Here is a 115343-nt window from a genome sequence, read left to right as displayed (position 1 = left end):
TGTTAACCAACGCATCGCCGTATCTCCCGTTAATAAGGTAATTCAGTTCCATCCCAGTGTAGCAGCTTGCCGCTATGCTCCGTAGTCAAATTTTCAATCACTTGCGCAATGCGGGCAGCCGACTGTTCCGGCGTGTACAGCTTGTCGGCTGGCAGGCGTTCTTGAAAGGGCGCAGAGAGCTCAGTATCCGTTGTTCCCGGGTGTACGGCGGCAATGATCAGCTGTTTATGGCTGCGCCTAAGCTCAATCGATGCGGTCTTCAACAGCATATTCAACGCCGCTTTACTAGCGCGATAGCTGTACCAACCACCTAAGTAGTTGTCAGTAATGCTCCCCACTTTGGCGCTTAATTGCACCCAAAAAGCTGGTTGCTTGCGTGGCAGCTTCGGCAGCAATTGCTCAAGTAGCAGGATTGGCAAAATCGCGTTGATCTCAAACGAGTGCCGCAGCTGTGCCGCACTCACCGCCCCCAAATGTTTCTCGGGCATAAAGTCGTTGTTGTGCAACATACCTAAAGTGCTGATCACACCATCTAGCGCCTGTAGCTGCTCAATCTCGGCGTGCAGTTGCTCAGGGCTGTAGTCACTAAGGGTCCGCCACTGCAGGTTTTCATGCATAAAGGGCTGTTCACGCCGACTCCAAGCCGTTACTAACGCCCCTTCATTCAGGTAATGCGCAACCAAGGCTTTTCCTAGTCCGCCACCAGCTCCAATCACCAAAACATGCCTCATATGCTTTTCTACCCTCCCAGGCCATCGAATAGCAAACAGCGAACAGCAAATAACGCTTTTCGTCTTAAACTTTACGCAAGCGCAGCGGTTTGGGATTATAGTGACCCTATAGAATCCTCAAGAAGGAAGATTATGAGCAACGACACCAGCTCTTCAACGTCACCTTGGCGCGCTAAATTCAGTTGTGCGCTGAGCTTTCTAAAGTATTTCGGGCGACGTTGTATGGATGACAAGATCACCATCATTGCTGGGCATTTGACGTTTGTCAGCATGCTCGCACTGGTGCCGTTGCTGGTGGTTATTTTCTCGATTTTCTCTGCCTTCCCGATGTTCGAAGCCCTACGCGCTGAAATCGAAGCATTCTTGTTTGCGAACCTGTTGCCGACATCAGGTGAAGAAATCTCGCGGTATTTAAATGAGTTTGTCGGTAATGTTTCGCAAATGACCGCCATCGGTGTGGTGTTTGTCATTGTTGTGGCAGTGAACCTGATCTCAACTATCGATGCGACCATGAATCGCATCTGGCGCAACACCAAGCGCCGTCGTTTGGCAGTGGCCTTAGCGGTCTACTGGATGATTCTGACCCTCGGCCCACTACTCATGGGGTCCGGGATGGCGGTGAGTTCTTATCTGATTTCGCTAGCGACCTTTGCTGAAGATTATGTATCAGGTATTCGCACAACCTTACTCGGCGTCGTGCCGATCGTGACGTCGGTCATTGCTTTCTTGCTGATGTATGTGATGCTACCCAACCGCGTGGTGAAAATCCGTCACGCCTTCTGGGGCGCGCTGCTTGCCGCTATTTTGTTTGAAATCAGTAAGAGCGCATTTGCCTCGTATGTCACCGCATTTCCTTCTTATCAAGCTATCTATGGTGCTTTGGCTGCAATTCCAATTCTGTTACTGTGGATCTTCTTGTCTTGGACCATTGTTTTGATCGGTGCTGAACTAACCGCCAGCATCGAAGAATTTTTTGAGGAAAGCGATGAAAGCACTACTGCAGAGAGTCACGCAGGCGAAAGTTGAGGTTGCCGGACAAACTGTGGGCGCTATCGACAGTGGCTTACTGATCTTTTTAGGTATTACCCCAAGTGATAACGAAACCATCGCGCGCAAGCTCGCGCAGCGTGTCGCTGGTTACCGACTGTTTAGTGATGCGCAAGATAAAATGAATCTTAGCCTGAGCGACATCGAAGGTGGCGCTTTAGTGGTTTCGCAATTTACCCTCGCCGCCGATACCAACAGCGGGCGCCGCCCGAGTTTTTCGAGCGCAGCACCACCAGTGCAAGCCGAACCGCTTTATGAGGCCTTTGTCGCGGAGCTGCGCCGCCTTACAATTAACGTTGCTACCGGCGAGTTTGGTGCCGATATGCAAGTTGCACTGACCAATGACGGACCAGTGACCTTTTTGCTCGACACGGAGAAAACTTAAAACATGTACCAAGTGATCAGTCCCAATGACGAGCAACAATGGCAAACCTATTACGATTTGCGTTACCGCGTCCTGCGCGAGCCATTTCAACGGCCACGCGGTTCCGAAAAGGACGAATATGATCAGGTTGGCCTGCATCGCATGGTCGTCAATGATGCTGGGGAGGCGGTCGCGGTGGGTCGATTGCACTTCAACAGCCCGGAAGAAGGTCAAATCCGTTTTATGGCTTCAGCACCTGAACATCGCGGCGAAGGACATGGCGTTGCCATTGTTTATGCACTTGAACAACTCGCTCGTCACGAAGGGGCCAAACACATTGTCATCAATTCACGCGATAACACGCTCGGCTTTTATCAAAAGTGTGGTTACGACTTGGTCGAAGAAGCCGATACCGTCAGTCATCCAAGCGCTGAGCACCAACTCCGAAAAACACTGACAGAATACAACCGCATCATCTATCGTCCTGACTGGTGCCAAGAGTTGCAATCTACATGGCACGAGGATATTCCGATTTCCGAAACAATGGGCATTCGTATTAGTCAGTACACCGGACGCGAGTTCGAAACCAATGCCCAATTGTCACGTAACATTAATGTGCATGGCACCATGTTTGCTGGCAGTATTTATTCGCTGGCAACCTTGACGTGTTGGGGGCTACTGCATTTACAATTGCGCGAGCGACAACTGCAAGGTGCTGTGGTGCTGGCTGATGGCAATATTCACTACCACAAGCCGATTACGCATGAACCAAGAGCGGTGGCGCGACTGGTCGACATGAATGGCGATCTATCCAGCTTGAAAAGTGGACAAAATGCGCGAGTGAATCTTAAATCACAAGTGTTCGATGGCGATAAACCGGTCGCTGAATTTACCGGGCAGTTTGTTGTGCTAGCCAAAAAATAATTTCAAAAAGGACGTAAGCATGAGTGAATCTTTATCCGCCCAGCAGTTGTTACGCATCCGCAGCAAGTTAGAAACCGTGGTTGCTGAGCAACCGGACAGCCGCGCAGCAGAATCAGCGAGTGCTGCACTGCAACGCATGCGCAGCGGCGAATACGGTTATTGTATTGAGTGTGGCGACGAAATTTCTGCGGCACGTTTAGCCGCTAAGCCAGATGTTGCGCTCTGCGTTGACTGCCAAGCACTTAAAGATGAAGAAGAGGACGCCTAAGCGTCCTCCTATAGAACGAACAGCCTTAGAAAGTCGCCCCTTCCGTTATCAAAGCTCCTAACTTACCGCTGTATATTAACGTTGCTGCTGCCTCAATATCGGGCGCAAAGTAACGATCTTGATCGTAATACGCCACTTTTTCACGCACCAAGCCATGCGCCTGTTCAATCGCTACCGATGCCTTCAAGGGGCGACGGAAATCAATCCCTTGGGCGGCTTCAAGCAACTCAATGGCAACGATATCACGAATATTTTGAGCAATATCCGTTAAACGACGTGCCGCAAAGGTTGCCATCGAAACGTGATCTTCTTGATTCGCCGAGGTTGGCAAGCTATCCACAGAAGCTGGATGCGCGAGAGTTTTATTCTCCGAAGCAAGCGCTGCAGCGGTCACTTGCGCCAGCATAAAGCCAGAGTTTACACCGCCGTCGTTTACCAAAAACGGCGGCAGGTTACTCAAGTGATGGTCAATCAATAACGCACTGCGTCGTTCTGACAGGGCGCCAATCTCGCTTGCCGCAATCGCCAACATATCGGCCGCCAGTGCTACTGGTTCAGCGTGGAAGTTACCGCCCGAAATAATATCGCCATTGTCGTGGAACACCAGCGGATTATCCGTCACGCCATTCGCTTCGCGAGTCAAAATTGTGCTGGCATGTTGCAACTGATCATAAACGGCACCCATAACTTGTGGTTGGCACCGCAATGAATAAGGGTCTTGTACCTTTTCACAGTTTTCATGGTCGGCGGCAATTTCCGAGCTATCGGTCAACAACTGACGGAAGCTCGTCGCCACCGCAATTTGTCCCAACTGGCCACGTACTTCGTGGATCCGCGGGTCAAATGGCGCACGTGAGCCCATCGCAGCTTCGACCGACATCGCGCCAGCAACCACAGCGCTGTGGAACACCCGCTCAATTTGGAACAGTCCGTGCAGCGCTAAAGCTGTCGACGCTTGGGTACCGTTCAACAACGCCAAGCCTTCTTTCGGGGCTAAGGTTAACGGCTGCATCCCAATTTTGGCGAGGCCTTCCTGAGCCGTATAGATCTGCCCTTGGTAACGCACTCGACCTTCGCCAATGAGCGGTAAAACTAAATGCGCCAGCGGCGCTAAGTCACCAGATGCACCAACTGAGCCCTTGCTCGGTACACATGGATACATTTGCTCATTTAACAAGGTGATAAGACCGTCGATGACTTGCTGACGAATACCTGAAAAACCGCGGCTGAGAGAATTAACTTTGAGTAACAGCATCAGCCGGACGACGGTATCGTCCATTAAGTCACCCGTGCCCGCCGCGTGGGACAACACAATGCGACGCTGCAGGTCTTCCAATTTTTCTGGCGGAATACGGGTGTTCGCGAGTAAGCCAAAACCGGTGTTAATCCCATACACGACTTTACCCGCTGCGAGCACTTCGGTAATGGTCGCTGACGAGCGTTCAATAGCAGCGGCAGCATCGGCATGCAGGGCGACCTGCTGCGGAGCCTGCCACCATTGACGCAGATGATCTAGGCTAAGCTTGCCGGGTTCAAGAGTGAATACTGCCATTACTTGTCCTCCACCATTGGTAAATCAAGACCTTGTTCTTTCGCGCAGTCAATCGCGATGTCATAGCCTGCGTCCGCATGGCGCATGACGCCTGTACCTGGGTCGTTCCATAATACCCGACTGATTCGCGCCTCCGCGGCGTCAGTTCCGTCGGCCACAATCACGACTCCGGCATGTTGTGAATAACCCATGCCGACGCCACCACCGTGGTGCAAGCTTACCCATGTGGCACCACCGGCGGTGTTCAAAAGGGCGTTCAACAACGGCCAATCCGACACCGCGTCAGAGCCATCGAGCATACTTTCGGTTTCCCGGTTAGGACTTGCCACCGAGCCCGAATCTAAGTGGTCACGGCCAATAACAATCGGTGCTTTAAGTTCACCGTTTTTCACCATCTCGTTGAACGCTTTGGCGATACGCGCACGGTCCTTCAAGCCAATCCAACAAATTCGAGCTGGCAAGCCTTGGAAACTAATGCGTTCACGTGCCATATCAAGCCAATTGTGCAAATGCGGGTCATCAGGGATCAGCTCTTTCACCTTGGCATCGGTTTTGTAGATGTCTTCTGGGTCGCCCGACAGCGCTACCCAACGAAACGGTCCAATACCTTGGCAAAACAACGGACGAATATAAGCAGGCACAAAGCCAGGGAAGTCAAAAGCGTGCTCAACACCAACGTCTTTCGCCATTTGACGAATGTTATTACCGTAATCAAGCGTCGCCGCACCACGTTGCTGCAAGGTCAACATCGCCTGTACTTGTACAGCCATCGATTGTTTCGCTGCTTGCACGGTCGCTTCAGGTGCGCTTTCTTGTTTTGCTTTGTAGTCTTCGAGTGTCCAGCCCTGCGGCAAATAACCGTGTAATGGGTCGTGCGCGGACGTTTGGTCGGTCACGACATCGGGGGTGACGTTGCGCTGAACCAGTTCGTCATAAACATCAGCAGCGTTCCCTAACAGACCTACTGAAATCGCTCGACCTTCCGCTTTAGCTACATTGATAAGTTCCAAAGCTTCATCGAGCGAAGTGGCTTTGTGGTCTAAGTAGCGAGTGCGCAAACGAAAGTCGATACGTGACTCGTCGACTTCAACCGCGAGCATGCAATATCCAGCCATGGTTGCCGCGAGTGGCTGCGCACCACCCATACCCCCAAGGCCGCCAGTAAGCACCCAGCGCCCCTTAGTTTCACCGTTGAAATGCTGTTTGGCGACGGCGACAAAGGTTTCGTAGGTACCTTGTACGATGCCTTGCGAACCAATATAGATCCACGAGCCAGCGGTCATTTGCCCGTACATCATTAGGCCTTTTTTATCGAGCTCGTTGAAGTGTTCCCAAGTGGCCCATTCTGGCACTAAGTTTGAGTTAGCGATGAGCACGCGCGGTGCATCTTCATGTGTTGGGAACACACCAACTGGCTTACCTGATTGAATTAGTAAGGTTTCAGTTGGCTTTAAACGTTCAAGTACTTCAACAATCTTGTCGAAGCTTTCCCAGCTCCGGGCTGCGCGGCCAATGCCGCCGTACACCACCAATGCATGGGGGTGCTCTGCAACTTCGGCATCAAGATTGTTCATTAACATACGCTTGGCTGCCTCCACTTGCCAGTTGCAAGTGGTGAGTTCACTGCCACGCGGGGCACGAATCGTACGGCTGGTATCGAGTCGAGTAAAGCTCATTATCGTTTGTCCTTTATTAAAATTGCAGATGTCCGCCAAGACTAAAGCGTGAGCCGGGGTGCGTAAGCACCGCATAGGTCACCACGCCTTCGGCACTCCACGTGCGGCGGTTAATGCGTAAGCAGGGCTCTGGTTTGGTGAGCAACAACCATTGGCAGAGCTGATTCGAAGGTGTTACCGCTTCGATCTCGTGGCTTGCCTCAGTCAATGGCTGGGCTTGGCACAAGTATTCGTGCGGCGTGATTTCATTGTAATTTTGCTTTAAGTAGTCGGCAGCGAGAGCTGGATTCACATAACGCTCTTCGACTTGCACTGGCAGGTCATTTTCATAGTGACTAATGACCGAGTGAAAGACAGTATCACCGGGTTGCAAGTTGAGCATTTCGGCAATTAAATCGGAGGCATGTTCACGGCGCAACACCTGAACTTGCGCATGGTAACGATGCTGACGCGCACGAATTTCATCGGCGATATTACGAATCGCCATGAACGATGTTTGCGATTTAATCGGTGCTACGAACGTACCCGAGCCTTTGGTGCGAATCACAATGCCTTCATTGGCCAGCTCTTGCAGTGCACGACGTGCGGTCATACGACTGACTTTAAACTGCAACGCCAAGGCATTTTCTGAGCTCACCGGATGGTTTTCCGGCCACTCGCCCGAAGCAATTTTGTTGTAGACATGCTGTTTAATTGCGGAAAATTTAGCCATGTGCCAGCTTACCCATAGGTGTCCGTGATTCAGATGTGCTAAAGTGTAGGCAACTCGAATTGTATATACAAGTGTTCAAAGGGAGAAAGTTGTATGACTCAGCGACAACAGCGTATTGAAAATGTGACGGTTGCAACCGTGGATCATGCGAACTACGGCGACGGCTATGGACTTCTCAAAAATGCGGTTGTGTGTATCGAAGCTGGTACGATCAGTTACGTGGGACCTGCTGCCGAGGCTCCTGCGACAGCTGCTGACGCTGAAGTCATCGATGCTGGTGGAAAGTTACTCACGCCCGGACTGATTGACTGTCATACCCACTTGGTATGGGCTGGATCGCGTGCTGACGAATTTGCGCAGCGCTTGCACGGTGTAAGCTATAGTGAAATTGCCTCGCAAGGCGGTGGTATTGCCGCTACCGTGCGGGCAACCCGGGCCGCGTCTCAAGATGAATTGGTGAACGTGAGCAGCCCACGCCTCGCCGCACTCATGCGCGAAGGTGTCACCACGGTTGAAATTAAATCAGGTTACGGTTTATCCCTCGAACATGAACGTAAACAATTACTTGCCGCCAAACAATTAGCTGCGGCAAACCCGGTCAGCGTGCAAACCACATTACTTGCAGCGCACGCTTTGCCGCCGGAGTTCAAAGATAATGCGGACGCCTACATTGATGCCATTGTTGAGCAAATTTTGCCAACTTTGGCCGACGAAGGCTTAGTCGATGCGGTGGATGCTTTTTGTGAAAATGTCGGCTTTTCGCCAGCACAAACCGAACGTGTCTTTCAAGCAGCGCAGCAGCGCGGTTTGCCGGTGAAACTGCACGCCGAACAACTCAGCAACCAACATGGCAGCGCCCTCGCGGCACGTTACCAAGCGCTTTCTTGCGATCATTTGGAATACCTTGATGAGGACGGTGTAAAAGCTATGGCTGCTAGTGGTACAGTCGCCGTGCTGCTGCCCGGCGCTTTCTATTTCTTACGCGAAACCAAGTTACCGCCGCTGGATTTGCTGCGCCAACACGGCGTTCCTATAGCTCTTGCCACGGATGCTAACCCAGGCACATCACCTATTCTGAGTTTGCAACTGATGCTGCAAATGGGGGCCACGCTATTTCGCATGACGCCAGAGGAATGTTTACAAGGGGTGACCTCACACGCCGCGCAAGCCTTGGGGCTCAACGACCGTGGGCGCATTAAGGCGGGGTTACGTGCTGATCTGTGTTTGTGGGATTGTGACGACGCAGCTGAACTCACTTATCAGTTTGGCACTGATCGCTTACTCAACTGCTGGCATCAGGGCGTCCTACGCTGAAGGCCATGCAAGTAAGCAAGCACTAACTCACTAAGCACCTGGGCACAAGCCATATCGCCGGCTTCACGGCCGGCTGGGTGCAAGCTCGGCGCAGCTTCAGCCAAGTGCAAATAACGCGTTTGTGGTAGTGCTGCGAGCTCAGCAATCAAGGTATAGCCGTGTTGTATACCTAAGCCATTAAAGTTAATGGCACTGGCTGGCACCCCTTGCAACGCATCCACATCGATTTCGATACCTAACGGCCGTTGCCATGCCTGTGCTTGAGCACGCAAGGCCGCCAGCTGTTCGGTCCAATTCGCCTGATACAGCTCATGCACGCTGGTATAGGTAAATCCTGCCTCGCTTAACTGACGTAAGCTTTCGGCATTATTTTTCCCTTCGTGCAGACCCACAACATGGTAGTTGGTAAGAAATCCATCGGTATGTGCATAGCTAAAACCGTTACCACTGTGGCGACCTTCACGAGCGCGAAAATCAGCATGGGGGTCCAAGTTCATCGCCGCAACTTGCTGCTCCGTCGCTTCACTCAAACTGCGCAGCAGTGGATAAGCATTGTTGTGCCCGCCACCGATCAAAATGACCTCAAAGCCTTCGCTAAACAATGGCAACAAGGTTTGCATCACGCGTTGATCCAGGTGTTGGCAAAGATCACGCAAGCCCTGCACATCAGCGGCATTGGTGGTGCGCAGAGCCGCTGCCTGTTCCTGTAAGTCCGCACAATCAACATGGCCAACCAAAAGTAGCTCATGGCTTGCGATAAAGGGCGTCGCTTGCAGGTTACACAGTCCCTGTAACGCAGCAGGCCAAGCTGTTTCAGCGCCACCACGGCCTAGGTTGCCACGCGGGCCGATACTCTCTGGAACGCCCACTAACGCCACTCTAGCACCCTGCTCGCGGGCTTTGTGTAACGCAGCACGATAGGTTTCTGGAGTGTCGCATGAGGGGAGTGCGTGTAAGGTTTGTCCGATACGGACTTCCCCTTGGCGTGGTTTACACCACGCCTCAGGGTCACAAGGGATCAAGTACATAGATTATTCGATATCAAGCGGCTCGGGCGAGAGAATGACGCCAGTCGTATCGGCATACAAATGATCTTCAGGTAAGAAGGTGACGCCACCAAAATTCACGGCAACATCGACTTCACCAGTACCTTCAGCAGGCGCACCTACCGGAATTGACGCCAATGCCAAAATACCGATATCGAGCTCATCAAGTGCGTCAACGTCGCGCACAGCGCCAAAGCAGACAATACCTTCCCAGTCATTATCCAGCGCCAATTCCGCCACCGCAATGTCGATAAGGGCACGGCGATTGGAACCGCCACCGTCGATCAGCAGCACTTTGCCGGTGCCCGGCTGCTGCACGACCTCTTCGATGACACCTTTGTCTTCGAAGCACTTCACAGTGACCAACTGGCCACCGAACGATACGCGCCCACCGTAGTGAACAAACATGGGTTCGACCACGTCGACCATGTCAGGGTAGAGATCGCAAAGCTCCGAAGTATTGTATTCCATTGCCGTTCCCCTGCCTGTTACATCATTGATAGAAGGATAGTTTCAGGCACAGTATAGCTGATAACGTTACAAAATGAAGCGACTCAAGTCTTCATCTTGCGCTAACTTGCCTAAGTGCTCGTCAACGTACGCGCCATCAATACTGATTTGCTGACCTTGCAAGTCACTTGCGCGGAATGAAATATCTTCCATCAAGCGCTCTAAAACCGTGTGCAAACGCCGCGCACCAATATTCTCAGTTGTCTCGTTCACTTGGAACGCCGTTTCTGCAATCCGCTGAATTCCGTCTTCAGTAAACGCGACTTCAACTCCCTCAGTAGCCATCAAGGCTATGTACTGGGTCGTCAGTGACGCATTCGGCTCGGTTAAAATGCGCACGAAGTCATTACTGGTCAACGCATCAAGCTCAACACGAATTGGTAAACGACCTTGCAGCTCAGGAATCAAATCCGACGGCTTCGACATCTGGAACGCACCCGAGGCAATAAACAGAATGTGATCGGTTTTCACCATACCGTGCTTGGTAGACACTGTGGTTCCTTCCACTAACGGCAGCAAGTCACGTTGTACGCCTTCCCGCGAAACGTCGGGACCGCTGGTGTCGCCACGCTTACAAATTTTGTCGACCTCGTCGAGAAACACGATGCCGTTTTGTTCTACTGAATTCAGGGCTTGCTCCTTCACCTCTTCGGGATTGAGCATTTTCGCCGCTTCTTCTTCCACTAACTGCTTGAAGGCATCTTTGATTTTCAGCTTACGCGGCTTGCTTTTGTCCTGCCCAAGATTCTGGAACATATTCTGCAACTGCGAGCTCATTTCTTCCATGCCAGGCGGTGCCATGATTTCCACACCCATTTGCGGCATCGCGATATCGATCTCGATTTCTTTATCGTCGAGCTGCCCTTCACGGAGTTTTTTACGGAATACCTGCCGCGTATTACTCTGTTCGCGTTCCGTTTTGTCCTCGTCAGCCCAGCCTTTTGCTGGCGGCAGTAAAGCGTCGAGAATACGTTCTTCCGCTGCTTCTTCAGCACGGAAACGCACTTTTTTCATCATTTGTTCGCGCGTTTGCTTCACCGCAGTATCGGTAAGATCGCGAACAATCGATTCAATTTCCTTACCGACATAACCAACTTCGGTAAACTTCGTCGCTTCAACCTTAATGAAAGGTGCATTCGCCAGCTTCGCCAAACGTCGCGCAATTTCGGTTTTACCGACACCCGTTGGACCAATCATCAAAATGTTCTTTGGGGTGACTTCTTGACGTAGCTCGTCTTGCAATTGCATACGACGCCAGCGGTTACGCAAAGCTACCGCAACGGCTTTTTTTGCATTGTCTTGGCCAATAATATGACGGTTCAGCTCATCGACAATCTCACGTGGGGTCATATCAGACATCGGCCACAGACTCCTGTTCTTCGATGGTTTGGTTGGTATTCGTGTAAATGCAGATCTCACCAGCAATCGTGAGTGCTTTTTCGACGATACCGCGAGCACCAAGTTCAGTATTTTCCAACAGCGCGCGGGCTGCAGCTTGGGCATACGGTCCACCAGAACCAATGGCAATTAGATCATTTTCGGGCTGGATCACGTCGCCGTTGCCAGAAATAATCAGTGAGGTATGTTTGTCAGCGACCGCCAATAGAGCTTCAAGACGACGTAGCGCCCGATCGGTCCGCCAATCTTTGGCAAGCTCAACCGCCGCCTTGGCTAGATTACCTTGATGCTGTTCCAGCTTGGCTTCAAACCGCTCAAATAGGGTAAAGGCGTCCGCGGTACCACCGGCAAATCCGGCGATGACTTGGTTGTTGTATAGGCGGCGCACTTTGCGCACGTTGCCTTTCATGACTGTGTTGCCAAGTGTGGCTTGGCCATCACCGCCGATGACGACTTTGTCACCGCGGCGGACAGAAACTATCGTTGTCACAATTGCGTCCTCTTAAGTTGCTATGCCAACTTTAATGAGGGCGCAATTGCGAAATTCAATGCTTTTACCGAAATCTAATACTTACAGATTCCAGTTCCAGATTTGACAGCCATGAATACTGGCCCGTTGTAGGGTATGGCGATCAGCCTCGGCCGCGCGCTTGGTTTCATAAGGCCCGAGCACCACGCGGTACCACGTACCACCATTTGATGGGTAAATCTCCGACTCTAAACCTTGCATCGCAATCGCCGCCTTAAGGCGTTCAGCGTCAGCACGCTGGCGGAATGACCCGCACTGCATCAGCTTAGGCGGCCCGAGTTCACGCTCAGGAACATCAACTTCAACTTCAAGATTTTCCAGCTCCTCGATATATTGCCAGCGCTCTTCCGGCTTTTCTGGCATCGGCTCTGCTTGCATCTCTGGCGTGCTTGCTGGGACGTCTTGAGTGGATTGCAACGGCGCTTCAGGATTGCCACCCGCAATAAACCGTAAACCAGCAATCAATGCGATCACTAAAATGATCGCCAGCACCACAATGCCCCAAGGCACTTGGCGTTGCGGAGCTTGCTTCTTACCCTTATTCGCCGAGCGTGGCTTGCGTTGAGGCGGGCGTTTGCGATTTGCGTAATCCATGCTTACATCTTGTCCAATGTTTCAATGCCAAGAAGGTCGAGACCTTGGCGCAGTGTCTTCGCTGTTAAAGCAGCAAGTTTCAAACGACTTTGCTGCAGCGCTTCATCATCAGCTTGCAAAATTGGGCAAGCTTCATAAAAGCTTGAGAAGGCGCCAGCAAGGTCAAATAAGTAGCCGCACAAGAAATGCGGCATCGCTTTCTTGGCCACAGTATGCACGACTTCGTTGAAACGTACCAACAGGTTGGCAAGCGCTAATTCACGCTCATCTTGCAACACAAAGCCGCCGCTTAAAGCGTCGGGCTTAACGCCAGCTTTGTTAAACACGCTCATCACACGGGTGTATGCATAGAGCAAATAAGGCGCCGTATTACCCTCAAAGCTAAGCATGGTGTCCCAGTCAAAAATGTAGTCACTGGTACGATTCTTCGACAAGTCAGCATATTTAACTGAACTAATACCCACTACTTTCGCGACCTGCGCCTGCTCTTTCGCAGACAAGTCGGTGTTTTTTTCTTGCACTAACGCCAGCGCACGCGCTTCCGCTTGGTCCAACAAGTCCGCCAGCTTCGTCACACCGCCGTCGCGGCTCTTATACGGTCGGCCATCTTTACCCATGACCGTACCAAAGCCGTAATGATCCATTTGCAGGTCGTCACGCGCGAAACCAGCTTTCTTCGCTAAGGTAAAAATCTGCTGAAAATGCAGGCCTTGGCGCTGGTCCACAAAGTACATCAAATGCTCGCCTTTGAGGACGTTCTGGCGATAACGTACGGCCGCTAAGTCGGTCGTCGCATACAAATAGCCACCACCAGATTTCTGCACGATAACCGGTAAAGCTTCGCCTTCTTTATTCTTAAACTCTTCAAGGAATACACACTGCGCACCTTGATCTTCTACCAGCAAACCTTGCTCACGTAGGTCTTCGACAACTTGTGGTAAGTCAGCGTTATAAGCACTTTCTGCCATCACGTCGTCACGCGTAAGCTTCACGCCCAAACGGTCGTAAACTTCTTGGCAATGACTCAGCGATACGTCAATAAACTGCTGCCACAGGTCGAGGCATTTTTTGTCACCCGACTGCAACGCGACCACCAGTTCACGGGCACGATTGGCAAACTCAGGGCTTTCATCGAAGCGCTTCTTCGCAGCTTTGTAAAAGGTCTCTAAGTTGCTCAGTTCCATGGCGAGCTCATTGCCTTCAAGCTCTTCCATGTGTGCCAACAACATCCCAAACTGGGTACCCCAGTCACCCACGTGATTCTGCCGAATCACGGTATGCCCTAAAAACTCACAGACGCGTGCGACCGCATCACCAATAATGGCCGAACGCAAATGACCGACGTGCATTTCTTTGGCAAGGTTTGGCGAAGAATAGTCAATCACCACACGCTGACTCTGCTCGGCACTGGCCACTCCGACATGCGCATCTTGGTAGGCGGCTTCGAGCTGCTGTAACAGTTGGTCTTGGCTAATGACAAAATTAATAAAACCAGGGCCAGCAATGTTTGCTTCAGCGACGAGGGTATTTTCTGGTAGCGCTGCAATGAGGGCTTCTGCCAAGGCACGTGGGTTCGTTCCAGCAGGCTTTGCCAACATTAACGCGAGGTTGGTCGCAAAATCACCATGGCTTTTATCGCGTGGACGGTCCAGTTGGATACGCGGGCTTAATTCCGCAGGTAAAGTGCCTTGCGCTTGTAAGGTGGCCACTGCGGCCGCTAATAACTGCTCCAACTGCTCTTTCATTTACATCCAACCTTTTTCATTTACGATGCGCATTTACGCTTGTTCGCGTTCAATTCAGGGAAACCGCGACATTTTACTAGCTAAAGTCTTGTGGGTCTACGTCCAACGACCAGCGCACGCGGCGTAATTCCGGCAAATTCTCGAGTTTCGCCAAGGTGTGCTGCAAGAGCTGTTGCCGCAATCCACGCTGCTGGCACTGTACCAATAGCTGATAACGATAGCGACCGGCGCGACGTTCCATCACTGCCGGCATCGGGCCAAGCACAAAAACTTCAGGATGCTCAGGGAGCTGCGCAGCAATAATTTCAAGCGCAGATTGGGCCTGCCCGGCTTCATGCGCTTCAGCCCGAAACAATGCCAACTGCGCAAACGGCGGTAATTGGGTTAACTGCCGCTCGCGCAGTAGCGAACGCGCAAACGCAGCGTAGCCGTTGTGAATAAGGTCCTGCAATAAATCGTGTTCTGGATGATGGGTCTGCAGCACCACGGTACCCGGCGCACTAGCACGGCCAGCTCGCCCGGCAACTTGGGTGATCAATTGTCCCAGCCGCTCGGCCGCACGAAAATCAGAGCTATACAGTGCGCCATCGACGTCAAGCAAAGCTACCAGTGTCACGTGCGGAAAATGATGACCCTTCGCGATCATTTGTGTGCCCACTAAAATGGGGTATTTGTTCTCGGTCGCAGCGGTCAAGTGCTTCGCTAAACTCCCTTTGCGCCGCGTGCTGTCACGGTCGATACGCAGCACTGGAAACTCAGGGAAAATATCAGCCAGCGTTTGCTCAAGTTGCTCAGTCCCAGTTCCGCGCCCCACTAACTGCGTCGAGCCACAGTCGAAACATTGTTTAGGCAAGCGTTGTTGGTCACCACAATGGTGACACTGCAACATTTGTTGTCGTTGATGCACAGTGTAGTAGGCGTCGCAGCGGCGACATTGCGCGAGCCAGCCACATTCGTGGCATAACAACGCCGGTGCATAGCCGCGACGATTCAAGAACACCAGCACCTGCTGACCACGTTCCAGCTCTTTACGCATTTGCTCGATAAGTGGCACCGACAACCCACCTTTTAGCGGCAATTGCTTAATATCAAGCACCGTTTGCCGCGCCAACTTGGCGCCACCAGCGCGCTGCGTCAGTTGTAAATGTGCATAGCGCTGTTGGGCGACGTTATTAATGCTCTCGAGCGAAGGCGTGGCGGAACCTAAAATCACCGGTACCTGTTCTTTCTGACCACGCACCACCGCTAAATCGCGCGCGTGGTAACGGAAGCCTTCTTGCTGCTTCAAAGAGTTGTCATGTTCTTCATCAACAATAATCATGCCTAAGCGCTTAAATGGCGTGAAAATCGCCGAACGTGTACCGATAACGATCGCAGCTCCGCCGTTTTTGGCATCGAGCCAAGCATCTAACCGCTCACGGTCGGTCAGCGCTGAATGCAGCATCACAATTGGCACTGCGAAGCGCTTCTGAAAACGTCGTAAGGTTTGCGGCGTCAGACCGATTTCAGGCACCAACACTAACACTTGTTTACCCTTGCGCAGCACCTCTGCCATCGCTTGCAAGTACACTTCCGTTTTACCACTACCGGTAACGCCTTCAAGCAAATAGGTTTGCGGCTTGCTGGCAGCACCAATGGCGGCAACAGCTAAAGCCTGCTCGGGATTCAGCTGTAAAGGCTCACTACCGATCGCAAACGACCAATCCGCATTGGTCTGCGGAACATGCTGAAAGCTTTCGATGCATTCTTTCTCTTGCAGCGCTTTCAGGGCAGCGCTCGAAAACTCTTGCGCAGTAATATCACGCCGCAACATGGGGCCGTTACGCAAAGCTGCCAATAAACGTTGTTGCTGTGGCGCTCGACGTAACTCGTTCAGCTCAATGGCAAGACCCGCTTCGGTCACGCGAAACCCTTCGGTGGTTTTGTAGCTTGCCGCTTCGCCTTGGCGGAGTAAAACCGGTAAACCATGATTGAGCACTTCACCCAACGGGTGCTGGTAATACTCGGCAGCCCACTGCAAAAGACCCCAGACTGCCGGCGGCAACAAGGGTTCATCGTCCAACACTGCGTGGATTGGCTTGAGCTCAAATTCAGTGTTGACTGCGGTCGCTACACCTAAACTAAAACCCACTAACGAGCGGTTACCAAACGGCACCTTCAGTCGCGTCCCACAGGGAGGGGCCGTTGCGCAGCGGTAATGAAAATGGCGGGCAAGGGGCACTGGCACCGCCACGTTGACGACGGTGCTATCATTTGCAAAGAGTTCGGCTGGGGTGGACTTGGTCATAGCCGCTATTGTGCGACCATGCGCGGCGAGGCGCAAGCGCGATCCTGTGCTTGATCATTGGCCTGTGTTCGGGTAGAATCTGCGCCCTAATTATTCCATTATTAACCACGCGTGGTGTGCGGAGAGAGTCCGTATAGCGATGCGGCCCAATTGAGGTAACCCTTATGAAAGCAGGTATTCATCCGAAGTACGAAGACATGAACGTGACTTGTTCATGTGGCAACACCTTCACCACCCGTTCAACCAAAGGTGGCGAATTGCACCTTGACGTTTGTTCAGAGTGCCACCCGTTCTACACTGGTAAACAGCGTATTATGGACACCGGTGGTCGTATCGACAAATTCAACAAGCGTTTCAGCGTGTTGGGTGGTAAGAAATCATCGTAAAAACGATGGTTTAGCACCAGATTCAGAAAAAGGCGCCAAAAGGCGCCTTTTTTTATGCCCTGCGAGGGCTTAGCCCCCATTCGAGCTGGATCGAGCAGCGGTTTGTTTTTATACAACTCTGCAGTTTCGGCGGTTTTTAGAAGGCCGGTCGAGCTCCTCGACCATCAGGTAAGATTTGTTATTCGCAGTTAACCCTCTACAATGGCGATTATTCACTAAATGAATGTTGGCTATAACGGCCGCCGCAATGAAAGAGGGTACCTAGGTCCATGTCTGATTTTCGCAAGCAAGCGCTCGATTACCATGCTTATCCAACACCGGGAAAGATCAGTATTGAACTGACCAAGTCGGCCGAGACCAGCAAAGATTTGGCCTTAGCCTATAGCCCTGGTGTTGCCGAACCGGTTCGGGCAATTGCCGAAAATCCTGAAGATGTGTACCGTTACACCGCTAAAGGCAACATGGTTGCGGTCATCTCCAATGGCACCGCCATTCTTGGTTTGGGTAATCTAGGCCCGATGGCATCAAAGCCCGTGATGGAAGGTAAGGCTTTGCTGTTCAAGCGCTTCGCCGGCCTTGATGCGATTGATATCGAAGTAACGCACCGCACTACCCAAGATTTTATTAATACCGTTGCCAACATTGCCGACAGCTTTGGCGGTGTTAACCTGGAAGATATTAAAGCACCCGAATGTTTTGAGATCGAAGAAGCCTTGGTAGAGCGTTGTGACGTGCCGATCTTTCATGACGATCAGCATGGCACCGCCATTGTTACGGCCGCAGGTCTGCTGAATGCGCTGGAGATTCAAGGTAAAGAACTGCGCAAGGCCCAAATCGTCTGTCTCGGGGCTGGGGCCGCGGCGATTGCCTGCATGGAGCTATTGATTAAGTGCGGCGCGCAGCGCGAACACATCTATATGCTCGACTCGAAAGGCGTGATTCATACCCGTCGCGAAGATCTGAACCCATACAAATCGTTGTTTGCCAATAATACCGACAAACGCACCCTCGAGGATGTCATTACCGAAGCTGACGTATTTGTTGGGGTTTCCGGGCCGAACTTGTTGTCGCCAGAGGCATTGAAACTGATGGCTGACAAGCCGATTATCTTTGCCTGCTCGAATCCTGATCCGGAAATCAAACCGGAACTTGCGCACAAGGTTCGTGACGATTTGATTATGGCAACCGGTCGTTCTGATTATCCGAACCAGGTGAACAACGTACTGTGCTTCCCATTCATTTTCCGCGGCGCACTCGACGTTCGCGCACGCGCTATTAACGACGAAATGAAGATTGCCGCCGTTGAAGCGATTCGTCAGCTCGCCAAAGAACCCGTTCCTGAAGCAGTTCTCAAAGCGTCTGGCGTCGACAAACTTGAGTTCGGTGTCGATTACATTATTCCGAAACCATTGGACCCACGCTTGAAAACCCGCGTTGCCAAAGCGGTCGCCGAAGCTGCTGTCGCCTCAGGCGCATCACGCATCGACCTACCGAAGAATTACATGGCGGAGTAATCACTCCGCCGCCCCCTCCGCCGTACGACCTAACTTTTGTCTAGACCTAACTATTCCTAGTTATTCGCTAATATTCATGTTTTTATGCCTGCAGGAATAGCTAAGAATCAGCGTTGATTTCAATCGACAAGGACTAGAACAATGACGTTAGGTGATTACTTAAAACAACAACGAACTGAGCAAGATCTGAGCCAAGCGGAGCTGGCCGAAAAGATGGGCGTGGAGCAATCCTATCTATCGAAACTTGAGGGTGAGCGCTCGCTACCGTCGGCCGAAATTCTTGCCGCTTGGCTGAGTGCTTTATCGCTTGAGCTGGAAGATGTCCTGGCTCAGCTCGATCGCGCCTATTTACATGCCAAATTGAGCCGCATTCCAAGTGTTGATGCATGGCTGCGCCAGCAAAAAGTGCAAAGTCTGGTGCGCGAGCGCATGCGCATGTACGCCGCCGTGCTCTGTATTGCCCTAGCCGTGCCTATGTTTTATCTCGGCTACACGCAATTACTCTTTTCTGAGACTATCTACGAGTATGAGTCGCCAGGTGTCGTCTTACCAGGTGAACCGCAAGACATCTATCATTTAGCCCCGCAAATGCAAAGTGGCGGCCTAGCAGAGCGCCAGGAGCAACACCTCGATATGCTACATCGTCGAAAACCTAAGATTCTGTTGCTTAGCGACTATCGTGGTGAACAGTTTAATCGCCCGATTCCGGAGGCCGTAAATGATTCCTTTACGCGCACTTACTACCTTGAAGCAACACACCAGCAACCGCGCTGGCAGAACACCCTGCTGCAGGCGCTGGGACTGTTTTTAGGTACCTTCGGACTGGTACTTCTCATTATTTTACTGAGATCGCAAAAAAGATAATACTTATTCTTGTTTTGTGCATTTCTATTCAATATACTTAGACCATCTTTTGGTCATAAGTTTACTGTGAATGTCAAAGCAAGAAACCATACAATGCGCTGTGTTTGGAGCAAGCGGCTATAGCGGCGTTGAACTCCTGTGGTTGTTGCATAACCATCCAGTTTTCGACGTGACCCATGCATTTTCTTCAAGCGCACGTGAGAAAGCAGAGCCCATCTCCGCGTTGTATCCGCAGTTAGCGGGGCGGTGCGAGCAAATTCTGCAACCTTGGCACTCGGATCTGCTGCCGCAACTAGCGCAGCAGGTTCGAGTGGTTTTTTTAGCGCTCCCCCATGAAGCCAGTGCTGAATTGGCACCAAAATTGATCGCTGCTGGGTTGGTGGTGTTTGATCTTTCCGGTGCCTTTCGGCTTGGCGACCCCTTACAACATCAAGCTGCCTATGGTTTTGCTCAACCGAAGCTGAGTAACGACGTCCCTTATGGCTTGGCGGAATTCACTCAGCTCAAAGGTGACGAGCCCTTAGTGGCTGTGCCCGGTTGCTACCCAACAGCCGCAGGGTTAGCACTGCGCCCTGTGTTAGCGCTTTTGGCGGCCCATACAACACCAATCGTGAATGCGGTCAGTGGTGTCTCTGGCGCAGGTCGCAAAGCGGCACTGCACACTAGTTTTTGCGAAGTAAGTTTGCAGGCCTATGGCGTGGCTGAACATCGCCATCAACCCGAAATGGCGCAGACCATTGGTCGTGATGTTATTTTCGTTCCGCACCTAGGTAACTTTAAGCGGGGCATTTTAGCGACGATTTATGCACAGCTTGCCGAACAGGTAAGCAGCGACATGGTCGCCGAAGCTTTTGCTGCTTGCTACGCTGAGCAGCCGTTCGTTCGGTTGGTCGCGAACCCACCAAAACTTCAACAAGTGGTTGGCACGCCATGCTGTGACATCTATTTTAAAGTGCATGGCAACCAGCTCATTCTATCGGTAGCGATTGATAATTTACTCAAAGGCGCCGCCGCGCAAGCACTCCAACTTGCGAATCAGTATGTCGGTCTACCGCCAACGACAGGCCTTACCCCAAGCCCGGGAGCCGTCGTATGAGCACGCCACTCATCATTAAGCTCGGTGGGCGAGTACTCACCGACGTTGACGCACTGCAACAACTGTTCACCACAGTGAAGCGGCTGGCCGCGTTGCGACCGCTTGTGCTAGTGCACGGTGGCGGCGACCAAGTACAAGCGTTACTTCAGCAACTCGGTCACGAGAGCGTAAAAATTGACGGCCAGCGGGTCACCCCAGCGGCACATATTCCAGTTGTTGCAGGCGTTCTCGCCGGTGACGTTAACAGCCAGCTCTGCGCCTTAGCACAACAACATGGCCTGCAGCCAGTAGGTCTAACCTTACAGGCAGGTAATACAGTGCGCTGCGAAATCGACAGCAGTCGCGGCGCCGTCGGTATTCCACAGGCAGGTTCAGGCAAGTTGTTACAGTTGCTGATCGAGCACGACTACTTACCTATTCTCAGTTCGCTCGGGGTTAGCGACCAAGGCGAGCGCTTAAACGTCAATGCCGACTTGGCTGCGGCAACCGTCGCGCAAGTACTACATGGCGATCTTATATTACTTACCGATGTGGTCGGCATACTTGACCACGACGGCCAACTCATCGAAACCATCACCGCCGCCCAGGCGCCTGAACTCATTGCCAACGGCACCATCCGTGACGGCATGATCGTCAAGCTCAATGCCGCACTGCAGGCAGCGCAGGTGGTCCTCAATAAGGCTTCGCGACGAACCATCGCGGTGGCCGGCTGGCACGATGCCAATGCGCTAACCAGATTAGCGCGCGGCGAGCCAGCTGGAACCCGCGTTCAGCTTTAACGCAGTTTCGTCGTCGATTACGCAATTTTAGTTAGGAATTCACATGCAAGATTTATTAGCAATGCGCGATTTAAGCAGCGCACAATTGAGCCATATTTTGGATTTGGCGCAGACCATTAAGCAACGCCCAAGCGCGTGGCAAAACCACCTTCAGGGTAAGAGCATCGCTTTGGTTTTTGAAAAGCCATCGTTGCGCACTCGCGCAAGTTTTGCTGCTGGCATCAATCGCTTAGGTGGCCACAGCATTTACCTTGATGCCGAGAACCTCATGGGTAGTCGTGAACCAGCGAGCGATGTCGGTGCTAACTTGGCCCTGTGGCACGATGCCATAGTGGCGCGCGTCTATTCGCAAGCGACCCTTGATGAACTCGCGAAGGCTTCAGACAAACCCGTGATCAACGCACTCAGTGACGAGTGTCATCCCTGTCAGGCATTGGCCGACTTGTTAACGCTGACCGAGCAATTAGGCGACCTGTCCAAAGTGACCCTGACCTATGTGGGCGACGGCTGCAATGTCTGCCATGCCCTTATGGCTGGCGCTGCTTTGGCGGGCATGAATCTGCAAATCGTAACGCCGGTTGGTTATGAGCCTAATGCAGAACGCTTAGCCGATGCGCAGAAAGTTGGCGAAACGACTGGTGCCAAAATCACTTTGCATCACGATTTCAATAATCTGCAACAAACTGATGCTATCTATACCGATACTTGGTTTTCAATGGGACAAGAGCGCGATAGCAATCAGGTCATGCACGACTTTGCACCTTATCAAGTGAACCAAGATCTGATGAAGCAACTCGGTGCTAAGTATTTTATGCACTGTTTGCCAGCGTACCGTGGTCGCGAAGTCACTGCCGAAGTGATTGATGGACCACAGTCCCTCATTTTGCACCAAGCCGAAAACCGGCTACACGCCCAGAATGCTGTTTTAGTTGAATTATTTGCAGGAGCCCAAGCATGAGCACGTCCGTAAACAAAGTTGTTTTAGCCTATTCAGGTGGTCTTGATACTTCGGCTATCGTGCCATGGTTAAAAGAAAACTATGACTGTGAAGTGGTCGCCTTCGTTGCTGACGTGGGTCAGGGCGAAGAAGAGCTTGCAGGTGTAGAAGAAAAAGCCATCGCTTCGGGTGCAAGTAGCTGTTATGTGGTCGATTTGAAAGATAAGTTCGTTAATGAGGTCATCTTTCCGACGCTGAAAACTGGTGCCATTTATGAAGGCCAGTACTTGCTTGGTACGGCCCTCGCACGACCAATTATTGCCCAAGCGCAAGTTGAAGTGGCGCGTAAAGTGGGCGCTGATGCCCTAGCGCATGGGTGTACTGGTAAGGGTAACGACCAAGTACGGTTCGAGTCATGCTTTGCGGCGTTAGCACCGGATTTGCAAGTCATCGCGCCTTGGCGTGAGTGGACCATGCGCAGCCGCCCGGATTTGCTCGCTTATTTGGCTGAGCGCAATATTCCTTGTGCCGCATCGGCGACCAAGATCTACAGCCGTGACGCCAACTTGTGGCACATCTCGACTGAAGGCGGTGAGCTTGAAGAGCCCTGGAATGCACCATCTGAACAGGTGTGGACCTGGACTGCTGAACCTGAGCAAGCACCCGAGCAACCGGAATACCTAACTTTGTCGTTCGCCAACGGTGAATGGCAAGCGCTGAATGGCGAGTCAATTGAGCCAGTAGCTGCTATTGAAGCCCTGAACAAGCTGGCGGGTAAACATGGTGTTGGCCGTTTGGATATGGTCGAGAACCGTTTAGTCGGCATGAAATCGCGGGGTTGCTATGAAACGCCAGCTGGTGCCGTGCTCTACGCTGCCTTGCAAGGCCTCGAAAGTCTTGTGCTCGACCGCACCACGCAAGATTATCGCATTCGTTTGGGTAACGAATTCGCCCAACTGTTGTATGACGGACGCTGGTTCACGCCGCTGCGTGAAGTCATGCTGACTGCCGCAACCAAGTTGGCCGAGCCATTGACCGGGGACATCGTGGTGAAGCTCTACAAAGGCCAAGTAACCGTGACGCAAAAACGCTCGCCGAATAGCCTCTATTCCAACGCTTTCGCAACTTTTGATGAAGACGAAGTCTATAATCAAAAACATGCGGAAGGCTTTATCCGTTTGTATAGCTTAGCTAGCCGGATCCGTGCCTTACATGAACACGACGGAGGCTCATCATGAGTTTATGGGGTGGACGGTTCAATGAGCCTAGCGCCGCTGAATTCAAACAGTTCAATGACTCGCTTCGCTTCGACTATCGGCTCGCGCCTTACGACTTACAAGCTTCGCAAGCTTGGGCGCAAGCGCTGCAGCAAGCTGAGCTGTTGACCGCCGACGAGCATCAACAATTACAACAAGCACTGCAAGAGCTGCAAGTCGCCGTGGAGCAGGACCCACAACTGCCGTTGCAAACCGACGCAGAAGACATTCACAGTTGGGTTGAAGCGCAACTGATTGAAAAAATCGGTGCGACGGCGAAAAAGCTTCACACCGGTCGCAGCCGCAATGACTTGGTGGCGACCGATCTACGGTTGTTTTGCAAAGCGGTCGGCGCGGAGTTAGTCAGTGCCAATCTCGCAGCGATTCAGGCCCTATTGGTTTTTGCCGAACGCTATCAAGCGGCGCCATTACCTGGTTATACGCACTTACAGCGCGCGCAACCGATCATGGCCGGGCATTGGGCGTTGGCCTACGTGCAAATGCTACAACGCGACGTTAGCCGTCTGAAAGAAACGATGAAGCGCATCGACGTGTGCCCGTTGGGGAGTGGTGCATTAGCAGGCACCACAGCGAATATTGATCGTGAGGCACTTGCCCACTCCCTGGGTTTTCGTTACGCCAGCGAGAATAGCCTCGACGGCGTCTCGGATCGAGACTTCGCGCTGGACTTATTGCATAGCGCCAGCACTGGCATGGTGCATTTATCGCGGATTGCTGAAGACGTCATTTTTTATTGTTCTGGTGAATCCGGGTGTTTCGCCATGAGCGATCGCATCAGCAGTGGTTCGTCCTTGATGCCGCAGAAGAAGAACCCCGATTTATTTGAGTTACTGCGCGGTAAAACCGGGCGCGTGTTTGGTCACCAGCACGCACTGCAAACGACCTTGAAAGGTCTGCCATTGGCTTACAACAAAGACATGCAAGAAGACAAAGAAGGCTTATTCGACGCTTTGCATACCTACTTACAATGTCTACACATGCTGACCTTTGCGGTGCCCGAGTTAAGCGTTAACGAAGCACATGCAAAACAGCAAGCGGCCATGGGCTACAGCAACGCCACTGAATTGGCGGATTACCTTGTGAGTAAAGGCATTCCGTTTCGCGATGCGCACCACATTACCGGCGCAGCAGTGCTTTACGCACAGCAGCAGAGTAAGCCGTTAGAAGCGCTCAGTTTAGCTGAATTTGCTGAATTTTCGCCGGAAATAGGCGATGATGTCTACCCAGTTCTTGAGTTGGACTACGGAGTCAATCAGCGCAATGCACTTGGTGGCACCGCACCCGCTGCGGTACGTACAGCGATTAAACACGCCAACGACTGGTTACATGCTGCCGAGGCTGCCAGCAAGCACGTGCGTCAGGCACGTCTGAGTGACGCCGATAAAATCTGTGAGCTGATTGCCTATTGGGCTGAGCAGGGTGAAAACCTGCCGCGTGACAAAGCCGATATCTTGCAAGCCATCCAGAGCTTTGCCGTGGCAGAAATTGACGACGAAGTGGTGGGCTGCGCCGCGCTTTATGTTTACAGCACCGGCTTAGCGGAGATTCGTAGTTTAGGGTTGTTTCCGCAAGCACAAGGCAAAGGCCTTGGTGCTGAATTAGTGGCCTTTCTGCTTTGGCGGGCGCGAGAGCTCGGGATTAGTCGCACCATTGTGCTGACCCGTGTACCTGAATTTTTTGGTCGCCTAAACTTTCGCCTCACGGTAAAAGACAAGCTTCCAGAGAAGGTAATGAAAGATTGCGAGCTGTGCCCACGCAAAGACAACTGCGATGAAACGGCGCTCGAGTACCTATTGTAGGCGTTATGCGGTAAACGTTAAGACCTCGACTTAGTCGAGGTCTTCTTCGGCTGGAATCGGTAGGCCACGACGCGTTAGCTCATCGCGCACTGATGCTGGGATCTTGTGCGGATTATCTTTGCGCAGATCGTCATCTTCCGGCAACGGCTGCCCAGTAAAAGCATGTAAAAAGGCCTCGCACAGTAACTCGCTATTAGTGGCATGACGCAAGTTTTTCACTTGCCGACGAGTGCGCTCGTCAGTGAGGACTTTCAACACACGAGTCGGAATTGAGACCGTAATCTTCTTCACCTTCTCGCTTTTTTGTCCATGTTCGACATACGGGTAAATGTACTCGCCATCCCACTCCATACTGCACCTTCTTGTTGAAAACCCCACATAATGTGATGAATTGTACTAGTGTCTGCGGTACAGTCAACTTTATACGCTTAGCTGTCTATACGGCTGTGATCTGCTACCCTTGCGTAAAAGTACCATTAAGAGCTCTTTAACGTAGGCAAGTGCGGTCGTATAATCGCCACTTTTCACTCTTTTATTGGAGAACGCAGACGCATCATGCAATTAGAGGTTTCTGACGCGCAAGTTCAAGCGGTTGCTGAACAAGTTCAAGTACATAAATTTGGTGGCAGCAGCCTTGCTGATGCCTACTGCTATCGCCGCGTCGCGCGTATCGTTACCGAATATGCGGGCGCCAGTGACCTCGTCGTGGTTTCGGCGGCAGGTGATACCACCAATCGCATTCTGGCAATCATTGATGCCAAACAAAGTGCTGCCGACGCCGACGATCTGGGTATGCCCGAAGTTTTACTAAAACAGCTCGAAAAATATCAGCAGGGCCTGATCACTGAGTTGTTGAGCGGTGCCCAGCAGGAGCGCATGCTTGAAGCATCACGCCAGGACTTTAGCCGCTGGTGGAATTGGCTTGCGGGTAACGAAGTTATCAACAATCGCCCAGAACTTTTATCCTATGGCGAACTATGGTCTGCGCGCCTACTTGCTGCGCTGCTGCAGCAGCAAGGTACACAAGCTGATGCTATCGATGCGCGCAGCTTCTTGGTCGCTGATGACGCCCCGGAACCCCTGATTCGCACCGAAGTTTCGCGCAACGGGCTGCTTAACCGCATTGCCCCGCATGCCGGCACGCGCTTTATTGTAACGGGCTTTATTTGCGCCGATCCTAATGGCCGTTCGCTCATTCTAGGACGCAACGGCAGTGATTATTCGGCCACCCTTGTCGGTAGCCTTATCGATGCCAAGCAAGTCACCATTTGGAAGGACGTCGCCGGCGTTTATTCTGCCGACCCACGCAAAGTGGAACGGGTCGTAAGTCTACCGATTTTAGACTGGCGCGAAGCGGAAGAACTGGCACGCTTGGGCAGCCCCGTGTTGCACCCGCGTACCTTCCAACCAGTGAATCGCGAGCGTATGGTGATTGCCGTGCGTTCCAGCTTAAAAGTCGAGAATCAACAGACCCGCATTGGCCAGTACGAAGATACCGAGCCAACCGGTAAAGTCCTTACCGCACTCTCCGAAGTGGTGCTGTTTCGCGTGGATTTACGCGACGCCAAACTTGTGGAGGCTTTTGAGGACTTAGATCTAACGCCATTGATCAGCTGGAATGAAGTTGAGCAACACCACGCTTACTATGCGTACCACCAGAACCATCTTGAGTTCATGGAAACTTGGCTCGAGCAGCAAGACGTCAAAAACAGTGCCAGCAAGCTCACTGGCTACTCGATGCTGGCCTTAGTGGGTAATCGCATTCAAGAAACCGAACAATTTGCCACGTTCAAACAAGAAACCAGCGAACAAGCTTTACGTCGCTTAGCACTGACCCCTGATAACAATGCGGTCGTCGCTATTCTCGAACAAAAGCTCGATAACCGTTTGCTCAACCGTATCCACAGCCAGCTGTTCAACCATCGTCGCAGCCTTGGTGTGCTGGTCGTCGGCCGCGGTAACATTGGTAGTGCTTGGTTAGCGTTGTACCGCCGTTTGCGGGAGCGCATTAACGAACAAATGGATGTACGGATTATCGGCATTCTGAACTCAACCCAAATGTGGCTGGACTATAACGGTTTAGATCTGACCGATTGGCAGGACAATTTTGCCCGCTTAGCGCGCCCCTATGAAATGAGTCAACTCATTCCAGAGCTCCCCAATGCGCCCTACGACGAGCTAGTTATGCTCGATCTCACCGATGCCATTGCGGTCGCACAGTTGTATCCAAGTTTCTTCGCCAATGGTCTGCACATTGTCAGTGCCAATAAACGCGCTGGGGCATCGACCGAGAGCCAGTACAACGAAATTCGCACCATTCAACGAGAATACGAACGTGAATGGTATTACAACACTACGGTAGGCGCAGGCTTACCGTTGAACTATGCGCTGAATGATTTACGTAACTCTGGCGATACTATTCGTAGTATCTCAGGGATCTTCTCGGGCACCATGTCGTGGTTGTTTGAAAACTTTAACGCCGAAGTGAAGTTCAGTGACTTAGTGCGAGAGGCGAAAGAACGCGGTTTAAGCGAGCCTGACCCGCGTGAAGACTTGTCATGCCAAGATATTATTCGCAAGCTACTGATCTTGGCTCGCGAGATCGGCCTGCGCTTGGATTGGAAAGATATCGATGTCGATAGCCTACTGCCCGAGCACCTTGCGGATATTCCCCTCGATGAGTTTATGCAACGCTTGCCTGAACTGGATGATGGCATGCAAGATCTTTATCAGGACGCTCAGAAAACCGGCAAGGTACCCCGTTTGCTCGCCAGCTTTGCGGTGCAGGACAATGACAGCGTGCGTGCACGCGTAGGTATTGAGTACATTCCTGAAGGCGACATGCTGGCCAACTTGATCCCGGGCGAGAATATCTTCGTGATCTACACCGACTGGTACCACGAAATGCCACTTGTTATTAGTGGTCCAGGGGCCGGTAAAGAAGTCACTGCAGGCGGAGTACAATCTGATCTCAATCAGTTGCTTAGCCGCCTGAGTAAAAAGGTGTAACGCTAGAAGATCGAGTCGTCGTCACCAAACACTGTTGGCGACGACTTGGAATCCGCGTACTCGGTAGGTGCCGTCCCGGGAATAAAGTACTCAAAGCGGGTCGTATAATCACTCGCACGACTTAACTTACCCGTGGCCAGATCAATCCGCGCCGAGACCAGACCAGGCGGCACATCAAAGGGTTCAGCTGCAACCTCCGCTACCGCAATCTCCATAAAATCAATCCACATTGGCAAAGCGGTCTTAGCGCCAGCTTCTGTTCCGGAGATCGGCTGTTCACTACTATCAAGGTTACTGTTCATGGTGGTGCTGCCAAGGGCACGATCCAAGCTATCAAAGCCTACCCAACCGGTCGCCACCAAGCCACTAACAAAACCAGAAAACCACGTATCTTTGACATCGTTCGTCGTACCGGTTTTACCAGCCACATTGCGACCCGCTTTATCGTTGATGGCTTCAGAGCGTTGAATACGCCACGCGGTACCATTCCAACCGGTTTTATGGGCCCAACTGCCGCCACCCCACACCGCGGAGTTCATTGCTTGGGTCACCAAGAAAGCGTTTTGCTCAGTAATGCCCTGTGGCGCAGCCAAAACCTCACGCTCCACTGGTTCACACTCAACGCATGCCACTTTCGGCCGTGCTTGATAAATCACTTGCTCTTCGGCATTGACAATACGCTCAATAAAGTAGGGTTCAACTAAGTATCCACCATTGGCAAAGACCGCATAACCGCGCGCGACTTCCAACGGGGTCATTGACGCTGAACCCAGCGACAACGATTCGTTACGCGGTAACTCATCGTAATCGAAACCAAACTTGGTCAGGTAATTGACGACGGTATCGACACCCATCGCACGCAGCAGGCGCACCGAAACAACGTTCTTTGATTTTGCCAACGCTTCACGAACGCGAATGGGTCCTTCATACACATCAGGTGAGTTGCGTGGTCGCCACGCAATACCACTGCCAGGGTTCCACTGGTTGATCGGGGCATCATTGACCAACGTTGAAAGGGTAAAGCCATTTTCTAACGCTGCGGAATAGATGAACGGCTTAATATTTGAACCGACTTGGCGTTCAGCTTGCACCGCGCGATTGAACTGGCTCACTGCGAAGCTATAGCCGCCTACCGCAGCAGCGATGCCACCATCATTCGGACGCAACGCTACTAATGCAGCACTGGGCTCAGGGATTTGTGCGAGCCGCCAGCCTTGTGGCGTTAGACGTACCCGTACGACCGCCCCAGGTGCAAAAATATCACTTACTGTTTCGGGGGCTTGCCCTTGCCGTTCTTGGTTCATAAAGGGGCGTGCCCATGCCATGCCAGACCAAGGCAGGACCACTTCTTGACCATCGGCAAACAGCAACGAAGCTTCTTGTTCTGTGGTTGTCAGCGCCACCGCCGGGCGGGTCAGGCCTATCGTTTCAAATGCAGCTAAACGTTCCAACAACTCGTCGCGGGTAGGTTGTTCATCACCTGCTTGCCAAAGTTGTGCTTCAACGCCACGGTAACCGTGCCGCTCGTCATAACCATGTAAATTGTGCTGAACCGCCCGTTGCGCCGCGCGTTGCTGCTTTGCACTTGCGGTGGTGTAAACCTTTAAGCCACTATTGTAAGCAACATCTTCACCATAGCGCTTGACCATCTCGGCACGCACCATTTCAGCTAAGTAAGGCGCCGCCATCGTAACCTCAGCGCCATGCACTTTGGTTTTAATGGGTGCCGACAATGCCGCTTGATAATCGGCTTGAGTGATTTTTTCTTCTGCGAGCATACGCCCAAGAACCACAGCACGTCGATCCCGCGCTCGATCTGGACGCGAGATTGGGTTCATCGTCGAAGGCGCTTTTGGTAGACCCGCGATCATCGCCATCTCGGCGAGGGTTAGTTCATGGAGTTCTTTGCCATAATAGACCTGCGCTGCGGCGCCAACGCCGTGCGCACGATGACCAAACGTGATCTTATTCAAATAAAGTTCAAGAATTTCATCTTTTTCAAGATGACGTTCGATGTGCAGCGCAATGAATGCTTCTTTTATTTTTCGAGTCCAGGTTTGCTCTAAAGTAAGGTAAACATTTCGCGCAAGCTGCTGCGTGATCGTACTACCGCCGCTTTGTATATCACCGGTCGTTACCAGTTGGAAAAAAGCACGCGCTACCCCAATAGGGTCAATACCGAAATGGTCATAGAAGCGGTTATCTTCAGTGGCTAGAAAAGCATCAATAAGCGGTTGAGGTACGTCCTCCAGAGCCACCGGAATACGTCGAATCTCACCGAATTGCGCAATGACTTCACCGTCTGCAGAGTACACTTGCATAGGTGTTTGTAAACGCACTTCGCGGATTTCTGCCACGGTCGGCATTTCGTCTTGGTAATACAGGTATAAACCGCCAACCGTTAACGTTCCTAGTACAAATGCAATAATTAGGCTATACAATAACCACTTAAGGAATTTCACAAATTTATCCTTTTTTGGATCTAGTGCTATCTTATAAAGAGTTATTTACATTGCAATAGATGTTGCAACTAGTTGCTATCTCTTGCTGCCTATTATAGAAAGGAAAGTAAAGATTCCTATGCATAGTGAAAAAACTGCTATGCTCTTTACGAAACTCTTACCTTTCTGTCGTGCGCAGCAAGTGGCAAGAAAAACAATAAACTACAAGCCATTTACAATTCCCGTTGGGAGAACATTATGGGGCTGTTTGGTCTAGGTAAAAAACCTGGTCTAGGCATCGATATCGGAACTGATGCGATAAAAGCGGTAGAGATTGTACCACAAGGTGACACCTATGAAATTATTCGGGTCGCCGAATCTCAGCTGCCGAAAAATCTCATCACCGACGATGAAATTACAGACATCGACAAAGTTGCACGGGCGCTGAAGCAAACCAAAAAGGCTCTGGGCACGCGTGCACTCGACGTTGTAAGTTCGGTTTCAGGCAGCCAAGCGATTTCAAAGCAAATCGCGGTAGCACTTGAGCTCGATGACGATGCCATTTCCGAGAAAATCGAAACCGAAGCAGAAGCGTTGATTCCCTACCCGCTGGCGGAAGTACGCTATGACTTCGAAAGCCTTGGTGAACACCCGACCATGCCTGGTCAGCAGCGTGTTCTCGTTACCGCAACGCGTACCATGAGTGTCGACTCCCGCGTACAGGCCCTTGAAGAAGCAGGCTTTAAAGTACGCATTATGGATGTCGACAATCAAGCTATTCTGCGTGCTTGTGACCATGTTATGCCGCATTTGTATCCCGATTTGTATGACAACAAATTGCCTTTGTTAGTTCTGGATATAAGTGGTGCTGCGGTGCAAATGATTGTTATCGGTGGCGGCGAAGTCATGTACACGCGCTATCAAAGTGGTGGCCTTGGAGCATTACTTGGCGCACTTGATAACGAAGGCGAGTTAGACCATGGCGAGTTGTTCGCTAAATTACGTGCTGACGAAACCGAGGAGTTTTCTCCCTTAGTGTTGCAAGACTTTCTTGGCAATTTATGGTCACAAATAAGTCGTGGCATGCAAATCTATCGCAGTAATGCAACGAAGAAGGATTTCGCTGGTATTGTCTTGGTTAACAGTGGCGCCATGCTACCCATGATCGCGAATATGCTCGGTGAACAAGTGGAGTACCCAGTCATTAGCTTGAATCCGTTTGAGCACTTTCCACTACCAAGTAAATATCAACACTTAGAAGCCCACGGACCTCGCTTTGTTGAGGCTTTGGGATTAGCGTTACGGAGCTTCACAGAATGGCACACGTAAACCTACTCCCATGGCGTGATATTGCACGCCAACGCGCAAAACAAAAGTTTGGTATCCAAGCGTTTATCGCGCTAGCGATCGCTGCTTTGTTGGTGTTCATTGCCTACAAAGTTATTCAGGACTATCAACAACAACAACGTGCGCGTAATCAATTCTTGTCGTCACAAATCACGATTCTCGACGCGCAAATTGCCGAAATTCAAGATATCAATAAAAAGAAAGACGATATCGTGAATCGCATGAAGCTGATTCAGTCCTTGCACCAAGATCGTAACACTGCCATTCGGGTCATTAACGAGTTATCTGAGAAGGTCCCAGATGGCGTGCATATTTTACAGATCGAAAAACGCGGGAATCAGCTCAGCATGCGCGGTCGCTCAGTGTCTAACAATCGCGTGTCCGAATTCTTACGCGCCATGACAGAATCAGATACCTTCACTAACCCTGTGTTACGAGAGATCTCGTCAGACGACGGAGAGACCGAAGGTCCTACGCGTTACAGTGCGTTCTCGCTAAGTGTATCGATTCGTAAACCTAGTGTTGAAGCAACGCCTGCAGATGGGGGTGCATCATGAGTAAATCGATGAACCTACGCGAATTAGATATCAATGAAATGCCATTTTGGCCAGCGCCATTCCGCTTTGGCGCGTTGCTCCTGCTTGTTCTTGTCTGCTTGGGCTTGGCGTATCACTTTTTACTTTCAGATGAGTGGGACGCCTACAAACGCGAGCAAGCTAAAGAGCAACAGTTGAAAGATGATTACCGAATCAAATACCAAACTGCTGTTAACTTACCGGTTTACCGCGAGCAATTAGCGCAGTTGAATAAAGATCTTGAAGTCTTGCTCGACATGTTGCCGTCAGACGACGAAACGGCTCGGCTACTTGATGATATTACTTTGGTTGGCACGCGCAGTGGCCTCGAGTTTGATCGCATTGAATGGCTTCAGGCGCAGCCGCGTGAATTTTATACGGCCTTGCCAATTCGTATCGACCTGAGCGGTCAATACCATCAAATCGGTGACTTTATTGGTCAAATTGCCGGCTTACATCGCATTATCAATGTTAAAGATTTCACCCTACAGGCCGGTGATTTCGGTGAAGCGCTTCGCTTGAATATTACCGCCGAAACCTATCGTCAAAAAACCTTGAGGGCTGAACAATGATGAAACGATTGACCCTCATGTTTTGTACAGCAACGCTATTAACAGCCTGCAGCCAAGCGGGCCAACAGGACTTGGTCGCATTCACTGAACAAGTGAAGTCAAGTTCAGTGCCAAGTGCCCCACCGCTGCCGGAAATGCCGGAGCTGGAGCGCGTAGGTTACACGGGTACTAATTTCCGTAATCCTTTTGAGCCAGCTCCATTAAATGCACCTGAACCTGGACAAAATACCGCGGGGTGTCCACAGCCCAACCTTGAACGCGAGCGAGAAGAGCTTGAGTCTCTCGGTTTGGACCAGTTCACGTTGGTCGGCACCATGAACACCAACAGCGAAGGTCGGGTCGCATTAGTTAGCACCAACCAAGGGCGCCTTTATCGCCTTGCGACGGGCGCATATATGGGCCTTAATTTAGGCCAAATTACACAAATCACCCCAGACTTTATAATGATAACTGAATGGGTTCCAGCCGGTGATGGCTGTTGGCAACAACGAGATACCGCACTGCGCCTACCGGGTACACAAGGGAGTTCAGATCTATGACGTACGCTATTCGCTTCTTGATGCTCACACTGCTGCTGCCGATGTTGGCTAGCGCTAACGAGCTAGTACGTATCGAACAAATTCCATTGGCAAATGATCGCTTCAACTTGGAAGTTCATTTCAATGAGGCGGTGAAGGCGCCGGTTGTTCGACGTAGTGATAACCCCTTAGTTCATGAGTTTTTACTGATGGGCACTGCCAATGAATTGGGCAATGGAATTCAACAACTTGCTGATCACCCGTTGCTGCGCAATGTTTCAGTTGAACAACAACGAGAAGATACCCTATTGCGCGTTGAAACGACGCAACCTCTTGAGCATTTAATGAGCCGCTATGAAGGCGTGATGGTGCTGGTGTTTGTTGAAAGCGATGAGGCTAGCGCACAACAAACTGCGGCTGTCGCCACCACCGAACCCAGTAGCGAAGTTACCGAGCCTGAACCAGCGCCAGTAACCGAAGCGCCCGAACAGTACGAGGCGGAGCCACAACCTGCAGTAGTGACCACTTCAACGGCGCAAACGAACTCGGTGAGTGAAGCTGGACAGCGCATCACTGATATTGATTTTACGCGCTTACCTGAAGACGTCGCGTTATTGCGCGTGAAATTGAGCGACGAGGGCATTGACCATGAAGCCCGCGTGCGCGGCAATCGACTTGAGGTGACGCTGTTTGACACCGACATCGATGATGACCTGCTGTACGTATTGGACGTTAGTCAATTCGCGACGCCAATTGCCCACATTGAAACCTTCCGTGAAGGCAACGACGCGGTTATTACCATCACTGGAAAATCGGCGTTCCGTCATCAACTTGAGCAGATCGACGGATCATTGAACCTGAAATTTGAAGAGCCGATGGAAGTTGTTGTCGATGATGGCTCACAACGTCCTATTTCACTGAACTTCCAAAACGTGCCGGTTCGTCAATTATTACAAATCTTGGCGAATGAAAACGACCTCAACTTGGTCGCTAGTGAGTCAGTGACCGGTAACATCACCTTGCGCCTCGAGAATGTACCTTGGGAACGTGCACTCACGACCATTCTGCGCGTTAAAGGTCTGTCCAAACGTATGGACGGTAATATTCTCATTGTCGCGCCTGCCGATGAGCTTGCCGAGCGTGAAGCACAAGAGTTAGAAGCGAAGCAACGTTTATCGCAGCTTGCACCTTTGGAGAGTACCTACATCCAAATCAACTATGCAAAAGCGGCTGACATCGCTGCAATTTTACGCACTGAGAGCTCAGATCTGCTTTCAGAACGTGGCGCAGTTACCGTTGACGAGCGGACCAACACCTTGTTAGTGCGTGATACCCCACGCCAAATTGAAGAAGTCGAATCCATGGTCAAAACCTTGGATGTCGCGGTCAAGCAAGTGGTGATCGAAGCTCGAATGGTGACGGTACGTGACAACATTAGTGACGAGCTTGGTATCAACTGGGGCCTCGGCAATGAAAATGCCGGCGGACCTGACCTGTGGGGTTCAGATACCAATACAGCGACGGATTTGAACGTCAATTTGCCGGTATCAAACCCTGCTGCGACGATTGGCTTCCAGATTGCTAAGCTTGCTGACGGTCGAATTCTTGATCTTGAACTCTCCGCTTTAGAACGTGAGAACAAAGGTGAAGTTATCGCAAGTCCACGCATCACCACAGCGAACCAGAAGAAAGCCTATATCGAGCAAGGTACCGAAATTCCTTACGTCGAAAGTGCCTCTTCAGGCGCAACGTCGGTACAGTTCAAAAAGGCTGTTCTTGGACTTGAGGTGACGCCACAAATCACCCCTGATAATCGCGTTATTATGGATTTGGTGATTACGCAGAACACCCGTGGTGAGACCGTATCCACGCCAACAGGCCCTGCAGTATCGATTGATACGCAAGAAATTGGCACTCAGGTTCTGGTGGAGAATGGTGAAACCATCGTTCTAGGTGGCATTTACCAACAGCAAATACTTAACGATATTACCAAGGTACCTGTTTTAGGTGATATTCCATACGTTGGCGTACTGTTCCGTAGCGACAGTCAAATCAACGAAAAGCGTGAATTGCTTATCTTTGTAACGCCTCGTATTGTAATGTCTACGCCGTAATCCTTGCTTAAATGGCTGTGACTTGCGATAATCCCGCCTCTTTTTGGTTGGGTTAAGGAAGGTCAAACAGACACTCCGGATTCCGTGAGTCACAGCTATTAAACGAGTGATGTAAAGCAAAGATATGGCTGAAAAACGTAACATTTTCTTAGTAGGTCCTATGGGGGCCGGCAAAAGCACCATCGGTCGACAGTTAGCTCGACAACTTCACCTCGAATTTTTCGACTCCGACGCAGAAATCGAACGCCGCACCGGTGCCGATATCGCTTGGGTCTTTGAGCTCGAAGGCGAAGAAGGTTTTCGTGCGCGTGAAGAAAAAGTTATCGAAGAACTAACCGAAAACACGGGTATAGTTCTCGCCACAGGTGGTGGCTCAATTCTCAGCAAAGAAAGCCGCAATCGCTTATCGGCGCGCGGTATTGTAGTGTATCTACAAACGCCAATCGAAAAACAGTTAGCGCGTACGCAACGTGATAAGCGTCGCCCACTCATTGCTGAGGCTGATGACCCACGCGCAGTACTTGAAGGACTGGCCGAGCAACGCAACCCGCTCTACGAAGAAATCGCTGATGTGGTGGTTCGCACCGATGAGCAAAGTGCTAAGTTTGTCGTCGACAAAATTATTGAGCAAGTAGGCCTCTAACGACGGAGCTACACATGACGGTTAAGCAAGCGCCTCACCAAGGGCATTTATCTCGCATTCGTGTTGGGCTTGCAGACCGCAGTTATCCAATTTACGTCGGTCGGCAACTGTTCCAACAGTTGCCACAACTTCTTCCAAACCTGCCCAAACAACTCTGCATCGTTACCAACGCAGTGGTAGCTGCACATTATTTGGCAAACGTACGCGATCAACTCGGCCCTCAACACGACGTTTTGGTGCACGAAATTGCCGACGGTGAGCATGCCAAAAGCCTGACAACTTACGGCGAAATCATGGATTCACTCATCGCCCATAGTTTCAATCGCGACTGCGCAATTATTGCCCTAGGCGGCGGCGTCGTTGGCGATATTGCTGGCTTTGTGGCCGCAACCTACCAGCGCGGAGTGGACTTTTACCAACTACCGACGACCTTGCTCGCGCAAGTTGATTCATCCGTTGGCGGTAAAACGGCCATCAACCATCCCGGCGGAAAGAATCTGATTGGCGCGTTTTATCAGCCGCAAAGCGTCATCATCAGTACCGATTGCCTAGCTACGCTTGAACAGCGTGACTACGCCTGTGGCCTTGCCGAGGTGGTGAAGTATGGCATCATTTATGATGCTGACTTCTTTGCTTGGCTCGAAGCAAACCAACAGAAGCTTAATGCACGTGATGCGCAGGCACTCAACTACGCCATTCAACGTTCTTGTCAAATTAAGGCTGATATTGTTGCCCAAGACGAACGTGAACAAGGCTTGCGTGCGCTGCTCAACTTGGGACATACCTTTGGCCACGCCATCGAGGCGGAACATTATGCCACGTGGCGACACGGTGAAGCCGTTGCTGCCGGCACCATGATTGCCGCTGAGTACATGCGCCAGCAAGATCAATTAAGTGCTACAGCAGTCGAACGGATAGAGGTATTACTGCAAGCTTTTGCGCTGCCCACACGCGCCCCTCGTCTGTCCGAAGTACAGTGGCAACAACGTATGTATCGTGATAAAAAGGTGCAAGCAGGTGAGCTACGGCTAGTACTGCCAACGGGCATTGGCGCAGCTGAGCTCCGTACGGTGACCGATTGGCCGTCAGTGTGGTCGGCCATCGCTGCCATGACCGAATCATCTCGATAAGCTTGGACCACGACCGTGAAGAAAAAACATCGCGCCTTTCTTAAATGGGCGGGCGGCAAATATAATCTAGTAGAGCCAATCACGGCGCTCCTTCCTGACGGCAATAAACTCGTCGAGCCTTTTGTCGGTGCCGGTTCAGTATTTCTTAATACAGACTATCCAAACTATGTATTGAATGACGTCAATCCAGATCTGATTGCCCTCTTTAATTTTATCAAGCGCCGCCCACAAACCTTTATTAAAGATGCGCGTAAGCTCTTTGTGGCAAAAACAAATTCAGCCGACGCCTATTACGCTCTGCGTAAATCGTTCAACCACAGTGGCGATGCCTATGAGCGTGCGTTGCTGTTTCTCTACCTTAATCGTCATGGTTACAACGGACTCTGTCGCTACAATCAGTCGGGAAAATTTAACGTGCCGTTTGGCCAATATCGTAAGCCCTACTTCCCGCAAGCTGAAATTGAAGTGTTTGCCGAAAAAGCCCAGCGCGCGACCTTTACTTGCATGAGTTTTGAAAAAGTTTTCCGGCGTGCTCGCAAAGGTGATGTCATCTATTGCGATCCACCTTATGCCCCGCTCAGCGCTACGGCAAACTTTACCAGCTATGCCACTACCGGTTTTAGTTTGGATCAGCAGCATGAACTGGCTCGGCGTGCCGCTCATGCCGCCCATCGCAGACAAATCCCAGTGCTCATCAGCAACCACGATACGGATCTAACGCGGTTATTGTATGCCGATGCTGATCTACAAAGTTTGCAAGTTGCGCGCTTTATCAGCCCGAAAGCCGATGGCCGCACCAAAGTCGCCGAATTGCTTGCTCTCTATACGCCTAACATCGCAGCGAGCAATGTTATTTCGCTTGCGCAGGTTAAACGGAAAGTCGCACCATGAAGTCATGTATAACCTGGTTTAACAAGTCCTTTGACGAGCTAACCACGACTGAGCTCTATGAAATACTACAATTACGACAATCGGTTTTCGTGGTGGAACAAACCTGTCCGTATCTTGATGCCGACGGTGCCGACACTCACGCTTTTCATTTGTTTGCGCGCGACCAGAGTGGCGCTGTAGTGGCCTACGCACGCTTGTTTTTACCGAGTTACGAAACCCCGTACAGCCGCATTGGTCGGGTTATTAGCGCGGGAAGTGTGCGCCGCCAAGGTCTTGGCCGCGAACTCATGCAACGCGCCATCGCATGGTGCGAGCAAGAAGCGCCGCAGGTGCCGATTCGCTTGGGCGCACAAGTTTATTTACGACGCTTTTATCACGATTTTGGCTTCCGTGAGATCAGTGCCGAATACCTTGAAGACGACATTCCGCACGTTGATATGGAGCGCGGTTCGTGACCACCACAGCCTTTCAGTTGCAACAAACACCACAAGGGCTTGGATTGATTTGGCATGAACACCCAGAAATGACGCCATTGGTGATCGACTTTCTAAGCGGTAAACAGGCTTTTCGGGGGCAACAGGCCAACCGTAAAGACGAAGCGATTGCCCGCGCATGCCTACTGAATAAAGCCAGCGCTGGGCAACCAACGCGCATTCTTGATGCCACCGCAGGCTTGGCTCGAGATGCTTGGGTTTTAGTGCAATTGGGTGCCCAGGTGACACTTAATGAGCGGCAACCAATGGTTTATGAATTATTGAACGATGCGCTTCAGCGACTCTATACAGCGCAACCGGATTACCAACAGCGGCTGCAGTTAGCGCCGACTGCCGACCTAGAACCCTTTAGCGACGATAGTTTCGATGTGGTCTACCTCGATCCCATGTATCCCAAAGGCGAACGCAAACAAAAAGCTGCGGTAAAAAAAGACATGCAAATGTTTCAACAGCTGGTAGGTAGCGACCTTGATGCCGATGCGTTGCTTGCGCCAGCACTACGGATTGCCAGCAAACGTGTTGTCGTCAAGCGTCCGCAACACGCAGATTACCTTGCGCAACAAGCCCCAAGCCATCAAGTTGTCAGTAAAAAACATCGATTTGATATTTACGTCACCGCCACTGTAGCAGCAGGCCCAACCGCATGAGTGAAGCTGCCAGGTTTGACGTGATCATTATTGGTGCCGGTGCGGCAGGACTGCATTGTGCGTGGCAGGCTGCCGCCCGTGGGCTGAAAGTCATTGTTATTGATCATGCCAAGCAGGCTGGCAAAAAAATTCTTATCTCCGGCGGTGGCCGCTGTAACTTTACCAATATGTATGCCAGCCCGGAAAACTACCTCAGCAACAATCCACACTTTTGTAAATCTGCGCTCAGCCGTTATACCCAATGGGATTTCATTGCGTTGGTCGAGAAGCACGGCATTGCCTACCATGAGAAAACGCTGGGCCAATTGTTTTGTGACCATTCTGCCAAGGACATTGTGCGCATGCTGCTTGATGAGTGCGCACAGTATGGGGCCCGTGTGCAGCTGCGCACAGAAGTTACTGCCGTCAGTCATGCAGCTAACGTCTATTCCGTAACGACATCGCAGGGTACCTTACACGCCCCGGAGCTGGTAGTCGCTTGTGGCGGCTTGTCAATGCCTAAGCTCGGTGCAACCCCTTTGGGCTATCAGTTGGCCGAGCAGTTTGGTCATCGAATTCTCCCTGTTCGCGCGGGGCTGGTGCCCTTTACTTTGCACGAGCAAACCAAGCAGGCCTACAGCGAGCTTTCTGGCCTTGCGCTTGATGTTGTCGCCAGTAATGCGCGCGCTAGCTTCAAGGAAGCAATGCTCTTCACTCACCGCGGCTTGAGCGGCCCAGCGATGCTGCAACTTTCATCCTACTGGCAGCCTGGTGAAGCCTTTACCGTCGATTTGTTGCCCGGTAGTGATGCCCTGCATGAACTTCAGCAGTTACGCCACGACAAGCCCAAACAGGGCCTTAAAACGGCGCTTCAAAGCTGGTTCCCGAAGCGTTTTGCACTTACCTTGGCTGTACAACACGGTTGGCCAGAAAAAAATCTCGCCGACTGTAGCAACGAGCTCCTTGCGCAAGTTGCTGAACAACTTCATGCCTGGCACGTACAACCCAACGGGACTGAAGGCTATCGCACAGCCGAAGTTACCTTAGGCGGCGTCGATACCGATCAACTGAGTTCAAAAACCATGGCGAGTAAGCTGCAGACTGGACTTTACTTCATTGGTGAAGTCGTCGACGTTACCGGTTGGTTAGGCGGCTACAACTTTCAATGGGCGTGGGCTTCAGCACATGCTTGCGCGGAAGCCTTAGGCGACCAGTAAATAACGCTTTTTTCTTATTTAAAAATATTCTATCTTAGGCGTATAAAGTCATGCGTCACCAGATGACGCAACATGCATGTCTGAGGAATACAGGATGCCCTTAACGCTAGGACGCTTGTTGGTGTTGGATGATGACCAGCAAGTCGGAATGACCATCCGCGAAATGGCGCAAGCCGCAGGCTATCAAGCCAAAGCCTGTACTCAAGCTGAAACCTTTTTTAGTGAAGTTAGTTCTTTTGCGCCCACACATATTGTTTTAGATCTCGCCATGCCAGGTCTCGACGGCGTCGAAGTAATGCGCCAGTTAGCCTCTCAACAATGCTTCGCCACCATAATTATCGTTAGTGGGCTTGGTGAAAAGGTGCTCAATGCGGCAAAGACCGCAGCCGACGAGAGTGGCTTGCGGGTTGCCGGCGTCTTGCCTAAGCCCTTCCGCATCAGCGCTCTGCGCGCATTATTGAACCAGTACAGTGATGCCGCAGCAAATGCACCCAGTAGTAACGGCAAGGCCCAAGAGGTCAGTGAAGCGCAACTTAAAGAAGCGCTCGCCGAACACCGCTTAGTGGCTTACTTACAACCACAAATTAGTTGCCAAGACCGTTCAGTAAAAGGCTTTGAGGCGCTTGTGCGTTGGCATGACAAAGACGGCAGTATCATTACGCCCGATCGCTTTGTTGGAGTGGCCGAGCGCTCAGGACTCATCGCTGAGCTAACGCAACAAGTCTTTGCAAGTGCCATTCGCTGGTTTGCCGATCACCTTGGCAATACCGACTATACCTTGTCGCTCAACACCTCTGCCAGCAGCTTTGCCGACACCACATTCCCAAGCGAATTAACGACACTTTGTATTAAGCATCGTTTGGCGCCACACCGCGTAAAACTCGAGATTACCGAAACCAGTACCGCAGAAAATCCATCGGGCGCCTTGGAGTTGTTGACGCAATTGCGGGTAAAAGGCTTTGCTTTGGCGATCGATGACTTTGGTGTCGGCTATTCATCACTGGAGCAGTTGGTACGGCAGCCCTTTTCAGAATTAAAAATTGATAAAAACTTTATTATCCCGCTCGCCAAATCAGAAGAGGCAGCAAAGATTGTTGATGCGCTGATAGCCTTGGCACAAGCCCTTAAATTGACTATCACGGCTGAGGGCGTAGAAGACGAACGCAGTTTAGAAATTCTCGCCAAGGCCGGATGCGATTACGCACAGGGCTTCTATATTGGACGTCCGATGGCGCCTGAAAAATTACTTGATTGGCTCAAGGAGTATCGCCAGTCGCAGCCCATGTGAGGCAGCTATGACGGATTCTGCGGTTGATTTTGATCTGATTTTTAATGCCCTAGGCACGCCAGTGATGATTCTTGAGCCAGAGCAGCTCACAATTGTCGCAGCCAGTTCAGGGTATTTACAAGCCACCATGCGGACTGCTGATGACATTATCGGCAAATACCTCTTTGATGCTTTCCCTGACGATCCCGACGACCAAGATGTTTCTGGAACCACTAGTTTAAAGCAGTCGATTGAGCGTGTGATTGCCACTCAACAACCTCACACGATGGGCATCGTCCGGTATCCGATACCGCGGCCACCAGAACAGGGTGGCGGTTTTGTAGAACGCTTCTGGCAAGTCACTAATTCACCGATCTTTAATCCAAAAGGCAAGCTACAATGCCTACTCCATGCAGTCGTCGACGTCACCGCGCAAGTGCGTGCCGAGCAAACCGCCGAGCAAGCATCAACTTTGGCGCGCCTCGCCGGACGCTTTGCCAAATTAGGCTGGTGGCGCTACACAATAACGCCGGCGCAACTGTTTTGGAGTGATGAAACTGCCGCCATTCATGATGAAGAGCCCGGTTTTGCTCCCGAAGTTGCCGATGCCATTAGCTTTTACAAGCCTGAATATAGAACAAAAGTCGCAGAAGCTTTTCAACGTTGTCTAGAACATGGCACGCCTTTCGATATCGTAACTGAACTCATCACCGCCAAGAATCGCGAGCTTTGGGTGCGCAGTATTGGTGAAGCCGAGCGTGATGCCGACGGGAATATTATTTCAGTGCGCGGAGCCTTTCAGGACATCACCGACCTAGTCGAGGCGCGCACGATGGCTGCTGAGGTAAACCAGCAGCTTAAAGAAACCTTAGAGCACATTAGTGATGCGTTTTTCATGCTCGATCATGACTGGCGCTTTGTTTTTGTCAATCATCAGGCCGAACGCTTATTGCAAACCACCGAACAAGAGTTACTTGGGCATACCATTTGGGACAAATTCCCTGAAGCTGTAGGTACCGTTTTCGAACGCGAGTATCGGCGCGCTGTCACTGAAAAGGAAACGACCCGCTTCACCGAGTTTTATGCGCCTTTGGATTATTGGGTCGAAGTGAATGCGTACCCTTCGAAAGATGGTCTTGCTGTTTACTTTCGTGATGTCACGGCACAAATAGAAGTCGACGAGCGGCTCCGCCAAGCACAGAAAATGGAAGCCGTAGGCCAGCTTACCGGAGGTGTTGCACATGACTTTAATAACTTACTCACGGTTATTTTAGGCAATGCCGAGTTGATTGCTGAACAGTTACCTGCAGACAACCGACTGCACGCGTTGGCCGAAATGACTGTCAACGCCGCCGAGCGCGGCTCCGAACTTACCAATCGTTTACTAGCCTTTGCTCGACGCCAACCGCTTGAGCCTAAGCCAACGCAAGTAAACGGCTTACTCGATAACATGCTACCGCTGTTAAAAAGAACGTTATCAGAGGGGATCAAGATTGATTATTTGCCGGATGAGAACTTATGGTTGACCGAGGTCGATACCCCGCAACTCGAATCCGCAGTACTCAATCTCGCAATTAATGCGCGGGATGCCATGGACGGCCATGGCAAACTCACCATCGAAACCCGAAATACGCAGCTCGACGACAGCTACAGCGAGCTTCATGGTGAAATCGAAGCTGGGGACTATACCGCAATTATCATTTCAGATACTGGCAGCGGCATGAAACCCGAAGTCATTCGTCAAGCCTTTGAGCCTTTCTTTACCACCAAGGAGCGCGGCAAGGGCAGTGGACTTGGCCTTAGTATGGTCTATGGCTTTGTAAAACAATCGCATGGCCACATAAAAATATATTCAGAAGTCAGCCACGGCACCACGGTGAAAATCTATTTGCCTCGTTGCCTCAGTCATTCGGAAGCTGTGGCGGCCGATGCGTCTACCGCTATTCAGCAAGGTGGCAACGAACGCATACTGGTGGTTGAAGATGACGATTTGGTTCGACAGCACGTCATAAGCCAACTCGAAGAGCTAGGCTATCAGGTACAACCTGCGCAGTCCGGCGATGAAGCATTGCAACTGCTCGACAAGAGCAGTTTTGACCTTTTATTCTCCGACGTCGTCATGCCCGGTGAATTAAACGGGCCGAAACTTGTAGCGCTAGCGCAACAACGCTACCCTGACATGAAAGTTTTATTTACTTCAGGCTACACTGAGAATGCCATTGTCCACCATGGCCGACTTGATCCGGGCGTAAAGTTATTGAGTAAGCCCTATCGACGCCAAGAGCTCGCCGATAAAATTCGTGAGGCACTCGACAGTTAGGAGGACGTATCAGCGACATAACTTCTTTTAGCCAACCCCCGCAGCCGCAAACCACCAATGGCAGCTATCGGCGCGTTGGCTTTGAGCTTGAGTTTTCGAGCCTTGATGTCGCTAGTACTGCGGAAGCCGTCGCGCGTGCATTGAATGGTTCCGCTTACGCAAAAAGTGCGGCGAAGTGGTTGGTTGATACTGAGCTTGGCGAGTTCAAAGTTGAAATTGATTGGCAGTTTTTGCAACGCATTGCCGCCGAGCAAGGCGAAAAAGCCTATGACGAAGCCTGGCTCGACTCTTTGAGCCAAGCCGCCAGTATCGTCGTTCCCGTCGAGGTGATTTGCCCACCCATCGCAGTCAACGCATTAGACTCGCTCGATGCTCTGGTCAGCGAGCTGCGCCAAGCGGGAGCAAAAGGCACCGATGAATCCATCATCGCCGCATACGGCACACATATTAATCCTGAACTACCAAACCTAGAGGCTGCTACCATCGCCGCCTACATGCAGGCCTATGCCGTGTTGCAATGGTGGTTAGTTGAACAACATCACGTTAATACCTCGCGCAAGCTCAGCCCCTATATTGACTTATATCCGGAGCACTACGTACGCCAAATCTTACAGTACGACAAAGTGACTATTACACAGCTTATTGATGATTACTTAAGCGCTAATCCTAGTCGCAATCGCGCCTTGGACATGCTGCCGTTGTTTTCCCACCTCGATGAGCAGCGCGTCGCTAACGTTATTGCCGATGGCAAAGTGAACGTACGGCCAACCCTCCACTATCGTTTGCCTAATTGTCGCATTGACGACATGCGTTGGTCCCTCGCAGACGAGTGGCGTATCTACTGCACCATTGAGAGACTGGTGCAGAGACCAAAGGCCTTAGCTGAATTATGTGCTGCATTCCTCGCCGCTGACCGCCCGATGCTGGGAGTGGCACGTCAACCATGGGTAGAACACGTCTCGAAATGGCTCAAAGAAAACCTCGCATAGGCGTCACGGGCGCTGGAAAAAAATGGTCGCCAAGCTGGTGGAGTACCCGTTTGGCACTCTGGCTTTGTGGTGCAGAAGTCGAGCGCATCAGCGTACGCCACCGACCTTCAGGCCTTCCGCTACACGGTCTTATTATTGGTGGTGGTAGCGATATTTCACCGGAGCACTACGGCGGTACGCTGCAGGGTAAAGTGAAACATGATCCGGAACGCGATGACCTCGAGATCCGCTGGATTAAGAAAGCACTGAGGGACGGCCTCCCGATGCTCGGCATTTGTCGTGGTGCGCAACTTATTAACGTGGTGCATGGTGGTAATTTATACGATGACATTCGTCACCTGCGCGAACATACCTACAATCGCCCAGGCTTACTGCCAACGAAGCAGGTGTTTGTTCGCGGCGACAGCTACTTGGCGAAAGTCGTTCATAAACGCAAGCTGCGGGTAAATAGCTTACATCACCAAGCAGTGCATGACGTTGGCGAACATTTGCGGATTGTCGCCCATGACCTTGATGAAATACCACAGGCGATTGAAAGTACCGATGAACGTCCGATTCTAGGGGTGCAGTGGCACCCAGAATATTTGTTCTACGTACCGAGTCAGTTACGCCTGTTTCGCTGGCTCATCAAGCAAGCCAGTAAGCTAATTGGTGCCAGTTAAGATTTGCTGAAGCTCTGGTAATGAGCGTACTTCATAATGCGGTGGCGGATTTAACGGATAAGGCTCGCCATGATGATTCAACCAGCACGCATGCAGGCCACTGCGTTGTGCGCCAATGACATCCGAATGTGGATTGTCGCCGGTCATAAGCACACGCTGACGGTCGCTTTGTTGCATTTTTTGTAACGCATGAGTAAAAATTTCGGGCGCTGGCTTTGCCACCCCGACCTGTTCCGAAATGACCACTAAATCAATCAAATCGCCTAACCCAGTCTGCTGTAACCGTGCTTCTTGCAACTCAGTGAAGCCATTGGTCACAATGCCAATTTTTGCCGATGCTCGTGCGCTTTCTAACAGCGAACGTGCACCCTCTAATGGTTGGCAAATTTCGGCCATCGCCGCCATAAAGCCTGTATTCAACTCATCGGCGGTGACTTCAAGTGTTGCCGCCCACTTGGCAAAGCGTTGTCGTTGCAGCTGCTTGGCATTGATTGTTCCGGCTTGGTAGGCGTCCCACAAGGGCTTGTTGAGCTGCTGATAATCCGTGTAATCCGCTTGCGTAAAGTGGACGCCATACTCATCAAACAAATGGCGCAAGCCAGCATAAGCGTCAAAAGAAAAGAGTGTCTCGTCGGCGTCAAATAACAGCCAGTCATAGTTCGTTATGGTCATTCGAAAGCCTTCATCTTGGTCATATCCAAACTCAACGTCTGTAGCCGTTCACCAGTTGCGGGTTCAATGGTTGCCTCGACGTGGACGAAGCCAAGACCTTGCAAGAGTCTTTGACTTGCACTATTGGCAGGGTGGGTGATGGCCAAAACCGTTTGTAGGTGTAAAGTTTCCGCAGCGTACTTTAGCGTTAGCTTTGCCGCCCTACGGGCAAAGCCTTGGCCGTAGTGTGTAGGTAACAATGCAAAACCTAAGTCTGGGTGCGGGAGGTACTCACGCTGCAACAGTCCGCACACGCCGATCGCTGCCCCGTTCACCTCTCCGTCCGCTTCGCCATTTGCTTCAAGTATCCACAACCCAAAACCATGCAAAGCGTAACTCGTTTGCAGTTTGTCTTTAATATACTCAACCGCTTGCTGCCGAGAATGAATGCCTCGATCACCAATCGTCTTGCGGAAATCGTCGCCAGTATAGAGTTCGAAAATAAAATCTGCATCGTCAATGTTCACTTCACGAAGTACGATACCACCGCCACTACAGATGATCGCCATTTAACTACTCCACCATATACCGAGCAAACCCAAGATAATGAAAACTGCGGCGGCAATGTACCGCACAACATTCAACGGCACATACTTCATCAGCTTATCACCCATAAGCACTACCGGAACATTGGCAATAAGCATGCCGAGCGTCGTGCCAAGCGTAACCCAGATCACACTGGCATATTGCGCACCGAGAACGACTGTCGCTACCTGCGTTTTGTCGCCGATTTCAGCTAAAAAGAAGAGTATGAAAGTAGCGCAAAGTGCCCCATAACAACCACAATCGGCTTCGTCATCCTCGAGCTTATCAGGAACCAGCACCCATAACCCAATCGCAATAAAGCTTACGGCAATGATCATGCTTGCGTAGCCCGTTGGTAGCCAGCCGGCAAACCATTGCCCGAACCATGCCGAAATGAAATGGTTAATGAGTGTGGCGGCAACAATACCGACGATAATCGGCCACTTTTGACGATAGCGCGCCACCAACAACAGGCTCAGCAATTGCGTTTTGTCGCCTATTTCTGCCAGTGCAACGGTTATAGTTGAAGTAATGAGTGCTTCCATGATGTACTCCGGCGGGACCTGATACCAAGGCAAACAGCAACCCCCGCCAGGTAGCGGTTGCTCTTTACCTCAGGTCTTGCCAGTTTCGGTGGCCCGAAACGAATACACCATGAGCCAATGAGGGCTCAATTATGTTGACATATTCTCTCGCTGTACACGTATGAACGAGCGAGTTGACTACTCCCCTAAGACGGGACGCATTTTAACCAATTTTATGAACTAAAGACAAGTTGATGCCGTATCAACTAGACTATTAAAAACACTCGGTTGCATTAATTGGAGTTCAACCATGTATAACGTCACTAAAATTAGTTTTATTGCTCTAGTTATTACTCTCTTAGCTGCCTGTACTAGCTCTACGGCTCACTATCAGGCTGCGGGCGAGAAAGGCTTTGGTTACAGCGATAAACAGCTCGCAACAGATATGTACTGGGTCAGCTACAAGTCTCGTGACACCAACGCGCAGAAGGCGACAGAGTACGCTCTTTTGCGCGCTGCGGAATTGACCATTGCCCAAGGTTATGAATGGTTTGCAGTGAGCGAGAAAGATGTTTCAGGTAAACGCCTCGTGCGCAATGAACAAACTGAAGTGCATGTCGATACTATTGCCAACTGCACCTCTGACATGTGCGGAAGTGTTCCTGCTTCACGAAAATATGGTAGCGATGGTGTTAATATCGAGCAAGAGGAACGCGCCGATTTTACCGTTGAGCTTACTGTTTTGTTCGGTAAAGGCGAACGTCCTGCACCTAAGTTTGTTTACGATGCTCGTGAAGTTATCCAAGCACATAACTCAGCGAAGAATTAAGCAGAACGATTAGAAAGGCGCAGCAGTTGCTAAAAAAACTGCTACATCAGCCGCTGTCGGTTGCGTTTTCAGCTCACTCACTGCCAAGCACCGATAACTAGGCCAGCCAACGTAAAGTAAGCGGTGATGTAACCGCCATGCACCAGCATGTAAGCCAGTGAGCGTTGTTCAAATAGGCTGATCACGACAAAAATCATTGCAGCCCAACCGAAGCCGGCAAGAAAGCCTGCGGTCATACCCCATTGCCAATCGGTGCCAGGTGAGGCTAAAAAGAAGGCAAGGTTAATACAAATAACCCACGAAACGATGAGCGTGATGGTAAAGACTTTGGCTGGATTGAAAGCCTTAAGTTGCTCATCGGTAATGCCTGCACTGCGCTGCCAAACTTTAGCGAACAGCATCGGTGAATACCACAGACCACCAATCACCAGATTCATCAAGGTGGCCACCGCCACCGCCCAATAGTTAATCGCCATGGTTTCCATAGAATTTCATCCTGTTTTTTCTTGTTTTTATTCTTATTTCGATAACGAAGACTGCAGGATTACTTATAGGTGATCTACCCACAAATAGGAAGTTTTTGTCTACTCCGTCGGAAGTCATTCTTTTTTGGGTTTGAAGGCGTATACTTTTAGCTCAGAAGTCACTTTGACGTAAATCAACGATTCGTGGTGAAAATGATGACATCTCACATCCATTGTCAAAATTGCAGCATGGCAACCTTATGCTTGCCTTATCAACTCAGCCCTGAGCAGACCGAGAAGCTGGATACGATTATTCAACGTCATCGCCCGCTGCAAAAGCGCGATGTGCTCATTCACAATGGCGAGCCGTTGAAGTTTCTCTATGCCGTACGTTCTGGTTCGTTAAAGTCATACACGCTTGATAGCCAAGGCAGTGAGCAAATTATCGACTTCCATCTACCAGGTGACGTGATTGGCTTTGATGGTCTTATCGACGGCAATCACCGCAGCTACACTCAAGCTCTGGAAACCACCATGCTGTGTGAGATTCCGATTCAGTCATTAGATCAGCTGTCTGCTGAGCTTCCGGGTTTACGCAAACAAATGCTGCGGTTGATGAGTGGCGAGTTGCATGCAAGTAAGACCCTACTGGGAACCTTGAATCATCACTCGGCGCAGCAGCGTTTAGCCAATTTCTTAGTAACATTATCCTCTCGCTTTCAGCAACGGGGCCTATCTAGTCGTTCATTTCGTCTATCGATGACCCGTGCCGACATTGGTAATTATTTAGGTCTTTCCGTCGAGACTGTGAGTCGTATTTTGACGCAACTCCAGTCCGAAGGGGTTCTTGCGGTGCAGAATAAACTGGTCGAAATAACTGAGCCAGAGCGCTTGCGCGCCCTGGCCGCATAAGCTTATTGGCACGAGCCGCAGCAAAAGTCCTTGCCGTGTTGCGGTGTCGCCTGTGGCTCACGAAACAGTACTTCGTTTTCGAGAGCGATATGTTGCTGCAAGTCATTGATCAACTCTTGAGTACCTTCGTACAACATGATCCATGAACCACAGGCGCCGCGGGGGGCCTTACCGTCGTTTGTGAGTTCGTTCAAACGCGCCAACATGCGTTCGTGTTCGCCGTGTTCTTCTTCCATTACCGCAATAGGGCCGCTTGGGTAAATACCGCCAGCCAACATTGGGAACAAAATTTGTTCCTCTTTCATCATGTGACTTTCAAGTTCATTTAGCATTTCGGTAAGTAGGTCGGCTAAACCCGCCGGGCAAGCATCGTGGTCGTTATGAACGTCCTCGATCTTGCGTGCCAGCTGAATAAGTTCGGGTACTTGTTGCCGGTGTTTCTCATGAAAGTTCGCCAGAATATGTTGAATAAGTTCTTGGCTTGACGCATCACGCCATTGCTCAATAAGTGCTTGGTACATAGTGACATCCTTACTGTTTCGTCAATTGTGTTCCTTTTAAATGTGCAATTTAGATGCCAGATCTACCTACTTTGATTTATATAGATTTAATTGACGTCGTGGTAGATTTCACCTAACGAAATACGGGTTATTCCCGCTTAAATGGGTGATTTTTACCATGCAAGAGACATCATTACTTGAAACCCTAATTGCCGACTTAGTGACCGAGCTACCGGCGGTTGTGCGCTTGCAAAAAGTGGTCAGTACTTTGCGCCGCCACTTCGCGTGCGGCGCTGTTGTGTTGCTACAACAAGACCAACAAGTGCTGCGTCCTATAGCGAGTACCGGCTTAGTACGTGAAGCACTTGGCCGACGCTTTATCACCGAACAACATCCTCGCTTAGCAGCCATCTTGGCATCACGCGAAACCGTGCGTTTTGAACCGGAAAGCACTTTGCCTGACCCTTATGATGGTCTTATTGAAGATAGTCCTGACGGTCATCTTGCGGTACACGACTGCATGGGGATTGCGTTATTTGTGGAAGGTAAGTGTTGGGGTGCCTTGACACTCGACGCGCTCGAACCCGGCACTTTCGATGCGGATACGATGCGTGAACTGCAACGAGCAAGTTTGCTGGTCGAAGCAGCGATTCGTATGGGACAGATCGAGCAAGGCATTCGAGCCCTACGCAACAGCCGCCGTGACGGTGAAACCGAGCTCGCTCCCAACACCGGTAGTAGCTCTGAGATTATTGGCCGTAGTCAAGCCTTACAGCAGGTTTTACAAGAGTTAGAAGTGGTAGCAAGTGCTGACTTACTAGTGTTACTCCTAGGTGAAACTGGGGTGGGTAAGGAGCTCTTTGCACGGCAATTGCATCGCTGGTCGCCACGCCGTGACAAGCCTTTGGTTTACGTGAACTGCGCCGCCTTGCCTGAGTCGTTGGCCGAAAGCGAGCTGTTTGGTCACACGCGAGGCGCCTTCTCCGGCGCAACAGCTGAGCGCGCAGGTAAATTCGATAGCGCCGATGGTGGCACACTATTTCTCGATGAAGTTGGCGAGCTGCCAGCCGCCATTCAGGCGAAGCTCTTGCGCGTGTTGCAAAACGGTGAGATTCAGCGCTTAGGCAGCGACAAGTCGCATAAGGTGAACGTGCGCTTAGTCGCCGCCACCAACCGTGATTTACAGCAACAAGTGAAAAGCGGTGACTTTCGTGCGGATCTCTATCATCGCTTGAGCGTCTATCCATTACCGATACCGCCGTTGCGCGAACGCCGCGATGACATTCCGTTGTTAGTCGGTCACTTTCTCGAGTTAAACCGTTCTCGGTTAGGCCTACGTGCATTACGCTTAAGCTCCGCCGCAGAACGCGCGTTGACTGACTACGCATGGCCGGGTAATGTGCGCGAACTCGAACACACGGTCAGTCGTGCTGCCATCAAAGCGCTGAGCCAAGGCGCCGACCGCCAAGCGATCGTCAGTATTGGTCCCGAATTGTTGGACTTACCAAACACACCGAATGCAGCGCAAGAAGTCGATAGTGCGGCCTTCACGCAAACCAGCATGAATTTGCGTGATGCAGTGCAAAAGCTGCAACAACAAATGATAGAGCAAGCCCTGCAGCAAGCAGACTATAAATGGACCCAAGCCGCACGTATACTAGAAATCGACCCTAGCAACCTGCACAAACTAGCGCAAAGGTTAGGGTTGAAGTAAACGGCCAAGCGACGGAGAAACATGACGGTCTTACTACGTATTTTGATTTGGCGCATGATCGCGATTTTTGCGCTTTTGTTGGGCGTTATCGGATTATTGTTGCCAATCATGCCGACTGTACCATTTTTATTGGTCGCCGCTTGGGCCGGAGGAAAAGGCTGGCCTGTGCTCGAAGCCAAGTTGCTCGCACACCCCAAATACGGCCCACAAATCATTGCTTGGCGCCAACATGGCGTGGTCAAGCGTCGCCCGAAAGTGATTGCTATTGTGATGATGAGCGGCAGTGCCATTATGCTGAGCTTCAGCCCTGTGCACTTGGCATTAAAGTTCGGAGTGATCGCTATTATGACAACCGTTGCTATTTGGCTTGTACTCCGCCCAGAGGAGATCCCACACGATGACCCTTCCTGAGCTCACCCGTGAACAACTGCTGCACTATAGTCGCCATGTCATGCTACCCAGCTTTGATATGCAAGGCCAAGAACGCCTGCTGGCCAGCAAAGTCTTGCTCATCGGCATGGGTGGTTTGGGATCTGCAGTAGCACCTTATCTTGCTGCAAGCGGTGTGGGTCAACTTACCATCGTCGATCACGATGTGGTGGATAAGCACAATCTACCACGGCAGACAATTTATACCGCTGATGATGTTGGCACAGCGAAGGTTTTGGCGGCCCAAGCTTATTTAAATCAGCGTAGCCCCGACTGCAACGTGCAAGTACGGCAAGAAAAAGCTCTGCATGACAATTTGCACGAGTGGATAGAGCAGCATGACGTTGTGGTGGACTGCTGTGACAACCTTGCCACTCGAAACCTTATTAATCAGGCCTGCGTGAGCCAACGCAAGCCCCACATCATGGGTGCAGCGATTCGCTATGAAGGCCAGCTTAGTGTATTCATGAATCAAGGCGAGGGGCCTTGTTACGGTTGCTTAAGTCAGTTGTTTGGTGAACAGCAACTCAGCTGTATGGAGGCGGGCATTCTCGCTCCTGTGGTGGGTGTGGTTGGCGCCCTGCAAGCGGTCGAAACCCTTAAAGTATTAGCTAAAGTCGGCACGCCAATCTCACATAAAGTGATGCTCTATGACGGCCTACACGGCGAATGGCGTAGCTTCAATCTGCCACGCCACCCGCAATGTTCACAGTGCGCTGAGTAATTAACCTGGGCGACCGTCGGCGCGTGGGGTCGTGAGTACCGGCAGATAAACAAAAACATAGATCAAATAAGCGATAACCCATGCCGCCCCCGCATACAGATACCAATCAAAAGTGTAGGCGGGCCACAGCCACGCCGCGAACACACGCAGCAAGGCAGCAATAATCACCAGTAAAAACGCTAACGACATTATTTTCTTCGGTTGCAAAGGTCGTCCGCTGTGTCCTAACGAAACCCGCGCCAGCATGGCAAGAATCATACTACCCATAGCACCAGCTGTTAGCGCATGGGTCGCCGTGCTTATCGTCACGCTTGGGTTGAGATAGTGCACTGCATACAGCGCCAAACCTATGGGTAAAAACCAGTATGCGATGTGTAACGACCACACCAACGGCACCTTTAAAGTAATCCATAGTTTCCAACGGGCACAACGAGTCGCCAGTAAAACTGCGGCGATGGCATACAAGGCAGCCATAATGGGTGCCCCAATGAAGCTACTCAATTGCGTTATTTGTAACGCAAAAATCAGCCACAGACTGCCTAAGCTGAGCCTATCCAACCAAACGATGGGCTGTACCTTCTGGGTCATGGTGCCGTTGGCGGTAAACATTGGAATCACCCGCCCACCAACAATCGCCATCAACAAAGTAATAAGCAGAACTGCATTTTGGCTACCCACTTGCTGCAAATCAAAACGGCCAGTGAGACGGCCGTAGTACATCAGACCGTTGCACAATGCGAGTAACAGTAAGACCGGAACGAAAAATAGGTTACGTTGTTGGCGTACGGCAATGAGCGGCACCGCCAACAAGATCGCGGCCAACGGTAAAAATGCGAGATCGATGATGATCGGCACATATGGCGGCAAGAAAGCCCCAAAAAGCAAGCTTATTCGTCCCAATAGCCATACCGTAGTTAGCACCGCTAAAGCTCGACCGTGGGTCGCCCGCAGACCGGTCCAATTTTGCACCGCAGTGAGCAAAAAGCCGACAATAATAGCGGCAACAAAACCAAACAACATTTCGTGACTATGCCAAAACATCACATCGGCAAACACTGGTAACTGCACCGCGCCGCTAAGTACCCACAGCCATAGCATCATGGCAAGTGCGCTGAAGGTAGCTCCTAGTAAGAACATTGGTCGAAAGGCTTGGCGCAGCAATGGCCACATTTTCTGTTCGATCTGAAGATCAGTAATTTGAATCATGACGCACCCTTAACATGCATTTTGTATCTATGTTTATATCACAAAAAGCTGTGCAATCGACACTGATTTCCTTGGTGTACCTCTTATTACCTTCAACCTTAAATGAGGTCTAGGCGAGCTACCTAACAGGAGGTAATCGGCCCTAAAAGCACGGTGATTTGAGCGCCATTTTTAGTTCCCCCTAAAGCGGTAGTAACCAAGCTAAGCCTCTGTTGTAGCGCCGTTTGATAGCTATCCGAAGCCCCAGAAATAAGTAGACTGAAGCGAGTTAACTTCACCGTCGTACCTTGAGGAGCTTGGCTATGACAACACCGCAACAAAACGTGAGTAAGTTTGACCGCTACCGGGCGCTCGGACTCTCAACTTTTGCGTTCACATTGTGTTTCGCTGTGTGGACCATCTTTTCGATCATCGGTATTCAGATTAAAGATGATTTTAATCTAAGTGACACGCAGCTTGGCTTGCTCATGGCCACGCCAATTTTGACCGGTTCAATAAGCCGGATGTTCTTAGGCATATGGACCGACCGTTTAGGCGGGCGCTGGGTATTCGGCGTTTTGATGCTGACCACAGCACTTTGTGTCTACTTACTCACCTTTGCCAACAGCTACTACATGTTGCTCGTTGGTGCGCTAGGTGTCGGTTTAGCTGGCGGTGCCTTTATCGTTGGTGTCACCTACACCTCGGCATGGTTCGAAAGTAAGCAACAAGGTACTGCCCTCGGTATTTTTGGTGCGGGTAACGTCGGTTCGGCCGTCACTAACTTTGGTGCGCCGTTCTTGCTCGTGGCGCTGGGTTGGCAGGGCGCAGCCCAAGTTTACGCCACCGTCATCGGCATCATGGGTATCGTCTTTATCGTTATAGCCAAGGAAGATCCGCTCACTCAGCAACGTCGTGAGCAGCCCAAGCAAAGCTTCTGGGAGCAAATGGCACCACTTGCTGAATTGCGTGTTTGGCGCTTTAGCTTGTACTACTTCTTCGTTTTTGGTGCCTTCGTTGCCTTGGCTTTGTGGCTGCCGCACTACCTAATGGAAGTCTACGACTTAAGCATTAAAGAAGCCGGTATCATCGCCGCGCTTTACACGATTCCAGCGTCCCTCTTCCGTATTCTCGGCGGCTGGATGTCAGACAAATACGGCGCGCGTCGAGTCATGTATTGGACCTTTATTGCCTCTGCCGTATGTACTTTCCTGCTGAGTTATCCATCTACTGAGTACATCGTGCAAGGCGTCCACGGCGAAATTCGCTTCCAGTTTGAAATCACGCTGGCAATGTTTGTGGTACTGACCTTCGTACTTGGCTTTTTTATGTCGCTCGGTAAGGCTGCGGTGTTCAAACACATTCCTGTCTACTACCCGAAAAGCGTTGGTGCGGTCGGCGGTGTGGTCGGTATGATCGGTGGTCTCGGTGGCTTCTTCTTACCGCTCACCTTCGGTATGTTGAATGACGTGATTGGCGTATGGCAAAGCGTCTTTATGCTGCTCTTCGCCATTACTGTTGGTTCATTGTGGTGGATGCACTTCGCCATTCGTCGTGCAGAGCGTATGGAGCTACTCAGTGGTTCCGAGCAGACCGACTTACCTGAACTATCGACTCCTGACCACTACACCCTTGATGACTGGCGTCCGGAAGACAAAGACTTTTGGGAAACCAAAGGTAAGAAAATCGCCAGCCGTAACCTGTGGATTTCGATTCCGAACCTGTTCTTAGCGTTCGCAGTCTGGACCATCTGGAGTATCTTAGTGGTGAAAATGCCGCAGCTTGGCTTCGGCTATTCGTCGAACGAGCTGTTCTGGCTTGCGGCACTACCGGCATTATCTGGTGCGACACTACGAATCTTCTATAGCTTTATGGTGCCGATCTTTGGTGGCCGACGCTGGACCGCTATTTCTACGGCGTCCTTGCTTATTCCTTGTGTGTGGATAGGTTTTGCCATTCAAAACCCCGATACGCCGTACATCATTATGCTGATTTTAGCGCTGCTCTGCGGTTTTGGTGGCGGTAACTTCTCCAGTTCAATGGCAAATATTAGCTTCTTCTACCCGCAAAAAGAGAAAGGCGGTGCCTTAGGCATGAATGCCGGCCTTGGTAACCTCGGTGTCTCAGGCATGCAATTGCTTGCACCTTTGGTTATTGCTAGTAGCGTGTTTGGTCCATTTGGCGGCGACCCATTAACTGTTGTCAGTGGCGCTAATGCTGGTAGTGAGCTGTGGTTGCAGAACGCAGCTTTTCTGTGGGTACCTTTGATTGCCATTGGTGCGATTGCAGCGTGGTTCGGCATGAACGACATCTCGTCAGCTAAAGCGTCGTTCAGTGATCAAGCGGTGATTTTTAAGCGCTCACACAATTGGATCATGTGTATCTTGTACCTTGGAACCTTTGGTAGCTTTATCGGCTTTGCCGCTGGCTTCCCGCTGCTTTCAGGAATGCTGTTCCCGGAAGTTGATCCAACCAAGTATGCCTTCCTTGGTCCATTAGTTGGCGCCTTGGCGCGACCTGCTGGTGGTGTCATCGCCGATAAGCTCGGTGGAGCACGCGTGACCTTCTGGAACTTCCTGTTGATGATACTGGGCGTCATCGGTGTGCTTTATTACCTGCCACTCGGTGACAGTGCCGGCAGCTTCACGGGCTTCTTCGTCTCGTTCCTGGTGCTCTTTATTGCCACAGGTATCGGTAACGGTTCTACCTTCCGCATGGTGCCGGTGATCTTCTTGAACCAGCGCAAACGTGTACACGGTGACACCGACGTAGCCATCAAAGAAGGTAACAAAGAGTCAGCAGCGGTTATCGGCTTTATCTCAGCCTTCGCCGCTTACGGTGGCTTCTTTATTCCGAAGGCTTACGGTACGTCAATTGCGATGACCGGTAGCGTGGCCGGTGCACTGTATGCCTTTATCGGATTCTATGCGCTATGCACCGTGATCACCTGGTGGTTCTACTCACGTAAAGGTGCGGCTGACCCTTGTTAGGGTCAGCTTTTTTTCGGCCGGAAAGGTTGGATGACGCTTTCGTCGCATTCAAGATAGGGGCCGTTCATCAAATCAATGCAATAAGGGATTGCAGGGAATACGGCATCAAGGCACTGACGAATGGCTTTTGGTTTACCGGGTAAGTTAACGATAAGGCTAGAACCACGCAGGCCCGCAGTTTGCCGCGACAAAATTGCGGTCGGGACGTATTTCAGAGACTCCGCCCGCATCAATTCACCAAAGCCTGGCATCATGCGATCACACACCGCTTCCGTTGCCTCTGGGGTGACATCGCGTTCGGCAGGCCCTGTACCGCCCGTGGTGACAACTAAACAGCAGTTTTCATCATCCACTAGCTCACGCAAGGTTGCCTCAATAACCTCCTTTTCGTCTGGAATAAGCCGATAAAAGGCTTGCCATGGCGAGGTTAGATAGTCATCCAAGGTCGATTCAATCGCTCTTCCGGAAATGTCGTCATAAACGCCCGCGCTAGCACGGTCGCTTACGGTCACTACGCCAATCCGCGCAGGTTGCTCAGCTTTCATACTTCTCCACCTTGGTTTGCTTACTTTCATCAGCTTGCACGAGGCCAGCCAATTTTAACCAATAGCCATTACTTTCGTTTCTCGCTAATGGATAGGGCTGCAGGCCATCTTGATTCATCTTAAAGCGCCGTAGCCAGCTCATCGTGTCATGTGCTTGAGGACTTAAGCGTACCATATCCACTAGACCGTGCATGCCCTTAAGCTGGTTGATCAAATTATAGCGGGTGCCTGATTGCGTCTGTATGCCATTGAGCACAAACACATCGGTGCCGTCTTGGCTGGTCACTTTGCGGCCCTCTGGGTACTTGATGCAACACAGCTCGCACTGATCTTTCGCGCGGTTTTCTGAACGTGCGGTAAAGCAGCGCCCTGACCACGCTAAAGGCAAGTGGCCGAAAGCGAACAGCTCGGTTTCAAAACAGTCACGGACACTCTCGATCAGCGGCTCGGCCAATAATTCGGCCAACCAGTCGCGGGATAACTCTACTGGAATGACCCAACGCTTCATCCCCATGCCAACGAGCTTACGCAGACTATGTTGATTATAGATCTGCAGTGCAGAACCGCCGACAAACGGCAGTTTGTTTTCATGCAAGAAGCTAATCGCACCAACGTCGTTGGCCTCAACCATGAATTCGCCGTTGTCACAATATTTGCGCAGTTCGCGCAGCTCTGATGGTGCTTCCAAGAGCGTCATGCTCGACAGGCACACTTGCTTACCGGCTTCACGGAGCGTTTGCGCGATACGAAAATAGTCTTCGAACTTAAGTTCGCGGCGCTTGCTACACACCGTTTCGCCCAGATAGACACAATCCACATCTGAACTCGCAACTTGCTCGTAAAAGCACTCAACTTGCGCCTTTGGCCAAAAATATAAAATAGGTCCAAACGAGAATTTCATGGTTACTTCCATTTTCGATGATAGGCACCCAATGTGGTTTGACTGCCTTCAGATAAATTAGCGAGCACGGCATTCCAGTCCCTTTGTACGGTGAAATGCTCAGGGTCCTGCATGACACGGTCGATCGCTTGACGCCACACCCTTGTGATTTGTGCCACGTAGGCAGGGCTGCGCTGGCGACCTTCGATTTTGAGACTAGCAATACCTTCGCGATAGAGCTCGGGGAGCAAGTCTAAAGTGTTCAAACTGGTGGGCTCTTCCAAGGCATGGTAGGTCGCATCGCCAACTTGGAAGCGGCCTTTGCAAAGGGTTGGATAGCCGGCGGTTTCGTCGGCGGCAAAGCGGTCGATCATAATGCCATTTAGCCGTGATTCTAAGCCGCCATCGGCGGTTTCATCCCAGCGCACGTACTGTGCCGGCGAACAGGCACCGGCGGTGTTGGGCGACTCGCCAGTCATGTAAGAACTCAAATAGCAGCGCCCTTCCGCCATAATGCAGAGACTGCCAAAAGCAAAAACTTCTAGCTCCACATCGGTGGTGCGCGCCAATGAACGTACTTGTTGCATCGACAACACCCTAGGCAGTACCACGCGTTTCACGCCGAATTGCTTGTAGAAGTCGATCGCCGCCGCATTGGTGGCCGAAGCTTGTACGCTTAGGTGTAGTTCCATTTTTGGATAACGCTCGGCCGCGTAGGCCAGCACCGCAATATCCGCCACAATCAACACATCGACGCCGGCGGCGGCAGCATCATCAACGGCCTGACGCCAATGGTCCCAGGTTTTGACATGCGCAAAGGTGTTAATCGCAACGTGTATTTTCTTACCGTAGCTATGCACCAAGCGCGCCGCTTCGCGTAAGCTAGCTGCGTCAAGATTCAGCCCAGCAAAATGCCGAGCATTGGTTTCACCTTTAAACCCTACATAAACGGCATCAGCACCGTTTTCTAATGCAGCTTTTAATGCTGGCATGCTGCCAGCAGGACAGAGCAATTCCATGTTTTGGGCCTTCACTTGCGGATTTGTTGATCTTCACCATGAACATGCATTCATAATGGCAATTATAATGCTTCGTGACGTTGACGTGGCGCAAATGCGAGGCAATGAATGGTTATCACCAAAGTAGTAGAATGGGCACCTCGGGTGTTGGCAAAAGGCGTTGCAATTGCGCCTTCGGGGCTTACTTGCTCACTCATTGAGCAGCTTTTTCGGCGGCTGTTTGCGAGCGACAGCAAGGCGGGTGCCTTCGCCTTTCTTGAGGGCCGCTGGGCGGGAATCGAGATCACCGATCTTGGGCTACAATTTGCGGTTAGCAGCCATAACCAATTGTTGCTGGTGCGACCTAGGGCCAAGCCTCTCGATGTAACGATGCGCGTCACCTGGCCGGTGTTATTGCAGCTGGCAACTCAGCAAGTTGACCCCGATACACTCTTCTTTCGTCGCAAGCTACTAGTGACCGGCGATACCGAGCTTGGCTTGCAGCTAAAGAACCTGCTCGACACTATTGAAATGAAGGAGCGCATGCCGGCGTTTGCCTACCAACAATTGGAATTGTTGGCGGAAAAGTCTTTGACTTAGATCAAAGAAGTAACCCTTCAGGAGTATCAAATTTTTGATCTGAATCACTTAAAATAGGTCCCACATTCGCCGCTTTATTGGAGTTCATTATGTCTGCGGTAACTTGGGATCAAGCTTTGATCGACAAATACAACATTAATGGCCCGCGCTACACGTCGTATCCAACGGCGTTAGCCTTAACCAGTGACTTTGCCGTAACTAAGGTTGCTGAAACTCTGGCGGCCGCGCCGACAGCGTTAAGCTTGTATTTGCATTTACCGTTCTGCCATAAGCTCTGTTATTACTGCGGCTGTAATAAGGTCATCACGCGCCATCAACATAAAGCCGATCGTTACTTGGATATGCTGGCCAAAGAAATGGCGATGTATCAGCCGATGCTGGGTGAGCGTGTGGTCAATCAAATTCACCTTGGCGGTGGTACGCCGACGTTCCTGACGGAAGAACAACTTAGCCGCCTGTGGGAACTCCTGAATCAGTACTTCACCATTACTGCTGATGCCGAGTTAAGCATTGAAATCGACCCGCGGAGTTGCAGTGACGATAAGCTGCGGCATTTGCGTAAGCTGGGCTTCAATCGGGTCAGCTATGGTGTGCAGGACTTTGACGAAAAAGTGCAAATTGCCATTAATCGCGTGCAAGATACGGATTTGATTAAGCATCAGGTACAACTCAGTCGTGAGCTTGGCTTTGACTCTATCAATTTGGATCTGATTTATGGCCTGCCCTATCAGCAGCCGCAAAGCTTTGCCGCGTCGATTGAGCAAGTGATCGAATTAGCGCCTGACCGTGTGTCGTTGTTTAGTTATGCGCATTTGCCGCAGCGTTTCGCAGGGCAACGCAAAATTCCAGACAGCTCGCTGCCATCTGCGCCAATCAAGCTTGAGTTGTTGCAGCTTGGCATCACTCGCTTCAGCGCTGCGGGCTATCAATTCATTGGTATGGACCATTTTGCCAAGGTTGATGATGAACTCGCGCAAGCTCAGCAACAAGGTCGCCTACAACGTAACTTCCAAGGCTATACCACGGCAGGTCAAGACTGCATGTTAGGTCTGGGATCTTCGTCGATTAGCCAAATCGATGGGGTACTGTGGCAAAACGCGAAGGACCTACCGGACTACTACAAAGCGATTGAAAACGGCGAATTACCTGTGGTGAAAGGCTTCAGCTTAAGCGCCGACGACCGCTTACGGGCAGCGCTGATTTCGCAGGTGATCTGTCACTTTAACCTTGATCTCGAAGCGTTCAGCGAACAGTGGAACATCGACGATTTTTGGGGTTACTTTGCCAATGCAAAGGCAAAACTACAGCCGTTTATCGAAGATGGCTTGGTTGAGGTATCGGCAACAGAACTCAAGGTGACCGAACTAGGTCGTTTGTGGGTGCGCAGTATCTGTGCGTGCTTTGACGCCTACCTCGACAGCGAGGCAGGAATGCCTCGCTACTCGAAAGTAGTGTAAAGGCTCAGGCGAACAGTTGTAGTAGTTCGCCTTGCTTATTCACGGTCACAAAGTCGGCGATACTGCCGGCTTTTATTTTATTGACCATCAGCGTTAGCGGCTGCTCGGCTTCATCGCTGCTGGGCGGGTGCCCTGCGCGACCTTCCATGCTGGCGATAAAGGCGATATCCCAGGCCATACCGGTACGGTTCGACTCATCCACCAACACGGCAAAATCGGTCACTTCTTCCGGCAATTTATCCACACACAGCACCGGCTCTAACGCGCCACCTTGTTGCTCTGCAAACCGCGCTTGCTGGCTGGCGGTCGCATCTTGTGGCAACTCTGCTTTGGCCAAAACAAACAATAAGCGTTGTGGCTCGGGTTGCTGCTGAGCAGCGGCAATAAGATCGTTATAACTTTCAATAACCATAGGTTGTATCTCTTACAAAGATTTTCGACCTGTTATTGTAATTGTTTCGCGCGCCATACCCCATACAACAAAAAAGGGAGCTAAGCTCCCTCTTTATGAGTAGTTTTTGCCGTCTAACTCGCTTGGCGCCATGCTGCTTGCGCCGCACCAACAGGGTGGTCAACTTGCGTTTGATGCTGGCGATGGTAATGCCGCTTGTTATGTTCCTTTTGACGCCCCGAACTGAAAGCGGATACCCGCTTCAAGTAACCAATCACCCGTGTACCGTAATCGATATCGGCCGAGCCGCACGATGAGCAGGCGTGCAAGGTACGCTTGTCGATGTGCTCACACGCGTTGCAAATGGTGATTTTGACGTTGATGCAGAAGTAATTACAGCCCGTGCGCGCCGCCGTATTCAGTAGCGCTAGATAGCCCGGCTGATTGAGTTTTTCGTCTAGGTTCAGGTGTAAGGCCGAGCCACCGTCAAGGTACTGAATGAGTTCGGAGCCATGCAGCATAAACTTATCCAGCGCATTGGAGTTTTCATCTTCGACCACGTAAAAATACGAGTTGTAGCAATCACGCGGCACGAAATAGCCATCAGCGCGGTCCCACTTGGCGTTTTTCACACCCAAGTTTTCCGCAGGCACAAACTCGGTATTGAACATGTAACCGTATTCTTTACGCGCCGCTTTGTTGGCATCGTAAATCACCTTCAGGCGCTCCTGTACAAACGCGGCGTACTCTGGGTTATTACTCGCTTCAATACCTTGTGATTCCGCGGCTTCCACCATGCCGTTGATGCCGATGGTCAAGAACTGCTTGTCGAGACTAATAAAACCGGCGTCATAAACGGTCAACAAACCCGCTTCTTTGTATTCTTCCATGAGCTTGCGATAAGCCACCTGATATTTCTGAATTTTGTCAATTTCGGTAGCTAAATCGCGGCCATCTTGCACCAAACGGTTCATATTGATGGTGATCACGTTGATCGAGCCCGTTGCCACCCCGCCTGCACCTAGGGTGTACGAGAAAGTATTGTCGCTAATTTCGCTACGTAGTCGACAACAGGACGCTAACGAGTCGGCATTGTCTGATAAATACACAAAAAACGAATTGCCGTCAGCAAGCTCTGCAGCCACCCCCTCGGCAAACTGCTGATCTTTGCAAGCTCCGTCTTCCGTCAGCATAGCGACGGTCACCACAGGGAAGGTGAGAATGGTTTTCTTACGTTCGTTATTGAACCACTGCATAAAGAAATCTTGCAGCCCGCTGACCGAGCTCCATTCAGGTTTACTGAAATCTGGGAATACAAAGTCGCCAAACATGCTCTCGAAATAAAATTTGTCGTACACCGAAATATTCCAGAACACGCTTTGGTAGCCGCGGGCGGCGGCTGGTTGGTTTAACGCATACACCACGTGCTGCAAGTGGTTTTCGATCTGGTGACGGTGGGTGTTGAGGTAATCATCACCATAGTCTTTGCGCGCAAAATAATCGAAATACGTTAGAAACTCGACGGTGGCCACGGCGCCAGCAAACTGCGAACTGACGGCAAAAACAAAGTTGACGAAGCAACCACAGAAGCTTTCGAGGTGCTTCGGCGCTTGTGATTCGCCGCCTAGCTTGGTCAGGCCATCACGTAAAAACGGATACATGGTAACCGACACGCAATAGGGCTTCAGACTGGTTTCATCGTGCACGTAAATCTCATGGTCTTCGATTTGCCGCACATATTCTTCAGCCAAGTCGTTGCCGAATAACTCTGCGATTTTGGTGCTGACCTGCTTGCGGTTCACTTGCACAAAGAAATCTTTCATCAATTCCGCTTCAAGGGTCGCAATGTTCTTTTGTGTGACGTTGGCATTAGCATCCATCTTCGAACCATCGGCGGCATTTTGGGCTTGCAAATAGTCGTGGATGAACTGCATTTTGTGGTCAATTTGCTCAGGTTGTAAGCGCAACATGTTGTTCTTCCTTTCTTTTTATGTCGATAAATTCCGGGCAAAACAAGGCATTCAGCACTTCCCCGGTGCGTAAGTCGTAATAGCGTTGGTTGGTGATGGGCGAGTCAAGGCCACCGCACTCAGGGCGCCATGGCCCGGTCTTTAAGTAAGTTAAGTGCTGGGTCAAATTATTGGATACCTGCTCATAGCCGGTATAAAGGCAGGTTTGCAGGTCTAACAGTTTGGCCCGACGCAGCAGTAGTTCGAGTCGCGCCGGGTACCATTCACCACCAAGAAACAGAACTGCGGTAATAAGTCCTTGATAACGGTTCAGCTGCTTCTCAAAATGTTCATCGGTCAATTCCACGCCACGGTCTGCCGGCCAGCTATCCGCACTATGGCAACCTTTACAGCCAACAGGGCAGCCGGTGATGGTATAAGCCAACGCTACCTCACCCGGAACCTCTTGAAAGACAATGTCTACCGCACTAAAACGCATCATTTCGTCACCAAAACACTATATATTGTGGTTCAGATTAGATGATGGCACTAGATTTGCGTTGATCATGATCAACAAAAGTGCTGCGTGGGTAGAAACAACCCATAGTGTCGATTTGACTAGCGAAACGGCAGGGTAGAAAAAACCCTATTACACATCAAAGTCTAATAGAAACAATAAGATAAAAGTTGGCAAGGCAATTGCAATACAACCTGTGGAGATAAACCTCATAACAAGAAGGTGATGTATGGCAGGTTATAAAAAACTTTGGTGGACGCTGATTGCGATACTCGCAATTACGTTCGGAATACTAGGTTACTTCGGCCACGAAGTGTATCGCGAAGCCCCGCCGATTCCGGCGAAATTTGTGACCACAAACGGCCAAACGTTAATGACCGAAGAGTCAATTCTTGACGGTCAAACCGCATGGCAATCCGTCGGTGGTATGCAGCTCGGTTCGATTTGGGGGCATGGTGCCTACCAAGCGCCCGACTGGACCGCTGATTGGTTGCATCGTGAACTCTTAGCGTGGTTAGAGATTGCCGCAGCAGAAGAGTTTATGACGCAGTACGACAAACTCACGCCAGCGCAGCAGAATCAACTGCAATTTGCGCTGAAACAGGCGTATCGCACCAACACTTACGATGCAGTAAGCAACGAGGTGGTGATCGACGAGCGTCGTGCGCAAGCCATTGCCGATACAGCGGATTACTATATTCGCTTGTTTAGCGATGATGCCGCACTGCGCAGCACGCGTGAAAGCTATGCGATGAAAGAGAATACTCTGCCAAGCCTTGAACGTCGTGAACGTATGGCAGAATTCTTCTTCTGGACTGCTTGGGCGGCAGCAACTGAGCGCCCTGATGCTGACGTAACCTACACCAACAACTGGCCCCACGAGCCGTTGATCGATAACGTGCCCAGCGCTGAGAACATCATCTGGTCTATCGTCAGTGTGATTTTATTGATTGCCGGTGTCGGTGGCTTGATTTGGGGCTGGGCCTTTATTCGTAAACATGACGAAGAAGAACCTGCGGCACCCAAGCAAGACCCGATTAGCTTGGTTAAATTAACCCCGTCACAAAAAGCCTTGGGCAAATACCTGTTCATTGTTGTGGCGTTGTTTACCTTGCAAGTTTTGTTAGGGGGCTTCACCGCGCACTATACCGTTGAAGGCCAAGAGTTCTACGGCATTAACGTATCTGAATGGTTCCCGTACAGCTTAGTACGTACCTGGCATATTCAAGCAGCCTTGTTCTGGATTGCCACCGGCTTTTTGGCTGCGGGCTTATTCCTTGCGCCGATCATCAATGGCGGCAAAGACCCCAAATACCAAAAGCTGGGTGTTGATATCCTGTTCTGGGCCTTGGTGGTTGTGGTTGCCGGTACCTTTATCGGTAGCTTCCTTGCCATTGCACAAATCATGCCTGAGCACTTAAATTTCTGGCTCGGTCACCAAGGTTACGAATACGTCGACCTCGGCCGCTTATGGCAGATTGGTAAGTTCGTCGGCATCGTGTTCTGGCTTGCCTTGATGATGCGTGGCGTAGTTGGCGCTTTTAAAGTCAAAGGCGACAAGAACTTACTGGCACTATTTACCGCTTCAGTCGTTGCTATCGGCCTGTTCTACGGTGCCGGCTTCTTCTACGGCGAGCGCACCCACTTGTCAGTGATGGAATACTGGCGCTGGTGGATTGTACACCTTTGGGTTGAAGGCTTCTTTGAAGTGTTCGCGACCACTGCCATTGCCTTTATCTTCCACAGCATGGGCTTGGTGTCACGGAAAATGGCCACCACTGCGTCACTGGCATCAGCATCATTGTTTATGCTTGGCGGCGTACCGGGTACTTTCCACCACTTGTACTTCTCAGGCACCACGACTCCGGTCATGGCTGTGGGCGCAACCTTCAGCGCACTAGAAGTGGTACCGCTTATCGTGCTCGGCTACGAAGCATGGGAAAACTGGAGCATGCAACACAAAGCGCCGTGGATGGCCCGCATTAAATGGCCACTCATGTGCTTCGTTGCCGTCGCGTTCTGGAACATGTTGGGCGCTGGCGTGTTGGGCTTCATGATCAACCCACCGATTTCGCTCTACTATGTGCAAGGTTTGAACACCACGCCAACCCACGCCCACGCAGCCCTGTTCGGTGTGTATGGCTTCTTGGCGCTTGGTTTCGTCCTGCTCATCTTGCGCTACATCCGTCCACACTTAGCGTTCAATGACAAACTTATGAACACTGCGTTCTGGTGGATGAACGGCGGCTTAGTGTTGATGCTCTTCAGCAGCTTGCTACCGATTGGCTTCATTCAGTTCTACGCCGCGGCTTCAGAAGGTCTCTGGTATGCCCGTAGCGAAGCCTTTATGCAACAACCGTTACTCGAAGGTTTACGTTGGGTGCGCACAGTTGGGGATGTGATCTTCATCATCGGTGCCCTCGCGATTAGCTGGCAGGTTGTCAGTGGGCTTTGGGGTAAACAAGCCAAGCAAGAAGGCATTGCCGTCGAACAAAACTAACGATTTCTCGTTGTGGGAGGTGCACTGTTCTCCAGGGTGCCCTCCCTTTTTCATTGGAGGTGCTGATGTCTGCTCTGATGTCTGCTCAACGACCACGCCAGCGCAAACCGAACACCACTGACGCCATGCGGGCGTTATTGGACACTATTCGCAATACCATTCCCTTCGGCCTCGAAGACGCCGACATGTGCCAAGGCATTTGCCGCGGCTGCTCTAAGAAAATGATGGAAATGCTCGACGCCGAAGTCAGCCAATGGCAAGTCGACCTCGACAACCAAACTGCCGAGCCGACCTTTGCTGACCTCGCCTTTATGGAAAAGCTCGCGCGCCGCACCTACAAAGTACTGCAGCGCAACAACCTGATTTCTTAATCGTAGATGACGTAAGCTTGTTCGGTGACGGGGCTGTCAACACTGGGCTCGTTGTTCACGAAACCTTGGATGCGTGCCTTGCGTTGCACTTTGAAGCGGTGCCCGTAAGCACTTTTGACTTCATCTTCAGGCACCGAAAACGGTGGTCCTTCACGGTAACAATCAGGGTATTCAACAGTCACCAACAGACCGCGACTGCCACTCGGTAAGGTTTTGCGGAGCAGTTCTACATAGCGTGTACGCATTTCCGGTGGTAAAGCGACCAACGCCGCGCGGTCATACCAACCATCGACATCGGCAACGTCGTTTGCAGTGAGGTCAAAGACATCGCCCACCCAAATCACCAGCTCATCAACCGCATACTGCTTGAACTTACCAACACTGGTCACTTTTGGCTTCAGTTGGTTTTCCGCGAAAAACGCCTGCACCGCCAGCTCGCTCAGCTCAACGCCAAACACTTTGTAGCCTTGATCGAGCAACCACAACATATCTTTCGTCTTGCCACACAACGGCACCAAAATACGACCATTTGGGCAGGCTTGCGGGAAGTACTCGGTCAATAGCTCGTGAAAAGCGTCGCGATGAAAGCCAATTTGTTGCTGCTGCCAGCGTTGATGCCAAAAGTTGTGGTCCATAAAAAAGCCTCCGTGGGTGGAGGCTTTAGCTTACTTTAACTATGGCTTTGTGCAAGCGTGACTACTGCTACCGCTATTGCAGCAACGGCGAATCCGAAACGGCAAAATCAAACCCTTTGATTTCGGCGGCTTGAATGAGGGTGTGGATGTATTGCGCGACGGCTTTACGTTCGACTTTCTCGTTCAAGTAGGCAGCGATTTTGTCTTTGACGGCGTCGTACGGGAGCTGCTTGCCTTCGATTTTGCGATCGACGGCGACCACGTGAAAGCCGTAGCGGGTTTCCACAGGGTTGGGCAGTAATCCTGCGTTGGCGGTGAAGACTTGGCGCTCGAATTCAGCGACGGTTTGGCCGCGGCTGATTTGTCCCAAGCTGCCAGCGGTCGCGGCAGACGGACAGGCCGAGTGCTGCTGCGCCAGACGTGAAAAGTCATCGCCTTCGCCGAGTTGCTTGATGATTTGCTCGGCCATCATTTTCGCATTGACGCGGTCAAGCTCGTCATCGGGCGCGGCGGCCAACAAGATGTGGCATACTTCCAGCAACGGTGACGTGGTAAAACGCTCCGGGTTCTGCTGATAGTAAGTTTCACAAGCTTGGTCATCGGCTTCTGGCATGTCGACTTCGCGCTCCAGCAGCGCTGCTAGAAAGTCGTCATCACTGGCGTCTTTGTTTTCGTCTTTAACGTGCAGCCCGAGTTCGGCTGCACGTTGACGGAACAATTCACCAATCACCAAGGACTCTGCCGCTTTGGCCATGGCTTGCTGCTGGCTGTCCGCCGGATGATATTGCATTTCAGCCAATATCGCCGGCTCATCAATAGTGGTGTGGTTCACTTGAATCATAATGCGACTCCTTAACGCGCTGCTTTTTGTCGCACGATTTGATGCTGACGGCGAATGTACTGCACCGGCACGCTGAACATATGCACCAATCGAGTGAATGGGAACACCAAGAAAATGGTGAGACCTAAGGTGATATGCAGCTTGAAGATCCAGTGCACGTCGGTCATGGCGGCAACTGCTGTGGTAGCGTCAAAGGTCAGGGTATTTTGTGCCCAAGCCATCAACAACAGCATGGTAGAACCGTCCATGTGGCCGAGTGATACAAAAATCGACAACAGGCCTAGAATCAATTGCGCATAAAGCAACAACAGAATCACGATGTCCATGGTGCTGCTGTTGGCACGAATACGCGGGTTATTCAGGCGACGCAGAATCAAAATCGTCATGCCATAAAAGCAAACGATACCTGCTAAGCCACCGGCAACAATGGCGATCAGCTGCTTGGTGCCAGCACTAATTCCCAACACGTGCCATACCGCATTCGGTGTCAGCAAGCCGACAAAGTGGCCGGCAAAAATCGCCAAGATACCGATATGGAACGCAATACTGCCGCGACGTAACTGCTTCTTTTCGAGCAATTGGCTGGAGCTAGTTTTCCAGGTGAACTGCTCACGGTCGTAGCGAATCCACGTGCCAATCACCATGACTGCCAACGCAATGTAAGGGTAAATGCCAAAGAAAAACGTGTTTAAATAATTCATGACTTGCTCCTTAGACGTCCGCGGCGTTTTTCACGTTGCTGAGTTGATCAAGATTCAATGGCACATACTGATCACGACGCTGACCTTCCGCTGGGCGATGTTGCGCAGTCGGACAGGTGCTGGTGGCGTCATTACCGGTAAAGGTCACCATTTCCTCTTCCCAGACTTTGTCGAGTTCTTTCGGCGTGTCGTCACGCTTTTCCGATTCGACTTGCGCACGTACATCGCTTAAATCAATCTCGACCTGCGCCAGCTCTAACAGGCTCTTAAACAGCACTGCATAATCACTTTCGCGTTGTTCTAACCGCGCCGCTAATACCGCCAAGATATGCGCCACTTCGGCCAAGCCTTCGCGTGCATTGTCCTCGCCTTGGGTGGCCAAGAATTCGAGATACAACGGAATGTAATCTGGCAATTCTTTGACGCCGATCTCGAGACCCGCTTGTTGATACTGCTGCATCAAATCAACCATGGCTTGACCGCGATCCCGTGATTCGCCATGTACATGTTCAAACAACAACAATGACAGCGAACGGCCCCGCTCGAATAAGCCGTCGTATTCCGACTGCCAGTCCATAAGGTCGCCGCTGGTACGGCGCACGATGAAGTCATCGAGGGCCTCTTGTTGCGCCGTGCTCAGTGCCGAAGCACGCACCAAAGTGCGTAACTGCGGCACTACTTCGAGCAGCGCTACTTTCGGGTAGTCGAGTAACAGTGAAATCACTTGTAAAACTTGCATGGGCTTACTCCTTCACCGTTACCGGGATGACTTGGCGGACGCTTTGCTTTTTCGCGCCAAACAAGTTCACGTCGTTATTGCCGTCGCTACAGCCGTTGCCGAAGGTAAAGCCACAGCTACCTTTCAGGTCATAGGCATTTTCAGCGTAGGCACGGTGACTGGTTGGAATCACGAAACGATCTTCGTAATTCGCCAGCGCCATGTAGCGGTACATTTCTTCAACTTGATGCTGGGTCAAGCCCACTTGCTTCAAAACTTCTAAGTCTTCGACACCATCGACGTTCTGGCTACGTTTGTAAGCACGCATGGCAATCATGCGTTCTAGCGCACGAACAATCGGGAATTCGTCACCAGCGGTGAGCATATTCGCCAAGTAACGCAGCGGAATGCGTAGCGATTTCAGATCTGGAATTTCACCGTTCATGCCCACGTGGCCAGCTTCCACCGCACTTTGGATCGGTGATAAAGGTGGCACGTACCAAACCATGGGCAAGGTGCGATATTCTGGGTGTAACGGCAGCGCAACTTTCCATTGCATTGCCATCATGTACACCGGTGAACGCTGGGCAGCTGCGATCCAATTGTCTGCAATGCCTTCTTTGCGCGCAGCCGCTTGCACTTCTGGATCGTGTGGATCTAAGAAGATATCGAGCTGTGCTTGGTACAGGTCTTGCTCGTTCGGCGTATTGGCCGCTTCCTCGATGCGGTCGGCATCGTACAGCAACACACCCAGGTAACGGATACGGCCTACACAAGTTTCTGAACAGGTGGTCGGTTGGCCTGCTTCGATACGCGGGAAACAGAAGGTACATTTTTCTGATTTACCAGTTTTCCAGTTGTAGTAAATCTTCTTGTACGGGCAGCCCGACACACACATGCGCCAGCCACGACACTTGTCTTGGTCGATCAAAACAATGCCGTCTTCTTCGCGCTTGTAGATGGCGCCTGACGGGCAAGCGGCCACACACGCAGGGTTCAGACAGTGCTCGCACAAGCGTGGCAAGTACATCATGAAGGTCTTTTCAAACTGACCATAGATGTCTTTTTGCACCACTTCGTCGAAGTTCTTGTCTTTCTTACGTTTAGCAAACTCAGTACCGAGAATTTCTTCCCAGTTCGGGCCCCACTCGATCTTCTCCATGCGCTGACCTGAGATCAGTGAGCGTGGACGCGCAACCGGTTGGTGCTTGCTGTCTTTTGCCGTGTGCAAGTGTTGATAATCAAAATCAAACGGCTCGTAGTAGTCGTCAATTTCAGGCAAATCTGGGTTGGCGAAAATATTCGCCAACACCCGACGCTTGGCACCGATTTTCAGTTCCAAGTTGCCTTTTTTATTGCGAATCCAACCGCCATTCCACTTGTCTTGATTTTCCCATTCTTTCGGGAAGCCGACGCCTGGCTTGGTTTCAACGTTGTTGAACCAAGCGTATTCAACGCCTTCGCGTGATGTCCAAACATTCTTACAAGTGATGGAGCAGGTATGACAACCAATACACTTGTCCAAATTTAGCACCATGCCAATTTGAGCTCTTACTTTCATGGTAACGTCCTCACTCCAACCTTATTCAGTGTCCAACCAGTCGACTTTGTCCATTTTGCGGACCACCACGAATTCATCGCGGTTACAGCCAACGGTGCCGTAGTAGTTAAAGCCATAGGCTTGCTGTGCGTAGCCGCCAATCATGTGGGTCGGCTTCATGACCGCACGGGTCACTGAGTTGTGAATACCGCCGCGGGTGCCGGTTAACTCTGAACCTGGCACGTTCACGATCCGTTCTTGTGCGTGGTACATCATGCTCATGCCTTCAGGCACACGTTGCGAGACCACCGCACGGGCACTAATCGAACCGTTCACGTTGAAGATTTCGATCCAGTCGTTGTCTTCAATACCGGCAGCTTTGGCGTCAATTTCACTCAGCCACACAATCGGGCCACCGCGCGACAAAGTCAGCATCAGCAAGTTGTCAGAGTAGGTGCTGTGAATACCCCATTTTTGGTGCGGGGTGATCCAGTTCAGTACGATCTCTTTATTGCCGTTACCCTTCTTGTTCAGCACTGGCTCAACGGTTTTCAGGTTAATCGGTGGCTTGTAGGCACACAGGGTTTCACCGAAATCGCGCATCCACTCGTGATCTTGGTAGAACTGCTGACGACCGGTGACGGTGCGCCATGGAATCAACTCGTGAACGTTGGTGTAACCGGCGTTGTACGACACATGCTCGTCTTCCAAGCCAGACCACGTCGGTGACGAAATGATCTTGCGCGGTTGCGCGACGATGTCGCGGAAGCGGATCCTCTCTTCCTCTTTTGGCTTAGCCAGATGCGTGTGGTCACGACCGGTAAACTCACCGAGTGCTTGCCACGCTTTTACCGCTACGTGGCCATTGGTTTCTGGCGCCAGCGACAGAATCACTTCACAAGCGTCAATGGCACTGTCGATCACCGGGCGACCTTTGTTTGCACCTTCTTCGTGGTGCACGCGGTTCAACTTGCCTAAGAAATCGACTTCTTCTTGGGTATTCCAATTGATGCCTTTACCACCATTGCCAAGCTTGTCCATCAGCGGACCGAGCGAGGTGAAACGGTGATAGGTATTCGGGTAATCACGTTCAACCACGTTGATGTTCGGCATGGTGACGCCAGGTACAGCTTCACACTCGCCCTTCCACCACGCTTTCACGCCATACGGTTGTGCCAGCTCGCCCGGCGAGTCGTGCATGATAGGAGTGGTAACGACATCTGTTTCGACCCCTAGGTGGCCTTGGCACACACGCGAGAATTCTTTCGCAATACCTTTAAAGATGTCCCAGTCGCTGCGCGCTTCCCACACTGGGTCAACGGCTGCGGTTAAGGGGTGAATAAACGGATGCATATCCGAGGTATTCATGTCGTCTTTTTCATACCAGGTTGCGGTTGGCAACACGATGTCGGAGTACAAGCAGGTGGTCGACATACGGAAGTCGAGGGTCACCCACAAGTCCACTTTGCCTTCTGCACCGTCGTCGACCCACTCGACGTCTTCCGGTTTCTTACCACCGAAGTCACCAAGGTCTTTGCCAAGCAAGCCGTGTTTGGTGCCCAAGAAGTGCTTGAGCATGTACTCGTGACCTTTACCTGAAGAACCCAGTAGGTTTGAACGCCAGATGAACATGTTGCGCGGGAAGTTTTTCGGATCGTCCGGCTGCTCACAAGCAAACTTCAGCTTGCCGTCTTTCAGTTGCTCAACAATGTAGTCTTTTACATCGAGTCCGGCTTTTTCTGCTGCAGCCGCGAGGCCTAATGGATTGGTGCCTAACTGTGGCGCTGACGGCAACCAGCCCATGCGTTCGGCACGCGTATTGTAGTCAATGATCGAGCTTTGCCATTTGTTCTTGTCGGTCAGCGGTGATACCACTTCACTCATGTCGAGCTTCTCGTAACGCCACTGGCTAGAGTGGTTGTAGAAGAACGAGGTACCGTTCATGTGGCGTGGTGGACGTTGCCAATCAAGACCAAACGCCAATGGCTGCCAACCGGTTTGCGGACGCAGTTTTTCTTGGCCGACATAGTGTGCCCAACCGCCACCGGATTGACCGATACAGCCACACATCATCAGCATGTTGATGAGGCCACGATAGCTCATGTCCATGTGGTACCAGTGGTTCAAAGCAGCGCCAACGATAATCATCGAACGACCTTTGGTCTTGTCTGCGTTGCGCGCGAATTCAGTTGCCACACGGATCACGTCCGCTGGTTTCACACCGGTAATATGCTCTTGCCATGCCGGAGTGTAAGGCACGTCATCTTCGTAGCTTTGCGCACGATTTGGATCGTTGCCGCCGTCGTCGACGCCATATTGCGCCAACATCAAGTCGTAAACGGTTGCGACCAAAGCTGTTTCACCATTGGCAAGCTCAACGCGCTTCGCTGGAATGCGGCGTACTTGCACTTCGTCATGATGCGTATGCTGGAAGTAGTCGTATTCGTGCGGTGCGGCGCCAAAATAGGGGAAGCCCACTTCAACCACTTCATCATGGCCGTCTTTCAAGCTGATTTGTAAATCGACGTGACCGCCTTGGTCTTTTTGCTCAAGGTTCCACTTACCTTTTTCGCCCCAGCGATAGCCAATCGCACCGTTCGGGCTGGTCAGACGTTGATCCGCAGCATTAATCGCAATGGTTTTCCAATCAGGGTTGTTGTCTTCGCCAAGATTGTCGACCAAGTCAGCGGCACGCAAGAAGCGGCCTTGCTTCAGAACCTTTTCGCCTGGCTCAAGCATGACTAGCATCGGCATGTCGGTGTAGCGTTTCACGTAGTCTTGGAAGTAGCTACTTTGCTGATTAACATAGTATTCTTTCAAAATAACGTGGCCGAACGCCATCGCCAAGGCTGAGTCAGTACCCTGACGCGGCGCCAACCACGTGTCACCAAACTTCGACGCTTCCGAATAGTCCGAAGTAATGACGCAAGTTTTCGTACCCTTGTAACGTACTTCGGTTAAGAAGTGCGCGTCAGGCGTACGTGTTTGTGGAACGTTGGAGCCCCACACGATGATGTAGTTTGAGTTGTACCAATCAGCTGATTCAGGTACGTCGGTTTGCTCACCCCAAATCTGTGGTGACGCCGGCGGCAAATCACAGTACCAGTCATAGAAGCTCAGACAGTTACCACCAATCAGTGATAAATAACGTGCACCAGCAGCATACGACACCATCGACATGGCCGGGATCGGCGAGAAGCCACTGATGCGGTCAGGTCCATAAGTTTTCGCAGTGTAGACGTTACTTGCTGCAATGAGCTCGTTCACTTCTTCCCAGCTTGCCCGCACAAAACCACCTAAGCCACGACGCTCTTTGTAGCTCTTCGCTTTGATAGGATCGGTAACGATAGATTCCCACGCTTGCACCGGGTCTTTGTGCTGCTCTTTCGCGTCACGCCATAGCTTCATTAACTGTTGACGCATTTTCGGGTACTTCAAGCGGTTGGCGCTGTAGATGTACCACGAGTAACTTGCCCCACGCGGACAGCCACGCGGTTCATGATTAGGTAAGTCCGGGCGCGTCCGTGGATAGTCGGTTTGTTGGGTTTCCCACGTCACCAAGCCATCTTTGACGTAGATCTTCCAGCTACATGAGCCGGTACAGTTCACGCCATGGGTCGAGCGCACAACTTTGTCGTGTTGCCAACGCTGGCGATAGCCGTTTTCCCAAGTCCGATCTTGGTCAGTTGTTACCCCATGCCCATCGGCAAAAGGTTCTTTGCGGGTTTTGAAAAACCGCAGTTTGTCGAGTAGATGACTCATCCTCAAACTCCTAGTAGATGTCGTTACGTGCTAAGTTTGAATCGGTCATCGTTGTATTGCTATAGGTCGCCAGAGCCGCCAAATAGGGGGTATACGCCTTTTCTACCCCTAATGGAGTACGCACTTAATAAGCTAAGTAGTTGTTTATAATAATATTTAGTTTTAGCGTTGATAATGAACTCATCGACCAAACGCAAAAGAGGTAGCCCATTAAAGACGCTTGTCATTGCTGCATTAATGCACTCGGTTCCAAATACGTTTAAACTAGACAAAGTTTATCGTTCAGCAGGTTTGTTATGCGCCAGTTTTCAATCGTCACACGCGTGGGTATTGCGCTCGGCCTTATGGTCGCGCTTACCGTAGGTACCTTGTTAGCGTCTTACTGGCTCTCGGAGCGCGCCGACCAAGATGCCTTGGCGATCAATAAAGCGGGGTCATTGCGCATGCAAAGCTATCGTTATGCTTGGCATCGCTTGCATCTGCCCGACGCGGCGGTCACCGCTGAACTTGCCCAACAATTACAAGCGACTTGGCGCCATCCGGTTTTTAACCGTTTCAGTCATGGCGAAAGCGAACTTGCGACACAGTTCCAAGTCACTAGTCGAAGCTGGCTGGCCCTGCAGGAGCGGATGACCACTGAAGGCGTCCAGGCTGCGCAAGTTGAAGCGCTCTTAGCGCCGCATATTCAGCAATTGGATAGTTTAGTTGGTGCTTTGCAGCAAGAGGCAGAGTCCCGTATTCGCGCTATTCGCCTTATTCAGGTACTCAGCTTATTTGCCACCATTACGTTGGCTGGCATCATTGCCTATTGGCTACGCAGCCGCGTGCGCAAACCTTTGCAAACTCTAACCCAAACCGCACGGCGAATTGGCCAAGGCGACTTTACTGCACGCGTCAATCATCCGATGGGCGACGAACTCGGCGTACTGGCCGACACCCTAAACAAGATGAATAATGCCGTGGGCTACATGTACGGCAATCTTGAGAAACGTGTGGACGAACAAACGCAAGCCATTCAGCGCAGCAACATCAAACTACAATTCTTGTACGACATGGCGCGCAGCATTATCGAGCGTTCACCCAGTTACCAAGACTTCAGCCACATCATCGAAGGCCTGAAAGAAGCTGCGCAAATCGAAGATTTAGAGCTTTGTTTGATTACACCAGCAGGTGATAAGCCTTACTTACAGGTGCAGCCGGTAGAAACCGACGAAGATCCTTGTGCTGGTGTCGATTGCGCAGAATGTGTTTCTGCGGGTGCTGGGGTAAGCGTGATGGAAGATAAACGCGTGTATCGTTACCCATTGGAGCGTGACCATCATTACTATGGTGTATTGGTCGCGCGGGTTGAGCTGGGCCAGCAACTCGATGAGTGGCAACAACAGTTACTGCAATCGGTGACCGACCAACTCGCCATCGCGCTTAGCCTTAAGCAAGAAGAAGAACAAGTCCGCCGTCTTGCATTAATCCAGGAGCGTACGGTCATTGCGCGAGAGCTCCATGACTCCTTGGCACAAGCACTGTCTTACTTGAAGATTCAGGTAACGCGATTGGATAAAGCGATACAGAAAGGTGATGAAGATACCATTGAGGACGTGTCCCATGAGTTACGCGAAGGGTTGAACTCAGCTTACCGACAGCTCCGTGAGTTGCTTACCACGTTCCGCTTGAAGGTGGATGGCGCAGGTCTTATCAATGCATTGCAAACCACTGTGAAGCAGTTCGAAGATCAATCTGACCTCACATTCCGCTTGGATTACCAGCTCGCCAACGCACCATTGGCACCGCATGAAGAGATTCACTTGCTGCAAATCATTCGAGAAGCGTGCCAGAACGCCATTCACCACAGCCAAGGTGCTGAAGTAACTATTCGTCTGCAACAGGCCATCGATAAAGGCATCACCCTGAGCATCGAAGACGATGGGGTTGGCATTCCTGAACAAGCCGAGAAGCTCAATCATTATGGCTTGGCCATCATGCAGGAGCGCAGTAAACATCTAGGTGGCGAGCTAACGATACGGCGCCGCTCAGAAGGGGGAACTGGGGTGTATTTTAGTTTCCAACCGGCTTACCTTGCAGAACACTCCACCGCCGAAGCCTAAGGGTTGAAATACACACTGTGTCGACGCAGATACACCAGCATTACTAATCCCGCGCACAGCAAGTAGAATAGTGCGAAGGCAACGAGCGCCAAAGCTGGTGTCGCCGTTACGCTTTGCACCCCCCACATTAATGGAATATACGCGGCACCTGCCATCGCACATGCCGCGAGCCAACGCAGAGCGATTGGCAGCTGGGCTGGCGGAAATAGCACACTTGCCGAACGATAGATTGCACTGCTCGCGATCGCTGAAACCGTGAAAATCACGAAAAAAACCAACAAAAACAGCAGGAAATACTGTTCTGGGGCGCCACTATGAAACGCTTGATAGGTTAAATAAGCCGCCGCTAAGCTTGCCAGCGCCAACAATAGAGCGCAGCCGAAGGTAACTTTAGCACCACCATATTGGTCAGCAAACCAACCTCCCAATGGCCGCGCAACGACGCCGACGAGCGGACCCAGCCATGCGTAGGTTAACGCTTGTGGAGCATAGTCATTGCTTAATATGCGAGCGATCTCACCACCTTGCCAGTCACGACTTAGACCGAATAAGAACTGCAATACCAGCGGAAAAGACAGTGCAAAACCGATAAAGGAACCAAAAGCCATGACATAAAGCACCGTCATCACCCATAGATGCGGATTACGAAGTAGATGACGACGATGTACCGGTGTCCACGGCGAGCTCTGTGCCCGAACGCGCTTTCGTCCAAGCACAACGGCGATCACAGTGACCCCCGCCAAAAACCATCCAACGTTAGCTAAACTCACCACTTGATCTGGCCTTACACTGCCGAGCACGTTGCCGGTACTGATGACCGTGCGCACCGTATTGGCGTCGCCGAACAGGCTAGGTAACGAGACCACCAAGGGCACACTGATTTGCGCCAAAACAATACCAACGCCACCGACGCCAGCGGTGACTGCCAGCTCCCAACCCATTGAGGTTGGCTCTAATTCCAACGTGCGCTGACTGACATAAAGTTGCGCGCCGCCTAACCCTGATAGCAACGCCATCAACTGCAAGAGACTAAGCGAAAAAGGCGGCTGCAAAAATGACCATCCCAAAGCCAATGCAATGACGGCAAGCACCACAGTAGTTGAGCGGATAAAGCTTTGCGTTAAAGCGCGATTGCCAAGTGTGAACCATAGTAATTGAAAGCCTGCTGCAGCGAGGCCAGTGAGCGCCAATAAACCAAACAGCTCGGCAAAGCTGAAGCCCATATCCAGCGCATACAGAACCACTACTAACACGCTCCAACACATCCACACGGCAGTGCTGGCGATCACGTGAAGTGCGGTCGCTTTGTCGATGGTCTCAGCTGGGAGCATTTGCTGCACAATTGGCCTTTTGTCACTGGGCTAGTAAGCTTAAGGATCAGACATTACCGGGCATTGGAGCAAGACTTCGAAGGAGTTAAGCAGAGGGTATTTGGAGATAGTCGAACTACTCAATAAGTGATATACGTAGTGACTAACCTACTGAAAATGTTATTTTTATTTAGATTGTTCGGCCGACTTTAACGCAATGTACACTAACCGATATGGCGCTCTTGAACCATGCGCCAGCGCAGGAAATGTGCGAAAATGGTGACCACGATTAGAAGGAGAATACCATGACTGAATTGCGCTCTAGCATCATGCTAGTAGACGATCATCCGCTACTACGCAAAGGTCTCAAACAATTGATATCAATGGAAGACGATCTTGAAGTGGTTGCCGAATTTAGTAACGGTAGCGACGCGATTCCAAGAGCTGTTGAGCTTGATCCTGACCTGATTATCCTCGATCTCAATATGCAAGGAATGGACGGTCTCGAAACGCTGAAGCACATGCGTGACGAGGGTGTCACTTCGCGTATTATCATGCTCACCGTATCTGATGCTGATGAAGACGTAGTCTCAGCAATCACCAATGGCGCCGATGGTTACTTGCTCAAAGATATGGAGCCGGAGCAACTCATCGAGCAAATCAAACGCGCTATTGAAGGCAAAATGGTATTAAGTGAAGTCATTACCGAAGTACTCGCTACCGCACTGCGCCGCCCTGCGCCGCAAGGTGGTGGCAAGCTGGAAAGCCTGACCAATCGCGAACTCGAGATTCTGAAATTGATTGCCAAGGGTATGAGCAACAAGGTCATTGCCCGCGAACTCGATATCTCTGACGGTACCGTCAAAGTTCACGTGAAACACCTACTGAAAAAACTTGGCTTACGGTCACGTGTTGAAGCTGCCGTGTGGATGGTCAACCAGCAAGGCGGTAAGCATGAGTCCTAATTGGTTACCCGTTGCCGACGCACTGGCCGCCATGCAAGGCCAAGTGCAAGCGCTAACCGAAACCGAAACAGTCCCCTTAGCTGCCGCCCTTGATCGGGTATTGGCACAGCCTGTGTACGCCAGTTTGAATGTGCCAGGCTATGATAATTCAGCGATGGACGGCTATGCCTTACGCGCTGCCGAAGCAGCGCAGCCACTAAAGGTGGTAGGCGAAGCCTTTGCTGGGCACCCGTTCAAAGGGGAGCTCCCCGCAGCAAGTTGCGTTCGGATCATGACGGGAGCACAAGTGCCAACGGGTGCGGACGCTGTAGTCATGCAAGAAAATGTGCTCCGCGACGACGCTGACATCGAAGTACAAACAACGGTGACAGCAGGCGACAATGTGCGCCTGTGCGGCAGTGATATTGCCAGTGGTTCGGTGGTCTTGAATGCGGGACAGCGGCTAACGGCAGTGCATGTGGGCTTGCTCGCTTCACTTGGCATTGCCGAAGTTAAAGTCGTACGTAAGCTGCGCGTGGCGTTATTCTCTAATGGCGATGAGTTGGTGGTGCCGGGCGAGCCCTTGCAGCACGACAGCCAAATCTACGATAGCAATCGCTTCACCTTAACGGCGATGCTACAGCGCCTGCATGTCGACATCATTGATCTCGGCCATATCGCTGATGACCCAGAAGCATTAGAAAGCGCGTTTAAACAAGCCATGCGCAGTGCTGACATTGTGATTAGTAGTGCTGGGGTTTCGGTCGGCGATGCTGATCACACCAAAAACACCTTGGCTAAGCTTGGCAGTATCGAGTTCTGGAAGATTGCCATAAAACCAGGCAAGCCGTTTGCGTTTGGTCGCTTGGGCGACGCTTGGTTTTGTGGGCTACCGGGCAATCCCGTCGCTGCGGTCGTCACGCTCGATCAATTGGTACAACCTATGTTGCGCCGCATGGCAGGCGAAACCATCAAAGCGCCTTTACAACTCACCGCCAAAGCCGCTACAGCAATAAAAAAACGCCCTGGCCGCACCGACTTTCAACGTGGTCGCTACACCCAACGCGATGGCCAGCTGTGGGCTGAGCCCGTTGGTAGTCAAAGTTCCGCAGTCCTTACCAGTGTGGCACAAGCCAATTGCTTTTTGGTACTCGAACAGGACCGCGGCGCCATTGAAGCTGGCGAGTCGATTACTATTCAACCATTTGATCAGTTGCTGACTTAGCACGTATTTTCAAGTTGCTGGGATACTGGATGGTGCAGCGCGGCGGACTTGATGTGAGCGACCACGCGCTGTCCAACGCTGAGCGCTAACTGCTGCCATGCGGCGTTACTGATCAAAGCAAAGAAATACTGGCCGTGATACTCAAGTTCAACAAGACATTCAGCGTCATGGGAGCTTTCATGCACAGCATGAATAGTGCTCCATAGCTGGTTGCGAACACTGGAATGTGAGACCGGTTGCAAACTGATACTGACATCCCGAGCATAAATGCGTAGACGCTTCGATGCATCCTCGTCTAATCCTGGCAGCGGCGTTGCCATCACCGCCATCGCCAACATTGAACGCAATGGTTCGTGCCGCAACTGTTCTACCAACGCACCACTGCTGGTGATCTTACCGCGGCTCAATAACACAATATAATCACTAACTTCGGCGATATCCGTCAATTGATGACTCACCCACAGCACCGGTAAGCCATGCTGCGCAGACACTTCGCGCAAGTAAGCCACAAAATGTTGTCGGGTTGCTTCATCGAGCGCAGAAAAGGGCTCATCCAGCAATAACACTTGCGGCTGTGCCAAAAGTGCTCGGGCAAATGCAACACGCTGCTGTTGGCCGCCCGAAAGTTGCGGCGGCTTTTGTTCAAGCAGCTCGGCCACGCCACAGCGTTGTATCACCTCGTCCCATGAGAGAAAGTGTTGCTGAGCTCGCTGCCAGCCGTACCGCAGGTTGTCGGCTACCGTCAAATGTGGAAACAACATAGGATCTTGCAACACCAAACCCATACGCCGCTCGGCCAACCCCATAAAGTTGCTCGCCGATTGCCATTGCTGCTTACCGAAACGGATCTTAACCGCCGAGGTTTTACGGAGGCCAGCAATCACTTCCAACAGGGTGGTCTTGCCCGAGCCCGATGGCCCGACGATAGCTGTGATTCCTTTATTCGGCAGGGTCAGATCAAACTGCAGCGCAAAATGTTGCAACGGCACGCTACCCTTTACGTATAAGCTCATTGCTGTGGCCTCCGTCCATAAACAACGGCCAAGACCACAACCGCAAAAGCAATCAATCCTAACGACAAAGCATGCGCCGCCGAATAGTTCAGTGCCTCAGTGTGGTCGTAGATAAGTACCGAAAGCACTTGCGTCTCGCCTGGAATACTCCCACCAATCATGAGAATGACCCCAAATTCGCCTAAGGTATGGGCAAACACCAATGTTGCCGCCACCACAAAGCCGCCACGACACAAGGGTAATGCAATCGTTCGCAGCGCTTGCCAACGCGTCGCACCCAAGCTTTCGGCCACCAATAACGGCCGTTTTCCCATGGCGCGAAAGGCTTCGGTCAGTGGCTGCACCGCAAAGGGTAGCGAATAAATGACACTGCCTATCACAATCCCAGTGAAACTAAATGCCAAGTGGCGACCGCCCAAAGACTCGAGTGTTGCGCCAATAAAGCCGTTAGGTCCGAGCGCCAACAATAAATAGAAGCCTAATACCGTAGGTGGAAGTACCAGCGGCATGGCGACAATCGCCTGCACCCAGCCGCGCCAGCGCGAACCCGTAAAGGCAAGCCACCAGGCGACAGGCGTAGCCAACACCAACAATATGGCGGTCGTCACTGCCGCCAACTGCAACGTCAGGCTGATGGCCTGATAGTCACTTGGTTGCAGCATAACCATAGGCCACAAGAGTCTGTTGGCTGCCATCGGCAAGCATGAAATCGTAGAGCAATTGCGCGCCTCGGTGCTGTCCTGCATGTGCCGTTAAAGCGATGGCTTGCGGAAGCAATGGCGCGCTCGCTAGGCGGGTATAGTCGCTTTGCGGTACTTGCATTGCAACGATTTGGCTAAGTGCGACAAAACCTATTTCTGCTGCACCAACGTGAACCCGATGGGCCGCTTGTGCGACATTTTCGCCATAGACGAGTTTATTTGCGTAATGTTCCGCTGCTAGCTGGTCCTGCAAATAATGCATGGCAGCTTGGCCATAAGGAGCGTGACTGGGCTGCGCCAAGGCAACATAGTCAGCAGCTGCAATTAATGTCGCGACATCACCGCGCTGGTGTGGGTGCCACAGCACCAGTTCGCCGAAGCCCAGGAGTACCGGCTCTGCTTGAATCAATTGTCGTTGATATAACGCTTCAAGATAACGCGGCTCGGCGGAAATCAGCAGCGCATAAGGCGCCCCGTGAACCACTTGTGCTACCAGCTTACCGCTAGCGACATAGGCGACCGTGACGTCATAGTTGGGAAACTGCTGTTCGAAATCGGTAATGATGGCATCGACCGGAGCCCGCAATGATGATGCAACGGCAATATGCACTTTTTCCTGCGCTGTGGCGCCAGCAGGAAAAGCCACAACAATTGCCAAACAGCACATCGCTAGAGCGCTAAGCCGAAACATCACTCACCTGCCAACGCTCCGCAGCAACCTGATCAGTCGCTTTAGCGGCAACCCAAGCACTACCTGACGAGGTTTCTTCACGCTTCCAAAACGGCGCTTGGGTTTTCAAAAAATCCATGACAAACATGCAAGCTTCGAACCCCGCGCATCGATGTGGCGACGCCACTCCAACAAAAACGATTTGCTCATTGAGCGCTAAGTTTCCGATGCGATGTACAATAGTGAGCTGTTCAACTTGCCAGCGCTGCTGAGCCTGCCTCGCCACTTGCTCTAACACCTGCTCAGTCATTCCCGAATAGTGCTCAAGATGCAATGCCTGCAAGCCGCCCTCGGCCAGTTCTCGCACTAAACCAGTGAACGTGACCACCGCACCGCAGTCACTCGAGCCCACAAGTGCTTGATATTCATCAGCGACCGAGAAGTCCTCGTGTTGAACACGCACCGCAATAGACATCTCTAACCTCCAGTTACGGGTGGAAAAAGCGCTACTTCGTCACCATCGGCTAACGGCTCAGACCAATCAACGAAGGTGTAGTTTTTCGCACACAGAAGCTCTTGATCATAAAGTTCTCGCGTCCAGTCTGGGTGCAATAGTGCCAACTTCTCGCGCAGCTGATTCACTGTCGCACCGGCCGGGAGGTCAACGTCGATTTCATTACAGTTCAAGCGCTCCCTGAGCAGCGCAAAGAATTTCACTTTAACCATGATTCACATGCTCCCTGTGCCAATGACCACTTTTACCACCGGCTTTTTCGTGCAATTGAATGCCATTGATCTGCAATGCCGGATCGACTGCTTTACACATATCGTGAATCGTTAAGGCCGCCACACTTACCGCTGTTAGTGCTTCCATTTCGACCCCTGTCACGCCTTGTACGGCACAAATTGCGGTAATCTGCACGCGACCTTGCTCGGGTTGCAACGCAAAGTCGACGGTGACCTTGGTCAGCGCCAGTGGATGACACAACGGAATCAGGTCACTCGTGCGTTTCGCCGCCATAATACCTGCCACTCGTGCTACCGCTAACACGTCACCTTTGCGGAGTGATTGACTGGCGATTTGCGCCACAACCTCGGGAGTGGTTTGTACCGTTGCCACGGCGGTCGCTTGCCGCACAGTGGCCGTTTTTTTACCAACATCCACCATATGCGCAGCGCCGCTGTCATCAAGGTGAGTAAACATTTTTGTGCTCATGCCGATACCTCCTGCCTAAGCGTTGCGCGCTAACCGCGCATTAAAGTTGCAAGGGCCTTGCAAGCCATCTAATTGCGGTCGAATCAGCTCATGCCAAGCTAACTTGGCCGCTGATAACGAGCCTGGCACCGCTACCACCAGCGTATTATTGGCTAAGCCCGCCACTGCTCGCGATTGCAATGCAGAGCTCCCAATTTGTTGGAAGCTCAACTGCCGAAACAGCTCACCAAAACCATCAATCTTTTGCTCAAGTAACGGTTCAATGGCTTCAGGCACGCAATTGTGACCAGCAAATCCAGTTCCACCATTGAGCAGTACAACAGCAAGTTGAGGTTCAGCAATCCAACGCGACACCACCGCCCGCAGTACGTATTTATCGGTCGCAAGAATTTGGCGCTGATAACGGTGATGTCCGGCCTCGGCAATCGCATCGGCGAGCCAGTCACCGGTTTCATCAGTTGCTGGCGTATGACGATCCGACACCGTAGCTAACGCAATGTGTAATGGACGGTGCTGTTTAGCCGTCATAAGGACACTCCTAACATTTCAATTGCACGCCGCCACTGTTGCGGCGTATTGGTATTGTGTAATTGGTAGCTGTACGGCCACGCCAGCGCTTGTGCATTCATTGCCTGTAACATTGCACGCACCGACCGATCACCGCTGTCATCGCAGAGTTGTTGGGTAAGGTAGTTCACCAACTCGATTGAATAATTCACCACGCAAGGCAAAGGCGAGCCGGTAAAGTAGGCTGCACCGGGTTGGTCCAACAACTGTTGCAGTGCAGCGGCCGTAAGTAACGGCATATCGATGGGAACCACCACCAGACGCTGTGGCACAGTATCCAAGTGGTGCAACACGCTTAACAGACCACCGAGCGGACCAGCGTTTGGCAGTCGGTCCGAAATGTAGCCGTCGGCGTTTCGACTCACTCTAATTTGCGCACAACCGACCTCGCGGAGCAGACGTTGGCAGCGTTCAAGCTGAGTCATTCCAGCGACTTCGAGCAATGCCTTGTCTTGCCCCATGCGGGAAGACTTGCCTCCTGCGATAATAACGCCGGTCAGTTGCATACTAGCCTCCGATCATCGCCAGGTGACGCGTCGCACCGCTAAACTGCTCGTGCAGCCCGTGCGTCGCTTTTTTGCTTAGCACCAACTCTTGCAACGCTGCTTGCAGCGGTGCCGTGTCGTCGGTCTGCAAATAGGCGCGTAAATCTTGATGGTGCTCGGTAAATAAGCACAAAAAGAGCTGCCCCAAACTTGAAACCCGTAAACGGTTACAGTCATCACAGAAATCACGACTGTAGGGCATGATAAGGCCTAATTTTCCTTGATATTCGGAGTGCCAGAACTCTTGTGCCGGTCCAGCAGTGCGTGATTTCACACATTGTTGCCAGCCCTCTCGCAACAACTGCTCTTTAATACTCTGGCCACTGATGTGATGACGTTGGTAGTAAGCAACATTGTCGTTGGTCCGCATCAATTCAATAAAGCGCAGACTCACCTTGCGCGTTTTAATATAGTCCAGAAAATCTGGTAAGGCGCCGCCGTTGTAGCCCTTTAGCAACACGCTATTCACTTTGACCTTGGGAATGCCTAGCTCGATGGCCTGATCAATTCCGTCCAGAATTGCGGGTAAGCGATTTTGCCCAGTGACGAGGTGGAAGGTACTTGGGTCTAGACTATCAACGCTGACATTGATCGCATCAACGCCGGCAGCGCGCCATGCAGGTGTATCGCGCTGCAAGCGATAGCCGTTGGTGGTAATTGCGACTTCTTCAATGCCGGGGACGGCTTTGACCGTTTGAATAATTTCCAATAGATCTTTGCGTAGACAAGGCTCGCCACCGGTCAGCCGGACTTTACGGGTCCCCAGTGCCGCAAATGCCGTTACCAAGCGCCGAATTTCAGGCACAGTCAGCTCGGCCTGACGCGAGGTACAGTCCGGTCCATCTGGCAAACAATAATCGCAACGGAAGTTACAGTTCTCCGTTACCGACAAGCGCAAATAGGTAAAACGACGCGCAAAACGATCCATTAGCATGGTCAACACCTTTCCAAGTACGGGAGGTTAGCTCGTTTCCAAACCAACCCGGTGGCAAGCTGCCACGGCAAACAGGTCATAGCTCATGTGATACATGGCCTTAGAGTCTGTCGCTCGGCGTGAATGTGAGGCTAATGGTAGAGGGCATCAGCACGAAATGTTATTGCCATGAAGTGAGGGCAGCCCTACCCCTTTAGGGATAGTTGGCTCCCGCGTTTTGGCGTGGTTTATTGATCCGGATCAGCGTTTTTTCTATGCCTTTCGTTAAACTGAATGGGTATTCTTGCGCTGGATCAATTTTGCTGTATGACACATCTTATCAATGCCCCTGAACTTCTTTCACCGGCAGGAAGCCTTGACGCTATGCGTATGGCTTTCGCCTACGGCGCTGATGCCATCTACGCTGGCCAACCGCGTTATAGCCTGCGCGTACGCAATAACAGCTTCGACTTAGCCAACCTAAAAATTGGTATCGAAGAAGCCCACGCCCAAGGCAAAAAGTTCTACGTCGTGGCCAACATTGCACCGCACAACGCCAAACTCAAAAGCTTTATCGATGACATGGCCCCAGTAGTCGCGCTGCAACCCGATGCGCTGATTGTCTCGGACCCCGGTATTGTCATGTTGTTACGCGAAAACTTTCCGGACCAACCTCTGCATTTGTCAGTACAAGCCAACACCATCAATTGGGCAGCGGTAAAGTTTTGGCAGCAACAAGGCATCAGCCGCGTGATCCTGTCACGTGAATTAGAAGTGAAGGAAATTGCCGAAATTCGCGAAAAATGCCCTGACATGGAGCTTGAAGTCTTTGTCCATGGCGCGCTGTGTATGGCCTACTCGGGTCGCTGTCTGCTATCTGGCTACATTAACAAGCGCGACCCAAATCAAGGTGCTTGCACCAATGCCTGTCGCTGGCCTTATCAAGTTCACGACGCCGAAGCCGACGAAGTTGGCCAATTTCAGCCCATTGACAGTCCAGTCTTGCTCGAAGAACCGCAACGGCCCGGTGAATTAATGCTCATGGATGAAGATATTCATGGCACGTACATCATGAATTCCAAAGACCTTCGTGGGGTGCAACACGTTGAAGCCTTGGCGAAAATGGGCATTCACTCGCTGAAAATCGAAGGCCGTACAAAATCTGATTACTATGTTGCGCGCACCGCCCAAGTGTATCGCCAAGCCATTGATGACGCCGTTGCCGGCCGCCCGTTTAACCCGCAACTCCTCAGTGACTTAGAGGGCATGGCTAACCGCGGCTTTACTGAGGGCTTTTTGCGCCGCCATGTGCCGAGTGAATTGCAAAACTATCAAACCAGTCATAGCCATGGTGAGCAGTTGTTGGTCGGTGCACTACTCTCGAACGATGGTGCCAATGCTTGGATAGATGTCAAAAATGCCTTTGCCACGGGCGACCAACTGATCTTGATGAAGCCTTCGGGCAATGTGCGCTTTACTGCGGGAGTGATGTTCAACAAAGCCGGCGAAGAAGTCGCCCGCGCTCCTGGTTCTGGCCATCAAGTGGAACTACGCCTACCTTGCCCGCTGGAACAACGAGATCAAGGTTTCGCAATGCTGCTCAAAGAATTACCCCATCCGCCCCAGCCCATTGCGGTAAAGGAGGTGTAACATGCCTGTTGTCATTGATAGTGACTGCATCAATTGTGATATGTGTGTACCGGAGTGCCCAAACGAAGCTATCGAAATGGGCTCAGCACACTATGTGGTCAATGCCGACAAGTGCACTGAATGTGAGGGTTTTTATGACGAGCCCGCTTGCATTCCCGTGTGCCCTGTCGATTGCATGACCCTAGTTAGCGACTAATTCGCCTGCGTCGCCGTTTGCCGACAAACCTGTTGCAACCACTGCAACGGGCTACTCTCGGCTTGACTGCGTGGATACGCCATACCGATGGTCCGCTCTAAATTTAGATCACTTAGGGGACGTAAAGTTACATCTTGGCGCTCGCGCAACGACTCGAGGTCGGGTACCAAAGCACAACCAACCCCCGCAGAAACCAGCCCTAAAGCATACTCAATGGTATGAATATCGGCGCGAATATCAGGCTGAATGCCTTGCCGAATAAGCTCAGGATAAAACACCGACCAGGCTTCGCACGGGGTACGTTTAATCAAAGCCAAAGCCTGCATTTGTGCCAGCGTGACATGATCTTGCAACGCCAGTGGATGACCCGCTGGCAACGCTAAGACAAAGCGGTCATGCCAAATAGGTAAGAACTGCTCCCCGGCTTTGAGCATCCGCGGAGTAATGATCCGCGCATCAGCATCATCTTCTGGCTCCACCAAATGGAGTTCAAGGCCATCGACACCAGCGGTGAAGTCACGTAACAACTGACTCATACGCTCCACCCCAAGCGCTCGAATCAAGCCCAGCCGAAATTGCACCCGCGTCACACTATGCCGAAACGAGGCGCGCAACGATTGCATTTGACTCAACATCCGTCCGGCATGCCCGTAAAGTCGTTCACCATCCTCCGTTGGGGTAACCCCTCTGGATTGCCGCTGAAAAAGTTGAACCTGCAGTTCATCTTCAAGCTGTTGTAGCGCTTTTGACAGACTCGGCTGGGCGACATGACAGGCGCGCGCTGCGGCGCTAATGCTGCCTTGCTCGTAAACGGCGACGAAATATTGAAGCTGACGTAAATCCATAGCTAGAAACTATACCTACTCTCGTATTTATATTATTTAACTCTACGCCATTTCATCGTAAAGTGGAAAATCAAAAAGCGCTGTTCGCTATTCGCTGTTTGTTTAAACAAAGAGCGAACGAAGTGAGCGAGCGAACAGCGAATAACAAACAACGCATTTGAGGTTTATATGGCACGTTTCCCGTTTGATTGGCAAGACCCGTTCCAATTCAGCGACATGCTGACCGAAGAAGAACGCATGATCCGCGATACTGCACACCAGTACTGTCAAGAAAAGCTAATGCCGCGGGTGCTTACCGCGAATCGCGAAGAACGTTTTGACCGCGAGATCATGAATGAATTAGGCGAACTGGGTTTGCTAGGGGCAACGCTGCCAGAAAAGTACGGTTGTTCAGCAGTAAATTATGTCTGTTATGGCTTGGTCGCACGCGAAGTTGAGCGTGTTGATAGTGGCTATCGTAGCGCGATGAGCGTGCAGTCGTCGTTAGTCATGCATCCGATTCACGAATACGGCACTGAAGAACAGCGCCAGAAATATCTGCCGAAACTCGCCAGTGGCGAATGGGTTGGCTGCTTCGGCCTAACTGAACCGGATGCAGGATCAGACCCAGCCGGTATGCGCACCACGGCGAAAAAGGTCGACGGCGGCTATGTGCTGAAGGGCAGCAAGATGTGGATTACCAATTCACCGATTGCTGATGTGTTTATCGTTTGGGCAAAATTGGACGGTGACATTCGCGGGTTTATTCTCGAGAAAGGCATGAAAGGTCTTTCGGCGCCGAAAATTGATGGCAAATTCTCACTACGTGCGTCAATCACTGGTGAGATTGTGATGGACAACGTTGAAGTTCCAGAATCTGCCTTGCTACCGAATGTTAGTGGCTTAAAAGGTCCGTTTGGCTGCTTGAACAAAGCGCGTTACGGCATCGCTTGGGGCGCTCTGGGTGCCGCTGAGTTCTGTTGGCACGCCGCACGCCAATACACGCTCGACCGGAAACAGTTTGATCGCCCGTTGGCACATACGCAGCTTATCCAAAAGAAACTTGCTGACATGCAAACGGAGATCAGCATTGGTTTATTGAGCTGCCTGCAAGCTGGGCGCTTGATGGATGCCAGTCAACTACCACCAGAAACGATTTCGCTGATTAAGCGGAATTCATGTGGTAAAGCCCTCGACATTGCGCGTGTGGCCCGTGACATGCATGGCGGCAACGGTATCGCGGACGAATACCATGTGATTCGCCATGTGATGAACCTTGAGGCCGTAAATACCTATGAAGGTACCCATGATGTGCACGCGCTGATTCTGGGTCGCGCCATTACTGGGCTACAAGCTTTTAGCTGAGTTTCACCTAGCAACGCAAACTTATGGAGGCGTTTATGGCTGCAGCAATGCACCCATGGCTGGGCGAATTCATCCAGCGTATTGAGCAACAAGAACTGCCACGCGCACAAGCTGCTGGTGGCATTCTAAGCGAATCTGAACTGGTCGAGTTGTTCGATTCCCAACTCGCCAGCCGGTTACTGGATTTGCAGTCGCGGTTAATGCAGGCGGCCGGGCAAAGTTTCTACACTATCGGTAGTTCGGGTCACGAGGCAAATGCCGCAGTGGCGAAAGCTTTGCGTGTGACCGACCCAGCGTTTTTGCATTATCGCAGCGGGGCATTTTTCCTACAGCGCGCCAAGCAAAAGCCTGGCTCTACACCCTTGTATGACATGTTGCTCAGCTTTGCTGCTTCAAGTGATGATCCTATTTCAGGTGGGCGTCACAAGGTGCTTGGCAGCCTTGACCTTCATATTCCACCACAAACCAGTACCATTGCTTCGCACGTGCCCAAAGCGATGGGTACGGCTTTTGCCATCGGCCTTTCGAAACGCTTACAACACCAAGGTACGTGGCCTCATGACGCCATTGCCATGTGCAGTTTCGGTGATGCCTCGGCGAACCACTCGACAGCGCTTGGCGCAATTAACTCAGCGAGTTGGGCGGCTTATCAGCAAATCCCTATGCCTTTGCTATTGGTTTGCGAAGATAACGGGCTAGGGATTTCCACCCATACGCCGCAGGGTTGGATCCAACAGCAGTTGAGTCAGCGCCCAGCATTAAAGTACTTCTTTGCGGACGGCAGTAACCTGGCTGAAACCTATTTAGTTGCTCAACAGGCTGCGGATTATGTCCGACAGAAACGTAAGCCGGCAATGTTACATGTGCGAACGATTCGTTTGTTTGGTCACGCCGGTGCTGATGCGGAAGTGGCGTATCGTAGCAAACAAGAAATTGCCCGTGATGCTGAACGTGACCCGCTACTGCATACCTGCGCAGCGCTCATTAGTCGTGATCTCTTTACGCACGAAAGTTTAGCGCGTTTTGTTCGCCAGCAGCACGAGCGGGTTGCGCGTATTGCCCAGCAAGCCTCACAACAACCCAAGCTCGAACAGGCCGAGCAAGTGATGGCGTCGATTGTGCCGCCAAAACGTGATGAAAGTACCGTACCGGCAGCGCTCAATGCGCCACAGCGTGAGCAGTTGTTCAAATTCGACAAACACAACTATGGTAAGCGCCAGCACTTAGCTAAATTGCTTAATTGGTCGCTGCATGACCTGATGGCGCAATACGGTAACATCGTGATGTGCGGTGAAGACATCGCTAAAAAAGGTGGCGTCTACCATGTGACCCAGCACTTGATGGAAGCGTTCGGACCCAATCGCGTGCTCAATACCGTGCTTGATGAACAAAGTATTCTTGGCCTTGCCATTGGTATGGCGCAGCAGGGCTTTATTGCCATGCCAGAAATTCAGTTTCTCGCCTATGTGCACAACGCCGAGGACCAAATCCGCGGTGAAGCAGCGACCCTATCGTTTTTCTCCAACGGTAAGTACACCAATCCAATGGTGATTCGAATCGCTGGTTTAGCTTACCAGCGCGGGTTTGGTGGTCACTTCCACAACGATAACTCCTTCGCGGTGTTCCGTGATATTCCCGGCGTCATCGTCTTGTGCCCATCGAACGGCCATGACGGCGCCTTGCTGATGCGGCAAGCCGTGCGCCTAGCGGCAGTGGAGCAACGGGTCGTGATTATGCTCGAGCCAATTGCCTTGTACATGATGCGCGATTTGCACGATGAAGGCGACGGCGGCTGGCTCTGTGAGTATCCAGAACCTGATCAGGCAGTACCAGAGCTTGGTGAGCCTGCGCTGCATGGCGACGGTGAAGATCTCGCAATTATCTCTTACGGCAATGGTTATTATCTCAGCCGCCAAGCCGAAGCGAAGCTCGCCAAAGCTGGACACAACGTACGGGTACTCGATATTCGCTGTTTGGTGCCATTGCACACTGACAAGATCGTGAAAGCCTTAGGCACGTGCAAGAACGTGCTTATTGTCGACGAATGTCGGCGTCGCGGCTCATTAAGTGAAGAGCTGATGACAGCATTACATGAAGACCACGCGGGACGCTTCACTATTCAGCGCATCACCGCCGAAGATAGCTTTATTCCGCTTGGCAAAGCAGCCTACACGGTGCTCCCGTCAGCTGATGGTATCGTTGCGAAGGCGCAAGCAATGTTGCAGGGAGAGCAAGCATGAAAAAGACAGCCTTAGTGATTTGTCCTGGACGTGGTACCTACAACAAACCAGAACTTGGGTCTATCTCCGCGAATATCGCCGCATCTTCGTCGAAAATCAAAGAAGATTTGCAAGAGGTCTTAACCCGCATTGATCAAGAGCGCGAGCAACTTGGTCTCGCCACTGTTTCTGAACTGGATCAGGCGAAGCTCTTTAAAACATCCTTACACCAAAAGCCAGAGCACGCCGCCGCCTTGATCTATGCCGCTGGGTATTTGGACTTTTTAAGTATCGACCGCGAGCACTACGACGTAGTGGCACTGGCTGGCAATTCAATGGGTTGGTATACCGCCATGGCCTGTGCCGAAGCATGGTCGGTAAGTACCAGCACGCGCTTGGTCACGAGCATGGCACAGTTGACTGCTGGCGGTGCTGGAGCGCAGTTTATTTACCCAATTGTCGATGCCAACTGGCGCCCTGACCGTCAACGTATCGCATTAGTTGAAGCACAGCTCGCCAAGCACCAAGGCGAGTTGTTCCGTTCAATTAACTATGGTGGTTATGCGGTTTTAGCCGGTACCGAAGCTGCCTGCCACGCGGCAGTGAAAGAACTACCAACGGCTGATGAGCGCTTTCCGATGATCTTGCCGGGCCATGCTGCATTCCACACCTCGTTGATGGCCGATGCTGCGGCAACCGCGCGAGAAACGTGGCCAGTTGCGGCATTTCAGACACCGCAAACACCATTAATTGATGGTCGTGGTCAACAGTGGTTAACTCCGGCCACCGATTTACGTGCGCTACAGCAGTACACCTTAGGTCAGCAAGTTACCGAAACCTACGATTTCAGCAAATCAATTCAGGTTGCGGTGAAAGAATTTGCCCCTGATCACATTATTTTATTGGGTCCTGGTAGTGGCCTGGGGGGCGCCGTCGCCCAAGCCCTGATCGAGCAACAATGGCAAGGATTGACTGACAAGGCCGACTTTAGCCAACGCCAAACTCAAGCACAACCTTTTGTACTTAGTATGGGCCTACCTGAGCAGCGTGCTCTGGTGACAGCTGGGCAAAATTAACTGACAGGTCGCGCAGGCACGACTTGCCGCGGGCGGTGAGGTCGGTCATAAACTGGAACTGTTGCCGTGGGTCAATTGGATAAGCTTTCAGCTTATAATGTGTGCCCCACGGCTCTTCATTCGCGACGACCACAATCGGCTTCGCGAGTTGTACGTAAGGGCTCGTCAAGGCAACATCTTCAAGCAGATGCTTCACCTGATTCGCATCATGTTCTGGGTGTAAGTAAAAGTCCACCACACACATCAAACTTGGGCCACCGTTATTGGCGTTATGAATAAGGTTTGACCATAACTTCAAGTGCGGAATGAACACCACTGTGTCGTCAGGCGTGACAATTTCAACCGCGCGCATACCAATGTGTTTCACCTCACCGTAAGTACCATCGACAGAAATCCAGTCCCCTGGCCGATAAGGCACTTCATACACGGCAACCACGCCAGCAATAATACTGCTGACATAGTCCTTTAACGCAAAACCTATGGCTAAACCGGCCGCACCTAGAATAGCTACCATGTTGCGGGCCGTGGGCTCAATCACTAACGGCACAATCCAGACAATGGCGAAGATAAAGACAATCACGCGTACGGTTGGGATCAGCGCCAGCACGAATAGACGTTGCTTGCCATGTAGATGATTGGCGAGCATAGGCAAGAGCTTTTGACTGCACCAAATAAACAGGAGGGCAGCCGCGATCACCACGCCGATTTCGATCAGCACGGCGCTGTTAATTTCTTTAAAAATGGCTAAAAACTGTTCAGTATCCATTGCTCGCCTCGTCGTTAAAAACCATCGAGCCAATAACCACGTGCGGCCAAGAAGTCACGCACATCAATATAGGCGTAAACGGTGATACGCCATACACCTTCATCATCAAGCTCGATAACTGCATTTTGTTGCAGCCGTAGCAATTGCACATCGAGTTGATCGGGGGCCAACATCGGCAGTACCCACTGCAAATGCTCGCCACGCAGTCCATGGTGAAGCAATAAGGCATACAAAATAAACGCAGTGCCATCATCAGCCTCACGGGGAATTTGCGGAGCTTGGCGTTCGCTATCACGCTCCAGCGCCCACAACGCTAGCGCTACGCCCACATTTCCGCGAGTCTTAGCAGCAAGCTTGCGCAGTCGTTTGTCACTGCCTTCAATACAAACTTGTCGCAATAACTCAGGCGTTGCCGCGGCAAAACAGTAACAGTGCGGTAGGCTTAGTGGCCATGCTCTTTGCAAAAAGGCGAAGGTCCAACTGTCGACCACCACCACGCCTTCACCCAGTTCGCCACGCAGCAATCGAGGTAAGAGTGAACGCATAAATTGCATGTGTGAGGTGGTACGCAGCCAAAACGAAGAAAACTCATCGAGCAACCAGCGTTCGCACTTCTGGGCTTGCCACCAAGCATCCGTGTCTGCACTTTCGAGCTGCTCAACGTTGGGAACTTGCAACTGCTGGTAACCCTGTCGTTCCGCCCATTCGCGTAAAATGGCGCCAGTTCCGCTAAACGGAGGGCTCACTACAAAACGCACACATGGCGTCTTCTTGAGCTCTTGCCATGCGTCATCGACCGCAGCGACTGCCGGCGCCACATCGAATTCACGATAATGGGGAAAATCCTGATCTTCAGGGGTTGCATCGTCATCCACATCGCCGCCAATCAAGCTATGCAAACGAATCAGTGCTTTTTGCACCAAAGTGCTTGCCGGTGCGGAGGGCCGCTCAAAGTCATCCAGCGGGATAAGTTGCCAATGATTGCTTTCGGCCATAAATTTAAGCCATCCTTAAGTTCATTGATGTATTACACTGTACACCATCTAGCTGAAACGAAAAGTAAATCAATGAAACCATCGCAAAAAGGCTTAATGCGCATCGTGCGGGCTACCGCTAACTCCGTACGCGGTTTTCGTGCGGCGCTAAAATCCGAAGCTGCGGTCAGACAAGATTGTCTATTAGCACTGGTGCTCGTGCCGCTGGCCTTTTGGCTGACAGCCGATACTGCTGAGCGCGCGTTGTTGATTCTCCCAGTATTTATACTTTTGATTGTCGAACTGTTGAACTCGGCAATCGAGGCCACCGTTGATCGAATCAGTCCGGATCTGCACGAGCTTAGCGGCAAAGCCAAAGATATCGCTTCTGCCGCCGTCATGTTCAGTCTGGTTTTGATTGGCATCATCTGGGCCACGGTGCTGTGGCCCAGGTTTTTTGGCTAATAAAACTAATCGTAGGTGATTTTGGCTTGACCGACAGTGTTCGCATCGGTACCAAACCATAAGCTCTGACTTGCTTCGTCGTAGACCATATGGCGTACAGTGCCGCCACCACTCGGCACCTCAACAGGCGCAGTGAAGGCTTCGTTGGCAATATGAAAACCAACAATACGGTTGGGTTGTGGCCCCGTCTCGGCAAACCACACGTAGCCCTTATCGTCCGCCGCCATGGCATACGGCAAAGCACCGGTGCCACCAGGCAACGCCCACTCTTCAATGTCACCACTCTCACGGTCATACCGACCTAAGTAGCCGCCAGCATAATCAACATAATAGATGCCGCCATCGGTACCTTCAGCAATACGGCGTGGGCGATTAGCACTTGGTCGCGGCAACTCGACTTCTTGCAGCACACCGTCAGTAAAAGTCACTAACTTGTTCGAGCCAAACAGTGTTCCCCACGGCTGGCCATCGACCATAATTAGGCCATAAGGGCGAGCGCGCTTCGTTGCGACATCGTAAAGCTCAATGGCATTCGTTTCGGCGTCGTAAAAACCGAGCTGATTCGCACCTTGCGCGGTAAACCAAATGTCGCCATCAGCGGTAAATTGTTGGGTATGGACATCGCGGCGCCCTTCACCTGGTAGGGTGTACTGAGTAATCGCATAAGTGTCATGGTCAATTTTACCAATGTGTGCGGCTTTATTGCCCGCATACCAAGCACCTCGCTCATCGACGATGATGTTGTGCGGACCCGCACCCTCGGGTAAATCAATACGTTCAAAGTCACCGGTTTGCGGATTAAGGATCGCCGCATAATCCGCTCGCTGACCTACAAACCATACGCGGTCGGCACTTTGCACGTAGGGATCTCGCGGGCGTGAATCGGGCCATGGCACCTGCCACTCTTCAATACTTACTGTGGCTGGCGCGTTAGCCGCGGACAGTAAAATTGCGGTCGCTAAACTCAACATAATTAAGCCTCCTACGAGGTTGTTACGAGTACATTGTCTATTATAGCGAATCACCTAAATATTGGTTCACCGCTTGTCGCCATTCGGCACCGCGCACATAACGCAACAATGCACGATTCACTTGCTCGCGCCGCTCTGCTGCAGGCGGCAACACAATTGCATAATCTTGCGGAGCGAAATTCTCAGGGAGTACCGACAAACCACTAAAGCCTTTACGTAACTGATATTTCAACAGTGGCGCATCATAGACCACAGCGTCAGCTTTACCTGCTTGCACAGCCTGCAGCGCGTCGGTCAAGGTCGGGTAGTGCTGATAGCCGATGTTTTCGCGATCCAACCAGTAAGCGCTATACGAATTCGGCACACTTGCCACCCGAACTTGCGCCAAATCATCTTTGTCTTGCACTCGTGTTGAGAGCTTATTCACCGTCAAAGCAGAGGTAATAGATGCGGTAAAACTGGAAATAATAATCACACTGGTAAACATCCAGATTAACCCCACCACACGCCCAGCTTTACTGCGCGGTGATTTATCACCATAGCCCACGGTTGTCATTGTGACCGCCGCCCACCAAAAACCGGCACCGATACCGCGCAGTGATTCTTGTTTGAACTCATCCGGATTATGATGCCGCTCAGCCAGCCATACCAAGAACCCTGCTAACAGTAAGATCCCCGACAGGGCTAACATTACGGTCAGAAATTCGAAGCTAAAAAAGCGCTTCGTCAGTGTCCACCAACTGGCTTCTTCTGCCGCGGGCACTGCGATCCCAAGGCCAGCATTATAAAACGGCAACGTAAAATCAATCTGCCGTTCTCGGTCTGCGGTCACGGATACAGCGCCAAGTCCCACGTCATAGCTCTGCTCAGCAACACCGCTGATCAGCTCGTCAAGGCCAACTGGATAGTAGTCAAACTCGTAATTATTGACGTCGGCAATATGCTCCCACAACGCAATGGTCAAACCCTGGTAGCGGCCTTCAGCGTCTTGGGTAACAAAAGGGGGACTCACGCGCACTGCAACTTTAAGTGGCGCTGTCGCTGTGGAACTTGCCGTCGCACCTGTTTGCGCACTGGCATTAGCAGTGAAACCGAGTAAACTGCCAAGAACAATAGCCAAAGCAATGAGCTTCTGCATTCGAACTCCTTGTTTTTCTTTTGCTTCTAGGGGCACACTTAAGCCTAGTATACAGACCTCAATCGAAATGGGTGGATTATGGAAATTTTCATCGCCGTGCTGTTTTTCGCCTTCTCAACCACTATTACTCCAGGCCCGAACAATGTCATGATCATGTCGTCGGGCGTCAATTACGGGGTGCGTGCCAGCATGCCGCACTTTTTGGGTATCTGTTTAGGTTTTCCGGTGATGGTGCTGCTCGTGGGGTTTGGCTTTGGCGTTATTTTTGAGAAGTTTCCCAACCTGCACCAGCTGATTAAGGTGATCGGCGTTGTGTATTTACTGTGGTTAGCATGGCATATCGCTAGCGCCGAACCCAAAGCCATTCAAAAGGGCGAGAAAAAGCCTTTTACGTTTTGGCAAGCAGCGCTGTTTCAATGGGTCAATGCGAAGGCGTGGATGATGGCGTCAGGCGCCGTAGCTGCTTACACCACGGTTCATGGCAATGCTGTTGTCGAGGTTGTCGCCATCACTTTGGCATTCTTATTAATGGCATTTCCATGCGTTGGCGTATGGTTGCTGTTTGGTTCACTCCTACGCAAAGTACTCTCTAACTCGGTCTTTCAGCGCGTGTTTAACATTACCATGGGACTCATTCTGGTCGCTTCGATCATTCCGGTATTGCAGGAATTGTGGCGCTACTATTTCGCTAGCATCTAGAGGCTGAGTAAAGGTTCATCGTCGGCGTCAAGATACGCCGTAATCGCATCAATGAAGGCTTCACCATAACGGGCAAACTTGGTTTGCCCGACGCCGGTGATCAGCAACATGCTTTGCTCGTCGGTCGGGTAATGTACCGCCATCTCCACCAGTGTGGCATCGTTAAACACCACAAACGGCGGTTTATCCTCCGCCTCCGCGATACTTTTGCGCAATGCGCGTAAGCGCCGAAACAGCAATTTGTCGTAGTCGGCTCGGTCGGTCACTTTCGGTTTGCTGACCGCCAAGTTAATGCGCGGCTCAGCCAACTGCAACGCCACTTCACCACGCAACACAGGCCGCGCAGCTGCGGTCAACTGCAGCGTACCGTAGTGCTGAATGTTTTGCAGCACCAGTCCGCGGTGAATCAATTGGCGAATAATACTGAGCCAATAACTTTGGCTTTGTTCGGCACCGATGCCGAACGTCGAGAGTTGCTCATGGCCCAGCGCTGTCAACCGCTGAGATTGACTACCTCTGAGGACATCAATCACATGATTGGCACCAAAACGTTGTTCGACGCGATAGATACAGCTCAGTACCTTTTGTGCATCAGTAGTGCCGTCGTATTGCCGTGGTGGATCAAGGCAGATATCGCAGTTGCCGCAACTTTGTTCACGAAACTCGTTAAAATAATTCAGTAACACCAAGCGGCGGCAAGTTTGCGCTTCACCCAATGCCTGCATCGCGCCGAATTTATGTAATTCGACCTGACGGCGCTGCTCGTCCGGGTGGTCATTGATCATGCTGCGAATCCAACCGGCATCACTGGGGTCGTAAAGCAATACTGCTTCGGCTGGCAGGCCGTCACGCCCAGCACGGCCTGTTTCTTGATAGTACGCCTCGATGCTACGTGGCACATCAAAGTGAATCACGAAACGTACGTTCGGTTTGTTAATGCCCATCCCAAAGGCTACGGTCGCTACCACTACATCAATGTCGTCGCGCACAAACCCGCGGAGTACCTCTTCGCGCTCGTCATGTTCCATGCGGGCATGGTAGCCACGCGCTCGAATACCGTCTTGGCGTAGGCGCTCAGCAAGGTCTTCGACTTTCTTGCGACTACCACAATAAACAATGCCAGAAGCGCCTTTTTGCTTAGCAATATAATCGCGAAGTTGCTTTTGTGGCTTGTATTTTTCTTCGACGATGTAGCGAATATTGGGTCGATCAAACGAGCTCTTAAAAATTTCGGGGTCATGCAGGTGCAAACGCTGCACAATATCCGCTTCAGTGGCCGCATCCGCTGTGGCCGTTAAGGCCATAAATGGAATGCGAGGTAGCGCCTCGCGAAGTTGACCAAGCTGACCATACTCGGGACGAAAGTCGTGTCCCCACTGCGAAATGCAGTGCGCTTCATCAATCGCAATTAAAGTAATCGGCCACTGTTGCAGTTGCCGCATAAAGTAACCCTGCAGCGCGCGCTCAGGGCTCACATACAGCAACTTCAGTACGCCCTGTGCAGCATCTTGCATGACCTGCTGCTGTTGTTCCGCGTTAAGGCCATTATGCAGGGCAGCGGCGGCCACTCCCATGGTTTGCAAGCTTTCCACTTGATCTTGCATCAAGGAGATCAGCGGTGAGACCACTAAGGTCACGCCATCACCCATAACTGCCGGAAGTTGGTAGCACAAAGACTTTCCGCCACCGGTCGGCATCAAGACCAGCGCATCTTGGCCAGCTTGGACGGCCGCAATGACCTGTTCTTGGCCTTGCCGAAACGACGCATAACCAAATACATCGGCAAGGGTTTTTGACAGCGCGGCTGCGGTCATATTTGCGGGCTCCGATTGCGCAAGAATTGAATACGGTCTATTGTATGCATCCCACGCGCTGAGCACCACAGCCGAACGGTTATTTCCGACAAATCCGCGTGGTAACTGATTAAATTTCGCACACATCTGAGATACCAGCTAACCAAGAGAGTTTGTCGCATGACCGATGATGCTCAACGCAGTCGCCAAGGGGTTTTATTTGCGATTGCTGCCTACACTATGTGGGGCATTGCACCGATATACTTCAAATTGTTGCAACAAGTGCCCGCGCTTGAAATTTTGGCGCACCGTATCATCTGGTCTTTTGTCTTGGTGTTGGTACTGATCGTTGGTCTGCGCCGCTGGTACCGCATTCGCCCCGTGGTCACCAACAAAAAACAAATGCTACGCCTAACCATTGCAACTTTCTTACTTGGCGGCAATTGGTTCCTATTCATTTGGGCGATTAACAACGATCATATTCTTGATGCCAGCCTTGGCTACTATATTAACCCGCTACTCAACGTCGCTATCGGCATGGTGGTATTCGCTGAGCGTATGCGCCGCATGCAATTGCTTGCGATTGCGTTAGCCGTTATCGGTGTCTTGATTCAGGTCATTTCGTTCGGTTCTGTGCCATGGGTGGCACTTGCGCTTGCCTGTAGTTTTGCAACCTATGGCGCAATTCGTAAGCGCTTGCCGGTGGATTCAATGACCGGACTGTGGCTCGAAACGACCATTCTTTTACCGTTTATGTTGGTGTATGTGTTCTTCTTTGCGACATCCGGCGCCAGCGATATGACAGCAAACACCTGGCAACTTAATCTACTGCTTATTGCCGCAGGTATCGTCACCACGGCCCCGCTGCTGTGTTTCACCGCAGCTGCGCAGCGGATACGTTACGCTACGCTGGGCTTTTTTCAGTACATCGGCCCAAGTCTCATGTTTATCTTGGCGGTATGGGTTTACGGTGAACCCTTAGCTGCAGATAAATTGGTGACCTTTGCCATTATTTGGGCTGCATTAGCGCTTTACAGCCTTGATACACTTGTTCATCAGCAACGCTCTAAACGTGCGTAGGCTACCACCAACCATTTACTACCAAGGTCATCGAAATTAACCTGGATGCGGCTTTGCGCTCCACTGCCTTCGTAGTTGAGTACAGTGCCTTCGCCAAATTTCACATGGCGCACGCGTTGCCCAAGCTGAAAGCCGCTTTCGGCAAAGGCTTCATGGCTTGCGCCACTGTGAAATCGACCATAGCTTTGTTGACTTGCACCAAAGTCGTCACTCATACGAGAACGCGTTTGCATACGCACATGATGCAGATTTTCGGGCGGGATCTCGGCAATAAAACGGCTGGCTCGGTGTAATTTTTCCTGTCCATAAATACGCCGCTGCTCAGCGTAAGTGATCACCAACTTCTGCATCGCTCGAGTCATCCCCACATAGCAAAGACGACGCTCTTCGGCGAGCCGTCCTGCTTCGTCCAGCGATTGTTGTGATGGGAACAGGCCTTCTTCAACACCACACATAAACACTAAGGGAAATTCGAGTCCTTTCGCGCTATGTAACGTCATCAATTGCACGGCGTCTTGATGCTCATCGGCCTGCTCATCGCCTGATTCCAATGCGGCATGTGCTAAGAAAGCATTCAATGGCGTCATATCCTCGGGCGCTTCGGTACCAAGCTGGTCAAAATTATCACAAGCGTTCACCAGCTCTTTTAAGTTTTCTACGCGAGTTTCTGCTTTCTCGCCTTTTTCAGCTTGATACATCGCCATCAATCCACTGCTTTTGATGACGGTATCGACCTGCCGTCCCAGACTGTACTCAGCGGTCTCGTCTTCGAGTTCTTGCACGAGGTCAATAAATGTCAGCACTGCATTTGCAGCTCGACCCGTAAGTACTTTTTCCGTTGCTAATTGCTTGGCTGCATCCCATAAAGACGTACCGCGTTGGCGGGCGCCGTCACGCACGATTTCAAGCGTACGTGCGCCAATACCACGCGTTGGCGTATTGATCACCCGTTCGAGTGCAGCGTCGTCATTACGATTCGCAAGTAACCGCAGGTATGCCAGTGCGTCTTTGACTTCTTGGCGATCGAAGAAGCGTAAACCACCATAAATGCGGTAGGGAATACGGGCGTGAAGCAATGCTTCTTCCAGCACCCGCGACTGAGCGTTACTCCGATAAAGTAAGGCTACATCTTGCAAGGCGTTACCCTGTTCATGCCAAGCTTCAACTTGACTCGCAATGTAACGTGCTTCATCAAGCTCGTTATAAGCTGCGTACAAATCGATCGGCTCACCGTTACCACCGTCGGTCCATAGTTCTTTGCCGAGGCGGTCACTGTTGTTGGCGATAACACTATTCGCGGCGCTCAAAATGGTATTGGTGGAGCGGTAGTTTTGCTCAAGGCGTATCGTGTCAACGTTGGGATAGTCACGGGTAAACTGATGAATATTCTCTATTTTGGCGCCACGCCAACCGTAAATCGATTGGTCGTCATCACCAACGATGGTGACGTAATTTTCGTGTTCAGCGCCAGCGCCGCCACCGGATAATAGCTTCACCCAGGCGTACTGAATGGCGTTGGTATCTTGAAACTCGTCGACCAAAATATGGCGGAAACGCTTTTGATAGTGCTCACGCACAATACGGTTGTCGCGTAACAGTTCATGCGCGCGCAACAGCAACTCGGCAAAGTCGACGAGGCCTGCACGATCGCATGCCACCTGATAAGCGTCATAAATCTCTTTGTAGGTGCGCTCGTTAAAATCATGGCCATCTAAGTGATGCGGACGAAGCCCTTCGTCCTTTTTCGCATTGATGAACCATTGCGCCTGCTTTGGCGACCAACGCTTTTCATCTAAATTCATACTGCGCATGATGCGTTTGAGCATCCGCTGTTGATCGTCACTATCGAGAATTTGAAAATTTTGCGGCAAGTCGACATCCATGTAATGCGCACGCAATAGACGATGTGCCAAGCCATGGAAAGTACCGATCCACATCGCCCGCGTGGAGCTACCAACAAGCTCTTCCACGCGCCCACGCATCTCCGCCGCAGCCTTATTGGTAAAGGTTACCGCCATAATGCTATAAGGCGATAAATGGTATTCCTGCATGAGCCACGCAATACGATGCACGAGTACACGCGTTTTACCACTACCGGCGCCAGCGAGCACCAGCATATGCCGTTCAGGAGCACTGACAGCAGCGCGTTGTTTGTCATTGAGTTGCTCAAGGAGTGGGTGCGATGTCATAGGAATATCCATTCTTGCTTTGCAGGTCAGTGTAAAGTGCAACTACTGTATATGCAACCAGTTAGTCGAGCAAAAAGTCTGCCAGCGTTTGATTGTCGTGATAGGCAAAGGTCGGCAACACAATCAGACCTTGTTCGTCATACAAGCCGCCACGGAACCAAGCCGACTGCCAACCCACACGATGCGCGCCAAGCACGTCGGCCAGCGGGCTGTCGCCAACGTGGAGCCACTGCCCAGGCTTTAGCTGCGGCAACTGTGTTTGCGCGGCGGCAAACATATCCGGATAAGGCTTACCACGACGTCCATCACCCGGTTGGATGACCTGATGAAAGTAGTCATGCAGACCGATGACTCGGGTATCGACGTTGCCATTGCTGATGGCGATAAGCGGGTAATGTTGGCCGAGCGCGCTCAGCATTTCATGCGTCTGCGCCGGTACCACAACTTGATTTCGGGCAGCCAAGAACGCTTGTAATCCCTGCTCAGCGCCAATTTTCGCATTGGTTTCATCAACCCCTAGCTCCATCAGCCCGCGCTTAAGCGTCGCTAAACGTAGCAAGGTCATATCACTGGCGAGATCGGCTTCGCTTCGCATCAGTTGCCAACGCCGCTCGGCCCATTGCTGCTGCGTCCACTGCTGCGCCTGTGGAAATAGTTCGCACAAGGCACGATAGCCTTCCGCTTCGGCTTTACGCATCACTGGGACGTTGTCATACAAGGTATCGTCGAGGTCAAAGCTAATAGCGCCAATAGGCTGCGGACGTCGGTAAAACTGCATTTAGAACTCGTTGTTTGATGTTTGTTGTTTGCTGTTCGTTGAAAGCCTAAACCGAGAGCTACTTCTTTCTAGCTCTTGGGTGTGCGGCGTCGTAGACCTTAGAAAGATGCTGGAAGTCGAGGTGGGTGTAAACTTGAGTGGTGCTCAGGTTTGCGTGGCCCAACAGCTCCTGCACGGCGCGTAAATCACCACTCGATTCTAACATATGTGAGGCAAACGAGTGCCGCAATTTATGTGGGTGCAAGTTGCCGTGCAAACCTTGTTGTTGCCCCCAATGATTAAGGCGCTGTTGTACCGTGCGCGGACTTATGCGTTTATTACGTTGGCTAATAAAAAGCGCGACTTCAGTTAAGTTGCCGCCAAGCCAGTTGGCACGAATTGGCAACCATTTTTTTAGTGCTTCTGCCGCGCAGCGGCCATAAGGCACAATACGCGTCTTGCCGCCTTTACCAAGGACACGAAGCTCTTGGTGGCGTGGGTTAATAGCATCGATATCCAGTGCCACTAATTCCGCCAACCGTAAACCGCTACCATAAAGCAACTCCATCATCGCCGCGTCACGTAACGCAAGTTCATCGTTATCAGGTAGCTGGAGTAACTGGCTGATGCTATCAACATCGAGATTTTTGGGGAGGCGTTTCGCTGCTTTTGGGGCTTTGGTATGGCGGGCAGGGTTATCGTTGCGCCAACCTTCCCGCATGCAATAGTCAAAACAGGAGCGCCATGCAGCTAGACGTAGGGCCAATGAGGCGTCACCTAAGCCTTGACGCCGCCAGTCCATAAACAAACGTTCAAAAAGTGGCTGCGTCACCTCGGCCACCTGCTCGGCACCTAACTCGGCCAAGTGCACGATATCGTTTTTCAACACGCGCCCATAATTGGCGAGCGTATGATCGGCGAGCCCGCGCTCACCGGCCAAATGATTTAAAAAGCGCTGTCGCGCCTCAAGCAGAAGCATGATGCTGCAGAAGAGGCGGCAGAACTTGTGTTAGCAGCACTTGCAACTGCTTCACAAACAATGTGTCCATGGCTGGTTCAAAATGCCCCGCATCGTGATTGCCAATGGCTAACATCCCTAACTCCCCTTTGTCGCCAAGCAGCAGCAACACCACCGAAGCGATACTTTCATCGGGGAACAATAAACGCTGCTCGTCAGCCGATAAGCGACCCAAGTAGATGCTGTCGTCACGAAAACGTTTGCTGAGCAATTGTTTGTGGGTATCAGCGGCAAAGGTGAATTGCTCTTCGAGCTCTAATGGACTATCAAAAAACTTTAAGCTCAGCGCAGGCATTTGTAACTGTTCAGAGAATGTTTGCTGCAAACTATCCATCACCTCGTCGATACTCGCACTTTGCAACAACTTCACATAAAGCTGGCTAAAGTAACGAAACAACTCCTCATTGCGACGCGCGGTGACCATCAACTCAGTAATTTCTTCTTCGAGTTGCTGAACACGTTGGCGCAAGACTTGCTGTTGACGCTCAACCAGCGATACCGCTCCTTTACTTTGATGTTTAACGCTCAGACGTTGAAGTAACTCTGGATGCCGTTCGAAAAAGTCTGGATTCTCTTCCAAATAAGCCGCAATTAGGCTGTCATCAACGACTGTTTCGTGAGCTTGTTTTTTTGCTTCGTTGCTCATAGTTTCAAATGTCCATCATAAACATGTTCCGCCGGTCCCGTCATACGGATCGGTTCACCTGGCTGCCATTGAATGATCAACTGCCCACCAGGTAAATGTACTCGCACTTGCGAATCCAGTTTGCCTTGACGCATACCAATCACCGCCGCTGCACATGCGCCACTACCGCACGCTTGCGTCTCACCGGTACCACGCTCGAAAACACGTAACTTTATGTGCTCGCGATTAATAATTTGCATAAAGCCAACGTTCACACCTTCCGGAAAGCGCTCGTGGGTGGCCAAAGCGCGACCCAAGGTACCTACCGGCGCATGGTGGATATCATCCACTTCAATCACACAGTGTGGATTGCCAACACCCATGACGCCACACATGACCGTTTGCTCCTGCACACGTAACACGTAGGTCTGCTCTTCTTTATTCGCTTTAAAAGGCACCTCCGACGGAATAAAAGTCGGAACACCCATTTCAACTGTCACACGCCCATCACGTTCATGCCGCATAACCATGGTGCCAGCCTTGGTGCTGACTTTAAGCTCTTGCTTATTGCTAAGGCCTTTTAACTTAACGTACAGCGCAAAGCAACGTGCGCCATTGCCGCATTGCGATACTTCGCTACCATCCGAATTAAAAATGCGGTAGTGAAAATCCAGTTCAGGATCATACGGCGGCTCAATCAACAATAGTTGATCGAAGCCAATTCCGCGATAGCGATCCGACCAACGTCGGATCTGTTCAGGGTTTAAGTAAATATTCTGCGTCACATTGTCAATGACCATAAAGTCATTGCCGAGACCGTGCATTTTACTAAAGTTCACACATTCTCTCCGAGCAAGTGTTCACCCTGCCAAAGACTTTCCAGCGGCTCGCGCTCGCGAATCAAGGTTGCCTGATCACCGTGCACCATAACCTCGGCCGCGCGCGGACGGGTGTTGTAATTCGATGCCATGGTAAAACCATACGCGCCGGCATTCATTACTGCCAGCAAATCTCCCTCTTGCGCAGCCAAGTGCCGGGCATGGCCAAAAAAGTCACCGGTTTCGCAAACAGGACCGACAACGTCGACCAATTGCTCATCAACCCCGGCGTGCCGCAGAACTGGTTGAATCGCATGATAGGCATTGTAAAGTGACGGCCGTAGCAGGTCGTTCATGCCGGCATCCACCAACAAAAAGTTTTTCTCACTACCCGGTTTATAGTATTCGACCTTGGTCACCATAATGCCGGCGTTACCGACGATTGAACGGCCTGGCTCTAGCATGAGCTTCAGGTTACCCAGCTCAGATGCTTTGTCCTGCAACGTCTGTAAGTAACCACTTACCTCTAATTTTTCTTCATGCTGATAAGGGATACCAAAGCCACCCCCCATATCCAAATGGGTGATGTTAATACCTTCAGCCCGCAAGTCTTTGACTAGGCTAAACATACGCTCAGCTGCGTCCATAAAGGGTTGCGGTGTCAAAATCTGCGAGCCGATGTGACAGTCAGCACCACACACATTCAAGTTGGGCATTTGTGCCGCACGACGAAATACATCGCGTGCTTCAGACATCGCAATCCCAAACTTATTGGCTTTTAATCCGGTAGCGATGTACGGATGCGTTTGCGCATCGACATCCGGGTTCACCCGCAACGACACTGGCGCTTGCACGCCTTTCTCAGCGGCTATCGCTTGAATGCGCTCAAGTTCGGCGGTCGATTCCACGTTAAAGCAGCCAATGCCTTGCTCAAGAGCGTAGGAAATTTCTTCGTGACTTTTACCAACACCGGAAAAAACCACATCGCTAGCTTTACCGCCCGCGGCAAGAACACGGGCTAATTCACCGCCAGAGACAATGTCAAAACCGGCGCCTAAACGCGCCAACAGGTTCAATACCGCAAGGTTAGAATTTGCCTTTACCGCATAACAAAGTTTGTTTGGCGCAGGCCAATGTTTGGCAAACTGTTCCCAGTTCGCTGTGATCGCAGCTTTTGAATAGACGAACAGCGGCGTTCCATGCGTTTTAGCAAGGTCCGTCACCGCACAATCTTCTGCGAACAATTCAGTATTTTTGTAATTAAAACTCATGATGTTACGTTGCTATCCTGTACTTGCGAATCGGCTACAGGTTCCGCAGGTTTATTTTGCTCAGCCGGGGGCGGCATTTCCAATGGACCTTTTTGCCCACAGGCGACCAAGACCAAGCTAGCTGCTACAATGATTGGACGCATTACTTTCAGCTTAAACATCGGTAAACTGTACCCTTGTGATTCGCGATTGAAACGTGTGCTTATCATCGCATTGCAGCGCACAAATGTCATTACTAGGAGTAGACATGCAAGACCATGAGTATCATGAACTCGCCGAAGCGACGATTTGGGCGATTGAAGCAGCTTTCGAAAACACCGGTATCGACATCGATAGCGAGTGTGACGGTGACATGTTGGAAATTACTTTTCCGAATCGCACGGTCATGGTAATCAATAAACAGCCACCTTTGCAGCAAATTTGGGTCGCGACCAAGTTCAACGGCCATCATTTTGAATACCGCGACGGTCAGTGGATCGATAATCGCACTGGCGCTGAGCTCTGGGAGTTATTGACCGACTCGGGCAGTAAACAGGCTGAGCAAGATCTCGAATTAAAAGCGCAAGTTGAAGGCGGAGACTAGCATGAGCCAAACCCTACGCATCGCTACGCGCAAAAGTCTGCTCGCCATGTGGCAAGCAGAACATATTCAAGCGCGTCTACAAGCTCTGCATGAAGGCTTGACCGTAGAACTCGTGCCAATGAGTACCAAGGGCGATATTATTCTCGATACACCTTTAGCAAAGATTGGTGGCAAGGGCTTATTCGTGAAGGAGCTCGAGGTAGCTATGCTCGAAGGCCGCGCCGACTTAGCGGTGCATTCGATGAAGGACTTACCCGTTGAGTTCCCGCCAGGACTAGAGTTGTTCGGTATTTGCGAACGCGAAGACCCGCGCGATGCCTTTGTTTCTAATCACTACCATACCCTTGATGAATTACCAGAAGGAGCAGTGGTGGGTACCTGCAGTCTGCGCCGTAAGTGCCAAATTCTCGCGCATTACCCGCACTTGGTGGTGAAAGATTTGCGCGGTAACGTGCAAACCCGGCTCGGTAAACTTGATGATGGTCAATTCGATGCCATTATCCTTGCAGCCTCAGGACTTATTCGTTTGGAATTAGGCGAGCGCATTCGTCAACGCCTACCTGCCGATGTTTGCTTGCCGGCAAACGGTCAAGGCGTGCTGGGGATCGAATGCCGTACCGATGACACCCAAACCAAGGCCTTGTTAGCCCCATTGACTTGCGCAGATACGCGCAGTTGTGTGCTTGCCGAGCGCGCCATGAACCGACGCTTGCAGGGCGGTTGCCAAGTGCCGATCGGTGCGTACGCCGAATTACATGGTGATCAATTGCATTTGCGTGGTCTCGTCGGTCGTCCTGACGGCAGCGAGATCATCGAAGGCGATATCAAAGGTCACCGTGACCATGCCGAAGCATTGGGTACCGAATTGGCTGAGTATCTGTTGGCCCGCGGCGCCGGAAAAATCTTAGCTGATGTGTATGCGGAGAACGAACTTCACTCATGAAGCACATTCTCATTCTTCGTCCTGAAGCCCAAGCGGCAGAGCTGCAGCAGTTATTACAGCAGCGCTCTACCGAACAAGGCTATGACATGCGCAGTAGCAGTGCCAGCATGCTCGAGATAAAGGGTTATGATGACCCTTCGCGAAGCCTTGCCGACACCTTGCGCAGCGCATGGGATGGAGCAATGATGGTGAGTGTCAATGCGGCACACTATTTTGCCCAGCAAGCACAAGCTTGGGCACCCGATCAGGACATGCCGCGCTGTCGCTGGTTCGCTGTCGGCCCGGTATCAGCAGAAGCGATAGCGCGCGTCGTACACCGACCTGTGGTGTGCCCATGGCGCGAACATAATAGCGATGCGTTGCTTGCCTTACCCGAGCTGCAACAGGTAAATGGTCAGCGCTGGCTCATTGTTCGCGGTCGCAGCGGCCGTGAGCTTTTCGCCGATACCTTGCGCGCTCGCGGTGCCGAGGTGCACTACCTTGAGGTTTATGAGCGCATTACGAAAACGCCGAGTGATCAGCAACTGCGCGCTTGGCAACAAAGTATTGATACCATCATGGTCAGCAGTGCAGAACAGTTAGGGGCGTTTTTGGCCGCTGTTCCCAAAGACGCAATCGCGTGGTTAGCTCGGTGCACTTGGATTGTCGCAAGCCACCGACTACAACAATTATTGCCAGCAGGTATCGGTAGGCACGTAATGATTGCCGATAGTGCCGCAAGTTTTGCTATGGTAGACGCATGGCAACGCGCCATGCATGTAGAAAAGGATAACTTATGACAGAACAGAGCACGTCGAAGCAGGAAGAGCCACAAGAAGTCATTGAGGCACAGGATCACGAAGCAACCTCAGAAAACGACTCGGCTCCCAAGAGGGGCTCGGCTCTACCGTGGCTGTTGGTCATTGTTTTAGCGGCCGCTTTGGCTGGTGCAGGTTGGGCGGGCTATCGCTATGTTTATCAAGATCTCATAGCGACAAATCAGCAACTCAACGAGCAGGTTACCGCGCAAGAACAGAAGCTAACTGACCTGCAGCGTGAACTTGATAACAAACTAGCTGAATTAGAACGTCAGCAGCAACAACTTCCTGATTTGGTAGAGCGGCAGCTACAGCAAAGCGAACAGAGCTTAATGCGCAGCGTAAGTGAGCAAGAGCAGCGGCAGTCGGACCTTGCTCGGGCCGTGCAGTCGGTGCAAGCGGAGTTAGCCAGTCTGGATGTTTCACAAGCCACCGCATGGCGTATTCTTGAGGCGCGACAGTTAGTTGCGCAAGCAAGTAATAAGCTCTATATCGATCAGGCACCAGAATTAGCCTTACAACTTTTAGAGCTGGCCGATACCCATTTAGCCGCATTGAACAATCCAGCTTATCAGGCGGCTCGCCAAGCAATCAACGACGACAAAGTGGCCTTACGCAGTGTCGACGCTGACCGCCACTTAGCCGTTGCTATGGAATTAAGCAGTCTACGGGCACGTTTACTTCAGCAAGACTGGCGAATCAATGCGCCGACACGCACCTTGGTTAATGAAGAGCCGCCCGCCGATGCACCTTGGTACGAGCATCTTCAAGCCAGCGCAAGCACCTTGTTCCAACAACTTATTCGTGTACAACACCGTGAAAAGCCAATTGAACCGCAGCTATCAGCTGCCTTTGTCGAGTTAGCAAAACAGCGTGTATTGCTGCAACTTCAGCTTGCACAGCAGGCGACGCTTAGCCAAACCGACGAGCTTTATCAACGCAGCCTACAAGAAGCCTTGGCTTTGGTGGTCGAACTTGAACAACAAAGTGACTTAGAGTTGGCCGCTTTACGCAGTGACTTAACCGAGTTGGCAGCACAAACCTTGCAACCCAACCTGCCGGAGCAATTACGTAGCGTGGCCATCATGAACCGCCACGCACAAGCTGTGAATGCCGGGGTGAGCCAATGAAATATGCATGGATCATCGTTTTACTGCTGATTGCAGGATTATTTATTGGTCCGCTATGGGACGGCAACACTGGCTATGTACTGATTGCGGTGGGCAACTACACCATCGAAACCAGTCTTGTCGCAGCTGTTATTTTGCTGGTACTCGCCGTACTGGTGCTGCGCGTTATTTGGAGCTTTATAATGCGTCTGGTCCGCGGTACCGCTTGGGGTATGAGGTGGTTTGGTCAACGTCGCACCAGCAAAGCTCAACAGGCGGTCACCGACGGTGCAAAAGCGTTAGTGCATGGTGATCCCCGCAGTGCGTCAAGCGCCTTTAATCGCAGCTGGCAGCTACGTCACGATGGCACCGTAGCTTTATTTGCGAGTTATGCGGCTGCAGCCAATGAAGACTATGCGCAAGCACGTGAGTGGTTACAACACGCTCCTAACCCGACCGAACTTCAGTTAGCCGAAACGTTATTCACGTTACAGCAGCATCCAGAACAAGCGGAACAACGCTTGAGTGAGCTGCAAGAGCTACGTCGTCAGCATCCACAGCATCCACAGCTATTGCGTCTGGCGCTGCAGGCTTATGAGCATGTGCACCGTTGGGATGAAGTGCTTGTCGCATTACCCGACGCACAACGCTTAGCGGTGTTGAGTGCGACTGCACTGAGTGAATTAAAAGAGCGCGCTTATCGTGAGCGCTTTTTAGCAGTGGGGCGTGAAGGGCCTCCGGCTTTAGCCGCGTTTTGGAAGAGCCTAGCGCGAGACGAACGCCGTTCCGCCAGTATCCGCCAAGCTTATATCGGTGTGCTGAAGACCTATCAATTGCTCGACGCTGCAGACAAAGTGGCTGCACGAGGATTGAAGCGCGGTGACTTAAAGTTGGCTCAGCTGCTCGATAAACAGCTATTAGTGCCAGGCGTAGAGCTTCGTGATTATTTACAAGGTCAGTTGAAGCAACACCCGGAAGATGGTTTGTTATTGCAAGCTATGGGGCAAATTGCCATGGCGACGAACGAATGGTCGTTAGCGGAGCGGGCGCTACGTCGTGCATCAGAGCTCGTGCCATCACGGCGTGTGTGGCTGGATTTGGCGCAAGTTTATACCGCACAAGGCAATTCGCAGGCAGCCTTAGCTGCCTACGAAAAAGCCGAGTTAGGCACTAACTAACGTTATTGGCGAATGCCTTCAATCGACAGGTACATGTCGACAGTTTTCGCCGCTGGACCTAGATCGTAATCAATCCCAAAGTCGGCGAGGGTAAGGGTCACTTTGCCCTCGAAACCGCGACGGAAACCGCCCCAAGGATCAGGGCCTGCGCCTACTTCAGTCACCGCAATTTCAATTGGTTTAGTGACACCACGCAAGGTGAGGTCGCCTGCTAGCACCGCTGTTCCATCGCCGTTTGGCGAGAAGCTGGTTGATGTAAAGGTTGCTTCTGGATAGTCATCGACCGCCAAGAAATCATCACTACGCAAGTGCTTGTCGCGCTCTGCGTGATTACTATCAATACTCGTGGTATCAATGGTTACATTGACGCTCGCGGCACTAGGATTGGCTTCGTCATAACTGAAAGAGCCTTCAAAATCGGTAAATTCACCTAACAGCCAGCTATAGCCTAAGTGGCTGATTTTGAATTGGACAAAAGCGTGTTGACCTTCAATATCAATCACATAATCTTCTGCTTGCGCAGGTTGTACCGATACTGATAAGGCGGCAGTCATTGCTGCAACTAAAGCTAATTTTTTCATACTCTTCTCCTCAGGTTACTGCTGTGGACGTAACATGCGTTTCAACGTGTCATGCTTATCCCAAAAGTGATGGCGTAATGCGGCAATGCCGTGAACGCCGGCCAAAATCACAAGACTTAAAGCTGCGTACCAATGCACATCACCGGCAAGCTCTTCTTGCTGCGGGATGCCCGTGATTAGCGCTGGCACCTCAAACCAATCGAATACTGAGATACCGCTGCCATCTGCGGTTGAGATCAAATAGCCACTGATCATGGTTACCAATAACAGTCCATAAAGCAGTAGATGTCCGAGCTTAGCTGCGCTCACCTCATAAGTGCTGCCACGTAACGTGGGCTTTGGATTGAGTAACGTCCAAACAGCGCGTAATAGGGTTAATGCAAGCAGCGTGAGGCCAACGGATTTATGCCACCAAGGCCCCAAGCGATACCAAGGATCGTAATAACTCAACGTCAGCATCCAATAGCCAAGGGCAAACAGGCCGATGACAGCCAGCGCTGAGAGCCAATGAATCGCAATGGCGATCCAGCCATAACTGTTAGAGGTATTGCGTAGCATCACAGCTTCCTTTTACGTTACTGTGTGCATTTTAGTTCAGGGAAATGAAATGAATAGTGCGTTTATTAGCGCTTAACATTCGATAAAATCGAAACGATAAAAGCGAAGAGCGATGTTTGCTGTTTGCTGTTCGCACGCTCACTGCGTTCGCTCTTGGTTTAAACCAACAACAAACAGCGAATAGCGAATAGCGAATAGCGCAGTTGTCCGTGAGGCATAAAAAAACCCCAGTCCATTTGGACTGGGGTTCTCTATTTAAAGCCTGGCGGTGTCCTACTCTCACATGGGGAAGCCCCACACTACCATCGGCGCTGAAGCGTTTCACTACTGAGTTCGGAATGGATCAGGTGGTTCCACTTCGCTATGGCCGCCAGGCATAAACTTGTCAAAAATAAGGTCAAAGCTGATTGTGTAGGCT

General features: G+C 51.4%; 112 protein-coding genes, 1 rRNA gene and 2 riboswitches (1 of these 115 running past the window's edge). Of the genes, 55 read left to right on the top strand and 58 right to left on the bottom strand.

Going from position 1 to position 115343, the window contains the following annotated elements; all coding sequences use genetic code 11:
* Both CWI70_RS09675 and CWI70_RS09670 read right to left on the bottom strand, forming a co-directional pair.
* Window positions 1-15 carry the start of a DUF2959 domain-containing protein gene (locus CWI70_RS09675; protein ID WP_126773151.1) on the bottom strand. Its footprint begins 627 nt before the window's first position, so only the first 15 of its 642 coding nucleotides appear in the window; it begins with the start codon at window positions 13-15; the stop codon falls past the left edge of the window.
* Between the two features lie 14 nt (window positions 16-29).
* Window positions 30-731 (bottom strand): SDR family NAD(P)-dependent oxidoreductase, encoded by a 702-nt coding sequence (locus tag CWI70_RS09670; RefSeq protein ID WP_126773149.1) that lies wholly within the window; start codon window positions 729-731, stop codon window positions 30-32.
* Window positions 732-863: 132 nt separating this feature from the next.
* On the opposite strand from CWI70_RS09670, the gene CWI70_RS09665 reads away from it, so the two are divergent.
* From CWI70_RS09665 to CWI70_RS09650, 4 genes are read left to right on the top strand one after another with little or no spacing between them, the layout of a single operon-like run.
* Window positions 864-1757, top strand: coding sequence for a virulence factor BrkB family protein (locus CWI70_RS09665; protein ID WP_126773147.1), 894 nt, complete (start codon window positions 864-866; stop codon window positions 1755-1757).
* A complete protein-coding gene (gene dtd, locus CWI70_RS09660; protein WP_126773144.1) occupies window positions 1717-2163 on the top strand; it encodes a D-aminoacyl-tRNA deacylase in 447 nt (148 codons plus the stop codon). Before CWI70_RS09665 ends, dtd begins: the two co-directional genes overlap by 41 nt.
* A gap of 3 nt (window positions 2164-2166) precedes the next feature.
* A complete protein-coding gene (locus CWI70_RS09655) occupies window positions 2167-3066 on the top strand; it encodes a bifunctional GNAT family N-acetyltransferase/hotdog fold thioesterase (RefSeq protein ID WP_126773141.1) in 900 nt (299 codons plus the stop codon).
* Window positions 3067-3085: 19 nt separating this feature from the next.
* Window positions 3086-3334 (top strand): TraR/DksA family transcriptional regulator, encoded by a 249-nt coding sequence (locus CWI70_RS09650; protein ID WP_126773138.1) that lies wholly within the window; start codon window positions 3086-3088, stop codon window positions 3332-3334.
* Window positions 3335-3359: 25 nt separating this feature from the next.
* Here CWI70_RS09650 and hutH read toward each other — a convergent pair whose 3' ends face one another.
* The 3 genes from hutH to hutC are packed head-to-tail and all read right to left on the bottom strand — an operon-like array spanning window position 3360 to window position 7274.
* Entirely contained in the window at window positions 3360-4886 is a 1527-nt protein-coding gene (hutH, locus tag CWI70_RS09645) for a histidine ammonia-lyase (protein WP_126773135.1), read from the bottom strand.
* Window positions 4886-6562 (bottom strand): urocanate hydratase, encoded by a 1677-nt coding sequence (hutU, locus tag CWI70_RS09640; protein ID WP_126773132.1) that lies wholly within the window; start codon window positions 6560-6562, stop codon window positions 4886-4888. Before hutU ends, hutH begins: the two co-directional genes overlap by 1 nt.
* 16 nt (window positions 6563-6578) lie before the next feature.
* Window positions 6579-7274 carry a histidine utilization repressor gene (gene hutC / locus CWI70_RS09635; RefSeq protein ID WP_126773130.1) on the bottom strand — a complete coding sequence of 232 codons (696 nt, stop codon included), beginning with the start codon at window positions 7272-7274 and terminating at the stop codon, window positions 6579-6581.
* Window positions 7275-7367: 93 nt separating this feature from the next.
* Here hutC and hutI point away from each other — a divergent pair, with 93 nt between their 5' ends.
* On the top strand, window positions 7368-8588 hold the full coding sequence (gene hutI / locus CWI70_RS09630) for an imidazolonepropionase (protein WP_126773127.1): 1221 nt from the start codon (window positions 7368-7370) through the stop codon (window positions 8586-8588).
* Here hutI and CWI70_RS09625 read toward each other — a convergent pair.
* From CWI70_RS09625 to priA, 7 genes are all read right to left on the bottom strand, one after another.
* Window positions 8570-9616 (bottom strand): formimidoylglutamase, encoded by a 1047-nt coding sequence (locus CWI70_RS09625; RefSeq protein ID WP_126773124.1) that lies wholly within the window; start codon window positions 9614-9616, stop codon window positions 8570-8572. The genes hutI and CWI70_RS09625 overlap by 19 nt on opposite strands.
* A gap of 3 nt (window positions 9617-9619) precedes the next feature.
* On the bottom strand, window positions 9620-10105 hold the full coding sequence (gene rraA, locus CWI70_RS09620) for a ribonuclease E activity regulator RraA (protein ID WP_126773121.1): 486 nt from the start codon (window positions 10103-10105) through the stop codon (window positions 9620-9622).
* A 66-nt stretch (window positions 10106-10171) separates the two neighbouring features.
* The gene (hslU, locus tag CWI70_RS09615) at window positions 10172-11503 is read right to left on the bottom strand and encodes an HslU--HslV peptidase ATPase subunit (RefSeq protein WP_126773119.1); all 1332 of its coding nucleotides are present in this window, start codon (window positions 11501-11503) and stop codon (window positions 10172-10174) included.
* Window positions 11496-12032 (bottom strand): ATP-dependent protease subunit HslV, encoded by a 537-nt coding sequence (gene hslV, locus CWI70_RS09610; protein WP_126773117.1) that lies wholly within the window; start codon window positions 12030-12032, stop codon window positions 11496-11498. Before hslV ends, hslU begins: the two co-directional genes overlap by 8 nt.
* A gap of 81 nt (window positions 12033-12113) precedes the next feature.
* Window positions 12114-12665 carry an SPOR domain-containing protein gene (locus CWI70_RS09605; RefSeq protein WP_126773115.1) on the bottom strand — a complete coding sequence of 184 codons (552 nt, stop codon included), beginning with the start codon at window positions 12663-12665 and terminating at the stop codon, window positions 12114-12116.
* Between the two features lie 2 nt (window positions 12666-12667).
* Window positions 12668-14410 carry an arginine--tRNA ligase gene (gene argS / locus CWI70_RS09600; RefSeq protein ID WP_126773113.1) on the bottom strand — a complete coding sequence of 581 codons (1743 nt, stop codon included), beginning with the start codon at window positions 14408-14410 and terminating at the stop codon, window positions 12668-12670.
* 76 nt (window positions 14411-14486) lie between these two features.
* The gene (gene priA, locus CWI70_RS09595) at window positions 14487-16697 is read right to left on the bottom strand and encodes a primosomal protein N' (RefSeq protein ID WP_126773111.1); all 2211 of its coding nucleotides are present in this window, start codon (window positions 16695-16697) and stop codon (window positions 14487-14489) included.
* A gap of 164 nt (window positions 16698-16861) precedes the next feature.
* On the opposite strand from priA, the gene rpmE reads away from it, so the two are divergent.
* The 8 genes from rpmE to argH all read left to right on the top strand — a co-directional run bounded on the left by rpmE (window position 16862) and on the right by argH (window position 25349).
* A complete protein-coding gene (rpmE, locus tag CWI70_RS09590) occupies window positions 16862-17083 on the top strand; it encodes a 50S ribosomal protein L31 (RefSeq protein WP_126773109.1) in 222 nt (73 codons plus the stop codon).
* A gap of 269 nt (window positions 17084-17352) precedes the next feature.
* Window positions 17353-18597, top strand: coding sequence for a malic enzyme-like NAD(P)-binding protein (locus CWI70_RS09585; RefSeq protein ID WP_126773106.1), 1245 nt, complete (start codon window positions 17353-17355; stop codon window positions 18595-18597).
* Between the two features lie 141 nt (window positions 18598-18738).
* Window positions 18739-19461 (top strand): helix-turn-helix domain-containing protein, encoded by a 723-nt coding sequence (locus CWI70_RS09580; protein ID WP_126773103.1) that lies wholly within the window; start codon window positions 18739-18741, stop codon window positions 19459-19461.
* Between the two features lie 70 nt (window positions 19462-19531).
* A complete protein-coding gene (argC, locus tag CWI70_RS09575; protein ID WP_126773100.1) occupies window positions 19532-20557 on the top strand; it encodes an N-acetyl-gamma-glutamyl-phosphate reductase in 1026 nt (341 codons plus the stop codon).
* Complete coding sequence (gene argB / locus CWI70_RS09570; protein WP_126773098.1) at window positions 20554-21336, top strand: acetylglutamate kinase; 783 nt, start codon at window positions 20554-20556, stop codon at window positions 21334-21336. Before argC ends, argB begins: the two co-directional genes overlap by 4 nt.
* Window positions 21337-21379: 43 nt before the next feature.
* Window positions 21380-22294 carry an ornithine carbamoyltransferase gene (argF, locus tag CWI70_RS09565; protein WP_126773095.1) on the top strand — a complete coding sequence of 305 codons (915 nt, stop codon included), beginning with the start codon at window positions 21380-21382 and terminating at the stop codon, window positions 22292-22294.
* The gene (locus CWI70_RS09560; RefSeq protein ID WP_126773093.1) at window positions 22291-23511 is read left to right on the top strand and encodes an argininosuccinate synthase; all 1221 of its coding nucleotides are present in this window, start codon (window positions 22291-22293) and stop codon (window positions 23509-23511) included. The genes argF and CWI70_RS09560 overlap by 4 nt, the downstream gene beginning before the upstream one ends.
* A complete protein-coding gene (gene argH, locus CWI70_RS09555) occupies window positions 23508-25349 on the top strand; it encodes an argininosuccinate lyase (protein ID WP_126773090.1) in 1842 nt (613 codons plus the stop codon). Before CWI70_RS09560 ends, argH begins: the two co-directional genes overlap by 4 nt.
* Window positions 25350-25379: 30 nt before the next feature.
* Here argH and metJ read toward each other — a convergent pair whose 3' ends face one another.
* Complete coding sequence (metJ, locus tag CWI70_RS09550) at window positions 25380-25700, bottom strand: met regulon transcriptional regulator MetJ (protein WP_126773087.1); 321 nt, start codon at window positions 25698-25700, stop codon at window positions 25380-25382.
* A 204-nt stretch (window positions 25701-25904) separates the two neighbouring features.
* Here metJ and metL point away from each other — a divergent pair, with 204 nt between their 5' ends.
* Entirely contained in the window at window positions 25905-28358 is a 2454-nt protein-coding gene (gene metL / locus CWI70_RS09545) for a bifunctional aspartate kinase/homoserine dehydrogenase II (protein WP_198677693.1), read from the top strand.
* 2 nt (window positions 28359-28360) lie between these two features.
* Here the strand turns inward: metL and CWI70_RS09540 are convergent, their stop codons facing one another.
* On the bottom strand, window positions 28361-30820 hold the full coding sequence (locus CWI70_RS09540) for a penicillin-binding protein 1A (RefSeq protein WP_126773081.1): 2460 nt from the start codon (window positions 30818-30820) through the stop codon (window positions 28361-28363).
* Between the two features lie 237 nt (window positions 30821-31057).
* Between CWI70_RS09540 and pilM the strand changes: the two genes are divergently transcribed.
* The 15 genes from pilM to CWI70_RS09465 all read left to right on the top strand — a co-directional run bounded on the left by pilM (window position 31058) and on the right by CWI70_RS09465 (window position 46164).
* Window positions 31058-32128, top strand: coding sequence for a type IV pilus biogenesis protein PilM (gene pilM / locus CWI70_RS09535; protein ID WP_126773078.1), 1071 nt, complete (start codon window positions 31058-31060; stop codon window positions 32126-32128).
* Entirely contained in the window at window positions 32116-32703 is a 588-nt protein-coding gene (locus CWI70_RS09530; RefSeq protein WP_126773075.1) for a PilN domain-containing protein, read from the top strand. The genes pilM and CWI70_RS09530 overlap by 13 nt, the downstream gene beginning before the upstream one ends.
* The gene (locus tag CWI70_RS09525; protein WP_126773073.1) at window positions 32700-33293 is read left to right on the top strand and encodes a type IV pilus inner membrane component PilO; all 594 of its coding nucleotides are present in this window, start codon (window positions 32700-32702) and stop codon (window positions 33291-33293) included. Before CWI70_RS09530 ends, CWI70_RS09525 begins: the two co-directional genes overlap by 4 nt.
* Complete coding sequence (locus tag CWI70_RS09520; RefSeq protein WP_126773070.1) at window positions 33290-33832, top strand: pilus assembly protein PilP; 543 nt, start codon at window positions 33290-33292, stop codon at window positions 33830-33832. Before CWI70_RS09525 ends, CWI70_RS09520 begins: the two co-directional genes overlap by 4 nt.
* Window positions 33829-35925, top strand: coding sequence for a type IV pilus secretin PilQ (locus CWI70_RS09515; protein ID WP_241967876.1), 2097 nt, complete (start codon window positions 33829-33831; stop codon window positions 35923-35925). The genes CWI70_RS09520 and CWI70_RS09515 overlap by 4 nt, the downstream gene beginning before the upstream one ends.
* 124 nt (window positions 35926-36049) lie before the next feature.
* Window positions 36050-36568, top strand: coding sequence for a shikimate kinase AroK (aroK, locus tag CWI70_RS09510; RefSeq protein ID WP_126773067.1), 519 nt, complete (start codon window positions 36050-36052; stop codon window positions 36566-36568).
* Between the two features lie 14 nt (window positions 36569-36582).
* Entirely contained in the window at window positions 36583-37698 is a 1116-nt protein-coding gene (aroB, locus tag CWI70_RS09505) for a 3-dehydroquinate synthase (RefSeq protein WP_126773065.1), read from the top strand.
* 15 nt (window positions 37699-37713) lie between these two features.
* On the top strand, window positions 37714-38589 hold the full coding sequence (locus tag CWI70_RS09500; protein ID WP_126773062.1) for a Dam family site-specific DNA-(adenine-N6)-methyltransferase: 876 nt from the start codon (window positions 37714-37716) through the stop codon (window positions 38587-38589).
* Entirely contained in the window at window positions 38586-39044 is a 459-nt protein-coding gene (locus CWI70_RS09495) for a GNAT family N-acetyltransferase (protein ID WP_241967875.1), read from the top strand. The genes CWI70_RS09500 and CWI70_RS09495 overlap by 4 nt, the downstream gene beginning before the upstream one ends.
* A complete protein-coding gene (locus CWI70_RS09490; protein ID WP_126773059.1) occupies window positions 39041-39730 on the top strand; it encodes a class I SAM-dependent methyltransferase in 690 nt (229 codons plus the stop codon). The genes CWI70_RS09495 and CWI70_RS09490 overlap by 4 nt, the downstream gene beginning before the upstream one ends.
* Window positions 39727-40926: a BaiN/RdsA family NAD(P)/FAD-dependent oxidoreductase gene (locus tag CWI70_RS09485; RefSeq protein ID WP_126773056.1), complete on the top strand. Its 1200-nt coding sequence runs from the start codon at window positions 39727-39729 to the stop codon at window positions 40924-40926. The genes CWI70_RS09490 and CWI70_RS09485 overlap by 4 nt, the downstream gene beginning before the upstream one ends.
* A gap of 94 nt (window positions 40927-41020) precedes the next feature.
* Window positions 41021-42214 (top strand): EAL domain-containing response regulator, encoded by a 1194-nt coding sequence (locus tag CWI70_RS09480; RefSeq protein ID WP_198677692.1) that lies wholly within the window; start codon window positions 41021-41023, stop codon window positions 42212-42214.
* Between the two features lie 7 nt (window positions 42215-42221).
* Window positions 42222-44513, top strand: a complete 2292-nt coding sequence (locus CWI70_RS09475) for a PAS domain-containing hybrid sensor histidine kinase/response regulator (RefSeq protein ID WP_126773051.1) — start codon at window positions 42222-42224, stop codon at window positions 44511-44513.
* 8 nt (window positions 44514-44521) lie between these two features.
* The gene (locus CWI70_RS09470) at window positions 44522-45502 is read left to right on the top strand and encodes an amidoligase family protein (RefSeq protein WP_126773048.1); all 981 of its coding nucleotides are present in this window, start codon (window positions 44522-44524) and stop codon (window positions 45500-45502) included.
* Complete coding sequence (locus CWI70_RS09465; protein WP_126773045.1) at window positions 45478-46164, top strand: gamma-glutamyl-gamma-aminobutyrate hydrolase family protein; 687 nt, start codon at window positions 45478-45480, stop codon at window positions 46162-46164. Before CWI70_RS09470 ends, CWI70_RS09465 begins: the two co-directional genes overlap by 25 nt.
* Here CWI70_RS09465 and yjjG read toward each other — a convergent pair.
* From yjjG to CWI70_RS09450, 3 genes are read right to left on the bottom strand one after another with little or no spacing between them, the layout of a single operon-like run.
* On the bottom strand, window positions 46147-46836 hold the full coding sequence (yjjG, locus tag CWI70_RS09460) for a pyrimidine 5'-nucleotidase (RefSeq protein ID WP_126773043.1): 690 nt from the start codon (window positions 46834-46836) through the stop codon (window positions 46147-46149). The genes CWI70_RS09465 and yjjG overlap by 18 nt on opposite strands.
* Window positions 46833-47384 (bottom strand): GNAT family N-acetyltransferase, encoded by a 552-nt coding sequence (locus CWI70_RS09455; RefSeq protein WP_126773041.1) that lies wholly within the window; start codon window positions 47382-47384, stop codon window positions 46833-46835. The genes yjjG and CWI70_RS09455 overlap by 4 nt, the downstream gene beginning before the upstream one ends.
* Window positions 47385-47945 (bottom strand): TMEM165/GDT1 family protein, encoded by a 561-nt coding sequence (locus CWI70_RS09450; protein ID WP_126773038.1) that lies wholly within the window; start codon window positions 47943-47945, stop codon window positions 47385-47387.
* Window positions 47946-47950: 5 nt separating this feature from the next.
* A riboswitch (yybP-ykoY riboswitch) is annotated at window positions 47951-48143 on the bottom strand.
* A gap of 91 nt (window positions 48144-48234) precedes the next feature.
* Here CWI70_RS09450 and CWI70_RS09445 point away from each other — a divergent pair.
* Complete coding sequence (locus CWI70_RS09445; protein ID WP_126773035.1) at window positions 48235-48753, top strand: CC0125/CC1285 family lipoprotein; 519 nt, start codon at window positions 48235-48237, stop codon at window positions 48751-48753.
* A gap of 77 nt (window positions 48754-48830) precedes the next feature.
* On the opposite strand, the gene CWI70_RS09440 is transcribed toward CWI70_RS09445, so the two are convergent.
* The gene (locus CWI70_RS09440; protein WP_198677691.1) at window positions 48831-49229 is read right to left on the bottom strand and encodes a DUF1761 domain-containing protein; all 399 of its coding nucleotides are present in this window, start codon (window positions 49227-49229) and stop codon (window positions 48831-48833) included.
* A 201-nt stretch (window positions 49230-49430) separates the two neighbouring features.
* On the opposite strand from CWI70_RS09440, the gene fnr reads away from it, so the two are divergent.
* Entirely contained in the window at window positions 49431-50129 is a 699-nt protein-coding gene (gene fnr, locus CWI70_RS09435) for a fumarate/nitrate reduction transcriptional regulator Fnr (RefSeq protein ID WP_198677690.1), read from the top strand.
* Between the two features lie 2 nt (window positions 50130-50131).
* Here fnr and CWI70_RS09430 read toward each other — a convergent pair whose 3' ends face one another.
* Window positions 50132-50650 carry a hemerythrin domain-containing protein gene (locus tag CWI70_RS09430; protein ID WP_126773029.1) on the bottom strand — a complete coding sequence of 173 codons (519 nt, stop codon included), beginning with the start codon at window positions 50648-50650 and terminating at the stop codon, window positions 50132-50134.
* 157 nt (window positions 50651-50807) lie between these two features.
* Here CWI70_RS09430 and norR point away from each other — a divergent pair, with 157 nt between their 5' ends.
* The 3 genes from norR to CWI70_RS09415 are packed head-to-tail and all read left to right on the top strand — an operon-like array spanning window position 50808 to window position 53496.
* Window positions 50808-52343: a nitric oxide reductase transcriptional regulator NorR gene (gene norR, locus CWI70_RS09425; RefSeq protein ID WP_126773027.1), complete on the top strand. Its 1536-nt coding sequence runs from the start codon at window positions 50808-50810 to the stop codon at window positions 52341-52343.
* Window positions 52344-52364: 21 nt separating this feature from the next.
* Window positions 52365-52754: a YbaN family protein gene (locus CWI70_RS09420; protein WP_198677689.1), complete on the top strand. Its 390-nt coding sequence runs from the start codon at window positions 52365-52367 to the stop codon at window positions 52752-52754.
* Window positions 52741-53496, top strand: a complete 756-nt coding sequence (locus CWI70_RS09415) for a HesA/MoeB/ThiF family protein (RefSeq protein WP_126773025.1) — start codon at window positions 52741-52743, stop codon at window positions 53494-53496. Before CWI70_RS09420 ends, CWI70_RS09415 begins: the two co-directional genes overlap by 14 nt.
* Here CWI70_RS09415 and CWI70_RS09410 read toward each other — a convergent pair whose 3' ends face one another.
* Window positions 53497-54702, bottom strand: a complete 1206-nt coding sequence (locus CWI70_RS09410; protein ID WP_198677688.1) for an NnrS family protein — start codon at window positions 54700-54702, stop codon at window positions 53497-53499.
* Window positions 54703-55004: 302 nt separating this feature from the next.
* Between CWI70_RS09410 and CWI70_RS09405 the strand changes: the two genes are divergently transcribed.
* Window positions 55005-57671: a nitrate/nitrite transporter gene (locus CWI70_RS09405; protein ID WP_126773022.1), complete on the top strand. Its 2667-nt coding sequence runs from the start codon at window positions 55005-55007 to the stop codon at window positions 57669-57671.
* A 2-nt stretch (window positions 57672-57673) separates the two neighbouring features.
* On the opposite strand, the gene mog is transcribed toward CWI70_RS09405, so the two are convergent.
* Genes mog through ubiU form a run of 3 tightly spaced genes read right to left on the bottom strand, consistent with a single transcriptional unit; the run spans window position 57674 to window position 60115 of the window.
* A complete protein-coding gene (mog, locus tag CWI70_RS09400) occupies window positions 57674-58216 on the bottom strand; it encodes a molybdopterin adenylyltransferase (RefSeq protein ID WP_126773019.1) in 543 nt (180 codons plus the stop codon).
* The gene (locus CWI70_RS09395) at window positions 58206-59117 is read right to left on the bottom strand and encodes a U32 family peptidase (RefSeq protein WP_126773016.1); all 912 of its coding nucleotides are present in this window, start codon (window positions 59115-59117) and stop codon (window positions 58206-58208) included. The genes mog and CWI70_RS09395 overlap by 11 nt, the downstream gene beginning before the upstream one ends.
* 2 nt (window positions 59118-59119) lie before the next feature.
* Window positions 59120-60115 (bottom strand): ubiquinone anaerobic biosynthesis protein UbiU, encoded by a 996-nt coding sequence (gene ubiU, locus CWI70_RS09390; RefSeq protein WP_126773013.1) that lies wholly within the window; start codon window positions 60113-60115, stop codon window positions 59120-59122.
* Window positions 60116-60223: 108 nt separating this feature from the next.
* Between ubiU and ubiT the strand changes: the two genes are divergently transcribed.
* Window positions 60224-60694, top strand: a complete 471-nt coding sequence (gene ubiT / locus CWI70_RS09385; protein ID WP_126773010.1) for a ubiquinone anaerobic biosynthesis accessory factor UbiT — start codon at window positions 60224-60226, stop codon at window positions 60692-60694.
* 89 nt (window positions 60695-60783) lie between these two features.
* The gene (gene hemN, locus CWI70_RS09380; protein WP_126773007.1) at window positions 60784-62151 is read left to right on the top strand and encodes an oxygen-independent coproporphyrinogen III oxidase; all 1368 of its coding nucleotides are present in this window, start codon (window positions 60784-60786) and stop codon (window positions 62149-62151) included.
* Window positions 62152-62155: 4 nt separating this feature from the next.
* Here the strand turns inward: hemN and CWI70_RS09375 are convergent, their stop codons facing one another.
* The 3 genes from CWI70_RS09375 to nrdG all read right to left on the bottom strand — a co-directional run bounded on the left by CWI70_RS09375 (window position 62156) and on the right by nrdG (window position 64993).
* Entirely contained in the window at window positions 62156-62563 is a 408-nt protein-coding gene (locus tag CWI70_RS09375; RefSeq protein WP_126773005.1) for a ribonucleotide reductase subunit alpha, read from the bottom strand.
* Window positions 62564-62676: 113 nt separating this feature from the next.
* The gene (nrdD, locus tag CWI70_RS09370; RefSeq protein WP_126773002.1) at window positions 62677-64512 is read right to left on the bottom strand and encodes an anaerobic ribonucleoside-triphosphate reductase; all 1836 of its coding nucleotides are present in this window, start codon (window positions 64510-64512) and stop codon (window positions 62677-62679) included.
* Entirely contained in the window at window positions 64493-64993 is a 501-nt protein-coding gene (gene nrdG, locus CWI70_RS09365; RefSeq protein ID WP_126772999.1) for an anaerobic ribonucleoside-triphosphate reductase activating protein, read from the bottom strand. The genes nrdD and nrdG overlap by 20 nt, the downstream gene beginning before the upstream one ends.
* A gap of 244 nt (window positions 64994-65237) precedes the next feature.
* Here nrdG and CWI70_RS09360 point away from each other — a divergent pair, with 244 nt between their 5' ends.
* Both CWI70_RS09360 and CWI70_RS09355 read left to right on the top strand, forming a co-directional pair.
* Window positions 65238-67508 (top strand): nitric-oxide reductase large subunit, encoded by a 2271-nt coding sequence (locus CWI70_RS09360; protein WP_126772996.1) that lies wholly within the window; start codon window positions 65238-65240, stop codon window positions 67506-67508.
* Window positions 67509-67573: 65 nt separating this feature from the next.
* Window positions 67574-67879: a hypothetical protein gene (locus CWI70_RS09355; protein ID WP_241967874.1), complete on the top strand. Its 306-nt coding sequence runs from the start codon at window positions 67574-67576 to the stop codon at window positions 67877-67879.
* Here CWI70_RS09355 and CWI70_RS09350 read toward each other — a convergent pair.
* The 6 genes from CWI70_RS09350 to CWI70_RS09325 all read right to left on the bottom strand — a co-directional run bounded on the left by CWI70_RS09350 (window position 67876) and on the right by CWI70_RS09325 (window position 76076).
* A complete protein-coding gene (locus CWI70_RS09350) occupies window positions 67876-68514 on the bottom strand; it encodes a thiopurine S-methyltransferase (RefSeq protein WP_126772994.1) in 639 nt (212 codons plus the stop codon). The genes CWI70_RS09355 and CWI70_RS09350 overlap by 4 nt on opposite strands.
* Before the next feature lie 73 nt (window positions 68515-68587).
* Window positions 68588-69355, bottom strand: coding sequence for a peptidylprolyl isomerase (locus CWI70_RS09345; RefSeq protein ID WP_126772991.1), 768 nt, complete (start codon window positions 69353-69355; stop codon window positions 68588-68590).
* An 11-nt stretch (window positions 69356-69366) separates the two neighbouring features.
* Entirely contained in the window at window positions 69367-70056 is a 690-nt protein-coding gene (gene narI / locus CWI70_RS09340) for a respiratory nitrate reductase subunit gamma (RefSeq protein ID WP_126772988.1), read from the bottom strand.
* A 10-nt stretch (window positions 70057-70066) separates the two neighbouring features.
* The gene (narJ, locus tag CWI70_RS09335) at window positions 70067-70795 is read right to left on the bottom strand and encodes a nitrate reductase molybdenum cofactor assembly chaperone (protein ID WP_126772985.1); all 729 of its coding nucleotides are present in this window, start codon (window positions 70793-70795) and stop codon (window positions 70067-70069) included.
* Between the two features lie 4 nt (window positions 70796-70799).
* Window positions 70800-72335, bottom strand: coding sequence for a nitrate reductase subunit beta (gene narH, locus CWI70_RS09330; protein ID WP_126772982.1), 1536 nt, complete (start codon window positions 72333-72335; stop codon window positions 70800-70802).
* A 21-nt stretch (window positions 72336-72356) separates the two neighbouring features.
* A complete protein-coding gene (locus CWI70_RS09325) occupies window positions 72357-76076 on the bottom strand; it encodes a nitrate reductase subunit alpha (RefSeq protein ID WP_126772980.1) in 3720 nt (1239 codons plus the stop codon).
* 296 nt (window positions 76077-76372) lie between these two features.
* Between CWI70_RS09325 and CWI70_RS09320 the strand changes: the two genes are divergently transcribed.
* Complete coding sequence (locus tag CWI70_RS09320; RefSeq protein WP_126772977.1) at window positions 76373-78178, top strand: ATP-binding protein; 1806 nt, start codon at window positions 76373-76375, stop codon at window positions 78176-78178.
* Here the strand turns inward: CWI70_RS09320 and CWI70_RS09315 are convergent.
* Entirely contained in the window at window positions 78175-79509 is a 1335-nt protein-coding gene (locus CWI70_RS09315) for an MFS transporter (RefSeq protein ID WP_198677687.1), read from the bottom strand. The genes CWI70_RS09320 and CWI70_RS09315 overlap by 4 nt on opposite strands.
* Before the next feature lie 284 nt (window positions 79510-79793).
* Here CWI70_RS09315 and narL point away from each other — a divergent pair, with 284 nt between their 5' ends.
* Complete coding sequence (gene narL, locus CWI70_RS09310) at window positions 79794-80453, top strand: two-component system response regulator NarL (RefSeq protein ID WP_126772972.1); 660 nt, start codon at window positions 79794-79796, stop codon at window positions 80451-80453.
* The gene (gene moeA / locus CWI70_RS09305; RefSeq protein WP_126772969.1) at window positions 80443-81657 is read left to right on the top strand and encodes a molybdopterin molybdotransferase MoeA; all 1215 of its coding nucleotides are present in this window, start codon (window positions 80443-80445) and stop codon (window positions 81655-81657) included. The genes narL and moeA overlap by 11 nt, the downstream gene beginning before the upstream one ends.
* On the opposite strand, the gene CWI70_RS09300 is transcribed toward moeA, so the two are convergent.
* The 9 genes from CWI70_RS09300 to moaA form a co-directional block, all read right to left on the bottom strand.
* Window positions 81654-82670: a molybdenum ABC transporter ATP-binding protein gene (locus CWI70_RS09300; RefSeq protein WP_126772967.1), complete on the bottom strand. Its 1017-nt coding sequence runs from the start codon at window positions 82668-82670 to the stop codon at window positions 81654-81656. The two genes, moeA and CWI70_RS09300, sit on opposite strands and share 4 nt — an antisense overlap.
* Window positions 82667-83338 carry a molybdate ABC transporter permease subunit gene (modB, locus tag CWI70_RS09295; RefSeq protein ID WP_126772964.1) on the bottom strand — a complete coding sequence of 224 codons (672 nt, stop codon included), beginning with the start codon at window positions 83336-83338 and terminating at the stop codon, window positions 82667-82669. The genes CWI70_RS09300 and modB overlap by 4 nt, the downstream gene beginning before the upstream one ends.
* Window positions 83316-84062 carry a molybdate ABC transporter substrate-binding protein gene (modA, locus tag CWI70_RS09290; RefSeq protein WP_126772961.1) on the bottom strand — a complete coding sequence of 249 codons (747 nt, stop codon included), beginning with the start codon at window positions 84060-84062 and terminating at the stop codon, window positions 83316-83318. Before modA ends, modB begins: the two co-directional genes overlap by 23 nt.
* Complete coding sequence (gene moaE, locus CWI70_RS09285) at window positions 84049-84516, bottom strand: molybdopterin synthase catalytic subunit MoaE (RefSeq protein ID WP_126772959.1); 468 nt, start codon at window positions 84514-84516, stop codon at window positions 84049-84051. The genes modA and moaE overlap by 14 nt, the downstream gene beginning before the upstream one ends.
* 2 nt (window positions 84517-84518) lie before the next feature.
* The gene (locus CWI70_RS09280) at window positions 84519-84767 is read right to left on the bottom strand and encodes a MoaD/ThiS family protein (RefSeq protein WP_126772956.1); all 249 of its coding nucleotides are present in this window, start codon (window positions 84765-84767) and stop codon (window positions 84519-84521) included.
* On the bottom strand, window positions 84760-85257 hold the full coding sequence (moaC, locus tag CWI70_RS09275) for a cyclic pyranopterin monophosphate synthase MoaC (protein ID WP_126772953.1): 498 nt from the start codon (window positions 85255-85257) through the stop codon (window positions 84760-84762). The genes CWI70_RS09280 and moaC overlap by 8 nt, the downstream gene beginning before the upstream one ends.
* Before the next feature lie 15 nt (window positions 85258-85272).
* Window positions 85273-85785 (bottom strand): molybdenum cofactor synthesis domain-containing protein, encoded by a 513-nt coding sequence (locus CWI70_RS09270; RefSeq protein WP_126772950.1) that lies wholly within the window; start codon window positions 85783-85785, stop codon window positions 85273-85275.
* Complete coding sequence (gene mobA, locus CWI70_RS09265; protein WP_126772948.1) at window positions 85782-86330, bottom strand: molybdenum cofactor guanylyltransferase; 549 nt, start codon at window positions 86328-86330, stop codon at window positions 85782-85784. Before mobA ends, CWI70_RS09270 begins: the two co-directional genes overlap by 4 nt.
* A gap of 1 nt (window position 86331) precedes the next feature.
* Complete coding sequence (gene moaA / locus CWI70_RS09260; RefSeq protein ID WP_126772945.1) at window positions 86332-87303, bottom strand: GTP 3',8-cyclase MoaA; 972 nt, start codon at window positions 87301-87303, stop codon at window positions 86332-86334.
* A riboswitch (molybdenum cofactor riboswitch) is annotated at window positions 87294-87437 on the bottom strand. (Overlaps the previous gene by 10 nt.)
* A gap of 184 nt (window positions 87438-87621) precedes the next feature.
* Here moaA and trhP point away from each other — a divergent pair.
* Complete coding sequence (trhP, locus tag CWI70_RS09255) at window positions 87622-88932, top strand: prephenate-dependent tRNA uridine(34) hydroxylase TrhP (RefSeq protein ID WP_126773685.1); 1311 nt, start codon at window positions 87622-87624, stop codon at window positions 88930-88932.
* Window position 88933: 1 nt separating this feature from the next.
* Window positions 88934-89128, top strand: coding sequence for a YfhL family 4Fe-4S dicluster ferredoxin (locus CWI70_RS09250; protein WP_126772943.1), 195 nt, complete (start codon window positions 88934-88936; stop codon window positions 89126-89128).
* On the opposite strand, the gene CWI70_RS09245 is transcribed toward CWI70_RS09250, so the two are convergent.
* On the bottom strand, window positions 89125-89973 hold the full coding sequence (locus CWI70_RS09245) for a LysR family transcriptional regulator (protein WP_126772941.1): 849 nt from the start codon (window positions 89971-89973) through the stop codon (window positions 89125-89127). The two genes, CWI70_RS09250 and CWI70_RS09245, sit on opposite strands and share 4 nt — an antisense overlap.
* A 168-nt stretch (window positions 89974-90141) precedes the next feature.
* On the opposite strand from CWI70_RS09245, the gene CWI70_RS09240 reads away from it, so the two are divergent.
* The 3 genes from CWI70_RS09240 to CWI70_RS09230 are packed head-to-tail and all read left to right on the top strand — an operon-like array spanning window position 90142 to window position 94612.
* Window positions 90142-91317 (top strand): acyl-CoA dehydrogenase, encoded by a 1176-nt coding sequence (locus tag CWI70_RS09240; RefSeq protein ID WP_126772939.1) that lies wholly within the window; start codon window positions 90142-90144, stop codon window positions 91315-91317.
* Between the two features lie 35 nt (window positions 91318-91352).
* Complete coding sequence (locus CWI70_RS09235; protein ID WP_126772936.1) at window positions 91353-93557, top strand: thiamine pyrophosphate-dependent enzyme; 2205 nt, start codon at window positions 91353-91355, stop codon at window positions 93555-93557.
* Window positions 93554-94612 carry a malonyl CoA-ACP transacylase gene (locus CWI70_RS09230; RefSeq protein ID WP_126772934.1) on the top strand — a complete coding sequence of 353 codons (1059 nt, stop codon included), beginning with the start codon at window positions 93554-93556 and terminating at the stop codon, window positions 94610-94612. The genes CWI70_RS09235 and CWI70_RS09230 overlap by 4 nt, the downstream gene beginning before the upstream one ends.
* On the opposite strand, the gene CWI70_RS09225 is transcribed toward CWI70_RS09230, so the two are convergent.
* Window positions 94560-95378 carry a mechanosensitive ion channel family protein gene (locus CWI70_RS09225; RefSeq protein WP_126772931.1) on the bottom strand — a complete coding sequence of 273 codons (819 nt, stop codon included), beginning with the start codon at window positions 95376-95378 and terminating at the stop codon, window positions 94560-94562. The two genes, CWI70_RS09230 and CWI70_RS09225, sit on opposite strands and share 53 nt — an antisense overlap.
* A gap of 14 nt (window positions 95379-95392) precedes the next feature.
* Entirely contained in the window at window positions 95393-96373 is a 981-nt protein-coding gene (locus CWI70_RS09220) for a hypothetical protein (protein ID WP_126772929.1), read from the bottom strand.
* A 72-nt stretch (window positions 96374-96445) separates the two neighbouring features.
* Between CWI70_RS09220 and CWI70_RS09215 the strand changes: the two genes are divergently transcribed.
* A complete protein-coding gene (locus CWI70_RS09215; RefSeq protein ID WP_126773683.1) occupies window positions 96446-96817 on the top strand; it encodes a diacylglycerol kinase in 372 nt (123 codons plus the stop codon).
* Window positions 96818-96822: 5 nt separating this feature from the next.
* On the opposite strand, the gene CWI70_RS09210 is transcribed toward CWI70_RS09215, so the two are convergent.
* Together CWI70_RS09210 and CWI70_RS09205 are read right to left on the bottom strand one after the other, a co-directional pair.
* Window positions 96823-97788 carry a Vgb family protein gene (locus CWI70_RS09210; RefSeq protein ID WP_126772926.1) on the bottom strand — a complete coding sequence of 322 codons (966 nt, stop codon included), beginning with the start codon at window positions 97786-97788 and terminating at the stop codon, window positions 96823-96825.
* A gap of 40 nt (window positions 97789-97828) precedes the next feature.
* Window positions 97829-98926: a transporter substrate-binding domain-containing protein gene (locus tag CWI70_RS09205; protein WP_126772923.1), complete on the bottom strand. Its 1098-nt coding sequence runs from the start codon at window positions 98924-98926 to the stop codon at window positions 97829-97831.
* A gap of 78 nt (window positions 98927-99004) precedes the next feature.
* Here CWI70_RS09205 and CWI70_RS09200 point away from each other — a divergent pair, with 78 nt between their 5' ends.
* Entirely contained in the window at window positions 99005-99625 is a 621-nt protein-coding gene (locus tag CWI70_RS09200) for a LysE family translocator (protein WP_126772921.1), read from the top strand.
* Here CWI70_RS09200 and recQ read toward each other — a convergent pair.
* On the bottom strand, window positions 99622-101439 hold the full coding sequence (recQ, locus tag CWI70_RS09195) for a DNA helicase RecQ (RefSeq protein ID WP_126772918.1): 1818 nt from the start codon (window positions 101437-101439) through the stop codon (window positions 99622-99624). The two genes, CWI70_RS09200 and recQ, sit on opposite strands and share 4 nt — an antisense overlap.
* 159 nt (window positions 101440-101598) lie before the next feature.
* On the opposite strand from recQ, the gene rarD reads away from it, so the two are divergent.
* The gene (gene rarD, locus CWI70_RS09190) at window positions 101599-102498 is read left to right on the top strand and encodes an EamA family transporter RarD (RefSeq protein ID WP_126772915.1); all 900 of its coding nucleotides are present in this window, start codon (window positions 101599-101601) and stop codon (window positions 102496-102498) included.
* Here rarD and uvrD read toward each other — a convergent pair.
* The 7 genes from uvrD to lptM all read right to left on the bottom strand — a co-directional run bounded on the left by uvrD (window position 102474) and on the right by lptM (window position 109319).
* Window positions 102474-104687, bottom strand: coding sequence for a DNA helicase II (gene uvrD / locus CWI70_RS09185; protein WP_126772912.1), 2214 nt, complete (start codon window positions 104685-104687; stop codon window positions 102474-102476). The two genes, rarD and uvrD, sit on opposite strands and share 25 nt — an antisense overlap.
* A gap of 61 nt (window positions 104688-104748) precedes the next feature.
* Window positions 104749-105465: an HAD-IA family hydrolase gene (locus CWI70_RS09180; protein WP_126772909.1), complete on the bottom strand. Its 717-nt coding sequence runs from the start codon at window positions 105463-105465 to the stop codon at window positions 104749-104751.
* Window positions 105466-105523: 58 nt separating this feature from the next.
* Window positions 105524-106423, bottom strand: coding sequence for a tyrosine recombinase XerC (locus CWI70_RS09175; protein WP_126772906.1), 900 nt, complete (start codon window positions 106421-106423; stop codon window positions 105524-105526).
* Entirely contained in the window at window positions 106410-107108 is a 699-nt protein-coding gene (locus CWI70_RS09170) for a DUF484 family protein (protein ID WP_126772903.1), read from the bottom strand. The genes CWI70_RS09175 and CWI70_RS09170 overlap by 14 nt, the downstream gene beginning before the upstream one ends.
* Window positions 107105-107911, bottom strand: coding sequence for a diaminopimelate epimerase (gene dapF / locus CWI70_RS09165; protein ID WP_126773681.1), 807 nt, complete (start codon window positions 107909-107911; stop codon window positions 107105-107107). The genes CWI70_RS09170 and dapF overlap by 4 nt, the downstream gene beginning before the upstream one ends.
* 11 nt (window positions 107912-107922) lie before the next feature.
* Window positions 107923-109176 (bottom strand): diaminopimelate decarboxylase, encoded by a 1254-nt coding sequence (gene lysA, locus CWI70_RS09160; protein WP_126772901.1) that lies wholly within the window; start codon window positions 109174-109176, stop codon window positions 107923-107925.
* Window positions 109173-109319 carry an LPS translocon maturation chaperone LptM gene (gene lptM, locus CWI70_RS09155; RefSeq protein ID WP_241967887.1) on the bottom strand — a complete coding sequence of 49 codons (147 nt, stop codon included), beginning with the start codon at window positions 109317-109319 and terminating at the stop codon, window positions 109173-109175. The genes lysA and lptM overlap by 4 nt, the downstream gene beginning before the upstream one ends.
* A 104-nt stretch (window positions 109320-109423) precedes the next feature.
* Between lptM and cyaY the strand changes: the two genes are divergently transcribed.
* The 5 genes from cyaY to CWI70_RS09130 are packed head-to-tail and all read left to right on the top strand — an operon-like array spanning window position 109424 to window position 113786.
* Window positions 109424-109759 (top strand): iron donor protein CyaY, encoded by a 336-nt coding sequence (gene cyaY, locus CWI70_RS09150; protein ID WP_126772896.1) that lies wholly within the window; start codon window positions 109424-109426, stop codon window positions 109757-109759.
* A 1-nt stretch (window position 109760) separates the two neighbouring features.
* Window positions 109761-110702 carry a hydroxymethylbilane synthase gene (gene hemC, locus CWI70_RS09145; protein ID WP_126772893.1) on the top strand — a complete coding sequence of 314 codons (942 nt, stop codon included), beginning with the start codon at window positions 109761-109763 and terminating at the stop codon, window positions 110700-110702.
* Window positions 110699-111481 (top strand): uroporphyrinogen-III synthase, encoded by a 783-nt coding sequence (locus CWI70_RS09140; RefSeq protein WP_126772890.1) that lies wholly within the window; start codon window positions 110699-110701, stop codon window positions 111479-111481. The genes hemC and CWI70_RS09140 overlap by 4 nt, the downstream gene beginning before the upstream one ends.
* Window positions 111478-112629, top strand: a complete 1152-nt coding sequence (locus tag CWI70_RS09135) for a uroporphyrinogen-III C-methyltransferase (RefSeq protein ID WP_126772887.1) — start codon at window positions 111478-111480, stop codon at window positions 112627-112629. Before CWI70_RS09140 ends, CWI70_RS09135 begins: the two co-directional genes overlap by 4 nt.
* Window positions 112626-113786: a heme biosynthesis HemY N-terminal domain-containing protein gene (locus tag CWI70_RS09130; protein ID WP_126772885.1), complete on the top strand. Its 1161-nt coding sequence runs from the start codon at window positions 112626-112628 to the stop codon at window positions 113784-113786. The genes CWI70_RS09135 and CWI70_RS09130 overlap by 4 nt, the downstream gene beginning before the upstream one ends.
* Window positions 113787-113788: 2 nt before the next feature.
* On the opposite strand, the gene CWI70_RS09125 is transcribed toward CWI70_RS09130, so the two are convergent.
* The 3 genes from CWI70_RS09125 to rrf all read right to left on the bottom strand — a co-directional run bounded on the left by CWI70_RS09125 (window position 113789) and on the right by rrf (window position 115300).
* Complete coding sequence (locus CWI70_RS09125; protein WP_126772882.1) at window positions 113789-114367, bottom strand: YceI family protein; 579 nt, start codon at window positions 114365-114367, stop codon at window positions 113789-113791.
* Window positions 114368-114382: 15 nt separating this feature from the next.
* The gene (locus tag CWI70_RS09120; protein WP_126772880.1) at window positions 114383-114925 is read right to left on the bottom strand and encodes a cytochrome b; all 543 of its coding nucleotides are present in this window, start codon (window positions 114923-114925) and stop codon (window positions 114383-114385) included.
* 260 nt (window positions 114926-115185) lie between these two features.
* A 5S ribosomal RNA gene (rrf, locus tag CWI70_RS09115) occupies window positions 115186-115300 on the bottom strand.
* Window positions 115301-115343 lie beyond the last annotated feature (43 nt).

The sequence above is a fragment of the Pseudidiomarina homiensis genome (assembly GCF_003987225.1).
Classification (GTDB): domain Bacteria; phylum Pseudomonadota; class Gammaproteobacteria; order Enterobacterales; family Alteromonadaceae; genus Pseudidiomarina; species Pseudidiomarina homiensis.
This window is presented reverse-complemented; position numbering and strand designations above follow the sequence as displayed.

Bases quoted from the DNA above. Each gene is read 5' to 3' on its own strand.
- CWI70_RS09670 (WP_126773149.1), bottom strand. From the start codon at position 731: ATGAGGCATGTTTTGGTGATTGGAGCTGGTGGCGGACTAGGAAAAGCC.
- CWI70_RS09665 (WP_126773147.1), top strand. From the start codon at position 864: ATGAGCAACGACACCAGCTCTTCAACGTCACCTTGGCGCGCTAAATTC.
- dtd (WP_126773144.1), top strand. From the start codon at position 1,717: ATGAAAGCACTACTGCAGAGAGTCACGCAGGCGAAAGTTGAGGTTGCC.
- CWI70_RS09655 (WP_126773141.1), top strand. From the start codon at position 2,167: ATGTACCAAGTGATCAGTCCCAATGACGAGCAACAATGGCAAACCTAT.
- CWI70_RS09650 (WP_126773138.1), top strand. From the start codon at position 3,086: ATGAGTGAATCTTTATCCGCCCAGCAGTTGTTACGCATCCGCAGCAAG.
- hutH (WP_126773135.1), bottom strand. From the start codon at position 4,886: ATGGCAGTATTCACTCTTGAACCCGGCAAGCTTAGCCTAGATCATCTG.
- hutU (WP_126773132.1), bottom strand. From the start codon at position 6,562: ATGAGCTTTACTCGACTCGATACCAGCCGTACGATTCGTGCCCCGCGT.
- hutC (WP_126773130.1), bottom strand. From the start codon at position 7,274: ATGGCTAAATTTTCCGCAATTAAACAGCATGTCTACAACAAAATTGCT.
- hutI (WP_126773127.1), top strand. From the start codon at position 7,368: ATGACTCAGCGACAACAGCGTATTGAAAATGTGACGGTTGCAACCGTG.
- CWI70_RS09625 (WP_126773124.1), bottom strand. From the start codon at position 9,616: ATGTACTTGATCCCTTGTGACCCTGAGGCGTGGTGTAAACCACGCCAA.
- rraA (WP_126773121.1), bottom strand. From the start codon at position 10,105: ATGGAATACAATACTTCGGAGCTTTGCGATCTCTACCCTGACATGGTC.
- hslU (WP_126773119.1), bottom strand. From the start codon at position 11,503: ATGTCTGATATGACCCCACGTGAGATTGTCGATGAGCTGAACCGTCAT.
- CWI70_RS09605 (WP_126773115.1), bottom strand. From the start codon at position 12,665: ATGGATTACGCAAATCGCAAACGCCCGCCTCAACGCAAGCCACGCTCG.
- argS (WP_126773113.1), bottom strand. From the start codon at position 14,410: ATGAAAGAGCAGTTGGAGCAGTTATTAGCGGCCGCAGTGGCCACCTTA.
- priA (WP_126773111.1), bottom strand. From the start codon at position 16,697: ATGACCAAGTCCACCCCAGCCGAACTCTTTGCAAATGATAGCACCGTC.
- rpmE (WP_126773109.1), top strand. From the start codon at position 16,862: ATGAAAGCAGGTATTCATCCGAAGTACGAAGACATGAACGTGACTTGT.
- CWI70_RS09585 (WP_126773106.1), top strand. From the start codon at position 17,353: ATGTCTGATTTTCGCAAGCAAGCGCTCGATTACCATGCTTATCCAACA.
- CWI70_RS09580 (WP_126773103.1), top strand. From the start codon at position 18,739: ATGACGTTAGGTGATTACTTAAAACAACAACGAACTGAGCAAGATCTG.
- argC (WP_126773100.1), top strand. From the start codon at position 19,532: ATGTCAAAGCAAGAAACCATACAATGCGCTGTGTTTGGAGCAAGCGGC.
- argB (WP_126773098.1), top strand. From the start codon at position 20,554: ATGAGCACGCCACTCATCATTAAGCTCGGTGGGCGAGTACTCACCGAC.
- argF (WP_126773095.1), top strand. From the start codon at position 21,380: ATGCAAGATTTATTAGCAATGCGCGATTTAAGCAGCGCACAATTGAGC.
- CWI70_RS09560 (WP_126773093.1), top strand. From the start codon at position 22,291: ATGAGCACGTCCGTAAACAAAGTTGTTTTAGCCTATTCAGGTGGTCTT.
- argH (WP_126773090.1), top strand. From the start codon at position 23,508: ATGAGTTTATGGGGTGGACGGTTCAATGAGCCTAGCGCCGCTGAATTC.
- metJ (WP_126773087.1), bottom strand. From the start codon at position 25,700: ATGGAGTGGGATGGCGAGTACATTTACCCGTATGTCGAACATGGACAA.
- metL (WP_198677693.1), top strand. From the start codon at position 25,905: ATGCAATTAGAGGTTTCTGACGCGCAAGTTCAAGCGGTTGCTGAACAA.
- pilM (WP_126773078.1), top strand. From the start codon at position 31,058: ATGGGGCTGTTTGGTCTAGGTAAAAAACCTGGTCTAGGCATCGATATC.
- CWI70_RS09530 (WP_126773075.1), top strand. From the start codon at position 32,116: ATGGCACACGTAAACCTACTCCCATGGCGTGATATTGCACGCCAACGC.
- CWI70_RS09525 (WP_126773073.1), top strand. From the start codon at position 32,700: ATGAGTAAATCGATGAACCTACGCGAATTAGATATCAATGAAATGCCA.
- CWI70_RS09520 (WP_126773070.1), top strand. From the start codon at position 33,290: ATGATGAAACGATTGACCCTCATGTTTTGTACAGCAACGCTATTAACA.
- CWI70_RS09515 (WP_241967876.1), top strand. From the start codon at position 33,829: ATGACGTACGCTATTCGCTTCTTGATGCTCACACTGCTGCTGCCGATG.
- aroK (WP_126773067.1), top strand. From the start codon at position 36,050: ATGGCTGAAAAACGTAACATTTTCTTAGTAGGTCCTATGGGGGCCGGC.
- aroB (WP_126773065.1), top strand. From the start codon at position 36,583: ATGACGGTTAAGCAAGCGCCTCACCAAGGGCATTTATCTCGCATTCGT.
- CWI70_RS09495 (WP_241967875.1), top strand. From the start codon at position 38,586: ATGAAGTCATGTATAACCTGGTTTAACAAGTCCTTTGACGAGCTAACC.
- CWI70_RS09485 (WP_126773056.1), top strand. From the start codon at position 39,727: ATGAGTGAAGCTGCCAGGTTTGACGTGATCATTATTGGTGCCGGTGCG.
- CWI70_RS09480 (WP_198677692.1), top strand. From the start codon at position 41,021: ATGCCCTTAACGCTAGGACGCTTGTTGGTGTTGGATGATGACCAGCAA.
- CWI70_RS09475 (WP_126773051.1), top strand. From the start codon at position 42,222: ATGACGGATTCTGCGGTTGATTTTGATCTGATTTTTAATGCCCTAGGC.
- CWI70_RS09465 (WP_126773045.1), top strand. From the start codon at position 45,478: ATGGCTCAAAGAAAACCTCGCATAGGCGTCACGGGCGCTGGAAAAAAA.
- yjjG (WP_126773043.1), bottom strand. From the start codon at position 46,836: ATGACCATAACGAACTATGACTGGCTGTTATTTGACGCCGACGAGACA.
- CWI70_RS09455 (WP_126773041.1), bottom strand. From the start codon at position 47,384: ATGGCGATCATCTGTAGTGGCGGTGGTATCGTACTTCGTGAAGTGAAC.
- CWI70_RS09450 (WP_126773038.1), bottom strand. From the start codon at position 47,945: ATGGAAGCACTCATTACTTCAACTATAACCGTTGCACTGGCAGAAATA.
- CWI70_RS09445 (WP_126773035.1), top strand. From the start codon at position 48,235: ATGTATAACGTCACTAAAATTAGTTTTATTGCTCTAGTTATTACTCTC.
- CWI70_RS09440 (WP_198677691.1), bottom strand. From the start codon at position 49,229: ATGGCGATTAACTATTGGGCGGTGGCGGTGGCCACCTTGATGAATCTG.
- fnr (WP_198677690.1), top strand. From the start codon at position 49,431: ATGATGACATCTCACATCCATTGTCAAAATTGCAGCATGGCAACCTTA.
- CWI70_RS09430 (WP_126773029.1), bottom strand. From the start codon at position 50,650: ATGTACCAAGCACTTATTGAGCAATGGCGTGATGCGTCAAGCCAAGAA.
- norR (WP_126773027.1), top strand. From the start codon at position 50,808: ATGCAAGAGACATCATTACTTGAAACCCTAATTGCCGACTTAGTGACC.
- CWI70_RS09420 (WP_198677689.1), top strand. From the start codon at position 52,365: ATGACGGTCTTACTACGTATTTTGATTTGGCGCATGATCGCGATTTTT.
- CWI70_RS09415 (WP_126773025.1), top strand. From the start codon at position 52,741: ATGACCCTTCCTGAGCTCACCCGTGAACAACTGCTGCACTATAGTCGC.
- CWI70_RS09410 (WP_198677688.1), bottom strand. From the start codon at position 54,702: ATGATTCAAATTACTGATCTTCAGATCGAACAGAAAATGTGGCCATTG.
- CWI70_RS09405 (WP_126773022.1), top strand. From the start codon at position 55,005: ATGACAACACCGCAACAAAACGTGAGTAAGTTTGACCGCTACCGGGCG.
- mog (WP_126773019.1), bottom strand. From the start codon at position 58,216: ATGAAAGCTGAGCAACCTGCGCGGATTGGCGTAGTGACCGTAAGCGAC.
- CWI70_RS09395 (WP_126773016.1), bottom strand. From the start codon at position 59,117: ATGAAATTCTCGTTTGGACCTATTTTATATTTTTGGCCAAAGGCGCAA.
- ubiU (WP_126773013.1), bottom strand. From the start codon at position 60,115: ATGGAATTGCTCTGTCCTGCTGGCAGCATGCCAGCATTAAAAGCTGCA.
- ubiT (WP_126773010.1), top strand. From the start codon at position 60,224: ATGGTTATCACCAAAGTAGTAGAATGGGCACCTCGGGTGTTGGCAAAA.
- hemN (WP_126773007.1), top strand. From the start codon at position 60,784: ATGTCTGCGGTAACTTGGGATCAAGCTTTGATCGACAAATACAACATT.
- CWI70_RS09375 (WP_126773005.1), bottom strand. From the start codon at position 62,563: ATGGTTATTGAAAGTTATAACGATCTTATTGCCGCTGCTCAGCAGCAA.
- nrdD (WP_126773002.1), bottom strand. From the start codon at position 64,512: ATGTTGCGCTTACAACCTGAGCAAATTGACCACAAAATGCAGTTCATC.
- nrdG (WP_126772999.1), bottom strand. From the start codon at position 64,993: ATGATGCGTTTTAGTGCGGTAGACATTGTCTTTCAAGAGGTTCCGGGT.
- CWI70_RS09360 (WP_126772996.1), top strand. From the start codon at position 65,238: ATGGCAGGTTATAAAAAACTTTGGTGGACGCTGATTGCGATACTCGCA.
- CWI70_RS09355 (WP_241967874.1), top strand. From the start codon at position 67,574: ATGTCTGCTCTGATGTCTGCTCAACGACCACGCCAGCGCAAACCGAAC.
- CWI70_RS09350 (WP_126772994.1), bottom strand. From the start codon at position 68,514: ATGGACCACAACTTTTGGCATCAACGCTGGCAGCAGCAACAAATTGGC.
- CWI70_RS09345 (WP_126772991.1), bottom strand. From the start codon at position 69,355: ATGATTCAAGTGAACCACACCACTATTGATGAGCCGGCGATATTGGCT.
- narI (WP_126772988.1), bottom strand. From the start codon at position 70,056: ATGAATTATTTAAACACGTTTTTCTTTGGCATTTACCCTTACATTGCG.
- narJ (WP_126772985.1), bottom strand. From the start codon at position 70,795: ATGCAAGTTTTACAAGTGATTTCACTGTTACTCGACTACCCGAAAGTA.
- narH (WP_126772982.1), bottom strand. From the start codon at position 72,335: ATGAAAGTAAGAGCTCAAATTGGCATGGTGCTAAATTTGGACAAGTGT.
- CWI70_RS09325 (WP_126772980.1), bottom strand. From the start codon at position 76,076: ATGAGTCATCTACTCGACAAACTGCGGTTTTTCAAAACCCGCAAAGAA.
- CWI70_RS09320 (WP_126772977.1), top strand. From the start codon at position 76,373: ATGCGCCAGTTTTCAATCGTCACACGCGTGGGTATTGCGCTCGGCCTT.
- CWI70_RS09315 (WP_198677687.1), bottom strand. From the start codon at position 79,509: ATGCTCCCAGCTGAGACCATCGACAAAGCGACCGCACTTCACGTGATC.
- narL (WP_126772972.1), top strand. From the start codon at position 79,794: ATGACTGAATTGCGCTCTAGCATCATGCTAGTAGACGATCATCCGCTA.
- moeA (WP_126772969.1), top strand. From the start codon at position 80,443: ATGAGTCCTAATTGGTTACCCGTTGCCGACGCACTGGCCGCCATGCAA.
- CWI70_RS09300 (WP_126772967.1), bottom strand. From the start codon at position 82,670: ATGAGCTTATACGTAAAGGGTAGCGTGCCGTTGCAACATTTTGCGCTG.
- modB (WP_126772964.1), bottom strand. From the start codon at position 83,338: ATGGTTATGCTGCAACCAAGTGACTATCAGGCCATCAGCCTGACGTTG.
- modA (WP_126772961.1), bottom strand. From the start codon at position 84,062: ATGTTTCGGCTTAGCGCTCTAGCGATGTGCTGTTTGGCAATTGTTGTG.
- moaE (WP_126772959.1), bottom strand. From the start codon at position 84,516: ATGTCTATTGCGGTGCGTGTTCAACACGAGGACTTCTCGGTCGCTGAT.
- CWI70_RS09280 (WP_126772956.1), bottom strand. From the start codon at position 84,767: ATGGTTAAAGTGAAATTCTTTGCGCTGCTCAGGGAGCGCTTGAACTGT.
- moaC (WP_126772953.1), bottom strand. From the start codon at position 85,257: ATGAGCACAAAAATGTTTACTCACCTTGATGACAGCGGCGCTGCGCAT.
- CWI70_RS09270 (WP_126772950.1), bottom strand. From the start codon at position 85,785: ATGACGGCTAAACAGCACCGTCCATTACACATTGCGTTAGCTACGGTG.
- mobA (WP_126772948.1), bottom strand. From the start codon at position 86,330: ATGCAACTGACCGGCGTTATTATCGCAGGAGGCAAGTCTTCCCGCATG.
- moaA (WP_126772945.1), bottom strand. From the start codon at position 87,303: ATGCTAATGGATCGTTTTGCGCGTCGTTTTACCTATTTGCGCTTGTCG.
- CWI70_RS09250 (WP_126772943.1), top strand. From the start codon at position 88,934: ATGCCTGTTGTCATTGATAGTGACTGCATCAATTGTGATATGTGTGTA.
- CWI70_RS09245 (WP_126772941.1), bottom strand. From the start codon at position 89,973: ATGGATTTACGTCAGCTTCAATATTTCGTCGCCGTTTACGAGCAAGGC.
- CWI70_RS09240 (WP_126772939.1), top strand. From the start codon at position 90,142: ATGGCACGTTTCCCGTTTGATTGGCAAGACCCGTTCCAATTCAGCGAC.
- CWI70_RS09235 (WP_126772936.1), top strand. From the start codon at position 91,353: ATGGCTGCAGCAATGCACCCATGGCTGGGCGAATTCATCCAGCGTATT.
- CWI70_RS09230 (WP_126772934.1), top strand. From the start codon at position 93,554: ATGAAAAAGACAGCCTTAGTGATTTGTCCTGGACGTGGTACCTACAAC.
- CWI70_RS09225 (WP_126772931.1), bottom strand. From the start codon at position 95,378: ATGGATACTGAACAGTTTTTAGCCATTTTTAAAGAAATTAACAGCGCC.
- CWI70_RS09220 (WP_126772929.1), bottom strand. From the start codon at position 96,373: ATGGCCGAAAGCAATCATTGGCAACTTATCCCGCTGGATGACTTTGAG.
- CWI70_RS09215 (WP_126773683.1), top strand. From the start codon at position 96,446: ATGAAACCATCGCAAAAAGGCTTAATGCGCATCGTGCGGGCTACCGCT.
- CWI70_RS09210 (WP_126772926.1), bottom strand. From the start codon at position 97,788: ATGTTGAGTTTAGCGACCGCAATTTTACTGTCCGCGGCTAACGCGCCA.
- CWI70_RS09205 (WP_126772923.1), bottom strand. From the start codon at position 98,926: ATGCAGAAGCTCATTGCTTTGGCTATTGTTCTTGGCAGTTTACTCGGT.
- CWI70_RS09200 (WP_126772921.1), top strand. From the start codon at position 99,005: ATGGAAATTTTCATCGCCGTGCTGTTTTTCGCCTTCTCAACCACTATT.
- recQ (WP_126772918.1), bottom strand. From the start codon at position 101,439: ATGACCGCAGCCGCGCTGTCAAAAACCCTTGCCGATGTATTTGGTTAT.
- rarD (WP_126772915.1), top strand. From the start codon at position 101,599: ATGACCGATGATGCTCAACGCAGTCGCCAAGGGGTTTTATTTGCGATT.
- uvrD (WP_126772912.1), bottom strand. From the start codon at position 104,687: ATGACATCGCACCCACTCCTTGAGCAACTCAATGACAAACAACGCGCT.
- CWI70_RS09180 (WP_126772909.1), bottom strand. From the start codon at position 105,465: ATGCAGTTTTACCGACGTCCGCAGCCTATTGGCGCTATTAGCTTTGAC.
- CWI70_RS09175 (WP_126772906.1), bottom strand. From the start codon at position 106,423: ATGCTTCTGCTTGAGGCGCGACAGCGCTTTTTAAATCATTTGGCCGGT.
- CWI70_RS09170 (WP_126772903.1), bottom strand. From the start codon at position 107,108: ATGAGCAACGAAGCAAAAAAACAAGCTCACGAAACAGTCGTTGATGAC.
- dapF (WP_126773681.1), bottom strand. From the start codon at position 107,911: ATGCACGGTCTCGGCAATGACTTTATGGTCATTGACAATGTGACGCAG.
- lysA (WP_126772901.1), bottom strand. From the start codon at position 109,176: ATGAGTTTTAATTACAAAAATACTGAATTGTTCGCAGAAGATTGTGCG.
- lptM (WP_241967887.1), bottom strand. From the start codon at position 109,319: ATGCGTCCAATCATTGTAGCAGCTAGCTTGGTCTTGGTCGCCTGTGGG.
- cyaY (WP_126772896.1), top strand. From the start codon at position 109,424: ATGCAAGACCATGAGTATCATGAACTCGCCGAAGCGACGATTTGGGCG.
- hemC (WP_126772893.1), top strand. From the start codon at position 109,761: ATGAGCCAAACCCTACGCATCGCTACGCGCAAAAGTCTGCTCGCCATG.
- CWI70_RS09140 (WP_126772890.1), top strand. From the start codon at position 110,699: ATGAAGCACATTCTCATTCTTCGTCCTGAAGCCCAAGCGGCAGAGCTG.
- CWI70_RS09135 (WP_126772887.1), top strand. From the start codon at position 111,478: ATGACAGAACAGAGCACGTCGAAGCAGGAAGAGCCACAAGAAGTCATT.
- CWI70_RS09130 (WP_126772885.1), top strand. From the start codon at position 112,626: ATGAAATATGCATGGATCATCGTTTTACTGCTGATTGCAGGATTATTT.
- CWI70_RS09125 (WP_126772882.1), bottom strand. From the start codon at position 114,367: ATGAAAAAATTAGCTTTAGTTGCAGCAATGACTGCCGCCTTATCAGTA.
- CWI70_RS09120 (WP_126772880.1), bottom strand. From the start codon at position 114,925: ATGCTACGCAATACCTCTAACAGTTATGGCTGGATCGCCATTGCGATT.